Below are 115,343 nucleotides of genomic sequence, written 5' to 3'. Positions count from 1 at the left end.
CCAACGTAAGTCTAAACACTATTTTCCTGTTCACACTCGCGATCCATTAGTGAATCAAATCAAACAAACCCCTAAACTTGAACGCACCCACCTTATCGGTGTAGGTCAAACCATCGTCGATATTGAAGCAAAAGTTGATGATGATTTCTTAGCGCGTCACCAGTTAAGTAAAGGTCATTCTTTGGTTCTTGAAGAATCAAAAGCAGAAGCTTTATATAAAGAACTGTTTGAAAGAAACTTGATCAGTCATGAGTATCCTGGCGATACCATTGGTAACACCCTTCATAACTACTCTGTTCTAGCAGACAGCAAGTCTATTCTGCTTGGTGTAATGAGTGAAAATATCAAAATCGGTTCTTACGCTTATCGTTACCTATGTAACACAACAAGCCGTATGGATTTAGATCACCTACAACCAGTTCAAGGCCCTATTGGTCGTTGTTACACCTTAATTTCTGAAGATGGCGAGCGTACGTTTGCGATTAATGAAGGTGACATGAACCAACTATGTCCTGCTCACGTTCCTGAGCATATTTTTGAAAAAGCCTCTGCATTAGTGATTTCTTCTTACCTTGTTCGTGGTAAAGAAGGCGATCCAATGATGGACGCGGTTCAAAAAGCGATTGATTGTGCAAAATCTCATAACGTCCCTGTTGTTCTTACTTTAGGCACTAAGTACGTTATTGAAGGCAAAGCAGAATGGTGGCAAACGTTCTTAAAAGAAAATGTGACTGTTGTTGCAATGAACGAAGAAGAAGCCGAAGCCCTTACTGGCGAGAAAGATCCCCTACTAGCAGCAGATAAAGCGCTAGAGTGGGTAGATTTAGTGCTTTGTACTGCTGGTCCTGTTGGTTTATACATGGCTGGTTTCACAGAAGAAAGTATTAAACGCGAAACGGATAAGCCACTTCTTCCTGGTAACATCCCTGAATTCAACCGTTTTGAATACAGTCGCCCAATGATGAAAGCACAATGTACTAAGCCAATTAAAGTATCTTCTCACATTGCCCCTTACATGGGTGGTCCAATGGAGATTAAAAATACCAATGGCGCTGGTGATGCTGCATTATCCGCTCTTCTTCATGATATGGCCGCTAACTACTACCATAAAGAGAATGTGCCAAACTCAAGCAAACACGATGCTGATTATTTAACTTACTCTTCTTTCTCTCAAATTTGTAAGTACTCAAACCGTGCAAGCTACGAGGTACTAACTCAGCACTCTCCACGTTTGTCGAAATCAATGCCTGAGCGTGAAGATTGTTTAGAGGAAGCGTACTGGGAACGTTAATTTTCTCAAGCTTACGTTGAACAGATAATAAAAATCCGACATTATAGGTCGGATTTTTATTATCTCGAAAAGGCTATTGCTTATGTGCGATAAAGAACCTTAACAACATGCCAGCCAAATTTAGTTTTCACTAGGTGTGGGACAAGTGTTTCACCACTAAAGCACACTTTATCAAACTGCGGTACCATTTGGCCTTTCTTGAATTCACCTAAATCGCCGCCTTTTTTACCAGAAGGACAGCTAGAGTATTTTTTCGCTAATACGTGAAATTTAGCGCCTTTTTTAAGCTGTTGAATAATATCTTCTGCTTGTTCTTTATGTTTAACAAGAATGTGTAGCGCAGCTGCAGTGCTAGCCATGAATACCTCAAAATGATTCTAGATAAATTAAGCTTAATTATATCGTTTATTCATCATCAATTGATAGTCTCACCTTTAAAAACCGTCTCAAAAAAACTACAATCAAGTTTATAAAAATAATTATTTTTCAGAAGGCCATTTACTTATGAAAAGCAAAGCGAACCAATCGCAAGGTATGCTGCTATTTAAACTCACACTGACTCAGCGTTTTGCCATCGGCACGTTGAAGGTTCGTGAGATCGTACCTTTTCAAGCATTGACTTCTATTCCCTACTCTCATCACCACGTATTAGGGACTGCAACCATTCGTGATATGGCGATTCCAATTATTGATATGTCTGCAGCTGTTGGCTTTAGAGCCCTTCATAAAGATGAGTTAAAAGACTGCTATATCATCATTACCGATTGCATGCGTACCGTTGTTGGATTTGCGGTAAGAGCCATAGATAAAATCATTGAGTGTGATTGGAAAGCCATTGAGCCATCACCAGAAACAGCGGGCTCTAATGTCTTTGTTACTGGGATCACCCGCTTTGAAGATAATATTGTTCAACTGCTTGATGTTGAGCTTCTATTATCAAAAATCTATCCAGAAGATACCTCTAACTTGTACCCTATATTATCTGATGTAGAAAGAGAGAAATTAAAACCTCTTAACATTCTATTAGTTGATGATTCTTTTGTAGCGCGTAAACAACTTTCAACGGCTTTAGACAGTATTAATATCCCTTATCAAGTAGCTACAAACGGATTAGATGCATATGAAATGCTAAAACAAGCCTCTGATGAAGGTCACCCATATAATATTGTGGTCAGTGATATTGAGATGCCCGGTTTAGACGGCTATGAATTGGCATTTGAAATTCAGAACGATACAAGATTGAAAGATGCGTATGTGATCCTTCATACCTCGCTCTCAAGTGAGATCTGTGTTGAGCAGGCACATCAAGTTGGTGCTCATGAGGCGTTAACTAAGTTTGAAGCAACTGAGCTAGTGCAAGCTATGCTACGTGGTGCTAATCATAACGATCGACAAGTTGCCTAGTTATACCAACTGTAATAAATAGAATTGCAGACACAAAAAACCGCGTTACCTTATTAGGTTAACGCGGTTTTTTTATATCTTACTGTCGTTCAACACTAATGTTAGCTATCGACTTCAATAAAATTGGTGTAATCAAAAAGGCCTAAAAGTATAAACGTATTACTGAAACAGCAACACAACCTGGGCGGCGACATTTTTCGATTTCAACTTTAACTTCTGTTTCAATTTCTAAGCCACGCTTAATCGGTGTTACCGACATTAGTGTGCTTCTTGCGCGAATACGCTTTCCAGCTTTAACAGGGTACGGAAAACGAACTTTATTCAAGCCGTAATTCACTGTCATTTTAGCCGTAGGGAAAAGCAAGTTATCACTTCCCACGTTATCCGTCAGTTTTGACAACATAGACAGTGTTAAGAACCCATGGGCAATCGGCGTTTTAAACGGAGATTCCGCTGAAGCTCTTTCTGGATCAGTATGGATCCATTGCATATCTTCTGTCACTGCACCAAAACTATTAATGCGTTCTTGATCCATCATTGCCCAATCGCCAATGTGGATTTCTTCGCCCAATCGAGCGGTTAATTCTTCAAATACAGCTTGAGTATCTAAGTTCATTTCAATTGGCTCAGGTTGAACAACCTCGTTTTGCTGTCCATTAGCAGTACGTTTGTGTTCTTTAACCCACGAAATAATGTGAATATTGTTGGCTTTATTTAAAAATTCAATCCAGTAATCTTTAATGGTTGGTGACATCCAGTCTTTTAATTCAAACGGATGTTTCGCCAGATATTCACGCTTATGCTTTAGAAAATCGACAACCTTCATAGAGAAACCTTATTTGATATCTAATCGTAAAAACAATGCTTAAGTGCCATGTTTATAATTGTGTTACAGGTCACGTTTTTTTGCAAATACTTTCCGAGCATACACACGTTCGCTGAGTACTAGTAAATCATTTAAATTCAAACAGATAATCCAATATGCACAGTGTGCAATTAATTTCAAAAATCTGACCTAGCTTATACTTTATAACGAGAAATCCTCACCTTCACTTTTTTCATAACCAAAAAAAAGAGCATAGTTATATACTCTTTTTGCCTTATTCATTCATTTCTATTGCCGTTATTATGAGCTTCTAACTCTAATAAATTAACCTCTGTAATAACGTTGCGGTACGAATGGCATTTTTTCTACTGTCATTGCGAGTTTTTTACCACGAACTTCAGCGAACACTTCTGTTCCAATAACTGCAAGGTCCGTTCTGACATAACCCATAGATACGGGCTTACCCGCTGTCGGGCCTGCTGTACCAGACGTCACCACACCAATTTCATTATCAGCAGCATCAAATAACTTACACCCTTCACGCACTGGCGCTTTACTTTGACCGACTAAACCAACTCGTTTACGATTCACATCTTTCGTTTCGATTTGCCTTAAGATGATATCTGCACCTGGGAACCCACCTGCACGCTCACCGTCTGCACGGCGATTTTTGCTGATACCCCACAGTAAGCTTGCTTCTACTGGCGTCGTTGTTGTATCTAAATCATGACCGTATAAACATAAACCACATTCAAGACGCAGTGAATCTCGCGCACCAAGACCGATCCACTCTACTTCTTCAAAAGACGTTAAGGCGTCTGCAAGCTCTGCGGCTTTATCATTTGGCACTGAGATTTCGTAGCCATCTTCACCTGTGTAACCAGAGCGGCTGATGTAACACTCGATGCCATTGATCTCAATAACAGCCGTATCCATAAACAGCATAGAAGCCACTGACGGTTGAAGTCGTGATAATACATCTGCCGCTTGAGGGCCTTGTAATGCCAATAAAGCGCGATCTTCAATCACTTCAAGTTCAACACCTTCAGGAAGATTTGCTTGTAGATGCGCAATATCTTGTTCTTTACATGCGGCATTCACAACAACAAACAGATGATCGCCAAAATTAGCCACCATCAAGTCATCCATAATACCGCCCGCATCATTAGTGAAGAATGCATAACGTTGTTTCTGAGAAGGAAGATCAACAATATCAACAGGCACTAGTGCTTCTAGTGCAGCAGCTGCCCCATCACCTTTTAATCGAAGTTGTCCCATGTGCGATACATCAAACAGACCAGCAGCATCACGTGTGTGAAGGTGTTCTTTTTTTACGCCTAATGGGTATTGAACAGGCATATCATAACCTGCAAATGGCACCATTTTTGCGCCAGCAGCGACATGCATATCAAAAAGAGCGGTTTTGTTTAGTTGTTCTGACATTCTTCTTTCTCCATTTGCCTGATATTGGCTAAGTGTATCGGTTATTCTTGGGATCTAGGTTTCTAATAAAATAGTGGATTGTGTTTTTAGCTACGCATTACTTTGCTGTAACCCAGAGGATATGAGCGTCTTCCTCACTAATCGATATAAGTACGTGTCCCATACTTGCATCGTAATAAACACTGTCCCCTATTGCTAAATTAACCGGCTCGTAGAATTCGCTGTAAAAACAGACTTCACCTTCTAGAACCAATAAAAATTCTTCTCCGTCATGACGCACCCATTCAGCATAAGCATCAAAGTCTCTCGCACGAATACGGCTCTTAAATGGCATCATCCTTTTATTAGACAATTGAGTTGCTAACAATTCATGCTCATATGTAGCCGTTGGGTGAGGCTTACCTTGTTGCGAAAGCGTAATATCTCGACGCCCTACCGCCCCTTTTTGTTTCGGCGGCTCAAATATTTGAGGTATGGCGATATCCAACCCACTTGCGAGTTTTTGTAATGCTTGAAATGTGGGTGAGATCTGTTCGTTTTCTATTTTTGAAAGCGTTGAACGCGCAAGACCCGTGCGCTTACTTGCCTCTTCAAGAGTGAGTCCAAGTTGAATACGGATGTCTTTTAATCTTTTTCCAAGATCAAGCGGAGCAATCGGTTGCTCTTCGTTATTTTTCTCTATTTTGACGATTTTTGCTTCTGCCATTGCATTTTGAGGCTTACTCAAACGGCGCTCCTTGCTCATTAAGTATTCAATCAACCTCTGTAATACTCATCTTATCGGCGGAAAATTGCGAGATAAAAAGCAACAAGAATGCTGAAAGAGTGCGCTAGGTAGCAAAATGGGAAACAAAGTTTCTTATTGGAAACTCGATGGTTGAATGTTGCATTTCACACTTGTATGTTTAGCTAATGTAATGCGATGGTCGTTATTAATACAGATAACACCTTCCTGAGTTCGACTAATATAATTTCGTTTAATACTAATTTGCTGAAAGCATATGGCTAAAAGCATTTGCTAAAAAACAATTCACACTGGAGAAGTATCATGGAAAAAGATCTTAAATTTACAGCAAGCCACGAATGGGTACGTGAAAATGGCGACGGCACTGTAACGGTTGGTATCTCAAACCACGCTCAAGGCCTGCTTGGTGATGTTGTATTTGTTGACTTACCAGAGGTAGACGACGAAGTAACAGCAGAAGAAAACTTCTCTTTGGTTGAATCTGTTAAAGCAGCTTCAGACATCTACGCACCTGTTTCTGGTGTGATTGTTGAAATTAATGAAGAACTTGAAGACAGCCCAGAGCTTGTTAACGAAGAACCGTATGAAGGTGGTTGGATTGCTAAAATTAAACTGTCTGATGAAGGTCAATTAGAAAGCCTAATTCCTGGCGATCAATACCTTGAAAGCATCGAAGAAGAATAAAAATAATTTAAAGGATTAAGATCATGAGTCAGCTTCTTCAACAATTAGGCACGGATAACGAATTTATTCGTCGCCACAATGGTCCCGCTTCTTCACAGCATCAACATATGCTCAATACGGTTGGCGCTGAAACACTAGAAAAATTAATCGAAGAAACCGTACCAAGCTCAATTCGTTTACCTCAGCCAATGCAGTTACCTCACGGCCTTTCTGAAAATGCCATGCTTGCTGAGTTAAAACAGATCGCTCAACAAAACACGCTCAATACAAGCTACATCGGCCAAGGTTATTACAATACGCACACTCCGAATGTGATTTTGCGTAATGTATTAGAAAATCCAGGTTGGTATACAGCGTATACGCCTTACCAACCTGAGATATCTCAAGGTCGTTTAGAAGCTCTACTAAACTACCAACAAATGGTAATGGATTTAACCGGTCTTGACATCGCGAACGCATCTTTGCTTGATGAAGCTACCGCAGCAGCAGAAGCAATGACGCTATGTAAACGCGGTGGAAAGAGCAAGAGTAACACCTTCTTTGTGGCAGACGATGTTCACCCACAAACACTAGCGGTGATTAAGACTCGTGCCGAATTCATCGGTTTTGACGTTGTTGTTGATACTGACTCAAACTTAGATTCACATGATGTGTTTGGTGCTCTACTTCAATACCCTGGCACAACGGGTGAAGTAAAAGATTTATCAACACTGATTGAACAAGCTCAAGCGAAAAAAACCTTAGTTGTTGTTGCCACTGATCTTCTTGCTTCTGTGCTGCTTAAACCTGTTGGTGAAATGGGTGCAGATATTGCGATTGGTAGTGCACAGCGCTTTGGTGTCCCAATGGGATACGGTGGTCCGCACGCGGCATTCATGGCAACGCGCGAAAAGCTAAAACGCTCAATGCCAGGCCGAATTATTGGTGTATCGGTTGATTCAAAAGGCAACCAAGCACTGCGTATGGCAATGCAAACACGTGAGCAGCACATTCGTCGTGAGAAAGCGACATCAAACATTTGTACTGCACAAGCATTGCTTGCAAACATGGCCTCTTTCTACGCGGTTTATCACGGCCCAGAAGGCTTAAAAACTATTGCTCGTCGTGTACACCACTTCACGGCTATCGTTGCAAAAGCATTGCAATCTGCAGGGTTTGAATTAACACATCAGAGCTTCTTTGATACGTTAACAGTTAAAACTGAACAGCAGACAGACATTCTTTACACCAAAGCATTAGCAGCAAGCATCAATTTACGTAAATTTGATACTGAGCTTGGTATTAGCTTTGATGAAACCACCACGGTTTCTGATTTAGTTGCACTACTAACTGTATTTGGTGTTGATAATGCAGAGTGTGATACGCTTTCTAATGAAGTCGGTGCAGATGAGTTTGCTGCTATCCCTGAAACGTGTCGTCGTACTTCTTCATTCTTAACCCACCCAGTGTTCAACACGCACCACAGCGAAACACAAATGCTGCGTTACTTGAAAAAACTGGAAAACAAAGATTTCTCATTAACTCACGGTATGATCCCACTGGGCTCATGTACGATGAAGTTAAACGCTGTAGCTGAAATGCTTCCGGTAACATGGCCTGAGTTTGGTGGTATTCACCCATTCGCACCATTAAACCAAGCAGCAGGCTACACCACACTATCAACGTCATTAAAATCAATGCTATGTGAAATCACAGGCTATGATGACTTCTCTCTACAACCTAACTCTGGTGCGTCTGGTGAATATGCTGGCTTAATTGCAATTCAGCGTTACCACCAAAGCCGTGGTGAAGGTCAACGTAATGTATGTCTAATTCCAAGCTCAGCGCACGGAACTAACCCAGCGACGGCATCAATGGTGTCAATGAAAGTGGTTGTGGTGAAATGTGATGACAACGGTAACATCGACATGATCGATTTAGCTGAAAAAATCGCTAAGCACCAAGAAAACCTATCAAGCATCATGATCACTTACCCTTCTACACACGGTGTATATGAAGAGCAAGTACGCGAAGTATGCGACATGGTTCATGAAGCAGGCGGTCAAGTATATCTTGATGGTGCCAACATGAACGCACAGGTTGGTTTAACAAGCCCTGGTTTCATTGGTTCTGATGTCTCTCACCTAAACTTACACAAAACTTTCTGTATTCCACACGGTGGCGGTGGTCCAGGCATGGGTCCTATCGGTGTTAAATCTCACCTAGCGCCTTTCCTACCTGGTCACACAGAAAACGGTGTTCAAGGTTCAGATTACGCAGTTTCTGCAGCGGATCTAGGCAGTGCCTCTATTCTTCCTATCTCATGGGCATACATTGCGATGATGGGAGAAATGGGTCTGACTGAAGCGACTAAAGTGGCAATCCTGAATGCGAACTACGTGATGGAGCGTCTACGTCCTCACTACCCTGTTCTGTACCGTGGTACAAATGGTCGCATCGCGCACGAGTGTATTATTGATATCCGTCCGCTTAAAGAAGCAACAGGTATTAGTGAAGAAGACATTGCAAAACGTTTAATGGATTTTGGTTTCCATGCGCCAACCATGTCGTTCCCAGTTGCGGGTACGTTAATGATTGAGCCAACAGAATCTGAAGACTTAGCAGAGCTTGATCGCTTCTGTGATGCAATGATTACGATTCGTGAAGAGATGAACAAAGTTCAACAAGGCGAATGGCCATTAGACAATAACCCATTAGTGAATGCACCGCATACTCAAGTGGATCTAATGTCTAATGAGTGGGATCATCCATATACTCGTGAAGTGGCGTGTTTCCCATCAACTCAAGCAAAAGCTTCTAAATACTGGCCTACCGTTAACCGTGTAGATAACGTATTTGGCGACCGTAACTTGATTTGTTCTTGCCCAAGCATTGAGAACTATGAAGAGTAATCAGCTAACTTAAAATGAAAAGTTAGAACAAAAATACAGCTGAATAATGGCGGACCTATAGGTTCGCCTTTTTTTTAAGCAAAAAACATACAAATAATCAATAAGATAGTATGGTCGGCACACTGAACAATTTATGAAAAAAATGACTGAGAGCACAAACAAAAGCTAGTAACCTGCTAATCTCTATGTAAGAATTCGCCGCTTTTAAAAAAGCACAAATAATGATAAGTGAATTTTACTCTTTTATTGGCTACTGATTACATCGACAATGGCTTACTGATTTCTTATAGATTCAGTTATACGATGTTATCTTCTACTGGAATTATTTCATTTGAAGGCAAACCTAAATCCAAGTTTTATAAATAATGCATTTTTGACATTTGTAGCTTCATTACATCAAAAATTTAAGACTAGTCATATTGCTTCTCACTCTTATATTTATGACTTATCTGCCATTGCACTGTTATTGATCCCTTTAACACTTTCGAATGCATTCGCCGTACTTCTAGGGCACTCTTTAAATCTATTGGAATTTAAAGAAGCTTCGAACCTCTTTTTCCATTTATCAAATCTACTGATCAATATTTACCCTCTCTCATTTTGTATTATTGCTGGGTACTATTTATCCCACAAGACAACATTCAGTAGTGCGTCATTTATCATTTATTCAGTGGTTCTTTTCTATTTACTATCTATAGAAAGTGGTAGTTTATCTGCTTCATTTAGCTTTCCTAACAATCCATTATTAGCCTTGTTAAGTGCTTCAATTACTTATTTATACTGTTACCGCTTCAACTTACAACAACTTGAACCACAATCTTTAGATTTTTCGTCTCGTCTATTCAAGCATGTTCTCCATTTTTTTATCTTTATTAGCTCTGCCTTCTTCCTATCTAAAATAATGGTTAAAGGTATCAATTACTTTACTGCACTTATTGGGAATATAAATGCCGACCCTTTAACCTTTTCTGGAGGGCTGATCTATCAAACGGTTCTAGGGTTGTTAGGCTCAATTGGCGTTAACGGTCATAATATGCTGTTTACTATCAAACAGACTATCTATGCTGAAACCCAACAAAATATCGCAGATTGGACTGCGGGAGAAGCCTCTTTACATATCATCAATCAAGGATTCTATGATGCATTTTTGTCTATGGGAGGTTCAGGAAATACCATAAGCTTATTATTATGTGTCCTGCTATTTTCTAAAGAAAAAAATCACATCATGCTTGCCTTAGCGGCTTTACCCTTGGTGCTTTTCAATATCAATGAAATCCTGCTATTTGGTTTACCTATTATATTTAATCCATTGCTTATTGTTCCATTCGTTGCTCTACCAATACTCAGCTTTCTTATCACATATATGGCTATTTTTTCAGGTATCATCTCACCGGTATCGAACATCGTCGATTGGATGACACCACCACTAATCAGTGGCTACATTGCTATGGGAAATAATGTTGAAGGCTCGTTATTACAACTAATGATTATTATCATTGGTATCTTTGTTTATCGCCCATTTTATCTCGCGTTTGCAGGAAAATATGCACTACACCATAAATCGGCTATTACTAATACCGCGATAGAAAAATCAATTTTTCAAAGTTTATTAAATAGTGCTAGAAGCTCAGCAGCCAGTAGTTTAAAGCATTCTTCTGCTCAAAAACGTATATCTCATATGCTTCATAGAGATGGCTTTCTAATGCATTATCAACTGCTTCAACCTGTTACAAAAAACAACGCTATATCCTTTGAAGCTTTATTACGTTATCAAGACAGTGCTGGAAATCTGTGTCCCCCAACATTCATTAGTGATTTCCAATTATTGAATATGATGCCTATGCTCGATAAGTTAGTTATCGATAAAGTGCTAACTGATATGCAAAAAATGAAACTATCAGAAGGACAACGTGTAGCGATTAATATCTCGGTGGCTTCGATAGAAGAAGGCGACTTTGCTGAACACTTTATTAATAGACTAAAATACTTTTCTGTTCCGCCACAATGGTTAGAAGTTGAAATTACAGAAGAAGCTATTTTAAGTGGTAATGCTCATTTATTGAATACATTAAAAACCTTAAAAGCATATGGTATAAAAATCGTAATGGATGATTTTGGAACTGGTTACGCCTCATTTCCTCATTTATTTCAATACCCGTTTGATAAGATAAAATTAGATCGTTCTTTATTACTCGGCGCATCAACACCAAAAGGAAAGCAACTGTATCAATTAATCGCTCAAATGGGCCATATCGCCGATTGTGAGGTCGTTGCCGAAGGAATTGAGACTGAGGAGGAATTTCAATTTGTTGCTAATTGTGGTGTAGATAAAATTCAAGGTTTTCTTATCGCCAAACCTCAACCTCTTTTATTTGTCCAACAGATATTAAAAAGAAAAGGGATGTTTTAATCACGGGTAATTAATCATCTGTGATTGATAAAAAATCTTATCTACCACATAACCAATACTGCAGCCATTGCAATTAATAGCAGGGCAAGCATGTCTTTACGTTTAATCCCCTCTTTTAACCAAAAGAGGGAGATCAGCATGGTAAAGAATACCTCTACTTGTCCAAGCGTTTTTACAAGAGGAACCGTTTGTAAAGACATAGCGCTAAACCAGCCAAGTGAGCCAATAAAGCTTGCGATGCTAGTCATAACAACCAATTTAGGTTTGATAAACATCGCGTATAATGTCTTACGGTCTTTGGCTAACATATAACCCACAAGTAATACGGTTTGCAACAAAATAACGAGTAACAGTACCCAAGCTGCACGATGTGGAAAAGGCAAGTCGATGGTAAGACTTGCTTCTCTTACCCAAAGTGATGTTAAGGCAAAAGAAGTACTGCAGGCGAGTCCAATCAATGCTGTTTTTAATGAGAGACTACGGAGTCCATCAGGACAACTCAACATAAAGACCGCAATGGCTCCAACTGCCACGCCTGCCCATCCTAATAGTGATAATGAAGTACCAAAGAAAAGAACGCCTAAAAACGCGGCAACTGGCGCTTCACTTTTTGCAAGACCAGCACCAATCGCAAAATTTTTCTGCTTAAACAACACCACCATCAGTCCAGTCGCTACTATTTGCATGATGGATGCACCAATAATGTAGAGATAAGAATGCGAAGTAAACGTAGGAATAGAGACAGGGTTATAACTATACAGAGCAAACAGATAGAGCGCCGCTAACGGACCAGCCCACAAGAATCGTGACAACGTCACGCCAATCACATTCATCTCTTTGCTTAATCGGCTTTGAAACGCATTGCGCCATGATTGGCTAAATGCCGCCAATAACGTAAATAATATCCAGCTCACAATAATCCCTTATAAACTATCCTTGTAAATACATAGTACCTTAGCTTTCGTTAATGTTCTTATGTTTCAAGTATTGATTATTTATTGCTGCGTATTACCCACAATTAAATACACAGAATCTAATCCGTTTTCTGCTCGCCCATAAGACAGAATAATCGGCCCAATTGGCGTGTCGATCCCTCCAAACAACGAGCCTGAAAAAATTAGTGGTGCAGAGCTAATGTCTGTTGATTTCATTGACCATAACCCACCGTATTCTGCTGATGCCCCCAAATAAACCGCCGTTTTAAACATGCCTAAATCATTCTCAAACCAACGATATCGATAAGTGAGACGTCCATAAATTTTGTTTGCACCAATCAAACTGTTTCGTGGCAAGCCTGATAAGTGATTAAACCCTCCAAGCTCAATCGGATTAACTGGAACCAAGTAATCATCACTGTTTGTTATTCCGTATTCCGCACTACCAATGAAAGTATGTCTTTCAATGCTTCTGGCAAATAACGCTTCTGCTGTAAATTCATCGATGTATTGTTCTGAATGATCAGAGCCTTCTACATCTCGGCTATTTACCTTATTGAATGCATATAGGTAACGTGCATTTATTAACGAACCATGCGTCGGCAATGAAATACTGTCTAAACTATCAAAGTTATATTCAAGCGTTGCACCTAAACGTTCATATTCCGTTCTTCCATACGCCGACAGTCCGGTTAATTCATGACTTCCTTTGGCATATAAAATTCCAGTTTTTAACTGCTGATCTTTTGTTGCTTCCACACCAAATAAAGCATCTACGTTAAAATCTCGAAGGTTAACAGGATAAAAACTCATGCTGCTGTTTGGCTCTTTATCTTCTAAACTGCTTGTCGATATTGAGCGTTTTTTATCGCTATACATCATGTTTGATTGCACAAAGAAGTGATGATTTAAATAAAAAGGATAATGAATGGTCGCATCAAATATCTTATCTGTTCCTAATTCAACATTTGTGCGTAACTCGGCGCCATAATCGTTTAAATCGGTAAAATTAATTGAAGCACCAAGACCATATTGACTGTGCGTATCAAAATCCTCTTCTAAGAAAAAACGAAAATTTAAATAATTAGGCCCCCACTCTTTCTCTTTTGCAGTCACTTTTAATACATTTTCATTGTTATCTTCTTCAACTAAATAAGTGATCGTTTCAAAGCGATTGGTTGCGTATAAAGCGTGAATTTTGTCTTCAACATAATCACTGTTAAGCGGTGAACCTTGCTCAAATTGAATAAAACGCTCTAATTTATAGCTCTCATAATGGCTACGATTTTCAACATCCACCTTATCAATGATTGTGCCTTGAGCTAAACGAACATTAGCTGATTGCTGCTTTATCTTGTTCCTGTATTGAGCATATTGGTTAGGAGTAACCGCTAAAGATTGCAGACGTGATTTCAGTGTCATTGCAGTATCGTAGCCCTCTTGATACGCTCTCGGCATACTTGAAAAATCAGTCGTTTCAATATCACCAACTCGAGGCTGCAATAAAATATCTTTATCTGTTAAAAATTCCGCTTGCTCTTGAGTACTGCGTTTAACCATAAAGTTAGTTAATTGAGATGCCACATCAAATAACGATCCTATCTGCTCTTTAGTCATATAATTTGAGCTAATATCTACCGCAATGACAATATCCGCCCCCATCTCTTTTGCGAGCTCAACGGGCATGTTATTGGTTACGCCACCATCGATAAGCAGCTTAGTCTCAACCTCATAAGGTGGTAACGCACCAGGAACCGACATGCTTGCCATCATTGCATCAACCAATAAACCATGGTCGATAACTACCTCTTCCATTGAAACAATATCGGTCGCGACTGAACGGTAGCGAATCGGAAAATCATCAAACGATACAACAGATACGGGGTTACCAGAGGTTTCACGTAAAATCTTCAACATATTCTGTCCTTGAATCGCTGATTTTGGTGATTTTAAGCCTTCTTTTCTTATTCCTAACGATGGGTTTATCGCAAATCTATCTTCATACTTTTTATCTCGGCTGTTTTTCTCTTCTCTGCCGACCTCATCTTGATAGCCACTGTACCAATCAACGGTATGCAAATACGCTTCAATCTCAGAGGCCGATTTTCCTGTAGCATAAAGACCACCGACATACGCCCCCATACTGGTTCCTGTAATAATATCTATGGGTATATTTAACTCTTCAAGCGCTTTTAATACGCCAATATGCGCCGCCCCTTTTGCACCACCACCAGCAAGTACCAAAGCTATTTTAGGACGAGACATCTCTTGTGTTGGCTCTGCATATAAATACGGTGTAAAAAGAAATGAAGCTAAAAAAACAAACCATAAGTTCAAACTGAAAACATGACGCATAACCACCATCCTTGGTAAGGAAAATCATTAGTATTCATAAGAATATCAGGTTTAAAAAAGCAGAATTTGATCGGGGTAACGTAATTTAACTGAATCAATTGAACGTGGTTTATCAAATCAAACGTCAATAAAAAAGCCGCTCAATATTATTAAGCGGCTATTATCAATAGAACACGAAGTACTATTTATTTCCAACCAATCGCAATATTTTTAAAGCGAATGGTTTGATCTTCATTACCACCAGATGTATGACGATAAGAATCAAAGTTAGTAGTAAAACTAACAGTATCTACAAGGTCAGGCTCGACAAGTTGATGTAATACGGTATTAAATGCTTCTCCGCTAAACTTGTTAGGATCCGTTTTAAAGTACGTATTTCCAGCTAAAATGTAATCAATACTGCCCAATCCTGTTCCATCAAACGATACTGTTTGAATTGTTGGATGCCAATTCCCTTTACTCGTATATGTCTTACCAATATCTAACCAACCTAAATCTTTATGTGGTGGGTTGCTAAATTTAGCTGCAAAGCGCTTATATTTACTGGTTGAATAACGATGATCCGATATAACATCAGTTCCGTTAACTAAACTAATATTTGGTAAGAAAATCAGGTCATTATTCGTTGATGAATCTTTATCTAAAAATACATCATAAGCCATACAGGCTCCAGAAAGAGAGGTCTCAGATATAGGGAATGGTACCTTCAAGCTAGAGCCATTTTCTGCATCATTAACTGAACCCTGCCCAGCCATATATGTTACTTCCAAAGCAAGTTCTCCGCCAAAATCAACAACAGCCATGTTATTACGACTCGTATTATAATCAGAAGATAAACTATTCTTATCACCTAACTGATTTTCAATACCATCAATAAGCGCCTGTCCGGTTAACCCCTTAAGTTTCGAAAGGTCTAGATTTCTTGCTTGATCAAATCCTTTTTCAGTACAAGCATTTACTGGTGCTGGTTCAACAGGAACATCTGGCAATGTCACTGTTTCATCATTCCAAGCAATGGCTAAGTCTTTAATTTGAATGACTTGTTGTTGTAAAGCATTATCTTGATCTGCTCCATGCTTATAATGACGGTAGAATTCAAATAACGTTGTTAATTTATAATTATGAGTACTGTTTATTAACGTCCTATCACTAAACGACCCCGCTTTCGGTGCAATTTGTACAGTATCGTGCAGAACGGCAATTGAACCATTATCTAATGGCACCCCTGCAAAAAAATCATTCGCTTGAATATTTAATTGAACAATATTCCATGCTTGATTGTTAGCTTTTAATGGTTTGCCAAGTTTTTGAAATTGTTGATTAAATAGATCTTTATTTCCATCCATAAATCTTGTATTCAAATAACCATAACGATCAGTAGATAATTTATAAGTGAACCCACTACCTTCTGCACTTGGCTTGTTTTCAACTAATGGATCACCACTGGTAAATCCTCCCAAAAAAATGTAATCAGGTGACTTAGAAGAACTACCATAACCAAGAGAGGTGCCTAATTTAAACTTATAAGACATTGATGCTTCTTTAACTAAACCATTTGGCAGTTCAATCAGAAAACTAAATCCATTAGTAACTGTATTAGAGCTTGATGGCGCACCCATTACACCTTTTTCTATTTTAGTTTCAAGTACATACTTATCACCATTTTGAACTACATTTAAATTTGTTACATCCCATGCATTAGATGCTCCCATCCCCCATTTTGGGATGATTTTAAATTGGCCTGATTTCGCGGTTAAGCCCGAATTTAATTGCTTTTCAATTCCTGAAATAAGTTCGGTTCCACTAAGACCTGCAAGCTCTTCTAGGTTAGGGACTATTATATTTTTAAAATCACCAATAACTGGTTTACTACTATCAATCTGAGGTAATGTTGGTATTTTTGGTTTATCTGCACTTTCATTACCGCAACCAGTTAGAGCAAAAGATATACCTATAGCTAAAATATATTTATTCTTATTACAGTTCATTAGTTTTTTTCCTTTAATGAAAAAGTATAGGTGTCGCCATATAAATCATTAAGATCAACAGTTAAGTTTCTGTCATCTATATAAACGCGATCATGTACATCATCACTTATTACAAATGATGTATTTAACACAAACTTTATTGGTTGTTGCGAGTGCATAGGATCTGAAACCGAAATTTTAATTTCATCTCCTTTTTTCTTTATCATAATAGATAAAGGGGTCAACGCAGTAACCATACCCGCAGAACCTGGTTTCCAAAAATTAGCGGCTAATATATTTAACTTGTTATGATTAACAGCATGTGTAATTGAGTCATTTCGTATAATTTCAATTGCTGCTACCGAATCTTCTTTATTACTATCGTTTGGAATGATCATATATTTATAACTATCATTCATCATTTCATGATTTATAGACGCAGTAACAAAACAATTAGATAAGGCACCATAACCAGTACCAATATCAGACCACTTACCTTTATTTTCTTTAATTTCAATTGTTGTATTATTACTACCCAATACAACATAAGAAATTGGATTGATTTGATTTGGAACTTTTATATCTAAATTTTTAAGTTCTCCTATAAAATTAGGATTTTCAATATAATTACTGTTATTTATTACAATTTCAGAACCACATTCTATTTTTCTATTTTCAATAATAGTCTTTGCATTACTGCTGCTATTATTTTTAATATCAGATCCTAAGGCAACAATTTCATCATCAAACATAAACCACGATTTTTTAGCTTTTAAAAGATCGTTATAATTTGTAAAATCAAACCCCGCAACACCATAACCTTCTAAAGAAGTGCCTCCTGACCATTCAATTAGATCTTGTCGCCCATCACGTTGTTCACTTCTTTGCCCTGAACAGTTCTCTCTAACTTCATCAAGAACTGTTGTTCCTGCTAATTGATAGGGGTCTACAATCGCAAAGTAACCAGTATAGTGATCAAGTTGGTTATTATATAAATAGTTCATTCCATCAGATGTATACCACCCCTTTAAATTTTCACCATTAACACACTCATAGTTACCTACACGATTTGAGTGCATAGCAACCCCAAATGACCAAGTATCACGGTGGTGCACAACTCTATCCATTGCAGGAAATTGATGATGTTCTTTGTGTTGATTCAACAATAAAATGCTATCATCACTCACAATATTCTGTGCTAATTGATATGTATTAATTGAAGTAACAAAACCAAAATAATCTAGGAAAGTATCATTCAATATTTGAGTTTTAATTAAGGATTTAAGCTTATCTTTATCATCCCCTTTTGCTGATTCAACATACAATAACATTGACTCAATAATAGAATGTCCGATCTTATGATTTTGCCCAGAAACTCTCGATATAGCACGACCATTAACAAAATCCATCATGCGCCCATCAATCATTAAAGGTGAAAATGAATTAAAAATAATAGGATAAATATTAGAAAACTTATCAGAAAATGAAATATCTGTCTCTTCAATCGCCCCTAACATCATTCCTAGGCCTTTAATTAATTCATTTCCATACGTCCCCGTATATGGAATATCTTTGTGCTGTATAAATGAATCATCGATATAAAAACCGTCACTATTATCAACGTAATCGATAACAGGAATAATTGCATCAATAGCAGCTTTAAATTCATTTTCATTATTTTCTAAAACACTACGAATTAATACTACTCGTGCATTATCAATTCTATTCGCTCCAGTTGTTTCAAAAGGTTTTGGACTACTTGAACTTCCAGCCCCCAGTCCTTCACTAAAATGTGTTGGGTTCGGAACAAAATATCGAGTGGCATTAATGTATTGCTTTAGTAGTTTAGTATTAATATTACTACCCATTAGCAATAAAATGTCATTTATATTTTTAGGAATACCAACTTGCCAATGCCACCAATTACCAAACTCTTGTACATCAGTTTTGTAATATTGTTGATTTAATAATTCTAAACTTTCAATAATGATTCTGTTTAAATCAGCATTTCCTTTAAATTTCCCTCCAGGTAAATTATATACACGAGCCATAGACAACAATCGTTGGTATGTTTTGTGTAATTGATTACCCAATTCATTATTAGGAACATCAAGACGTATATCAGACCACAAACCAGTTCTAGATAAAGTGTGGTTTGCCAACCACACTTTAGTTTGAGAATTAAGCTTGTTAACTACTGTATGTAGCTCGTCATCAAACGGTAGTGATGAATCGCCAATAAAATAACTATTCCACTGTGCACGAAAATCAATAAATTGAATTTCAGATTTTAATGGTTCATTTTTTTCATCTGAACCACCACAACCGGTTAACACACCAACAATTAATGCGATGGTAGTATATTTAAACGATTTCATCATTTATCTTACTTAATGCGTTTTAATGTAAACGTATAACTTGAACCAGCTAAATCAGATAGATCTGCCGAAACCTTATTGCTATTTAACGTTATACGACTTTCAATATCAGTCACAATTTCAAACTGACCATCAATTTCAAATTTAGTATTAAACCAACTACGAGTAGGATCAGATACTGAAATAGTAACTAAACCACTGCTCTCTTTAGTTATAATCGACATTGAGGAGTCAGATTCAATATGACCCGCTTTACCATCATCAAAAAAGTTAGCTGCAAAAACACCTAGTTTGTTATGCATTACTGCTTGAACATCACTGGTATTAGAAACTATGGTTACAGCTGGCATAACTACTGTTTCTTGTTCTGGAATAATTGCATAAGCATATGTACCAAGATCCCCTTTATGCTCGATTGTTGCTTCAACAAAACATGCCTCTAAAGAACCTTTATTATTGCCAATATCAGACCAATCACCAGAACGGCATTTTTTAGAAATGGTTATTGGTTGCTCGTCTAAACTCACGTATTGCAGCGGAGCTTTTGAATCACTGTATTTAATTGATAATCGCTCTAATTTACCAACAAACTCATTATCTAGACCTAACACGCTACCATTAACTTTAACGACTGACTCTGAATCAATTTTACGGTTTTCAATCGTAGTAATCGCTTTTTTATCGCTTGAATTGTCAATAGCAGAGCCTAAAGCAATAATTTCGTCATCAAACATGAACCAGGATTTTTTAGCCTTCAGATCACGGTTAAAATTAACAAAATCCATACCAGTTACACCGTAACTTTCAAGTACCGTACCACCAGTCCATCCCATTAAACGGTTACGTCCATCTCGCTGCGTTGAAAGCTGACCAGTACAAATATCTCTTTCAACTAAAAGAGTCGTCGTACCTGCCAATTTATATGGATCAACTGTTACCCAATAACCATTTTGATAATGATCTTGCTCATTATACAAATATGTCATTCCATCTGCTGTATGCCAACCTTTTAGGTTTTCATTATTTATACATTCGTAGTTACCAACACGTTTCGAATGCATTGCAATACCAAAAGACCAATTGTTACGGTGGTGTACCGTTCGATCCATTTCTGCAAATTGTTTATGGAATACAGGCTTATTCGTCGTAATATCTTTAGATTGCATCAATGTATGAGCAATCTGATACGCACTTAAAATGCCCGACCTCTCTAATCCATTCTTTGAGTTCACTAATTGCGATTTGATAAATACTTCGAGCGGCTGTTTATATTCTGGTGGCGCCCCCTCTAAATAAAGCATCATTGCACTTAGAATTGACTGACCCACTCTATCATTTTGTCCATAAACACGAGAGATAGCACGACCATTAACCATATCCATCATGCGGCCATCAACCATTAATGGGGCGAAAGATTCTAGTAACAGCGGGTATATTTTTTGCAAATTAGGATCTTTGGCTTGGTACGGTGTATTTGATACCACACCTAGTAACATGCCTAGCCCTTCAATCATTACTTGTCCATACGTACCACTGTAAGGTAAATCTTTATGTTGAATATAAGAGCCGTCCTTATAAAAACCATCGCCCTCTTCTACATAAGGAATGACACTTGATAGCGCTTCAATTGCCTCTTTTATTTCACTTTCATTATTTTCAAGTAGCCCTCGGATCAGGACAACCTGAGCATTATCGGTACGATTTCCCCCTGTAGATTCCCACATTAAAGGCGCACTCGAATACGGAGCTCCATAGCCTTCACTTAGGTGAGTTGCTCGAGGTACAAAATAACGAGTCGCATCAATATAATTGGCTATAATTTCATAGGGGATATCATCATATAAAATAATCAGTGTATTATTAACAACACGGCTAATTCCTAGCTCCCATTGCCACCAATTACCATACTCTGCAGTACCTACCTGATAATAATGCTCGTTTAGAAACGCCAAACTATCAATGACCATTTCACGTAATTTTGAATCACCTTCAAGCTCTCCTCCTTTCAACTTATATGCACGAGCAAGCGTAAATATGCGTTGATAAGTCTTATATAACTGAGCTCCTAATTGTAAACGGCCTTCTGAACTATCATTATCAAGAGAAACATCTGCCCACAACCCTTCTTTATTAAGCTGTAGATTTTTAAGTAACTCTAATGCTTCATTATTAATAACGGTAACTTCAGCACTTAACTTTGCATTCATTGGTAAATTAGGATCACCTAAGAAATACGAAGCCCAACGAGTTCGCATCGCTGAAAATGTCTCTTCTTGTGAAGATATATTTATTTGTTGCTCTGTGTCTTGTGATGTAATTGCCAAAACTGGAGTACTTAATGCACCAAAAATGATAGACATCGACACCGCAAGAACGGATAGTTTTAAATTTTTCAAAATATGTCCTTAAAATACGTATTGCATACCGAGTTTTGCAAAGAATTTATTTCGATAAGGCAATGGCCTCACTGTGCCACTTCCGCCATCGTAATAACTATTTTTCTCTTCTTGCCAATACGTTTCATAAATCAAATTCAACTTACCGGAGATCCCAACATTTCCGTACACACCTGCTCGTGAGTAGTTTTTATCAAGTTCTATCCCCCAGCGCTCAGGATCATAATGAGAACGTTCTATAATATTTCGACCCAGACCAATCCGCACAAATGGGTTTATGGTTACACGACCAACCTTTTGGGTATAAACCAAACGAAATTGCCAGTAATCAATGTCATAGTTATTTTCAAAGCTATCGAACTCAGTATAAAAGTGTGGCTTTATTGACGAGGTCGTATTAATACGATGAATTAAACCAAATTCATATTCATATCCCCAATCAACATAGTCTTCTGCTTGTGAATCCATCGAACGTTTACCACGTGCTTGTCCAAGATAGACATGACCATTAGTAAATAATTGATTTGTCGGATTAATAAAATAATCTACTTGTGGATAGGCACGATATTCAACCTCATAACGATCAATATCATATCCGTTGTAGCGAACGCCTACACCAGAACGAAAACGCCATGCACCAAATCTGTCTGATTGCGTGTAATGCATTTCTGCACGCTCTGTCATTGATGTAATTTCGTTAGGAAATAAATCAGCATTTATATATTCTTTTTTAAAATATCGCCCCCAAACATTCCATTCATTGCTATTTGGTGAATGTGAAAAGCGAATATAAGGAACATAAGCTGTCAGTTGCTCATATAAATGTTCCTTTCCTGAATCATCTATTTCATTGAAATATTCTTCATATTCCGATCCGACCTCAACCCATGTTCGAGCTGATAACGGCAATGCAATTGCGGTAGCTGCCAATCCAAGAATGACAACCGTGCAAGCATTAATTCTCATAGTGTTTACCTCTAAATAATGCGATCAAGTAAAAATCCCTGACGCTTTCTTTTTTTTCATTATATTCATAAAATTTTTACTTTCTTTCACTTTGATCACAATTTAAGAAACTAAAAGAAAAAAGAATTAAATTGCTGTATCATTAAATGATGCTGTACATAGCTTGCTCTATGTCAGGAACGACTATGATTATTCGCCAATAATTGAGCTGTTCAACAAATTATTGAGTTGCACTTCAACGATTTCTACTCATTTAGTATTAGGAATGAAGCATTGCTGGTATATATCCAGCAGGAAACCATTCAAAGATATGATACATGTCACGTATCAATAATGAGAACGTGAGCTTCGTCAAGCTTATTGTAAAAATTGATTGCCGAAATTATCGTACTACTACAGACTGCAAATGAAAGTGAAAACAAATGAAAATCACATTAAATAGCGATACAACAAAACCGTCATTAGAGAGACGACTAGAAATAGTTAATCTTGTCGGATTAAGAGGAAAACTACATGTTGACGAATTATCAACAATTTTCCATGTAACAGGAGCCACAATTAGAGCTGATTTAAGATTTCTTGAGAAGAATGGATTTCTAATCAGGGCTCATGGATACGCGCTAGTTAACAAAGCTGTGCTTTCCCAGCTATCTGATAGCAATCAGAAGACGCAACAGACCGTTGATTCAAGGCTTGATTTCTTTGGTCAAACAGTCGCTACGTTATTACAAGAAAATGATTCTATTTTCATTGATAGCAATAAGCTTATTAGACAATCAATGAGAGGTGTTAAAGACTGGTGTCATTCAAAAGTAGTTAGTAATGATTTGAACTTAGTAAGAACCTTACATGTTGAAAACATACACTTATTTATGACGGGTGGTCGCGTTAATCTTGAACTAATGAAGTTCACAGGTTCGCAAATGATAAAAAATGTGAAGAGCCATAGATTTAGCAAGTCATTCATCTTTATTGATGGGTTTAGCTCTTCACAAGGCGTATTTGCTAACAGTGAATCAGACGCAGAACTAATCAAAACATTACGTGAAATATCAGAACAAATTATCGTTATTGCTACTTCAGAATGTTTTGAGAACCATAGTCAATTTTGGGTCTTTGATACAAGCTCAATTGATGCTGTCATCACAGATGAAAATGTGTCTATGGAAGTATTAGATAACTTAAAATCTAATAACGTAACAATTTTTAAACCAACTTAACTTACTTAAAGGAAAAATAAATGGCTAATATCGTTTTAGCTCGCATTGATGAACGCTTAATTCACGGTCAAATCCGACTGCAATGGGGCAAACATTCAGGTGCGAATACTATCATTGTTGCAAATGATGAAATTGCAGGACTTGAACCACTTCAAGCCCCATTTAAAGCCTCTGCAGGCAGTGACTTTGCTGTTCTATTTCGAACAATTCAGCAAACAATAGATAACCTACCTAAAGCGGGTCCTGAGCGTAAGATTTTAGTTCTTTGTAAAGACCCAATTGATTTTGCTCGTATCGTTAAAGGTGGTATCAAACTACCTGAAATTAACATTGGTAATATGCATTTCCATGAAGGTCGCATTCAAGTTAACAAATATATAAACGTTAATGATAAAGACATGGAAGCTTTTGAAATCCTTAGAGAACATGGTAGCTCTTGCACTGTTCAACATATGCCAGAAAGTGAAAAAGAATGTATTTTCTCACTAACTAAAAACCTAAATATTTAAGGTGAATTAAAATGTTAATGGAAGCTATCTTAGTCGGAGTATGGGCCGCATTATGTGGTATCGATAAATTCGATATTTTTACTGGTATTCATAGACCGCTCGTCACCGGTACTGTTGTTGGTTTAATTCTTGGTGACTTACAAACAGGGTTAATTGCGGGCGCTACATTTGAACTCGCTTGGTTAGGACTAGTATCAAATGCTGGTGTTCAACCACCAGATACAACCATCGGTGCAATCGTTGGTACCATGTTCGCAATTAAATTAAACATGACACCTGAAGCAGCTATTGGTATGTCGATCCCTTTTGCTCTTGCAATGCAAACTGCCGTTATTTTCTTATTCACATCTTGTGCACCAATGATGCAAAAAGCGGATCAATATGCGGCTGAACTTAATCTAAAGGGGTTAGACAAACTACTTTATTTAGGTTTAAGCGCAAGAGCACTACTTTATGGCATCGTTGGTTTTAGTGCTATTTTCTTTGGTGCATCAGGGGCTGAATTTATTCAAGAATATTTACCTGAAAGCATTGTTAAAGGAATGGCTATCGCTGGTGGCATGATGCCTGCTGTTGGCTTTGCGATGTTATTGCGCACTATGTTTAACGTTCAAATATTACCTTATTTCTTCTTAGGGTTTATTTGTGCAACTTACTTTGATCTTCCAATTTTAGCTGTCGCTGTAATTTTCACCTGTATTGCAGTTCTTGATTATTTAAATAGCAATAAATCAGATTCAAATAACACATCTAACACACAAGGATTTGACGATGAGCTCTAATATTAATATGGATTTGAACAGTGAATTCTACCAAAACCCATCAGCTAAACATGCAGAGTCTGCTACTGAAGTTGACATGAACCACGATAGTTATAACGATCAAACAACAAAAAAAGTAATCACTAAAAATGACCTATGGAAAATTGGTTTTCGTGGATTATTGATGGAAGGTAACTTTAACTATAACCGTATGCAAGCAGGTGGTTTCTGTTATTCAATCAGTCCTGCATTAAAGAAGATCCATTCTAATCCTGAAGATCTTAAGAAAGCCCTAAAAAATAATTTACAATTTTATAATGCAAACCCAAAAATGTTCACTCTTCCTTTAGGGTTAGCAATTGCAATGGAAGAAAACAAAGAAAAACCATCAACTATCGCTTCAGTTAAAGCGGCAACCATGGGCTCAGTTTCTGGTGTTGGTGATGCATTGGATCACTCTGTTATGCTTCCTCTGACATTAGCGATTGGCTGTTCTATTGCATTACAAGGCAACCCTTTAGGTGTTTTAGTATTCTTTGTTTTATACCAAGCATACCGTATTCCTATGTATTTCTGGTTACTGTTCTTAGGCTATAACGCAGGTGTTTCAGCATTAGAAAAATTATCAGACCAAGCAGAGAAATTAGGCCGTGCAGCTAACATCGTTGGTTTAGGTGTAATTGGTTCAATGGTAGCAAAATTCGTTAAAGTGAAGACGGATATTGTTCTTGAAGCTGGGGCTGCATCAATCAGTCTACAGACTGGTATGTTCGATAAAATAATGCCTAACATATTACCAATGCTACTAGTTTGGTTAATGTACTACTTTGTTAAAAAAGGCAAATCACCAACAGTTTTAATTTTTGGAACTCTATTTGCCGGTGTTGGCGGTCATTTACTTGGTATTTTTTAAGGATTAAAGATGATTGGTATTATTGTTTCTGGGCACATAAATTTCGCGTCCGGTATGAAATCAGCAGTCGATGCTATTGTTGGTGAACAAAGCTATATCGAGTTCATTGACTTTATTCCATCAATTACCACTGAAGAGCTTGAACATAAAATGGTCAACGCTGTTGAGAGAGTAAATAATGGTCAAGGCGTTTTATTTCTAACTGATGTTATTGGAGGGTCTCCTTGTAACCGAGCTGTCGCAATCATGTTCTCTCGAAATGACGTTAAAGTTATTGGCGGTTGTAACCTACCAATGATTACAAATGCATGTTTTGAACGTGATGATGTGTCATTAGAAGAACTGTCTGAGATCGTCCTAGAGATAGGTCGCTCAACAATGAATGATATGCACCTTGTTATCCAAGAACAAGAAGCAAATACAAACGACGAATTTGAAGACGCTCTTTAATTATTCAAGGATTGAAAATGAACAAGCAACACATTCAAGACTTAATGAAAAAAGTCTATCAATGGCAGCATACGAACCGTACTCGCTTTGTCATTCGAAGCACAGGTAAAAAACGTTTTCTACGTGCAACTGATTGGGAGCGTGGCGTATTTTGGCTATCCGTGGCTGATGCCTGGAAAGAAACCAATGATCAAGACTACCTTGATGGTTTAATGGACTACACACTCAATACAGGATTTAGACCCGGTCATTTACCTCGTTTTGCTGATGACCATGTCTGTATTCAAGCCTATTTACCACTCTACCCTTTGATGGATACGCCTGAAATCATTGAGTATGCCACAAAGGCATTCGATATCATGGTAAATGACCCTAAAAATGGTCGTAGTGACTGGTGGTGGTGTGATTCATTATTTATGGCTCCTCCTGCATTCGCTGGTATTTCAGCGATTACAGGTGATAAAAAATACATAGATTACATGGATACCGCTTTCTGGGACGCTGTTGATAATCTGTATGATCCTGAAACTGGTTTGTATTATCGAGATCATCGATATATTCCAAATGATGAGCAAACCGAGCTTCGAGAAAAAAACGGTGAAAAAATATTTTGGTCTCGTGGTATTGGTTGGGTTCTAACAGCAATCCCTAGAATTCTAGAACATATGCCACAAGACTACCCTACTCGCGGGCAATACATTGCAATGTTCACTGCGCTAGCTGAAGAAGTAATTAAATATCAACAAGAGGATGGATTCTGGCGTACTAGTTTACTTGATCCAGAGAATTACCCGTCACCAGAAAGCAGTGCTACCTCTTTGTTTGTCTGTGGCCTAGCGTGGGGAGTTGAAAAAGGTTTATTAGATAAATCTATTTACTTACCAATCATCACTAAGTCGTGGGAAGCATTAGAAACCTGTGTTCACGACAACGGCATGATTGGATGGGTTCAACTACCCGCTTACAACCCACGTGATGTTGAATTTGAACACAACATTGATTATGGCGCAGGTGCATTTTTACTTGCAGCTACACAAGTTATGAAAATTTTAAAATAAGGTTATTCCATGATTCTTGATTCATTTAATTTAAGCGGCAAAGTTGCAATCGTAACGGGTTGTGATACTGGTCTTGGTCAAGGCATGGCTCTAGGTCTTGCTGAGGCAGGTTGTGATATTATCGGTGTTAATATCACTGAACCAACTGATACTATGAGCAAAATCGAAGCTATCGGTCGTAAATTTTTTGATATTCGTGCTAATTTAATGGCAATGGATTCTATTGATTCTATCGTAGAACAAGCGGTTGCTGAGTTCGGCCGCATTGATATTCTAGTAAACAATGCTGGCATTATTCGCCGTAATGATGCAATTGATTTCACAGAAAGCGATTGGGATGATGTAATGAACATCAACATTAAAACGACTTTCTTCTTATCTCAAGCAGTTGCAAAACAATTCATCGCTCAAGGTGAAGGTGGCAAAATTATTAACATCGCATCAATGCTATCTTTCCAAGGCGGAGTTCGCGTTCCATCATATACAGCATCAAAAAGTGCGGTTATGGGGGTCACTCGTGCGATAGCTAATGAATGGGGTCAATACGGTGTCAATGTTAACGCTATAGCCCCTGGATATATGGCGACCAATAACACACAAGCATTACGTGAAGATGCAGAACGCAACAAGGCTATCCTTGAACGCATCCCAGCAAATCGTTGGGGAACACCTGAAGATCTACAAGGAGCTTGTGTATTCCTAGCCTCAAAAGCATCTGATTATATTAATGGCTACACAATTGCTGTTGATGGTGGTTGGCTATCTCGTTAATGAGTCTCAATTTGGTTGATGTTTTCTCATTTGCCCAACTATTAGGTTTTCTCAGTTTCGTTTTAGGCATTGCCGCATTCTATCAAAAAAATGATAAACGATTGAAGCTCCTTATGTTGGCTTTAAACATCAACCATATGATTCACTATTTATTACTAGGCTCTACAGTATCGGCTCTCAGTTCTTTGCTATCAGCAATGAGAACCACAACAGCTATTTTTATTCGAAATGGTTATATCGCATTTGTCTTTGTATGTACCAGCTTGCTATTTGGCATTTTAACGACCGATTACATGTGGCAACTATTCCCTCTAATAGGAACTGCAATTGGTAGTTACGCGATATTTATGCTCGACGGAATAAGAATGCGTTGTTGGTTTTTTATTGGTGCCGCATGTTGGTTAATTAATAATATTTTAATTGGCTCAATCGGTGGCGTTCTTTTAGAAATAACTGCGATGTCAGTAAACATAATCACTATTATTCGATTACATAAAGATAGTCGGATCTTAGAAAATAATTTGGAAATAAAATGAAAATTGCATTAACTATGGAAAATAGCCAAGCGGCTAAAAACTCAATCGTTTTAAATGAATTACTTACAGTAACAGCACAAAGTAACGATGAAGTATTTAACGTTGGCATGTGTGATGACCAAGATCACCATCTGACTTACATTCACCTTGGCATCCAAGCTTCTATTCTTTTAGCTTCTAAAGCGGTTGATTTTGTATTTACTGGCTGTGGTACTGGTCAAGGTGCAATGATGAGTTGTAATGCTCACCATAACGTTGTTTGTGGTCTTGCTATTGAACCATCTGATGCGTTCTTATTTACTCAAATCAACAATGGTAATGCACTTGCTCTTGCGTTTGCTAAAGGATTTGGTTGGGCTGCAGAATTAAACATCCGTAATATTTTTGAAAAAGTATTATTATCTGGCTGTGAGCGTGGGCAGGGCTACCCTATTGAACGCGCACTTCCACAACAACAAAATGCAGCTATTTTGAATCAAGTTAAACTTGCTGTCGCTAAAGATAATTATATTGACGCACTAAAGTCGATGGATCCTGAATTAGTTAAAACTGCAGTTATGGGTGAACGTTTTCAAGCGTGTTTATTTAATCATGCCGAAAACCAAGAAATCGTAGATTATGTTCGTTCTATTCTGAACTAATATAGATCAATACCTAAGCCGACTTCAGCGGTCGGCTTTTGCATAATAGAGATTTTATGGATATTACAAATATTGCCATTATTGGCGAATGCATGGTTGAGTTAAAAGAGATTAACGGTATCGTCACCCAGGGATTTGGTGGTGATACGCTCAATACCGCAATTTACCTTTCTCGTTCACTTGAATCCTATAATATTAGCGTCTCTTATCTCACTTGTGTTGGTAAAGATAATTTTACAGAAAACATGCTAGACGACTGGAATAAAGAAAATATTAACACTGATATGGTAAGAGTATCTACCGATAAAAATAATGGTATTTACTCAATCAAAACAGACAGTGAAGGAGAACGAACCTTTAACTACTGGCGCAATGATTCCGCTGCAAAATATTGGATAACGAGTGAAAATGCATCTCAAATCACGGCAGATTTATTGACCCACCAACTTGTTTATTTAAGTGGTATTAGTCTTGCGATCCTTACTTCTGAATGTAGAGATGCACTGTTTTCTATCCTTGAAAATTGTAAATCTAAAGGTATAAAAATTGCCTTTGATAATAACTACCGCCCAACTCTTTGGAATAACCAGTCTGAAGCCCAGTCCGCTTATACAAAGATATTATCTTTAACTGATATCGCCTTCTTAACTTTTGATGATGAGCAGTTATTATGGGGAGACGATACCGCAGACCAAGCAATGCATCGTACAATCGATTTAGGTGTATCTGAAATCATTATTAAACGAGGTAAGGATGATTGCATTGTTTACTCTTCTGATAACACATCTTTTATTCCCTCTGTCAAAGTAACCAATGTCATTGATACTACGGCTGCTGGTGACTCCTTTAGTGCCGGCTACCTATCTAAGCGAGTACTAGATTGTAGCGGCTCTGAATCTGCGGTTGCTGGTCATCAACTTGCAAGCACCGTTATTCAATACCACGGGGCTATTATCCCTAAATCTGTTATGCCAATCTGAGGTTCAAAATGAATTTAAACGAAAAACTAGCAAAAATTAAAGTAGTTCCTGTTGTTACGATCAAAGATGCATCTAAAGCAGCAATGATTGCAAAAGTTCTCGTCGAAAACGATTTACCTTGTGCGGAAGTTACTTTTAGAACAGAAGATGCAGCACAAGCGATTATGAATATGCGTGAAGCTTATCCTGATATGCTAATCGGAGCTGGTACTGTTATTCGTAAAGAGCATGTTGATTTAGCGATTGAATCTGGCGTTGATTTTCTAGTTAGTCCTAGCATTAACCCTGAAATAGTGAAATACAGTCAAGAGCGTAAAATCGAAATAATTGCAGGTGTAAACTCTCCTTATCTAGTAGAGAAAGCAATGCAATTAGGTTTGCACACCGTTAAATTCTTTCCTGCTGAGCCATCAGGTGGTGTGGAAATGCTAAAAGCGTTATCTGCTGTATACCCTGTTCAGTTTATGCCAACAGGGGGGATTAATCTTAATAATATCAACAGTTATTTAGCCATACCTAGCGTTGTTGCTTGTGGCGGTAGCTGGATGATACCAAATGAATTAATAGATAATAATGAATGGGACAAATTAGCAGTTCTTGTAAAATCTGTCTCAATGCTTTAATTACTTATAAAGAGCCGTTCATTACTTGGATGGCTTTAAAATTTCATAAAGTAAATAACTAGAACAATAAAAAGGCTGTACTAATCATGCCCCCTATTCCCCAAAGAAAACCGTTTTCATTTGAGCCTAAACAAATACAAGAAACAGAACGACCATTTATCGCTTATGAACATCCAACCATAATAACTTACATTAACTCAGTTAAAGAAAATGTTATTAGATATAAAAATAAGAAATCAAAATATACGCAGCACGATGATTATATAAAAGAATTATTTTCAAATGACACTATTGATTTAAAAACACAATGTAATGCCATAGTAAGTTATATATCAGAATCATTCATACATTATTCTGTATGGGATTTCAGTCATGCCTACTATCCAGGAAGACCTAGCCAACAAACTGCAAAAATTGATGCCATGGAAGGTACAAGTAGAACATTACCAACTCTTGCTGCATGGCTACACGCAAATGGTAAAGAAAATACTTATATTATAGGGCTTAATAAAAAACCAATTAATGTGCCAGACGTTCTTCGCCACGCTTTTCTTGCAGGAACAAACCCACACCACAAAGGATTCTGGGGACAACTTCATGATTACGATCAGAGAACGTGTGAAAGTGCAGATCTAGCTCTAGCTCTATGGATGAGTAAAGAATGGGTATGGGACTATTTTTCTAATGTTGAAAAGCAACAAATTACGACTTGGTTTAAACAAGTTAATCACTGTAAAACAGTAGATAACAATTGGCACTTATTTGTTCTAACAGTACAACTCATTCTAAAAAACCTTACGGGTGATAATCATATCCAATACCAAAAATATCAACGAATCAAAGAATTTTATGTGGGTGATGGATGGTTTCGTGATGGCGCTAAAGGCAATTATGATTACTATAATGCATGGGCGTTTCATTACAGTTTGTATTGGTTTACCCAAATAGAGCCTGAATTTGATGCTGATTTCATTCGAAGCTCGTTATCAGATTTAGTTGCTAATTATCGCTATTTCTTTACAACTAAAGGCCTCCCATTTTTTGGTAGAAGCGCCTGCTATAGATTAGCGGCTACTGTCCCTTTATTAGCTGCTGTAGATTTACAAAATTCAACAATATCAATTGGAGAAGCAAAAAGAGCCTTTAGCACCAATTTAAAATATTTTATTTCCAACGGAGCATTACAAGCAGGAATACCTACTCAAGGAATATTTGGTGATGACCCTAGATTAGTCGATAACTACAGTGGTCCAGCAAGTAGCTTGTGGTCTTTAAGGGCGTTAAACATCGCCCTGTTTTGTGGAGATAAGATTAATCTTTGGCAAGCAGAAGAAACACTGTTGGCAATTGAAAAAGAAAATTTTGAATTTGATATCCCATCCATAAATATGAAAGTTATAGGTATATTTGATACCCAAGAAGTTATTACCATATTTAAAAACGAATATATACAAGATCAGTCACCACTAAGTCGACGTTTACTTTCGTCTCCTTCATGGCGCTTATGGTTTGAAATTATCACTGGCAGAGCTAATAGACCAAAAAACAATCTACTAAGAAAAGGGGTTACATGTTACTCATCTAAAATGGGCCGTTTTTTTTAATCTTACTATTAAATCTCAAAATAAAAATACACTTTATTTGACATGAAAAAATCGCCCTTAAAAATCTGAAGTAACAACAAAAAACTGACTTTTACGTCAAAAAACAGACACTTAACATATTCTAACATTAAAACCAATCATTATTTTAGAAGCAAGATCTCATATTTTATAAATATTTATATCCATTCGATTACTTCTGACTAGAATGCTCGAAAATTCAGTTTAGCTATCAATTTAATTTTGGTATATGAATTTTGAATGGGTTGAATTCAAACTTACTACCTCATGTATAAGCGTAGAATGAATGATAGGCCATCACCCATCGCACACCTTTAATAACAATAAATTTATCTAGATAAGATAAATAAAAAGAAGAAAAAGCAGTGATAAAAATAAATAAAATAACAGCCGCTATTACTAGCGTTATGTTCAGTGGATACCTATATGCCGCTGATGTAAATTTAACGTCTAACATTGTTACTTTTGTTCCAGGTGAGACAAAAGTTCAAAATGGAGAGATGGTTTCTTTCAATGGCGACTGTTTTGTTGCCAAAAATAACCCAGGCATATGGGAATCTCCAACCGCAGATTCATGGTTCTGGGATACTGCAGTATGCTCAGGCGAACCTAATCCAGAGCCAACACCGGATCCCGATCCGACGCCAGATCCTGACCCAACTCCAGATCCTGATTTAGGCGATGTTATTCTATTTATTCCTGGTAAAACTCAGGTTTCAAATGGTGATGTGGTTTCTTATGACAACCAGTGTTTTATTGCGCAAAATAATCCGGGTGTATGGGAAACGCCAAGTGCTAGTTCTTGGTTCTGGTCACTAACAGAATGTTCTGACGAACCTGTAAATCCTGAGCCTGAGATCACTGAACTATCGATCCTTGCTCCGACGACAGGCCAAGTACTAACAGCTAACGAAGCAACCTCAATTACTGCTCACGTTGATGGTAACTTAGCCGCTAAAGTTGAATTTTGGGCAAACAGCACCAAACTTGCTGAAAAAACAGTAAACCAAAACAACACTCAATACTCTCAAACTTGGACACCAAGTAAAGAAGGTAATGCGACAATTAACGTATTTGTATTCGATAAAAATAACCAAAAAATCGAACAAAAATCAGTATCTGTTGTTGTAGAAGCTGAAGTAACTGAAGATTTCGTTGCACCTGTAGTTAAGTTTGTTACTCCAACAAACGGCTCGGCAATCAACGTAACAGAAAGCGTTGCTATCTCTGTTAATGCAACAGATGCTGATAACGATTTAGCAACGCTGGTTGTTACTGCAAACAACAAAGAAATCTGTTCGTTTGACACTGCGAATACCAACACTTTTGCGTGTGATTTTCAGCCTACTCAAGCTGGTAACGTAACACTGAAAGCTATCGCTACTGATGCTCAAGATCTTTCATCTACAGCAAGTGTAAAAATCACTGTTGAAGAAGATGTGGTTGAGCCACCTGTAGAGCCGCCTGTAACTCCAGGTGACTTATGTAAAGACTTTAATGTTTACCCTGACTGGACACGTGGTGATCACGCGACTGGCGGTGACATTATGGTTAATAAAAACATCGCTTACTCTGCGATCTACTGGACTAAGTCTGTTCCTGGTAGCGATGATTCATGGGCACTTCATCTAAATTGTGATGGTACAGAACCGGGTACAGCACCGCTTCTTTCTCTACCGAACCCAATGGATCCAGTTCGTCTAGAAGTCGCTGGTTGGCCAAACACGTTAGTTGTTGCTAGTCCATCGTCTGCGGCACCAGCAATGCTAACTATTGAAGCAAGCAACAGCGCTGATTTAGCCGATTTAGGTAAGCTTACAAGCACGTTTGTATCTATCATTAATGCAGCTGCACAAGCTGGCTCTGCATCAATCATCATCAACACTGATGTTCTTGATCAAGCAACGCAAGATAAAGCATTATCTTCAAACAGCATTGCGGTTAAAGAAGCGCTAACACAAGCGATGGACATCACTGGCAACAAGATTGACATCGATGATATCAACGCTCTTAGCAATGACTTGAAAGGCTGGGCTAATGCGCATCACCTAATCATCTCTACGCTAGCACCAGAAGCAAACTACGGTTGGTCTCTAAGCATTGGTGATTTCGCATTTGATACTCACTCTGGCAGACAATCTGTATGGGATAAAGCATCAAACTACAGCGCTGATCTATTAGACAAACTAGAGTTGTTCAAAGCAGATGTTGCAACTAAAGCTGATTTCATTGCATTCACTAAGTCAAGCTCAACAGCAGCACTAAATAGCGAGCAATGGCACAATGCACTAGAGTACGTTAAACAAGTTTCTGACTTTGTTAAAACGCCTGTAATGTTAAACAATATCCCTACGGATCAAGCTTCTGCTTATTTCATGGGTGATAATGCAAGCAAACCACAAGTGCGTAAAGCTGCATTCAGCAACGTATTTGCTATCGTATTTGATAAAGATACAGCAAACTTAACTGCTGAAATCGAAGAATACAAAAAAGCTAAAATGCCACTGTACTATGTTGGTGAATCAACAGAAAATGGTCAATTAACTATCATTGATGCGTTGAACCGTGAATTGGCTGACGCTGAAAATACGATGAACAATACCGCATTCTTGTACGAAACACCTGAATCACAATGGGTTCCGTCTACTGTTTATAAGTGGACTGACTTCATGACTGGTCTGAATGCAATGCATAATGTTGGTGTTGCTGGTAACAAGTTCTGGCTACTAGATGAAAACGTTGATGATGCAACCAACATCAAATACGCGAAAGTAGCGATTGCTGCGTTCTTAGCACAAAGTATGCAAGAAACGATTCGTTACAACGCATGTGATGAAAACAACTGGGCTGAGATTAGATACGGTGCTGCAACAGATTACCCAATGTCAGCGAGCTGTGGTCAACTTGGTCAAAAATATGCAGATTACGGTGTAAATCCTGTTTCTGGTTTAGATCACGCTTACTCTTGTCCTCGTGATAACAAAATGGAAGTAAGTGCACTAACTCACGCTAAATGGTACGGTGCTCCAGCTCCAGTATTTGCTGCTCCAAATGCAGTGCTTGAAGAGCGCGGTTTGCTTGTTAACGGTAGCGTTGGTCGTTGGACTAACAGCGGTCATTGTAACGACGTACCTACTTCTGTAGATACATCTAAGCAAGTATGGGAACGTGATACATGTAAAACATACGTAGAGCAAAAAGCAGGTAGCTTTATTTGGGATGGCAGCAGCCAAGCTGACGTTGAAGGTTGTGGTTGGTGGGGCCGTGGTGTAATTCAAACTACTGGTCGTCAAAACTTCGGTACGCTTAACCATTACTTAGGCCGCTCACACGTTGATCCTGAGACAATTGGTAAAACAATTGATGGTGTTGTTGTTGAAGCACCACCAAAGAACCCGTTATACGCTGAGTTAGATTTCTGTTCAAACCCAGGCTTAATTTGTAGCTCTGAAGAGAACAAAGAAATCAAGTGGATTGCAGGTCTATTCTACTGGGTTACTTCAGTACAAGCCTACCCTGATGAGTCTGGTCAGTACGGTAACTGGAACTACCACAACGAGCTTAAGAAATATGTTGATAGCGGTATGAAAGGCACTGACTTTATCGATGATGTTTCTGGTATCGTAAACCGTGGTTGTCCTGATTTAGTGTGTTCTACTGGTGAAGTTCATAACGTGAAAGAGCGTCGTGCTAACTTTAAACTAGTACTAGAGCAATTAGGTCTTAGCCCTCAATAATATGAATGAAAAGCCTAGATAAAATCTAGTAGCATCATTCACTAAAACAAAAAGCCCCCAGCTTTTAAAACTGGGGGCTTTTTTATAAACAATATTAGTACCCTATTTATTAAATCCATCAGAACAAGTGTATTCAAATAATTATATGGGAAATGAGTTAGAGCAAGAAACAAAGCGAATAGTTAGATTTATACCAAACGCCAGATACAACAAAACACGCCATTAAGCGCTGATTTTCAATAAATTGGGATTTTAAAACAGGAACAATCTCTTGAGGAGGATAAAAAGAGATTGGAGCGTACAGCGGGAATCGAACCCGCATCATCAGCTTGGAAGGCTGAGGTAATAGCCATTATACGATGTACGCACATCGTCGAACGAGATAGATAATGCCACACTGAGCGCTGAGGTAAAGATCTTTTTTCATTTCAACAAGTTAAATGGTGGATATTTGTTCGAATAGCCATAAAAATCGAACCTAGATCACAAAAGCCCTATTCAAAAACTTACGCTGCTTTTGAATAGGGCTCTTTAAACCCTTTATATTTTTCTTTACGAGCAAAGCTCCCCTTTCCTTTTTTAGCTTTCATGACCCTTGTTGTAAATAAGGGGCTGGTGACAATTGCTTTTAAGGCGTTATCTTTAATTTTACCTCTACCATGCTCAAATTCAGAAGCTGGTAACACTTCTTTTTTACTCTTTTTCATAACTTCTCGCTATTTTCTTACTGTATAAATTTTGCACACATTGTCTTTTCTTTTAGCTTTTAAGTCAAATTTGTTACTAATTTTTACTTTATCCTATTTGTTTTAGCCATTTTGCTTTAGAATCCTTCCGCCTAAGCAAACGATTAACTCGATAATTCTTAGGCTCTTATTTCTTTTTCTGGTGGGAGCAGCAAATGACAACTTTAACAATTACTCGTCCTGATGATTGGCATTTACATCTACGTGATGGTGACGTATTAACTGACACTGTACGTGATTCTGGCCGTTACAATGGCCGCGCATTAATTATGCCAAACCTAGTTCCACCAGTAACAACCACGGAACAAGCTCTTAGTTACCGTGACCGCATTCAAGCAGTAAACCCATCTGATACTTTTGCTCCAATCATGTCTTTATACTTAACAGAAAAAACAACCTCAGATGAGATCCGCAAAGCAAAAGCAACAGGCCATATTGTTGCTGCTAAACTTTACCCAGCTGGCGCAACAACCAATTCAGATTCTGGCGTAAGCGACGTTAGCAAGGTTTACCCTGTATTAAAAACGATGCAAGAAGAAGGCATGCTACTTCTTATCCATGGTGAAGTAACGACACACGATGTTGATATCTTTGATCGTGAAAAGACTTTCCTTGATACTGTATTAGCACCTATCGTTAATGATTTCCCTGAGTTAAAAATCGTTCTAGAGCACATCACAACTAAAGATGCGGTTGATTTTGTTAAAAACGCAGGTCCAAACGTCGCAGCAACAATTACGGCACACCACTTATTGTTTAACCGTAACCACATGTTAGTTGGTGGTATTAAACCTCACTTCTACTGCCTTCCAATCTTAAAGCGTAACACCCATCAGCAAGCTTTAGTTGAAGCAGCAACAAGCGGTAATTCTAAATTCTTTATCGGTACAGACTCGGCACCGCATGCGAAAGACAAAAAAGAAGCGGCTTGTGGTTGTGCTGGTTCTTATACTGCTCACGCATCGATTGAATTGTACGCTGAAGTATTTGAGAATGAAGGTAAATTAGAAAACCTTGAAGCATTCGCAAGCTTCAACGGTCCTGATTTTTACAACCTTCCTCGCAATACAGATACGATTACTCTTGTAAAAGAAGCGTGGATCGCTCCTGAAACAATGACATTTGGTAATGACTTTGTTGTGCCAATTCGTGCAGGTGAAGCGATTGAATGGTTAGTTAAATAATTACGATACTAATTAACTAAAAACATAAATAAAAATGGGATGCCAATTAGCATCCCATTTTTGTATCTGTTTGATTCAGAGAACTCTCTCTATGGCACACCGTGGCCTTTTGACTCAACCCACACGCGATACCATTGTTCACGAGTTAGATTAATATCCATCGCATCAACAGCCGCCTGTACACGTTCAATTTTACCTGAACCAATAATTGGTAATGGCTTTGATGGTAACTTACGCACCCAAGCATAAATCACTTGATCAATGTTCTTAGCCCCCACCTCTTCTTTTAGCTCTTCAAGGACTTTACGAACACGAATCGCTTGCTCAGAGTGTCCAGAGAAGATCTCTCCTCCCGCTAAACACGACCATGCCATTGGCTTAATACGATTCATTTGCAGTTGGTCAAGCGTACCATCATACGCCACTTCAAAATTAAGTGGGTTAATCTCAACTTGATTCGTCACTAATGGTTTATCAAGACGTGATTGCAATAAATCAAAATGGCTTGGTGTGAAGTTAGAAACACCAAAATGCTTAACTTTGCCTTCTTTCTGCAGTTGATTAAATGTATCGGCTACTTCATCTGCATCCATTAATACATCTAAGCGATGGATCAAGAGTACATCAATTTCAGAAATATTAAGGCGAGAAAGTGAGTTATTAACTGAGTTAACAATGTGTTCTTTTGAGGTATCGTAGTGGTTTATTTTTCGGTTTGGGAAATCTGAAGTACATAAATTAATGTCGCACTTAGTGATGATTTCAATTTGGTCACGAACTGAAGGTTCTAACGCTAAAGCCTCTCCAAATAAACGCTCACATTGATAGCCGCCATAAATATCAGCGTGATCAACGGTTGTAATACCTAATTCAATGTGTTGTTTTAAGAAATTTAATCGTTGTGTTGGTGTCATTTCCCATTCAGAAAGTCTCCAGTAACCTTGAACTAATTCTGAAAATTCAGGGCCTTGTGGTGCAATCGTTGTTTTCTTAATCATTATATTCTCCGTTATGTGAACTTATAGTAGTTTTCTGACCTCAGAGTTACAGTGATACAGATCGAAAAATCAACATAATGAGTAAGTAATTATATCGCACAGTCTATATATCTTTACGTACCAAACTCATAAATAAAGTGATTACCCAAAGACAAGATGCAATTATTTTCTTATAATCGCCAAGCTCAACATAGCGTGAAAGTAAAAATGAAAAAACAATTCAACATAAGGTACATAACATCATGATAAAAAAGCATTTTCATGCCTTATTATTCGCATTTATTTCATTTCCATCTCTGGCTGATATTGTCGCTACACCTGAAAATGAAGATATTTGTAAACAAAAATACGTAAAAGAAGTGTTTGATCAACAAGTTCAATACAGTAACTCTCAAAATACCCCTCAAGTGCGAAGAACGGCTGAGCGCCATATCGATCGCTCTCGTGAAGTTTATAATGAGACTAACAGCTTTTGCTCTGCGCTAAATTATCTACTTAATGATGCCTCTGATGAATTACTAGATGATTTTCAACGAGCTAAAGAAGGTGAATCTCAGTACAAATAAAGAAATAAGAAGCATAAATAACTCATTTATTCATGCTTCTTATTTATTGCTATTGCCGTTATCTACGATATTTTAAAGGACGAATAACTTCATCTAGCCCTTCAATTTTCATTGCTAAACATAACGCCATTAACTCTCCTAATTCCCCGTCAGGAAAGCCTCCTTTTCGATCAAACCATAAAAGATACTCTTCCGGAAGATCAATCAGCACTCTCCCTGCATACTTACCAAAAGGCATTTTCATCTGAGTTAACTTTAGGATCTGTTCTTTATTGAACATGTAAACGCTCTTTTACGATCAAGTGAAGTAAAAAGGTCTCACGTTCAATACTCATGCCTTTTTTCTCACTGTTCGCAATAATGTCTTCATTGTGAGCAATTGCTTCATGAATATTAATCCACACTGGTTTCATTCCATTACGGATTTCATAGCTTTCATAATTAGTTTCACCAAGATCTTTATCTGCATCACAGGTATAGCAGTATGAAATCATATGTAAAACATTACATTCATGCTTGTACCAAGGGCGAAACTCTTCATAAATACCAAATGGTTCGATGTTTGAAATATTTTTAGCGCCCGTTTCTTCTTCAATTTCTCTAACTAAGCCTGCAATGACATCTTCACCATCATCAATACCACCACCAGGTAATGAGTAATCATGATAGCGCTCTGTATATAGAAGAAGTATGTCTTCTCCTTTTAAAACAATCGCGCGCGTCGCATTACGTTGAAGGATTTTTTTATTATCTAAACGTTCTAGATCCGGATGCGTTGTAATATTTAAAATTCGCATAAAAACTAACAAGCCTACTTAAAAAATAACACTGTCATTATACGCACTTTGTTTTTTGTTGCAGCAATCAAATAACCACTGAATTTTGATAATCCTCTACATTAAGTGTAAAGAATGTGTAAATGTTGTGATAAGTAACTACTTCTTTTATCCATCATTTCATATAATAGTGACTTAAAATAATTACAATTCAAGGAAGTCTCAACATGAAAGCAATTAAAACACTGGTTATCGCATCGACTCTTTTGGCTTCAACATCTGTTTTAGCCCACACTTTTAACGAAGCGGACAAAGCAATAAAATACCGTCAAGCTGCATTCACGATGATCGCTGGCAACGTGAGTGAAATGGGCGAAATGGTTAAAGGTAAAACTGATTGGAGTGACGCTATTTTTTCTAAACGTGCCAATCAATTGTCTCAACTTTCTTTAATGCCGCTTGATGCTTTCTATGTAGAAGGATCTGATAAGGGAAAAACTAATGCCCTACCTAAGGTATGGACAAACTTTCCTGATTTTGAAGCTCGTCTAGCGCAATTTCAAGAAGATACTGCAGCCCTAGCTAGTATCTCAGATAGCGGTGATAAAGCAGCGATCCGTAAAGCTTTTGGAAAAGCGGTGAAAAACTGTAAAGCGTGCCATTCAGATTACAAAGCAAAATAATTAGATAGAATAGTCGAAGGATAAATATGAAAATCTGGGATAGTTTTGTCCGGGTTTATCATTGGAGCCAAGTCATTTTACTTGGCTCTCTTTGGTATACTGCAGAAGAAGGTTTGATGGAGTGGCATTTCACTCTTGCTTACCTTCTAATGGCCTTATTAGGAACAAGAATTATTTGGGGAGTTATTGGTAGTGACACCGCAAGGTTTTCTCACTTTATCACTTCACCTAAAAAAGCGATTAATTACTTATCGTTAGAGAAAAAAGGGCAATTATCCCACTCTATTGGCCATAACCCTGCTGGCGGTTACATGGTACTAGGGCTATTCCTCTTACTCACATTACAATTAGTCACTGGATTATTCAGTAATGATGATATCCTTTCTGAAGGCCCTTTGGCTTCATTAGTTAGTTATGATGTAAGTGGATTTTTAACTCAAATACATCATCAAAACTTTGATGTTCTTCTTGGGTTTATAGGCTTACACATTGCCGCGGTTTTCTTTTATCGACTCAAAGGGATTAATTTAATTAAGCCAATGTTGACAGGATATGCCGAGTTCACAGGAAATAGTCCAAAAATGAAACATGCTGCCATTGCATGGGGAATTTTTGCAGTGATATTTTTCCTTATCTACTTTTTTTGGGCAGGCGAAGTGATAAGCTATCTTTTTTAAATAAAAGAGATCTATCAATGACTCGTTTCCTTGATTGGTGGAACACCCTATTAGAATTTAAAGATCACGATTGGGCACAAAACATAATCGTGATCTCTTTATTTAGTGCTTTTCTATGGTTATCTTGGCGCGTTATTGTTCAGCGCCTTCACCATATTGCAGCCAAAACCCAACTCCCTTGGGATGACGCTGTCTTCACAGCTATTTCATCTCCTATAACCTTAGTCATTTGGTTATGGCCAGCGACCGCTTCTCTCAAGATATTGTTGACCACTCACACGCATTTTAGTACGACTTGGTTACCTGAATTACAAATATTTATTCTTGTCTGGAGTTTTATTTGGTCTGCATTACGCCTCACTACTCTTATCGAGAAGCAAGTTCTTATAAACCCTAAGCACGATGAGACCACCGTCCTTGCGGTAGGAAAAGTAATCCGATTAATCTTTATATCACTCGGCATCCTTTCTTTAATGCAAGGTATGGGATTAAGTTTATCTGGATTATTAACCTTTGGCGGTGTCGGTGGCTTAGTTGTCGGTTTAGCAGCCAAAGATTTACTGTCTAATTTCTTCGGTGGCATGATGATCTATTTTGATCGCCCATTTAAAGTAGGAGATTGGATCCGATCGCCTGATCGCTCTTTAGAAGGAACGGTTGAACGTATTGGTTGGCGTATGACCGTGATCAGAACCTTTGATAAACGCCCTCTTTATGTACCCAACTCTGTATTCAGTAATATCGTGGTAGAGAACCCATCAAGAATGCTGAATCGTCGTATCAAAGAAGATATTGGTATTCGTTACGATGACATAAGTAACATTGGGCTGATCGTAAGTGACATAAAAACGATGTTAATTAATCATAATGATATCGATTCTAATCAAACATTAATCGTCAATTTTAATGGCTTTGGCCCATCCTCTTTGGATCTATTGGTATATACCTTTACCAAAACGGTTAATTGGATTGAATACCATGAAGTGAAGCAAGATGTGTTGATCAAAATTGGTGACATTATCGCTCAACACAATGCCGAGATTGCTTTCCCTACACAAACAGTAAAAATTGAACAACTGCCCGTTAATTAGTATCGATTAGACTGAGCAGATAATTGGGTGAATAAATAACAAAAAAGGGCATCCACTCTAAGTTGATGCCCTCTATATACTGCTTATGATGTTTCTAGCGTTAACCCGTTAACACATTCTCTTCAGGGTATTTCACTCGCGATGTTTCTGGCCTTGCAAGCATATAGGCTAAAGTTAATGGCCCGATACGACCTATAATCATCACGATAACCATAATAAACTTGCCAGGTTCTGACAGCTCAGCGGTTAAGCCCGCCGTTAAACCAACGGTAGCAAAGGCTGAAATTACTTCAAACATCACCTTATCAAACCCAGTATTCTCAGTCAGCATCAATGAAAACATAGCAATTGAAAGCAACGATCCACTCACAACAATAATCGCCAGAGATTTAGTCACAATCGGCCAACTCACGGTTCTTTTAAACATCACTACATGCTTTTTCTGACGTAAGAAAGTCCAAGTGGCAACGGCCGCAACGGTAATGGTCGACACTTTTAAGCCCCCACCAGTAGAGGTTGAGCCAGCACCAATTAGCATCAATATGATCATAATAAACAACGCAGGTTGCGTGAAGTGAGTTAAATCCACACTGTTAAAGCCGGCAGTACGAGCACTTGCTGATTGAAAGAAGGCGGCTAACCATTTATCACCTGCAGATAATGACGCTAATGTGCTTGGGTTATTATATTCAAGTACATAGAAAAATAAGGTACCAATAATTAATAGTGTTGGCGTTGCAATAACCATTATTTTTGTATGCAATTGGAGACGACTAAACCCTTTTGAGCTGTTTTTAACTAAATCGACGATAACGGTAAAACCTAAACCACCACCAATAAACAAACACGATAAAGTAAAAATAACCAACGGATCCCCCACATAACCCATTAAGCTATCTGAGAATAAAGAGAACCCAGCGTTATTAAATGCCGAGATAGAGTGGAACGCGGCATAGAATAAGCCTTTTGCTAAACCAAGATCAGGAACCCAACGAAAAGAGAGAATAATCATACCTATCAGCTCTGCGACTAAAGCAAAGCAGATAATACTTTTTATCAACTTACGTAGGTTCACTTTCTTTTCTTGACCTAACGCTTCTTTTGCCAATGCTTGTTGACGCAAACTTAAACGCAAACCAAATACATAAAGTAAAACCGCAGACAAGGTCATTTGTCCAAGGCCGCCTATTTGCATCAGAAACATTAAAACGATTTTTCCGCTTATCGTAAAGTGAGAGCCGGTATCGACCACACCAAGCCCTGTTACACTGATTGCCGAGGTCGCTGTAAATAATGCATCCATGAAACTCAAGCCAGAAACAGAGAATACTGGCAGAGTAAGCAGCAATGCAGAAGGTAAAAGAATAGCCAAAAATGAGAAAAGGATGATCCTTGGTTCAGACCACTCTTTTGCTTTTTGGTTATTCTTTAATGGAAACAATCCACGCTTTGGTAAGTAATTCATAATGTTTTAATTTTTTGCGCCAATTTTTCTTCTGGCCCAACAATAATAAGAATATCTCCGATTTCAAGCTCTTTACTGTGCTCCGGTGCGGTCATGATTTCAGGACCACGTTTAATCGCAAGTATTTTCACCTCAGACATTTTGCAAAAATCTAGCTGTCCTAATGATTTCCCCATATTATCACCACCAATCACGATCTCGGTTATTGCTAACCCACTCCCCAACAAATGAAAATCAAATACGCGTCTATCTAACATTTTTCTTGCCACGCGGATCCCCATGTCTCTTTCTGGGAGGATAATATGGTCAGCCCCTATTTTTGTCAGAATTTTAGCATGAAACTTATCGTTCGCTTTTACCCAAACCGTCTTAACACCTGCCTCTTTAAGCACTAGTGTCGTTAAAATACTCGCATTAATATCAGAGCCAATCGCGACCATCACCATATCGTACTCATCGAGTTTCAATTCAGAAATCGTCTCTTCATTAGCACAATTAGCAACGATTGCTGTGGATACAAAATCAGTGGCCTTTTTAACTCGCTCTTCATTTATATCAATAGCCAGCACTTGTGAACCGTATTGGTGTAATTCTTCACATACCGTTAGCCCAAAACGACCTAACCCAATCACTGCATATTGTTTATTTTTTGCTTTCATCCAATTCACTCACTTTTATAATCACGAGATAAGAGAAGTTTCGTTTTTGCATCATCCTCTTAGATAATCCTAAGTTCAATCTAATTGAGGTTCTTGATTAAAGAAACTCCATGACTGTATTAAAGCTAAGACACGCAAAAGGTTGCGATTGCTCCTTTGCTTTCAACAGATTTAGTTATCAATAGCAAAAATAATGTAAGATCTAAGGTAAAATGTGACCTTAATCTCATGACACCTTAAAATATAGGCATAAAATAGCCACATAACGAACAAGATTGTTCAACATTTTTAGTTACACTGAATTATATTTAACTTTTGAGAACCGGAGACCTTATTATGGCTACCCCACACATTAATGCTCAACTTGGTGATTTCGCAGAAACAGTTCTAATGCCAGGTGATCCACTACGCGCAAAATTCATTGCTGAAAACTTCCTAGAAGATGTTACTCAAGTATGTGATGTGCGTAATATGTTTGGTTACACTGGTACTTACAAAGGTAAAAAAGTATCGGTAATGGGCCACGGCATGGGTATTCCATCTTGTTGTATCTATGTTCATGAGCTAATCGCAGAGTTCGGCGTGAAGAACGTAATTCGTGTTGGTAGCTGTGGCGCAGTGCATGATGACGTTAAATTAATGGACGTTGTTATTGGTATGGGTGCATCAACTGATTCAAAAGTAAACCGTATTCGTTTCAACAACCACGACTTCGCAGCTATCGCTGATTTCGGTCTGTTAGAAACAGCCGTTGCTCAAGCGCGTGAGTTAAACGTACCTGTAAAAGTAGGTAATGTATTCTCTGCTGACCTTTTCTACTCTCCAGAAGCTGATCTGTTCGACAAAATGGAAAAATTAGGCATTCTTGGTGTTGATATGGAAGCGGCAGGCATTTATGGTGTAGCCGCAGATTTAGGTGCAAAAGCCCTAACTATTCTAACGGTTTCAGACCACATCAAACGCGGTGAGAAATTAAGCTCTGAAGATCGTCAAAAATCATTCAACGACATGATGACAGTTGCGCTAGAAACAGCGATTAAACTGTAATTATGTTTGCGCCAGAAAGGTCTGGCGCTATAAATCTATAAGGGGCGTCTAGTGCCGACCGAAAAACTGCCGTTGGCTGCTAAAGGGTTACAACTCAATTTTTGTAAAACATTGGCGTGTGACAATTTTGGTGATAGCGATGAACAACATTATTTAGTTCAACGCACTAACCCTAAGCGACCAGCATTAGTTTGCAGGAAATGTGGTGCTTTTCCTCCCTTAATCAATAACAATGAAGTATTGAATGAACTTGCTCGTCAAGACTCTGTTCAATCTCACTCATTGCCCTCTTGTAATAATTCAGATTGTGACCATTTTGGTCTTGATGTTTTAACACATCGAGAGCTTTATCATGCCTTTGGTTACAGTGGTGATCGTCAACGCTATCGCTGTAAATCATGCGCGTCTACGTTTGTAGATAAGTGGTCTGGTGAGAATCAAAAAAGTCTAATCCAACAAAAGATTTTAGGTTTTTTATTTACTGGTTATTCAGTACGTGAAATTTGCCGTCGTTTACATATAAATCCTAAAACCTTTTACGATCATATCAATCAGATTGCCAATCGCTGCCGTCGTCATATGTCCTTATTTGACACTCGATTACAACACGATAGAACTGAGATCCAGCTGGCTTCAAATGCGACACCTTTACAACCATTAAGTAATAATGGCGTATTTTGGTACACCACTGCAGAAATGAATTCAGGTTACGTAATAGCGCAACACATCAATTATTCAGAATCTCATAAGCCTGGAACTCAGCTTGATCATGACCCTTTTCATGATGATGCTCAATTTTTACCGACTGCTTTTATTGGGGAAGCTAACTCTCAAAGCGCAGTAACCGAACAATCAATTTTTAAGCGTGTTGATGCTAAGTATCAAGAGATCTTAGCTAGAGCAAACGTGGAAGATCCATTAGGTAATTACGTCTCATTAAATTATCCATCAAAAGGGGCATTAATTAGACCACCCTATACTTCTTATGCTCATTTTTTAGAAATTCAACGAGCTTTCTCACACTGTGAATCCATTGAACTGTATATGCCTCAAGAGCCAATGCTGCGCTCGGCTGCAATGTCGGTATTTTTAAATCGCATTAAAGAAAACAGTATTGATCTCTTATATGTCACTCAGGACTCTGCTTTTCCTCTTGAGCAAAGTGGTGAAAAAATTGATATACACCTTGTTGGTTGGTGGCGTGACCGTTGGGCTTTTACAGAACTAAATGGCCTACATAAAGGCATTTGCCATCTTAACGGTGCTGAAAACAATGAAGTCTATTGGTTAAAACGTGCTTCAGCAACAAAGGCTAAAGAGTATCAAGAGCGTTTTTATACCCAATTCACTAGCTTAGTGAATGAACCAAGACGAAAACTACGCCCAGCAAGTTTACTTCCACTACTCGATATTTTCAGAGCGTGGCATAATCTCTGTCATCAAGATAAACTTGGCTCTACGCCAGCACAAAAGCTTGGATTGATTTCTAAACCAATCACTCTTGCCGAATTATTAAGTTAGGAAACGATATGCCTCCATTGCTTTCTCAAGATCAAACTGAAAACACAGATATTCTTACTGAAATTTCTATTCTTTATTATCAAGAAGGAGCGACTCAGGAAGAGATATCGAAAAAATTTGGTTTATCTCGCGCCAAAGTAGGTCGTATGCTTAGAAAAGCACGCGAAGAAGGCATTGTTGAGATTACCGTTAAGTTTCACCCTGTTTACAGTGCTCAGCTTGAACAAAAATTAGTTGAAAAGTTTAATTTGAAACGCGCACTTATTTCATTAGATCAGCCAAATACTGACGAACAACGTAAACAAGTTGCCGCTCTCGTAAGTTCATATTTAAACAATAACTTACAAGAAGATATGGCAGTCGCTGTAGGCCAAGGCCAAAATGTGGCAGCCGTTGCTGATCACGCGGGTATTGTATCTCACCGTAATGCGCGTTTTGTCTCTGCTATTGGGGGCACACATCGTAGTGGTGATATTATTAATGCCGATCACATTTGCCGTCGCTTAGCCAAAAAATACGGTGGCAGTAGTGAAACTCTGTATGCGCCCGCTTACGTAAATGACCCAAGCTTACGCTCTGCTTTTATGGAACACACCACGATTAAAGAGACATTAAATCAAGCACGTAAAGCCGAATTTGCTTTAGTGGGTATTGGTGATATGGACGAGAACAGCCATATGGTTAAACTAGGCTTCTTTACTCCAAAAGAATTTGTTGAAGCACGCCTTAATGATGGCATTGTCGGTGATATTGGCGGTTTTGATTTCTTTAAGTTAGATGGCTCAAACGCGGATACTTTAATGCGCGGCCGAGTGATTGGACTTGAAATGGAAGATCTTCGCCAAATCTCAAATGTTATTGCTATGGCGAGTGAAAGTCGCAAAGCATTGTCAATTATGGGAGCACTGAGAACCGGCGTTATTGATGTTCTTGCAACCAGTGTGAGTTGTGCAATGGCCTTATTGAATCTCGCTGAAAATGAATAATTAACCCCCTTCTTTTACTTTTCGTTCCTTCCTTTTAACTCAGTCGCATATCTGATAAAAAGTTCGTGACATCAATACATTAGCGATATTATATTGATGTCAACTAGGAAGGACGCAGTGAAACAATCCCAAAATAACATCACATCTAGTCTCAATGCACTAGACTTAATTGTCGAAGAAGATGCAGAGAAAGCCAAACTAGGCGCAGAACAACAATTATTACTCTCAGAAGCACTACACTTTAAATATGGTATAGCATACTCAAAATTAATTATTTCAACGTCTCTTTGGCATTTACTTAAGTATCAAGCAGGCTTTGCTATTGCAAAAGATTTATTAACACTTCACCAAGAGCTAGATAACGATGATTTGTTACCGAGTATTCTACATAATCTCGCTCTTCACTCTTGGGGGCAAGCTAAGCTTTATTCTGCACAGCAATATTGGATACAAGCTCTAGAGCAAGCCTCATTACTTGGTAATAATAAAGTTGAGGTTGAGTCATTAATTGGGCTTGGCAACATTTGGCGGATGACCAATAGTTTAGAAAACGCAAAATCAGCTCACAATATCGCCGCTCAACGAGCCAATTATTATCGAATTCCCCACCTAGAAGCAAAAGCATTTATTCTCTATGCGTGGGACTGTTATTTACTGCAAGATTATCAGGCTATGTTGCCGGTCTTATTTAAAGCTGAACAGCTGCTAAGTAACAGTAATAATCTCACATGGAAATCTGAAGTCTACGATTTTAGGGGATTGGCATTTTTAGGCTTAAATGATTTAAATTCAGCACACCAATGTTGCAGCTACGCACATCAAACAGCTCAACAGCATAACTTAGTCTGGATGAAGGCTCACTCTGCTATTAGCTTAGCACGAATTGCCTCAGCCCAATCTCATTATGCTCATGCTTACGATCTACTGACTCAAGCTGAAGTGATTGCACATCAATTTGATAAAGGAGAGTTACGATCTCAAATCTGTCTTGAGCAATCTCGTATCGCTGAGTTAACGCAAGATTATGAGCATGCCCTTTATTCTTATAAACGTTATCGTCAGTATGAAGTTTCACTCATTCAAGAGCAAACAAACAGTTTAGGCAGAGATAAAACTCGCTCATCTAAAGAACAACTTGAAAGACGTGCTAAAAAATTAATCCAACGTATTGAGATTCAGTTGGAATTTAATTCCATATCATCACTCACCTATTTGTTGCCTCTTGATAAATGGCAACAACATGTTAAATCATTGCTTTCTCATTCTACTAATATGGATTATCACTTGATCACGATAACGGATCCGTCTGAAGATAAAATTAATAATCTCATATTATTAGGTCATCATTACTGCAAGCATGGTGACAGCATGACTCGTATTAGTAAGACTGAGGTTTCACTATTAATTAATGAAAATGAGCAAAGAACACAAGAAATAGTGCATTCGTTATCGTCGCTGTTTTCAAGCTACCCTTGGCATCGTTATTCTTTAAACTCTTCGATCCCTTCTGTGAATTACTTTAATTTACATCAGTGGGGATCTCAGCCTGACTTCTCACCCAGTCATCTTGACTCTCAAGTGGTGTTTTAATGGATACTCTTTTAGTTCGAATTGCCGATCAGGGCATTGACCTCATGAAGCTCAACTCTCAACAATCGTTAGAGCTTTGGGAACTTATTGTTGAAAAATTTACTGAGTCTGATACTGAAAAAGCCTACGCATTATTAATGTGCTCTGAATTGGAGGTTGAGTTTAATCTCACCACGCAGAGTATTTTGCATTTGCAACGGGCTCTCTTGCTTTTGTCGCTGCCACAAGACAATAAATTGATGTTGCAGATCTATTCTGCTCTTATTTATCGATACACTGATATTGGTGAATATCAAAAAGCGTTAGATCATTTATCATCACTGTCTAATCTAGCAGTGAAGTTTGGCGACCATGAATATTATATCCAATCGATTTTAGGGATTGGAAATTTATGTTCTATTTATGGTGATCACCTTAAAGCATTACGCTACTACCAAAAACTAGAATCATTAAGTTCAACGATAAAAAGTAATAATCTCTCACTACGCTATCGTTTATATACTATTGCTTGCTTGCTTGACCTTAATCGTTTGTCAAAAGCAAAAATCGTCTTAGATGAGTGTAAAGTCATTCAATATGTTTCAGATGATTTGTCACTTACCGCACAAGTAAAACTGTATACCGCAAAGCTATTAAGGTTACAGAACGAATCAAAAGCAGCCCTTGATACGTTAGTTTCTTTTCGTAAAGAATATAACAATCTTCATTCATCCCCATGGTTAAGTAAACTTTTCTCCATTGAGGCAGCCTACTGCCTTATTCAACTTAAAAGAGGCGATCTCGCTGATGTCCTTATATCTCAGCAATTAAAACGTACCAGAAAGTACTCACAAGGGTATTATATACGCCAATTACTGGATATTAAGAGCGATGCATTAGCCAGCTGTATGTGCTTTTCTGAAGCGCTAAAGTGCGAAAAAGAATCGCATAAACTAACAACTGAAATCATCGATAATTTTCCAATTAACCAACTTGGTGAGCACTCTTTACGACGACTAAGCCGCTTAGAACTACAACTTCGGTTAAATATATCGGAAACTGAAAACATCCAACTAAAAAAAGCGTCTGTTCAACAAAAAGATACCGTAGCAAAGCTTCAACAAGACGTCTTTCATGACAGTTTAACCAAGCTCTATAATCGCCGTTGGTTTGAAACTACCTTTATAAAGGAAGTAAAATCAACCATGGCTAAGTATCAGCTTCTAATTATCGATATTGATAATTTTAAATCAATCAATGATGAATACTCTCACCTAACGGGTGATGTGATCTTAAAAGTTGTAGGAAAAATATTACAGAACACAATTGGGCCAGATAATTATGCAATTCGATATGGTGGCGAAGAGTTTATCATTGTTGTCATGTCAAATGATCGACAATATGGGCATGAGGTAGCAGAAAATTGCCGCCTAGCTATCGCCTATAACGATTGGAAAGAAACCCTTAATGATCGCTTACTCACGGTCAGTATTGGTGTGACGAACCATATTCAAGATGAAGATTATAAGGCGACTTTATTACGAGCTGATAAAGCACTTTACCAAGCCAAACGATCTGGGAAAAATAGAGTGTGTGTCCATTAGATCTAATTTGCCCCTCAAACGCCAGATACGGTAAAGCACGCTATTAAGCGCTTAATTTTCAATAAGTTGGAATTTTAAAACAGATACAATCTCTTGAGGAGGATAAAAAGAGATTGGAGCGTACAGCGGGAATCGAACCCGCATCATCAGCTTGGAAGGCTGAGGTAATAGCCATTATACGATGTACGCACATCGTCGAACGAGATAGATAATGCCACACTGAGCGCTAAGGTAAAGCCCTTTTTTACTGTTAACTAATTGATTGCAGGTTATTTAAACAATTTGTAGCAAAACACAGCATTCTATCTTTTTCTTTAATAACACTTAGCGATAAAACAAAGAGCCACCCTATTGGTCGCTCTTTGCTTTCTAATCATGATGCATATTTGTCATACCCATTCCGGTAATTATCTAATCATTATTCCTGGTTAAATCACTAGAATGCTTCACTTTCTTTGCCAGTGTATTTATTTTTCTCTGTTGCTATTTTTGCTAATGTAAACACAAGAGCAACTTGAACACACAAGGCAAAAACAAAGATCAAGACATTCTCAACAAAACCTGCAATAACAAAGCTGATTAGTGCAATCCCACCGTTCAATAATGCGTATGGCAACTGAGTCTTGAAGTGTTCAAACTGATCACAACCTGCCCCTGTCGAAGACAAAATAGTCGTTTCCGAAATAGGAGAGCAATGGTCACCAAATAAGCCGCCAGATAAAACCGCACCGATACTCGCATATAAAGGCGCATCAATAGCAATGGCTGTTGGAATAACCAAAGGCATCATTATAGCGAACGTTCCCCATGATGATCCGGTTGCAAACGAAATAATCGCCGCTAACAAGAACGCTACTGCAGGGACTAACCAATGAGGAAAACCACTTTGCGCTTGCTCTGCAATATAAGCTGCCGCACCTAATTCTTTGCCTACAGAGCTTAATGACCACGCTAGGATTAAAATGATAGCCACTTGCATCATGTTACCCATGCCCTTCATATAAACTGAAATACCTTCAGACCAACCTCTAACTTTATAAAGTGCCATTAACCCAATTAATGTCGCCGCTGCAAAGAAGTACGCCGTCGATAGAGCAGAACGGAAAACTGAGCCAGATACCTTTTCAAATGGGAACCCTAACGGAACTAGCATTGAGCAGAGTACAATCCCCATAACAAGTAATGGTCCCCATACAAACGATGCCTTTGCATTTTTATGCGTAAATATTTCTTTCGATACATCAGATGATACGTGAGCATTACCTTGCTCTGCCGCTTGTTCAGCTCTAGCCATAGGACCAAAATCTAATTTTTTAAACGCCACAAGTGGAACAATACCAATAGCTAATATTGCATAGAATTGAAATGGGATCGCACCAATAAAAGCATCCCAATCACTAATGTCTGTCACGCTTAGAGCCAGAAATTCTTTTTGAATTAACCCCATGATATACACGCCCCAACCAATAAATGGGATCAAAATAGCTACAGGAGATGAGGTTGAATCAATAATGAAAGCCAGTTTTTGACGAGAGATTTTTAGTTTATCGAAAAGAGGACGAAAAACGGGACCTACAATTAAAGGTGTGCCTAAATCAGAAAAGAAAATCACAATACCACCTAGCCATGCTGAGGTTTGTGCTTGAAATTTACTTCTCACCCAAATGGTCACTTTATCAGCAAAGGCATAGCCTCCACCAGATTTCTCCATTAAAGCAACAAAACCACCGATGAAGACAAGTAATACAATGACACCCGCATTATAACTGTCTGTTAATTGCGGTGATATATAGCTTTTAACCATCACACCAAAAGTTTCGAGTGGATCAAGGTGCGTAAATAAACCATTTAGCATAGCAACGCCACTAAGTACGCCAGCAAATAAACCAACCACCACATTTCGAGTAGTCAATGAGATTAAGAGCGTAATTACGATGGGGATAAGGGAGGTAATGTCTGTCTGTTCCATAACGATATTCCTTTTGCTACTGCATAAAACAAATTAAATATAAATTCACTATTTGTGACTATATATTTAAAAAGTGATTATGTAAACACTAAAAATACCATCTTTATAATTGACTCTTTTCTTATTAATATTCCGACATAAAAAAAGCCGAATGATTTCATCTCATTCGGCTTCTCCATTTACGGTAATTATTTAAAAAGCTAGCTATCTGCAGGGAAAACAACGCCTGTCTGCTTACGGATCTCTGTCGTTACTTTCGAGATCAACAATGAACGCTCAACTGCATGATCATCCATTTTATTTGATTCTACTTGCTCGGCAAATTTAAGTGCTTCATAGAACATTGGATTAGCATTCTGCTCAAGTGTTAGATCTTCTTTTTTACCACCACGAGGGATCTTTGTTACCTTCTCACCAATCGAAATCATTTCAGCAAGGATAGCGCCATTTTCACCTTGGATCTCACTTGGTACATAAGAATCACTGGTTTTAGAGTGCATGACAACGACATCAAAGCCATCGTAACCACAAATGATACTGCCATTACCATCAACACCTGAATCCAATACGTACGCTTGTGCTTGAATCGATTTAGGTTCACCAAATAACTCAATCATAGAGCCGACACAGTAAAATCCAATATCCATAATAGAGCCGTTAGAGAACTCAGGGTTAAAAGTATTTGGATTTTCACCATTGAGGTATTTAGGGTAACGCGAAGAATACTGACAATAAGTAATATGCGCCTTTCGAATTGCCCCTAAGCTTGGTAAATGCGATTTAATCTGTTGAAAGTTCGGTAGATATGGCGACATAAATGCCTCAAACAACACCACATTGTTTTCTTGTGCCATTTGATACGCTAATTGCGCTTGGGGGTAATTTGATGCCATTGGTTTTTCACAAATAACATGTTTTCCCTGCTTCATCATTTGAATCGATTGAGGCGCATGAAAAGAGTTTGGGCTGGCAATATACACCGCGTCCACTTCTTTGCATTGTGCCAACTGATCCAAACAATCAAACGTTAACTCTGCTTTAAACTTTTCAGCAAACGCTTTTGCTTGTTCTAATGAGCGAGAATATACCGCAGTAATTTCATACTTCCCCGACTCTATTGCCCCCGCTAAGAATCGTTCAGTGATCCAGTTGGTTCCAATAACAGCAAGTTTGATCATAATGGTCTCTTTATTGGTTTGGTTTTGTTTTTCTAATATTTACTATCGTTTAACGTCTTATTTTAATTGTAATGCCACAGAGCTAAATTGAATACCAGACCAGCCTGTCACCATGAAATTTCGAATGTTTTGGTGGTCATCATTGGTTGGGTTTTGTAATACATCTTCACGGTAATATTGACCAAAACACGCTAAGGTTTGTTCAACACTCAGTTTATTTAGCTCAGCAAATGCAAAGATCTTACATGAGCCATTATTCTGGTCTGCTTGATTGACTAGCTTTCCATTTGAAAACTCTGTTGGCGTAAAATCATAGTTATTATCAATAACAGCCATTGTCTCAGTAAATTCAACCAACTCAGGTTGAGTATTCAATTTTTCAATAAATGTACGTAACGCCATGAGATCTTCCTTGTTTATCTAAATTCATTCTCTTTAAGTGATATTTTTCATACAAAAAAACCTAGGTAGAATCTCCACCTAGGTCTCTTTTATTTTGCTAATAGATCTTGCCACTGCAGGTTCTTATTCATGTAATGAACCACATAAGAGCAGACGGATACAATCAATAAACCAGAGCTTTTCATCTCTGCTAAAAAGGCTTCCATCATCACTTTTCCGTAGCCTTTACCTTGCAGCTCATCCGGAATTCGTGTGCTTATCACATCAAGAATATTGCCCTTCTTTTCATAATAAACTTTTGCTACCGCATCACCTTCTAAAGCGATTAAGTAGCATTTGTTATCTGGATCATGGGTAATCGCATTCATTCTATATTCCTTTTGAATGATCGTTGGCTTATGCCATTGATTGTCGTCCCTATACTGTAATCAGTTCCACTTCAAAATGCGAGTTTCATTCCCCTCTTGGGGTGCTTCTGGAATATTTAATGACAATAAGAACGAAATAAATGCCATTGTAGCACCAACATAGAACACAGCAGCAGGCGATACCAACCATATCAAACCAAAGCTTACTGGGATAACAACTGCTGCTATATGATTAATGGTGAATGCCACACCCGCAGTTGATGCCATATCAGCAGGATCGGCAATTTTTTGGAAATAAGTTTTAATCGCTAATGCTAATGCAAAGAACAAATGATCAATAATATATAACGCTGCTGCCATTTCTGACGTCTGAACTAATGCGTAGCCAACAAACACAAAAATAAGACCGATATATTCAAACATTAGTGCCTTGCGCTCACCCACAACACCAATCCAGCGGCCAATCTTTTTAGCAAAAAGCCAATTGAATGCATAATTAGCAAGAAACAGTAGAGTGATATCAGCAGCTGAATAGCCAAATTTTTCAACCATTAAAAAGCCTGCAAACACCATAAATATCTGACGACGAGCACCACTCATAAATGTGAGTGCGTAGTACAACCAATAGCGCTTGCGTAGAACCAATTTTTTCGTCTGTGGTGTTTCACTTTCAAAGTTCGGGAAAGACAACCACATAAAAACAGTCACCATAAGGGCAATTGTCCCTGCAATTAAATAGATCCATTTAAACTCTAATTGCACTAACTCAAGTAATACCCACAGCACACCATAAGTACATAACGATGCAAGAGCACCAATCGAGATCAGCTTACCTAACATTTCAGGAGCTTCTTCTTTAGTTAGCCACTGTAATGATAAGGATTGTTTTAAGGTCTCAAAATAGTGAAAGCCTACCGACATCAACAGCGTGGTGCATAACAGGCCATACACACTTGGGAAAAAACCAGTAATTGCTACACCAACTGCCAACATCACCAAAGCGAGGATCATGAACTTTTGCTCACGAATAAAAAGAAGGACGAAAACAGCAGTAAACGCTAGAAAACCAGGGATCTCTCGCACACTTTGCAAGAGCCCAATATCAGCCCCAGTAAACGCCGCTTTTTCAATCACGAAGTTATTAAGTAACGCATTCCATGTAGAAAAAGCAATGGGAACAACGATGGAAATTAAAATCAAAAAAGTTTTAGGATTTTTCCAATGAGCAAGGCTCGGCATGATAGTGACTCTCATTTTTATTTATATTGCGGCTACAGTAGCATAACTTTTATTAATTCTAGTCTACGACAGCCTTATCTTTACTTTATTTACCTATTGTTAAAAATTAGTGTTTAAATAAATCGACCAAGTATTCCATATTTTCAGACAATACTTCTGTATTAGAGTAAATCCCAACCACACCAGTTTTACATTGTTCAGTAGATAAAGCGATAACTCCTTGCAGAGCCATTTTCGATTTTATTTTATCGGTATAAGGCATAATAGCATCGCTCATTTTCAGCATATCGATACTGGCTTTTAATGAATCTAACTCATAGATAACTTTGGCTTGTTGTGCTTTTAATGCAAAGGTCTCTGCGCCTTTATCATTGAGCACTTTTCCATCTCGACTATGATCGGGGGTGACTTTTATTTGTGGGTAACGACTGTTATCACCCCCCTTCTTCTCATTTAATAATGGATGCCCTTCTCGCACATATAAGGCTTCGCATTCAGTAAATAGTGGAATGAAACGCACGCGGTTACGAGAATCAATATTTTCTATTTCATGACCAATAAAGAGATCAATATCACCATTAAGTAAATGACTCAGCATTGATAAGCCATTGCCAAACTCAATATAGAGTGAATTTGTTAGATGCGTCTCTATAAATTGTTTAATTACATCAGCAGCAAAACATTCCCACCACGCTTCACCAATACCAATTTTAATTTTACCTTGGCTGCGCGCTTTCATGTCCGATAGTTGATGCATCATCTGGCCATGTTTTTCATAAATATCTTGTACGTAGCGATAATACACCCAGCCGGTACTGGTTAACTCTACGCCTTTAGATTTACGATAAAACAGCACAGTACCTAACAACTCTTCAAGCTTTTTAATCGCCGTGGTTAGCGTTGGTTGGCTAATACACAATTTATCTGCCGCGGCTTTAATGCTGCCTTGGCGAGCTACCTCATAAAAGTAACGATATTGCTTTTCCATTATTGATATCCACTGTTAAATTCAGTTCCACCATACTCGTGATATAAATTTTTTCTATATCAGAGTTCAAATTATCAATTATTCATACCGATTTAATTTCGCTATATTAACGTTACTTTCTTTTAGTGAATATTGGATATCAAGATGGAAAAACGTTGGTGGCATAACAGTGTGGTATATCAAATTTACCCACGTAGCTTTTGCGATTCAAATAATGATGGCATTGGTGATTTACAAGGCATTATCAGCAAACTCGATTACTTAACCACCCTTGGTATCGACGTTATTTGGCTCTCTCCTGTTTATCAGTCACCAATGGATGATAACGGTTACGATATCTCTGATTATCAAGCTATTGCTGCTGAGTTTGGCAGCATGGATGATATGCGTGAGTTAATGCAAAAAGCGGAACAACGTGGCATTAAAATCGTCATGGATTTAGTGGTGAACCATACTTCTGATGAACACCCTTGGTTTGTTGAAGCGAAAAATAACAAAGACAGTAAATACCGTGATTTTTATATCTGGCGTGATGCGAGTGACAACGGAGAAGCGCCAAGTGATTTAGGCTCAATCTTCGGTGGCACTGCATGGGAATGGGACGAGGAAAATCAGCAATACTATTTCCATTTATTTTCAAAACGTCAGCCAGATTTAAACTGGGAGAACCCTGCTGTTCATCAAAAAGTATTTGATATGATGAACTGGTGGATTGACCAAGGTATTGGTGGCTTCCGCTTAGATGTGATTGATCTCATTGGCAAAGAGATCGATAAGAAGATCACAGGAAACGGCGAGCGTCTACACCCACTTCTTCAACAGATGAATCAAGCGACGTTTGGCAATAAAGACCTATTAACCGTGGGTGAAACCTGGGATGCCACGCCAGAAACGGCACAGCTTTATAGCAACCCTGCTCGTAATGAGCTATCAATGGTATTTCAATTTGAGCACATTACTCTGCTATGGGAAGACGGCGATAAGTGGAAACCAAAACCGTTAGATCTTAATGCCTTTAAGCAAGTGATGATCAAATGGCAGCTTGAACTGAGTAATAACGGCTGGAACTCTCTGTTTTGGAATAACCATGATTTGCCTCGTGTTGTCTCTAAATACGGGTGTGATGGTCAATATCGTGTTGAATCAGCGAAGATGTTAGCAACAACGTTACACCTACTAAAAGGCACACCCTATATCTTCCAAGGTGAAGAGATTGGTATGACAAACGTGGCCTTTGATACCTTAGATGAGTACAAAGACATTGAAACGCTGAATTTCTACAAGGTAAAAACCGGATCAGGCGTCAGTCATGAAACTATGATGAAAGGCATTCATGCCAATAGCCGTGATAATGCACGTACTCCAATGCATTGGGATAATTCTGCGCATGCTGGTTTTACTCAAGGTACGCCTTGGATCTCATTGAACCCAAATTTTCCACAGATAAACGTGGCTGCGGCTTTAGAAGATACTGACTCAATTTTCTATCATTACCAAAAGCTGATTGCTCTGAGAAAACAGAATCCTGTGATTGTGTACGGTGATTTTATTCCACTGTTTGAAGGTCATCCTGCTGTATTTGCTTATGAGCGTAAAAATGAAGATCAACATTTAGTGGTACTAAATAACTTTACTGCTGAGCCTCAGACGTTAATTTTACCTGAACATTTAATGGATAAAGAAGTCGAGTGCTTAATTGCTAATCTAGACTCTGTCACTCATTTTGGCTCACAACTAACGCTTACACCATATCAAAGTATTGTGGTAACACTGTAAGATCATCGAGACTATTGAACCAACCTGTAACGCCCTATTTCTTTTCTATTATTTAGATCTGCTGTTGGAATGGGGCGTTACCTCCATCAATTTAATCAATTCACTCTTTAATCTACATCCCTTTAAATAAACTTTGCGCACTGCGGCTAACAGGTAGCTTTGACTCTCCAATGTGCACATGTAAATGGCCTAACAGATCCTTTTTCACTTTATCTATTTGAGCGACATTCACAATGCTTGAGCGATGAATATGCCAAAAATGATCAGGATTTATCTTCTGTTGTAATTCTTTAAGCGAACAGCGGATCAAATATTCGGTAACTTTATTGCCTGCCTGCTGTGCATAAACAGAAACGTATTTATCTTCCGCCTTAAAATAGAGGACATCAGAGACCGAAAGCAAGTGTAACTCCTCTCCCCGATACGCTTTAATCCAACTTAAATATTCTGGTTTTTGCTGTGCTGATAGCTGCTGAATTTGAGCAAACAGATCACTTAATGCCCCTTGATCTTGTTTTGAATCAGAATCTCTAGATTGCTGACCCACTCTCTGTTTTAATTTTTGACACGTGGCATCTAATCTTGCTTCAGAAATTGGTTTTAACACATAATCTATTGCATTGTTTTCAAACGCTTTAACGGCAAATTCATCATAAGCCGTAATAAAAGCAACCATTGGTGCTGTTGCTGATTTTTGTAATTGTGAGGCCAGAGTCATGCCGTCTAATTCTGGCATTTTAATATCAAGAAAGGCAATATCTGGTTGGTGCTGCTCTATTGCTTCAAGCGCTTCTTTACCATTACTACACACTGCAACAATCTCTAGCTCAAGCCAAAGGTCAGACAGCATTTTTTCCAAATGGAATCGTAATAAAGGCTCATCATCGGCAATAATGGCGGTCATCAATTTACTCATGAATATTCCCTATTTAGTTGAGCCAATTTCTCCAATGGAATAGAAAGTTCAGCGTCTACGCCACCCTCTTCATTCTCTATTATCATGATAGAAGCAGTACCATCGAATAGGTTATGCAAACGCTGCTTGATGTTATTCAAACTCATTCCATTTCCTTTGGTTGATGTCATTTGTTCTAAGCCTAAACCATTATCAGAAATTGACACCTTGAATCTATTATCTTGCTGCTTAAACATGATAACAACCTTACCTCCTTTTGCTTGTGGCTCTATACCATGAGTAATCGCGTTTTCAACCAGAGGCTGAATGAGTAAAGGAGGCAGCGAAATTGTTCCACTCAGTTGGTTCTCAATCTCATACGTTAAACGCTCACCTAAACGGATCTGTTGAATTGATAAATACGCACTTAATAATTCTACTTCTTGTTCTAGCGTAATTAGAGGGTTACGATTTGTTTTTAGGGTGCCTCGAAGTAAGTCCGTTAATTTCTCCAACATCAATTTGGCTTTATCACTGTCTAATTCGATTAACGCACTAATGTTAGCTAAGGTATTGAACAAGAAATGAGGTTCTATTTGGCTTTGAAGTTGGCTTAATTGACTTAATGCTAATGCTTTTTCTTGCTCTAATTGCTTGCGCTTAGAGATCTCTAATGCTTGCTCTGCCTGCAACGTTTTCTCTGTGGCGTGAAAGTAATAAAAACAGATCCCGGTAAATATCAATCCTAATAATACGATCGGCTGTAATGCTTCTAAAGTTGCAAAATCGTCGTATTTATTTAACCACAAAGAGGCGTGAAATGTGCCTAAAGCAAGAGATAACACCATAGCAATAACGGTCGAATATGCTTTTTTAAGTGTCGGTAAAAACCACTCTAAGGCGAATGAACATAACACGGCACTGTAGCCATAACCAAAACTAATAAGAACGTGTTCATAAAAAGGAGATGGCCAAATATTACTCGTCATCATGGCGATAATAAGACAAAACACAGTCGTAATCGCTAGGCTTTTTACTAACTGAATCGCTACTTCTTTTTGCTTATTTATCACTACCATTAAAATCGTCCTTTTAGATTCAATAACAGCATATGCTTATCGGGTAAATTTGCATACGCTGAATCATCCGAACCTGTTAAAAAACGTGCGGCAAGTTCCATTTCAATACTGGAATCACCCGAGTCATGCAGCAAATAATTTAACCACTGCGTTGCTATCACGCCATTATCTTCTGGTGAGTAAAGCACATCAAATGTTGGGGTAAATTGACTTAACCATGAGATATCTCGGCTCCATTCCCATGTTGACCATGCGTTAGGATCTAAGCTCCAATGAAACATCATGTTATGTTGAACCATATTCGCCTGATTAAAGCCCTGTTGATACGACGGTGTTGCCACAGTAAGTGCATTTTTCCAATCACTTTTACCCCACGCTCGGCTGTCATACCAGTATTCTAAAACGATACTATTTCCCACATCATTTGCCCACGTAAACCCGACTAAGGCTTGATATGCATTTTCTTCTTTTTCTAAAGTGACAGGGTAAAGTGTGATATTTGACTGCTCATAAGAAAGATACTTTGATTGATATACCGCTGAGCCATGAAACTCCCACGCGGCATCAAGCACAGTAACAACACTCGCACCCAATAGCCCCTGTCGAACATCGTCATAATAAGCAACCCATTGGTATTCGGTATCTCCCACTAACGCATAACGTCTTATTCCTATCCCTTGTTGTTCGCTTTGCTCTTCTAACTCACTCCCTTCTTGCTGAGTCCATGACGAATCGGTATAAATTAATGACCACTCGCCTTGATTATCAAAATAGGATACCGAAGCTACGCCTGCTCCTTCTTCTACTTGAATTCCGACTGGATTACGACGATATGGCGTGAATATATCAAGAGGGCGATAACCATAACCAACACCCCAATCGACTCTAACTTTACCTAGTTGTAAATCTAATGATGTATTGGAAATATCAACACTACTTTGCCAAAATAGTTCACTGACAATTAGCTCAGCTTCTGCGCTTTTATCTTGAGACTCAAGATTTGAATAATAATAGAGATCATTACCTTTCAGTGCCACCACCGCATTCCAATCTTGGTAGCCAATCTGAACATCTAATAAACCATTGAATGACTCTTGATGCTCGTTATCTGTCATCAAAGAGAAAACCGTTTCTCTTTGTTGAACCGTTTCAGCACTAAGCATCCAATCCCATTCGAAAGTCATCTCTGAAGATTGAGAGCAAAAAGAAGCCAACCAAGTACCGCACAATAATATCCATTTCACCCGAGGTTTCATGATCACAAATCCAACTGCTTGGTACGTGACAGATAAGCAGGGTTGTAATATTTATCCGCAATCTCTGTTGGCACTATTTCTTTGTATTCAATGACGGTTTTTTGATTGGTTTGGATTTGATCGTTTAATACCATTGAGATAACTTTGGTTTCACCTTCTCTAAGCCCTTTAATAAACCACGCTTCTTTCGCCATTTTTCCTGAACGTAGATAGAGATCGGCTTTAATTGGAAAATGAGTCCCCTGCTCTAGCCATAAATCAATGGTGAAATAACTCGCGCCTTTAGTAATGGCATTCAGTTTAAGTTTTTCAGCTTGTACCTGCTTCCCATTCTCTAATTTTAGTCCCTCACTTGCTTGCCATTGCCCTTGATAATCTTCGCTCCAAGTGAGGGTTGAAATGTCACCTACCGATGCTTCTCCCAATAATTTTTGCATTGGTGTAATACGGATTGGTCGGCGGCTTTTAGGCATTAATAACCAATAATTATCGCCTAACATCAGCATCTTTTGCCCAGCTTCGACTTGAGAATTAAACAGCACTAATGATTCTCTATTTTCTCGCATATACACCGTGTATTGACGTTTTTTATCTAGCTCATCATTTTTATATAGCAATACTTCTGATACGACTTTTGCAGCTGCGTTATCTAGTCGATAATCATCAGCAGCCTTAATCATTTGTTCCACTTGGCTATGATTAATCCCGATTTTTTGCTGATTCTTTTGTTGAGTAAGCTCTGATTGAGATAACTCTGTCGCGGCCACTGAAAAATGAAGCCCCATAAATAAGCAGAACGTAGATAATAATTTTAATTTAGACATAGATAAGCGCCTCCGTAATGGGTTTTCTTACGCCTTTTCGAGCAGACAAATACGCTGCAAGTAAACAAATACCCATCACACCAATGCCTGCATAAACAACCAACTCAAATGAGAAGTAAATATTAAGTGGGTAACCATCGGTTCTTCCTGGTGGTGGTGGCATTTGAACATCAACAATCATTAACAATATCGTGGTAATTGCCGTCGTGATTGCACCAAATAGCACTCCAATGATGGCAAGTAAGCCCGCTTCTCGTAAGAATGAATTGATAATTTCATTTGGGTAGCTTCCCAGTGCGGATAAGGTACCAATTTCACGTGTTCGCTCAGTCACGGACATTGTCATGGTGTTAAACAAGGCCACAAAAACCACCAATCCCATCACAAAACCCATCACACCGAAGATAAGATCGTAAAGATCTTTCACTTTATTGTAGAAAAACGCTCTCTCTTGCCATGGTGTGATCTCAATATCTTGCTCTAGTGACATCGATTTTAGGTCATCATCCAATCGTTGATGTATCAGAGCTGTTTTCTCTGTATCAAATAGAAACACCGACAATGTGCTCACTTTCTCTGAAATCAATAGCTCTTGAGCTGAGTCAATGTGAATATACAGTTGACGTTTATCTAATTCTGGAACCCCTGTTGAATAAGTTCCATGTACTTTAAAATCAAACGCATTCAATGCCCCCTCACTGGTCGTTGCCAGTAAAGTTACCCAATCACCGATACCCACGTTTAGGTTTTTGGCGAGATCCACTCCAAGCATGATCTCAGGCTCCATCACGTCATATCGACTCGATGTAATATCCGTTAAGGTTTTTCCTGATCTCATATCTAGAAATGGACCTTTCATGTCAAACTCACGATCGTTGACACCGGTTCCCATGAATATAGTCGATTTGCTCCCGTTAGAGATTAACCCTGTGAAATCGATCCTTGGTTGAACTCCACGAACCTCATCGTGCTTCATTAGATCACGAGTTAATTGCGAAATATCAGAAAGACCATTACTAAGGGGCATCTCTTCATCACTTTCAAAGTAACCCGGCTGACTTAGGGTAAGGTGGCCTGTGTCTCTTGCCGTCGATTCTTTGAGTGAGTCATAAGTATACAATCCAAAACCACCCGCACTGGTTAATGCAAACACCGCAATGGTAATGATTAAAATCGAAAGTGCGCTACGGCGGCCATTTCGTAATAAATTAAGCCACGCGAGACGCAATGAATAAGGAAATAATGAGATTAACTTGCCCATGAAACTGTCTCCTTATTTATGGTGCCATCAAGTAAATTAATGCAGGCATCACAATGCTGTGCCATGCGATAATCATGCGTCGCAATAATAAAGGTGGTTCCCATTTCTTTGCCTAACGCTTTCATAATATCAATCACTTTTTCTGCGGTATGGCTATCTAAACTGGCCGTTGGTTCATCGGCAATGACTAAACTTGGCTTATGAACCAACGCACGAGCAATGGCGACGCGCTGTTGCTGTCCGCCAGAAAGGTTATCTGGACGGTGGTGAATAAAATCGCCAAGACCTACTTTTTCTAACATTTCAGTGGCTAAGCGTTTTTGATCTTCTCGACTGTAGCCATTTAAATGCAGCGGATAGGCAACGTTCTCTAAAGCGGTCATCACTGGCACTAAATTAAAGCGTTGAAATACAAAACCTAACTTGTGACGACGTAACGTGGCCGCTTTAATGGGATCTTTAGGATACGCTTTTCCATCCATTCTGATCTTGCCTTTATAATCCATATCTAACAAACCAAGTATATTGAGTAGAGTACTTTTTCCGGAGCCTGATGGGCCACACAGAGCCACCATGCTGCCTTTAATAATAAAGCCCTCTACCTTTTTCAACGCAGCTACGTCTTGAGAGCCCAATTGATATGTTTTTTCTATGCTACTAAAACTAATCATTGTCCTCTCCTAATTTTTAGCACTAATAAGTGCTTGTGCTTTTATTGATTCAGGGTGATTTTTATCTCGCTCAATCATGACTGCTATCCATTGATTTGATTGATTTATATCATCAGCACGAAGCGCTGCTTGCACTGCATAACCATATACCCAAGCAGTGGCTTGATAAGGTTGCTGTTGAAAATCAGGTTCAGATAAAAGAGCTAAATAAAGATCATAGCCGCGCTCAAAATGATTAAACATATCAGGCAATTGTGAATAAGTTGCTGCCGCTAAAGCACGGGTGAGATAAGAATTAGGAAGACCAGACACAACGGGTTGATCTTCAATTGGAGTGGTTTCCGTAGCAAGTAGATTTAGACCTTTGCCAATTTTAGCTAACCCTTGTTCAACGTATTTCATTGCTGTCCAAGGCATCATTGCATCTCGACCTTTTAGAGTTTCTGCGCTGCCAAGATAAACGAGTGTTAATGGCGTTGCACCTTCAGTTTGAATCAATTGTTCAAAACGTTCATAAGCTGATTCAACAAGATCTTCATCGCCTGCTGCCGCTTGGTTATATACCGCAATATCTTTATCCGTTAATGCCGCCTGCGTGGAGAAAGTCATCACACTCATTAATAAGCTAAATACTAGTGTCGTTAATTTATGTTTCATTAGGTTGGCCTTAGTTAATCTGTGGTCCTTTTTGATGTTTACAGATTAGCTAAGGTAAAAATGAAAAACAGGAAGATGCGACGAATGGTAAATAACAGGAATAAACGGTAATTATTAGATTCAAATGGGATCAGTGCTTGTCATCGAAGATGATTCTGGTTAAGTTAAGTGTATGTTTATTAGGCAAAGGATGCAGGTAATGGAAATAATAATTCGCCCAACAGAATTAAAAGACATTGATGGTTTATGTGAGTTGTATAATCAACCACAAGCTCAGGCGCAAACACTTCAACTGCCACTCCCATCTCCTGCTCTCTGGGAAAAACGCATTTCAAGCAAACCTGATAACGTCTATAGCTATGTTGCCCTTATTGATAACAAGGTTGTAGGTAATATTGGTTTTGAACAAGTGACACATCCTAGGACTCGTCATGTTGCTCATTTTGGAATGGGCGTTCACGATGATTATCATGGACGTGGTATTGGTAGTAAGCTAATTGAAACCGTTTTAGAACTTGCTGATAATTGGCTTAATGTTCGCCGTATTGAGATTGACGCGTTTGTAGATAACCACGCGGCGCTTTCTCTGTATAAAAAATTCGGGTTTGTGATTGAAGGTGAAGCCATTGATTCTGCGTTTAGACAGGGTGAGTACGTAAATACCTATTTCTTGGCACGTATCAATCGTAAATAGCCTCTCTTTATTTATTCAAAACCATTTCTCAGTAATAGTATGGCGAAGTATGATACTTCGCCATTGTTATACCAATGCAGATCTAGACAGTAACCATTGCTATCGTAATTGACTGTCTTTACTTGCTCTGCGGTTGTAAGCGCTGAATGCTTTTTCACGTGTATCTTCTTTAGATTGACATTCCACACACAACTCAACGCCTGGGATGATTTTACGTCGACCTTCAGGGATCTGCTCACCACATTCAAGACAATAATCTGTCTCATTATGTTCATGGTTAAGGTGTGCTCTCGCACGATTAATTGCATCAGTAACAGTGGCATCAATTTGTTCTTGTACGCCACCATCTCTTGTAAATCCATTAGCCATAATGGTCTCCAAATATATGATTGACTAGGAGAACATTATCGATTATTAACTGTGTTTTGATAATAGAGCTAAATGTGAATTACTATTACACTGATGTAATAAACTAAATTATTATAATTATAAAAAAGCCGCAACGATAAAGTTACGGCTTAACAGATTCATTTGCTTAATAAAGAGTTAATCGAGTGTGTTTACATACTCTTCCCAATATTGAGTAGCAAGCTTAATCGCCTCTGCTCTTGGATAGTTCTCTTCACGTTTATTTGCCCATAAAACATTAGCGACATTAAAAATAACGGTGTTCGCCATTAGCTGTAACTGCTCGGGTTTAGTCCCTAACAAACAAATTTGAGGGATTGGTAAATCTTCAATTAATGCCTCTTCCCAATACAGCTCTTCACATACCCCTTTTGATGCACACCATAGAGACTGGCTAACTTTAGGATTAAATTCAGATTCTCCGCCCATGCCTTTAAAGCACAGTGCCAATTCTGAGCAATCTTCTGTCGCTTGTTGTAAACGAGATTCAGCTTCACCGTGTAATTGTGGTAAACCTGGATGAAAGCTTCCACGTAATGAAATTGGAGCTGATGCCGGGTTTAACATACGCGCACAGGTATTCGCAGGGGTACGCAGACCATACTCATGTTGCCATAACAGCATGGTTTCTACTTGAGGGGCGTAAACCGATAGCGGTAAATATGCGATATTACCCTCATCTAATGCTTTTTGTGTCTCTGCAATACTTGAACAGCGAGGGATATTTAGTTTATCAATCACTTGAGATACGTGTTCACGTGTGCTGCCCAGTTGTAAGTGGCCATGAAGTAATACTCTAAATCCTTTGTTCGCTAGAATTTGTGCTGCGTATAACTGCCATGATGGACCTTGAACCTGACGCTTACCGGCAAAACACGCCCAATCAATACCAACGTTAAGCTCTTTTAGCTCTGGTGTTTGTTCGTTACGAATAAATTCACGAATAGCAGTGGTAAAGCCGCTGATCTCCTCAACCGTTTCGTTTTGAACTCGGATAAGCATCATCAGCATTGCCATTTTGTCACTAGAGACTTCACCGGCAAGATATTCTTTCATTACTTGATAAGCTTGATCAAAACTAAGTGGCTTACGGCTTCGCTCACCACGACCGACGGTTCTAATGCATTCTATAATTGAGCTCATGACTGTCCTTGTTATTTCTTTATAATTTTCAACTACACAGACGTTATCACATAAACAAAAAAAGCCAAGAGGTTCGTAACAATGTACCAACCTCTTGGCTTATTATCTAATAATTCAAATTGTTAGTGAGCCTTTTCTTCTCGCTCAACCCCTCGGAAAAAGACAGGAAACTGTTTAATTAACCGATAGCAGACCCAAATTAATATGCTGGTTATAATCACCGCCACCACAATAGATGATACTCGGTATAAAATAGCAAAAAATGCATCTTTTTGGCCGGGGATCACGCCTGTTATTGGAATGGTTAAGGCCGCCATTGCTGAGAATCCAACTCCCTTCATGATTGGATTTTCACTGGCTAACCATTTACAGAAATAGCCTGAGGCAATTGCAAAACTTAGAATGTATAAAATTGGATTATCATACAGATCATAAAGTATCAATTGCATCGCCATCGCAGCTAAACAGCCTAAGATAGTCCCTACGATACGAATTCGAGCCATCATCAATGAGCCAACGAGTGTCATTGGAGAGAGCATGATAAGCATTGAAGCTTGGGCTGATAATGAATCATTTAATGTACCGATTTCAAATATCAAAAATACAATCATAGCAACCATCCAGCCCAATGCCGTTTGTTCTAGCATCTCTCGTGGATCTTTGCTCTCGCCTTCTACTTTTAAAATCGGTGCATTACTGTCAATAGGATCAGGAAACAGATAGAAAGCTAAAGCACAAATAGGGATCACCATAATGGCTGCAACCCACGCCCCTACAATGAAGTTTTCTAAATCAAATGTCACATACGATCCAAAATTCAATAAAATTGAACCTACTAATAAGCCAGTGTAGCCGAATAAGTAACTCGCTTTATAGTGCATTGCGTGGCATTTAAATAGCAGCATAATGCCAACAGCTACGGTCATCAATAGTGGATATGGTTGTAAAAAACCGACAATTAATACCACTTGAATACTCACCCAAACGACACTGACAACCAACTGGATGAACATTCCCCAATTCCAACGATTCAGGTTAGATAAAATAAACAGTGGTAGCAGAGTTCCGAACATACCGTTTGACCAACCAAATACCGTACACATTGCAAAGCCTAGAACACAACCAAACCATATCCGTAATGCTTTCATATCAACATTCCACCTAGTATATGTAATGTAGATAGCTGATCATGGTAATTAAGCTATGACCAATGTAATCAATGACGGCATTGCCTGACGTATAAATAATAACGGTTGCTCGCGAGCCAACAAATAATCGTGGTGAAATAGCCTCTTCGCTAATTAAATTCACTCGTACACGTTGGGCATCACGAACCCAGCGATTACTGACTTCTACGCTGCTCAATTGACCATTGGCTTTTTGTTGGGCAGAAGCAACCCCATAATCGCGGCTCTCTACCAATAATGGAAACACTTCACCCGGCAGTGCATCATAAGCCACTTCAGCATACATTCCTTTATTCATCTCTGAAGTCGCTTTCTCACGATAATCTGCGGAGATCCACAGTGAATCGGTTGGAATAAACGTCAGTAATGGCTGATTAGCATTGGCAAACAAACCGACATGCAACTGCATATTGGTAATTATCCCCTCACTTTGCGCTATTACTTGAGTATTTTCTAAATTCAGCAACGCTTGTTTTAAGGCATTTTTTGCAGAAAGTACGGCACTACTTTGGCCATCTCCTTTACCTAGTTTAACTTCCAATGCGTGTAACTTTTGCTTTGAAGCCATAAAATTGGCAGCGGCTTGGTCACGCTTAGTGACAGCAGAATCTAAGCCTGATGCTGATACTGCCCCTGATTTGGCTAGTCGCTTAATACGGTGATATTCACGGTTCGCATTATCTGCCGTTACTTGAGTCGTTTTAACATTTGAGCGTGCCGCTTCGATATCCGCCACTAATGACGCTTCTTGCTCTCTTGCTTGAGCTAATCCAATTTCGGCTTTTTGAACGGCCAATTGATATTTTTCATCATCAATCTTAAACAGTAACTCGCCCTGCTTAACTAATTGATTATTTGTGTGATTAACTTCAACTACTCGACCAGACACTTCTGGTGATATTTGAACCACAAAGCCTTGCACCTTACTTTGGGTCGTTAACGGCGTTAATCTATCTGCCATCACTAAATAAGCAGTAACGAGAAGAAATAATATGATTAGGATACGCATCCATTGTTTGAATTTTTGCTCTGCAGCTTGCATAGAAGTTCTCAATAAAGTCAAAGTTGCTGTGATCTGGTTCTCATTATAGTGCGTGATTTTATTTCGAATAGATGGCAAAATAGCTCACATATGACCTAATAACAGGACAATAGATATGAGTCACCATCCAGAAAGCACCGTTTCATTTGATGATATTTACCTATTTGTTCTTATTGTTAGGCACAAGGGAATTAGCTCTGCCGCGCAATTTGCAGGATTACAGCGTTCAAAAGTCAGCCGTCGACTGCAAGAATTGGAAAAAGCCCTTGGCCATCAATTACTCATCAGAACGACAAGAGCGATTGAATTAACCCAGCAAGGAAAATGGCTATATGAGCAAACCTCGAATCCAGTCAATACCCTAGTGGATGCGAGCCGATTAATGAGAGAGCACCACTTAACACCAAGAGGTAGATTAAAAGTAGCTATCCCACCAGCCCTAGGAATGACCGAGATTTTCTCCCAGCTAATTGAACAGTATATGAAGGAGTATGCAGAGGTTAAATTGGAGATTGAGCATCATGTTCAATCATTGGATCTTCGTCGTGAAAATGTTGATCTACAAATTCTACCTAGCTATATCGAACCTTTGCATGATGACTATATTCAACAACGCTTAATTCAAATTCCTTATAGCATGGTTGCTTCTTCTGAATATTTAGCGCTTAACGGATGCCCTGATAATGTGGCTCAGTTAAACGACTTTCATCTGCTTGCTAGCCGTTATAATAAAAGCTTGCTCCCTCAAGGACTTGAATATCAATTATTTAGTGATGATCTGAATCTACTTCAACGATTAGCACTGTCAGGTAAAGGCATTGCTCTTCTGCCTTCGATCTTAATTGAAGATAAAATCAAAAATGGCCAACTCATTGAGGTCTTACCAAGAACCTCTTTTACTGATTTGACCATTACTTTAGTTTATCCAACACCCAGTTATTTACCTGAAAAAACGCGGGCGATGGTGGCCTTATTTAGAGAAACGTTTTCTAATTAACGTCAATAAAAAAGCCAACATCATGAAAGATATTGGCTTTGTTGTCTCTTAACTATTTTTTGTAACTATAGAAATTAAGCTTCTAACACATCTAAATTAATGTACTTACCCATATTTTTACGCTTAACACTTGGCATATATGGGATCTCGCCTAATTTTGGTGCTGGCATTTTATCTTCCAACATCGCGATAATCTCAGCATAATTTTCAGTACCTGGGTTTACTCGGTTTGCTACCCAACCAATGATCTCTAAACCATCATGTTGAATCGCTTCTGCCGTTAACATTGCATGACTTAAACAGCCCAATTTAATGCCTACTACTAATACAACTGGCAATTTCTCTTGTTTAACCCAAGTTGATAGGCAATCATCTTTAGAAACAGGGACACGCCAACCACCAGCGCCCTCAACTAATACTACGTCTGACTTAGCTTTTAATGCCGCTAAGCCTTGTGAAAGAACAGAATAATCAATTACAACATTCTCAGCTTTTGCTGCAATGTGTGGCGATGCAGGCAATAACAATGCGTATGGGTTTACTTCTTCATAACTTAATTCAACATTGGCTACAGAGCGTAAATGGATTGCATCAGAGTTTTGGACGCCTTCACCTTTGTCTTCAGATCCTGCTGCTACAGGTTTATATGCGGCTGTATTTAGCCCTTTCATATTTAATGCATCTAAAATCGCTTTAGAAGAAACGGTTTTACCTACATCGGTATCTGTGCCTGCAACAAAAAATGCATCAATCATTACTTATAACTCCAAAGCCTACCTGATAAGTAGCAGGTAACTTATTAAATTCATTCTTAAAAATTTGATACGCTTCTTCTACTGCTAATAGCTTTTCTTTACTCAATAAACCTGAGTGGCGACCATTAGGTAAATGCGTTGCTCCAATTCCTTTTAAATCTTTCATCAAAGCAAGAGCAGAAGAATACGTCATCTCGACTGGCGTGCAGTCTAGTGTAAAATTCTTACTGTCAGATTGCGCTAACGCAAGGTTTACCATAGATGAGGTAATAAAATCGTTAACATGTTGATATGAATCAACCTTTGACCACGCTTTTTTTAACTCAAACAGTGAGCCATTTAACAAAGTTGAAAATATAACCTTGCTTTTATTATGGGTAATTCGATTCATTTCAGCTAGCGGTACGGATAAATCCTGACACCACTGCAGTGCTAAACTAGAAATAACTACATCAAATTCATTGTTCTTAAACGGTAAATGCTCAGCATCCCCTTGAACATAACTGATGTTTATTTCACCACAGCGCTCTTTGGCTTTATCTAACATTGATTGAGACAGATCAAACGCCACCACTGTTGCACCGCGCTTCAACAGTTGTTCACTGCAATAACCCGTTCCACAACCGACATCGACTATATGCAGTCCTGACAGATCTTGAGGTAAGTAAGATAATAAGGTATCCGCCACCTGACGCTGAAATTCAGCAGAACGATCATACGTATTCGCCGCCTTACTAAACGCGGCTTGAATGGCTTGTTTCTCTTGGCTTGATGTCCAATGTGAGGTTTCTATGGCGACCGCTTGATTAACCATAACTCCATCATCCTAATTCTGTTATTGCTTGTGTAAGCTGTGTAATGTCTTGTTGCGAGTGATTGGCACTTAACGTAATTCTTAACCTCGCAGTTCCTGTTGGCACGGTAGGCGGACGAATGGCAGTTGTCCACAGTCCTTGATTTTTAAGTGCTGTGGATATCGCCATTGCAGCCCCTGTATCACCAATAATAATAGGTTTAATGGGAGTTATCGTTTTTAGTGCACCTGAAAAGCCGGCCAGTTCTGATTCAAACTGCTGACTAAGTTCACTTAGTTTTTCTCTGCGCCATTCTTGTTGTTGGATCATAAAAAGTGCATGGGATAATGCATGGGCTTGAGCAGGCGGCATTGCCGTTGAATAGACATGATGACGAGCAAATTGCGCTAAGTAATCACCACATTCTTGATTACATAGCACCGCAGCACCCGATAAACCAAACCCTTTACCAAACGTGACGACTAAAATGTCTGGTGTTACTTGATAAAAATCACAACACCCTCGGCCATTGTTACCTAACACACCACATCCGTGGGCATCATCCACCATTAACCACGCATTATTTTCTTTGGTTACTTTGACAATCTCAGACAGTGGTGATAAATCCCCATCCATACTAAAAACCCCTTCAGTAACGACCAAAAAAGGTGAACTATCAGACGTTGTTAATAATTTGGTTAAATGAGATATATCATTATGTTTAAAGCGTTTCATCGTCGCAGGTGACAATATACCCGCTTCCATTAACGAGGCATGATTAAGTTTGTCTTGCAGCAAGGTGTCGCCTTTTTCTAATAATGAAAAAAGCACCGCTTGATTAGCACTAAAACCTGAGTTAAACAGTAATGCGCAATCAAACCCAAGCCATTCAGCCAGTTGAGATTCCAAATCGGCATGAGGTTTTGAATAGCCAGTCACTAATGGCGAAGCACCACTACCACAGCCATATAAAGATAAGCCTTGTTGCCACGCTTGAGTTAACTCTTTGCTGCCAGCAAGACCAAGATAATCATTACCTGAAAAGTTAATGTAAGATTGACCATCCACCACTAATCGAGATTGATTACCTTGCTCTATTACCGTTCGAGAACGATTCAGCCCCACTTGCTTACGTTGAGTAAGGGCGGAGCTAATACGTTGATTAAACGCTTGCTTCATAAAATAAATCGTCTTTTTCAGGACGAGAAGCGACACGTTCAGCAACGCGGTCTAACAATTCATGTTCTTGAACCACATCTGGTTTCTGTGCTATTTGCTGGCTGTTTACACCTAATTTTTTAAACAGTTGCATATCACTGTCTTCATCTGGGTTTGGTGTCGTCAGTAGTTTACAACCATAGAATACCGAGTTTGCACCTGCCATAAAGCATAAGGCTTGCATCTGCTCATTCATGCTTTCACGACCTGCAGATAAACGCACGGCAGACTCAGGCATCATGATACGAGCAACCGCAATCAAACGGATAAAATCAAATGGGTCAACGTCTTCTGCATCCTCTAATGGCGTGCCTTTTACTTTTACCAGCATATTGACAGGAACAGACTCAGGATGCTGAGGAAGGTTCGCTAATTCAACAAATAGGCCGGCACGATCACTGTCACTTTCGCCCATGCCGATAATGCCACCAGAACAGATCTTCATTCCGGCATCACGAACATGAGATAACGTATCTAAACGATCTTGATACGTTCGTGTCGTAATAATGCTGCCGTAAAACTCTGGAGAGGTATCTAAATTATGGTTGTAATAGTCTAACCCTGCGCCTGATAATTCATCCGCTTGATCTGAGGTGATCATCCCTAACGTCATGCACGTCTCAAGACCCATCTCTTTAACGCCTTTGATCATATCTAACAGATAAGGCATATCACGTTCTTTTGGATTTTTCCAAGCAGCACCCATACAGAAACGGGTTGAACCTGAGTTCTTTGCTTTTTTCGCAGCATCCAAAACGCTTTCTACTTCCATTAAGCGTTCACGATCAACGTCAGTGCGGTAATGAGCACTTTGAGGGCAATATTTACAATCTTCAGGACAAGCGCCCGTTTTAATTGATAGCAGTGTACTTACTTGTACATGGTTTGTTTGTTGATACTTACGATGTACTAATTGAGCATCAAAGATTAAGTCCATAAACGGCTTATCCATCAACGCCTGTACTTCTGCTACTGTCCAGTTATGTCTCACTTCCACGTGTAAATTCCTTTCGTTAACATGCTATAACCATTGCTATTGCTAAGATCCGACCACTTTTGATTGTGCTTTTTGGTCTCGATTTATACTTGGCTAGTCTACGGTTAAACGATACACTGTCAACCTTAATGGATAGATAAAGTTTACAACTGGTGAATAAATGAACAATAGCGTCGACTTGGATTTTGACCGTCAACACATTTGGCATCCCTACACATCTACAATTAATCCGCTTTCTTGCTACCCTGTCACTCACGCGAATGGAGTTAATCTCTATTTAGAAAATGGGGCGGAATTGGTTGATGGAATGTCTTCTTGGTGGTCTACCATTCACGGTTACTGTCATCCTCACCTTAATCAAGCGCTTAAAGATCAAACCGATAAAATGGCACACGTGATGTTTGGTGGTATTACTCATCAACCTGCGGTTGATCTATGTAAAAAGTTAGTTGAACTAAGCCCTTCTCGATTAGAGCAAGTCTTTTTAGCCGATTCTGGCTCAGTCGCGGTTGAAGTTAGTTTAAAAATGGCTCTGCAATATTGGCACGCCAAAGGACAACCACGCTCAAAATTCGTGACGGTTAGACATGGATACCATGGTGATACCTTTGCCGCGATGTCGGTAACCGATCCCGATAATTCAATGCACGGTCTATATAAAGGTTTTTTACCAGAGCACCTGTTTGTTGAATCTCCGACCAGTAAATTTGGTGGTGAGTGGAACCCTGAAGATATTCTTCCTTTAGAAAAGATGCTGGCCGAACGCCATGAAGAGATCGCCGCCATGATCCTTGAGCCTATTGTTCAGGGCGCTGGCGGAATGCGTTTATACCATCCTCAATATTTAAAAGAAGTACGCCGCTTATGTGACCAATATGGTTTGCTGTTAATTTTGGATGAGATAGCAACCGGCTTTGGGCGAACAGGAAAGTTATTTGCTTGTGAACACGCCGACATTGAGCCTGACATCATGTGTATTGGTAAGGCGCTTACTGGCGGCTATATGACATTATCTGCAACACTCACCAGCAAAGTTGTTGCTGATACAGTATGCAGTGGAGACGCCGGATGCTTTATGCATGGACCAACCTTTATGGGAAATCCATTGGCCTGTGCCGTAGCCAATGCTAGTTTAGAATTGATCCAACAAGATCATTGGCAGACTCAAACTAAACAGATTGAAACCTGCTTTTCAGAATTACTGCCTCAACTTAAAAAACACGATGTGGTTGCCGATGTTCGATGGCTTGGCGCGATAGGCGTTGTGGAATTAACCACGCCTGTTGAGATGGAAAAAATACAAGCACACTTTGTCGAGCAAGGGGTTTGGATACGACCATTTGGTAAGTTAATTTATATGATGCCGCCGTTTATTTCGCAGCCTGAACACATTACTAAATTGGTTAATGCTATTGATAGTGCGTTAAATGAACTCTTCTAACTCAATGTAATTGTGTAATGCTAGACACAAAAAAACCGATATCTCCAAAGAGTTATCGGTTTTTTTCATTCAACGATTTGCTAATACCAATCGTAGTAAATAACTGATCATCCTAGCTGGTTAAAATACTCGATAACTGCGTTGAAATTTTTGATTGTAGAATAACTACTTATCGAAACTATTTGTTAAAGAGTGCCGCCTTGTTCTCAAGCATTTTTCCTTCGCTATTACTGATCACTTACTTACTGTGATTGGTATAAATTCGTGCTACTTTTTTACTTTCGGTTCGTTAGTGAAATCATCTTCTACTAACTTATAAATAATAAAAATAGCCAGCTCTAAGAATGCTGTCAGCACCAAGCTCATGATCACATAGCGCTCACTGAAAATACCAATACCATGCAACACAGTTGATTGAATAACAAATGCACCAACAACACCTAAAATCAGCAACTGTAAAAATTTAATAAACTTCAGCATTTAAATTCCTTCTTTATTATCATTGTCTTAAAAACCATCTTTATAGAGTACACCAATTAAACGACTTCTCTATGCTAACTTTCAATTTAAACTATTCTTTCTTATATTTATGCCACAAAAATAGAGTTATTCTGGTACCCAATGGCTATTTATCTTAGAAGTCAGAATATGATCTTCCCAAGCTCCGTTAATATAAAGGTAGTCTTTCGCCTCTCCTTCTTTAACGAAACCCAGTGCCGATAACACATTGCCACTTTTTTTATTGTGTGGAATATACGCAGCCATAATTCGATGAAGATGCTGAACTGAAAACATCCAATCTACGGTATGTTCTAGCGCTCGCTGCATAATCCCATTACCTTGATAATGTTCATCAAGAGAGTAGCCAACATGACCGGCATGAAACGGAAAGCGAGTAATATTACTAAAGCTCACCGACCCCATAATTTTCTTCTCTTGAGTATCAAAAATCACAAAATAGAAAGCTAAATTATGCTTATGTAACTCAACCAATTGCAACAAACGTTGCTTCCAACCTTCAGCGGTAAAGAAGGAATTCGCGCGCTTAGGCTCCCATGGTTCTAAATGGTGCCGATTGCGCATAAAATAATTGGCAATCATCACAGAGTCACTGCTTTTAATTAAACGAACTTGGTAATGGTCAAACTCAAAATGCACATCCATGTCGTTCCCCTACTTCTTACCTATTCCGTAGTCTCGCAACTTATTCGCTATTGCGGTATGCGAAACACCTAATCGTTTTGCTAATTTACGACTGGATGGGAACTCACCGTATAATCCAGTTAGGATCATTGATTCATACGATTTCATGATCTCATCAAGTGTGCCATCTACATTAATATCCATCATATTTGCTGCTTTAGCATCTGATATTGGCAGCATAAAATGTGAGGTATTCAATTGGTTTCTATCCATTTGAGTTAACGCTTTTAGTGTCGAACTCTTTAATTGGCGTACATTTCCCGGCCATGAATAACTGCGTAAATACTCATACACATCTTCTGAAATAGACGGCTTAACAATACCTAACTCTTTGCATAACTGAGCCACAAAAAACTCAAACAAAGTAGCAATATCAGAAGGACGCTCACGCAGTGGTGGGATCTCCAAAAATAATACGTTTAAACGATAATAAAGATCTTCTCTGAATACGCCTTGTTCCACTAATTCTAGTAGCTCCTTCTTACTTGCGCCAATGATCCCAACATCAACATGGATCTCTTTCTCTTCACCCACTCGACGAAAGTTACCATCTTGAATAAAACGTAACAGTTTGATTTGCAACAGTGGGCTCATTTCACTGATCTCATCAAAGAAGACCGTACCGCCGTCCGCTTGCTCAATGATCCCTTTTTTACCTTCTGGCATATTAGGGAATGCTCCTGGAGCGTAGCCAAATAACTCCGTCTCAGCGACATCATCAGGCATGGCTGCACAGTTAACCACCATGAAGGCTTTTCCTGAACGGATAGATGCATTGTGACAAGCACGCGCTAACATCTCTTTACCTGTCCCTGTTTCACCTTGGATCAATAATGATTGATCAATATCTGATAATTTCTTCGCTTGTGAGATCAAGGTTTTATATTTAGTCGAAGAACCTACAAAATGCTCAAAGCCAAGATTAGAGGATTCAGGAATAAATGGACGAGCTAATTTTGAATCCATTGCAGGTTTGATGATCACCACTGCGCTGGCTAAAATTGAGGCATTATCATCATCGGTAATGTAGACCGGCATGATTTCCATTACATAGGTTATATTATCAATTAGCATCGATTCACGCTGGCGAATACGTGACTCTTCAAACCAATTCATCACATTAAAATCAGGCAATAAAGTACTTGCTGGTTGACCCAGTAATTTCTCTTTTTCAATTTTAAATAATGAAGCCACGGCGTGATTTACATGATCAATGGTTCCTTTTAAACCAATAGAGAAAACCGGATCAGGCAAGGTACTTAATACTGCTAATAATTCAGTGTTAATTCGTTCACTTGGTAGGAATGGAATTTTACGAACATCCATAACACCATCAATTCGACGAATTTTAGCCATTAATTGACTGAATTCATCAAATTCTACTTCAGGAAAGTTAAGATAGATTAACCCTGTTTTTTCAATTTCAATATCTCGTAAATCGATATTCTGAGAGGCCAAAATATCAAGTAATTCACGGGTTAGTCCTAATCGATCTTTACATTGCACTTCAAGACGCACAAAAGCTTCCTTAACTAAGATAGGTGTCACAATATGTTTACAGTTAGTTTGCTCGACTACAAAAAAAGAGTCAAGCTGAAGTGATCCAAATAGAGAGTTAATTCGTTTAATTACTCATTGATAATAAAAATAAGCAATGGAGAGTCAATCATGGATATTAAAGTTGGTATAAGTTCCTGTGTTAACGGTGAAAGTGTTCGTTTTGACGGTGGCCATAAAAGCAATAAATTTGCCTCTAAAGTCCTTGCCCCGTACTTTACTTATGTTCCTATTTGTCCAGAAGTTGGTAGTGGTATGTCAGTACCAAGGCCGACAATACGTTTAATCACAAACGAAGAGAGAATTGCCCTTGTTGACTCAAAAGATGCATCTTTAGACTACACTGATTCAATGATCGAATTTTCTCAAAAAACGGTTGATAGACTGAAAGAAACAGAAATGTGCGGTTATATAGTTTGTGCGAATTCACCAAGCTGTGGCATGGAACGAGTTAAGGTATACAGTAAAAACAGTGCTACAAAAAATGGGGTTGGTCTTTACACTCAAATCTTAATGAAAGAAATGCCTTGGCTGCCAGTAGAAGAAGACGGCCGATTGAGTGACCCTGTACTTAAAGAAAACTTTATTACTCGTGTTTTTTGTTTAAATGACCTGTATAAATCTATGGATGGTGAACCAACCGCGGGGAAAATCATCGCCTTTCACTCTCGTTATAAATACACCCTGATGTCGCACTCAACCGTTGGGTACAAAAACTTAGGTAAATTAGTTGCTAAAGTGGCGGAATATGACATTAATGAGTTTTTTGCAATTTATCGTACACAGCTAATGCAGACAATGGCGATCCGAGCTTCTCGTAAAAACAATACGAATGTATTAATGCACCTACAAGGCTATTTCAAAAAAGAACTTCAATCACCACAAAAGGTTGAATTAGCTCAAATAATCCAAGACTACAATCAAGGGTTATTGCCTTTGCTTTCACCAATTACCTTAATTAAGCATCATTTAGGTATTCATTCCAATGAGTACTTAGCAAAGCAATCTTTCCTTAATCCATATCCTCAAGAACTGAGATTACGATATGGATTATAAACCAACCATGCAATGCGTTTGGTTTCGTACTGATTTAAGAGTGGCCGATAACCCGGCGTTATCTGCTGCTCTTGCAAATCAAGCCCCTACTGTCGCTATTTTTGTAGCTAGTGAATCGCAATGGCAACGACACAATAAAGCCTCAATTCAAATTGATTTGATAAAGAGGCGCTTACTTGAGCTTGAAAAAGAGCTTCACTCATTACATATTCCTTTACTGGTATTATCTTGTCCTTGGTTCAAGGATGTTCCACCACAACTGCACAGATTATGTAAAGATCTTGGTATATCACATTTATTTGCCAATAAAGAATATGAGGCTGACGAATTAAGCCGAGATGCTGATGTTGTAACACAACTCTCTGATGTTCAATGTGCTTTTTATGACGCCAAATGTGCGGTAGAAGTTGGAAAAGTACTGAATAAAACTCATCAGCCTTATAAAGTTTTTACGCCATTTAAAAAAGCATGGAGAGAGTACTTTTATCAACACTTTCCAACCATTGAAAAAGTGACAGCTTCAGTTGAGTTATCGGCAACACAATTAAGCTCACTTCAACGTTATCATGACCCTACATTTACTGGCTCTATCAGTAATGAAAGCAAGATGTGGTCAGTTTCAAATAAAACGATAGTCAATGCTATGCGTCAGTTTTGTCGCGAAAAATCACAACAATATCATGACCAACGAGATTACCCTGCAATTGAAGGGACGAGTCAACTCTCACCTTATCTAGCTATTGGCGCGATTTCAGCAAAACAGTGCATTTTACGTTTACACTTAGAGGCCAATAACCAACTAACTCAGGGACAAGAAATTTGGCTTGATGAATTAATATGGCGAGAGTTCTACACTCATCTACTTCACTTTTATCCATTGCTATCTAAAAACCACGCTTTTTTAAGCTTTGACAAATACATTCAATGGAATAACAACAGAGACAAATTTGAACAGTGGTGTAAAGGCGATACTGGCTTTCCTATTGTTGATGCTGCAATGAAACAACTCAACACTACCGGTTGGATGCATAATCGCTTACGCATGATCACTGCCAGTTTTTTAGTCAAAGATTTACACATTGATTGGCGCTGGGGCGAGCAGTACTTTATGTCAAAACTTATTGATGGTGACTTTGCATCGAATAATGGAGGCTGGCAATGGTGCGCATCAGTAGGCTGCGACAGTACGCCTTACTTCCGCATATTTAACCCCACAACACAAAGCGAACGGTTTGATAGTAATGGTGTTTTTATTAAACATTGGCTACCAGAGTTATCGGAACTAACAGGAAAGCTACTGCATCAACCCAATAACAAGCCGCTATTAAAACCGGATAATTACGTAGATCCTCTCATTGAGCATTCAGTACAACGATTAAAGACATTAGATATCTATAAGCACGCCAAAGCTCAGGATGTTGCTAATTAACCATAGCAAGTATTATGATGGTCTCATCTGTTATTAAGAGTTGTATTAATTGATGTCTAAATCACTACCGTTAGTTCTTGCTGGGCCTATTATTAGAAAATCGAGTGCGACTGAAGTCAACTTATGGCTAACGACTTCAGAACGCCTCGAAGGTCATACCCTAATTCAATGGGCAGATAACTCACTTGAGTTTATGATCACCGATCTGCAATGCATTCAAATCGGTCACCATGCTTGGGTATATCTACTGCAATGCCAAGCGGACTTTCCGGTAAATCAAGCTCTCGAATACGATATCATCACTCAATATGGCGCATTATCTGGTTTATTACCTAATGCGCTTTATTCTAATGAATCTCTATTTTCATTCATCATTAAAGACAAAGCAGATTATGTCTTACATGGTTCATGTCGTAATCCTCATTATCCTAGCAAAGACAGCTTAGTCATCGCCAATCAACAATTGAAAACACAAGCGCTTGAAGAGAGAGCTTCGCTATTAATGATGAGTGGCGACCAGATCTATGCAGATGATGTCGCAGGACCGATGTTAATGGCAATTCAGCAAATCATTCCTCAACTAGAGTTATTTGAAGAATCGCTTCCTGATACCGCTATCCCAACAAGTACTTCGCTTTACGCCCATCAACATAACCTTTATCAACGTGATAAGCTTTTGCCGCACTATGTTGATAATACTAATTTTCTTTCTCGATGGAATCTATATAAGTCTCGTCCCATTTTTAGCTCCAGTGAGCACGAAAATCATCTAATCACCTGTGCCGAATTCTTCGTCATGTATTTATTAGTTTGGTCGCCTGCATTGTGGGAATGTGTAAGTCTGCCCGCGTCACTTCCTGATCCTGATAATAAATTAGATAAAAAATGGCACGCTTGCTGGAAAACAGAAAAAATCATTATTGACCAATTTGTGCAAGGGTTAAATGACGTCCAGCAACTGTTTTCGCATATACCGACTTACATGATCTTTGATGATCATGACATCACTGATGACTGGAATTTAACCATTGGCTGGGAGAATGCCGTTAATGGGCATCCACTCGCCGCTCAAGTCATTGGTAATGGCTTAATGGGCTACTTTCTGTGTCAGGGCTGGGGAAATAATCCTGAGCAATTTGATGACGCATTTTTAGATGGTTTCCGTCAACTCTTTAATGATTATAATCATGAGCAGCATACGCAACTTATCAGAGATTTAACCCGATTCGAGCAATGGCATTACTCTATCCATACGATGCCTAAAATCGTGGTGTTAGACACTCGAACTCGTCGTTGGCGTTCTGAATCCAATACTAATAAACCATCAGGTTTGATGGATTGGGAGGCAATGCTTGATTTTCAGCATGAGCTTATTGGACAAGAAGCGATTATCATCGTCTCTGCTGCGCCTATTTTTGGGGTTAAATTTATTGAAGCCCTGCAAAAAACAATGACTATGTTAGGACAACCGTTAGTGATTGATGCAGAAAACTGGATGGCTCACCCAGGCTCAGCGAATACATTATTGAGTATTCTTACTCACCCTAAAACACCACAAAACTTTGTCATTCTATCTGGTGATGTGCATTATTCTTTCGCCTATGACATTAAATTGCGTCACAGTAAATCAAGCCCTGATATCTACCAAATTACTTGCAGTGGCTTTAAAAATGAATTTCCCAATAAGCTATTACGTTTTTGTGATTTTATGGACAGAGTACTCTATAGCCCGCACTCACCGTTAAACTGGTTCACGAAACGTAAGAATTTATTAGTCACTAAACGCGATCCATCCGTTACCAATAACGATAAGCTAATTAATAAAAGTTCAATTGGGGAGTTAAGATTGGATGAAAAAGGCAAGCCGGAGCAGATTTCGATTTTAACCGCGGAAGGAGAATCTATTTCCTTCTTGCCTAAATCAAGTGACTGAATCACTTTTTATATTGAAAATAATGAGAATTGAAAAATTAATCGTTAAGAGTGGTATCAGTGCCACTCTCAACTTCTATTGAATTATGGAAGTATAGACCTGCTTCAATTGCGTCTAGCCACTCTAATTCCACTTCTTCATGATACCTAGTTTTCTCAAGGTAATTTGCACTCATATGAATATCCTTATGTGAGTTTCAAGATCCCGATTATACGAGTCTTGAGTTGCAATACTGTGACAGAGATAGAAGAACGAATTCAAATCACACCACTATAAATGGTAATGATTATTATTAAGATTGAATTATCTCTCGTTTTATCCTAATCTATAAGATTGTTCTTTACTGAATCTCTATTATGAAATCCACCGTTTTATTGTCTTTTGTTGCGATACTTTTACTGTCAGGTTGCAGCCAACAAATTCAGCCAACACCAGTTCCCTCTCAAGCTATCACCAGTTTCTATGATTATCAATTACTCTCACCAACAAGCTCTCCTTTGTCCCTTAGTGCTTTACCTCAAGAGATAATTGATGCTGATGTAATTCTTATTGGTGAATGGCACACTCATGCCGCTATCCACCGTTTTCAAACGGATCTATTTAAGCAACTCTCTGCAACAGAGCCTAAATTAGCATTATCTATGGAGCAATTCAGTCGTGATAAACAGATGGTTGTGGATGAGTATTTAACAGGACAAATTGGCGAACAAACATTAATGTCAGAAGCTAAGGCATGGCCTAATTATGAAAGTGATTATCGCCCATTAGTTGAAATCGCAAAGGCTGAAGGACGTGATATTATCGCAGCAAATGCTCCAAAACCAATCGTAAAATGCATTGGCCAACAAGGTATTAGCTATTTAGATAAACTCGATGTTGATGAAAAGTCATGGTTAGCTAAAAACATCGACCTTGCTGAGTCCCCTTATAAGTCAAAATTTTTAGCTTCTATGCATCATGGTGACGAAGAACAAACTCAAAAACAATTTGCAGCTCAAATGACGTGGGATGCCACGATGGCAGAAAGCATTGTTAATTACTTAGCGCTACACCCTAAAGCGCAAGTCATGCATATTGCAGGAAAGTTTCATATCGAGAATGGTCTAGGCACTGCGGCACAAATAGTAAAATTAAACCCTAAGCTTAATGTCGTGGTTATCACTCCGGCAGAAGAAGTTACTACTGACGACTCTGATTATCAATTAAAGGTTTTAGCCCCACCAAAACGCTTTGTGAAACAAGAGAACATGATGAAAGCATACAAAACGATTAAAAATCGTAACCATGATCTTGTATGTAAATGATTAAACAATAAGAAATAAAAAACCACTCACTTCGACGAGGGAATCAAGTGAGTGGTTTTAGTTTAGTGGTATGTTTCATTTCAAGGTGTTTACTAACTTCTTTTATTTTCGGATAACAAGTACAACTTCACCAACTTGTATACCCCACTTATATATTTCGGTTTGATTAATAACAACATTATCTGAAATTTGATAAATCCAATCATCAAATTCAACTTCATAGTGTGAATCATCTACCTTTAATATCATCGAGTATTTCCAATTAAGGGCGTTTCCTACACTTTTACCATAAGCAGTTTCAAGGATATCACTGGCCGTTCCTGTATATGAGTTATCGCCTAGATCTTGAATAATCCACGTTCGTTCTTGCTCTTCACCGTCATTAAATAAAAACTGCTCGTCTAGCGTTAATGTGTCTCCATCCCATTGAGCTTGAAGATCGACAGTGAATGTTCTAATAACCGTGCCATTGAAGTCTTTTACTATCCCTTCTGCTTTTAAATCATCTTGAAAAAATGATCTCATCGAAAACTCAGGGCTAGTGCCTGCGTAATCATTAATGTCTTGAGAAGAGCACCCTACTAATAGAATACTAAAAATAAATAGGACTACCTTTTTCATTATTTATCTCCTATCAATTCAAGACGTAGATCTGGATACGTTGTTTTTTCAGATACCCAAATATCAAGAAAAAGCTGAGAAAAGTCTTTATTTGCTATTGTTCCAATAGGTTTATCATTTAGAAAAAACTGATTATTCCCTATCTCATCAATGCTAAAAACCAATTTATCTTCAGTTTTCACATCAGGAAATACTTGTTCTAATTCAACCAACCATGAATCTAAATCAGGGTGTTTAATTGATTGCTCTTCCCACTGATCTTTAGTCGCTTTAATTAGGTTTTCTTTAGTAATGTTACGATAATATTCAATCTCAAGTGCTTGTGGATATTGACCATAGACAAACTGACCTGAAGTGGTAAACAGTTGTGCTTCATACACTGAAATTAAAAACCATGACAATTCTGACTTTCCGCTGCTTTGTAGACCTTGTAATGGGGCTGCAACCACACTATTTATTGTTAACAGGCTTACTATGGTGAGTATACTTATCAAGCTTTTCATGATCCTTCCCCTCATTATTTATTCTTGCTCTTAAACGCTTTTGAATAATAATAAATACGGGTAGATTGACCGCCCAGATCACTCCAATTGAAAATAAAGTGATTTGATATGAATATGAGAAATCCACAGCACCTAATCGATGACCGGCTAAATAGTTTAATGGACCTGCAATAGCACCAATTAAAGCAATAAGTCCAAGATTGAAACGAGATAACCACCCTAAGCTGTGATTGATAGCAAAACCAAAATGACACCATAATAAAATAAGCCACACAGGTATAAGTACATCATTAGAGAATTGATATACGCCTGTAAAAGACAGTAATACGTCCCCAAAAACACCTAACATCGAAATTAAAATGAATAAATAAAAGTCAATTTTCCGTGTTGGAGATACCAATAGATGAAGCAATATTGAAACGAGTAAAAAAGGAACCGCTTGCTGTTGATAAAGGATCACTGCAAACCAAATCAATTGAAACCAGACTGCATTGATTATAGGGAAATAACGTAACATTGAAGCCTCCTACCATACCAACCTAAATAAGTCGTAATTCAACTACTCCCTCAGATTGGTATGAAACAAATACTAATTGGCTAATACACCCCGTTTTGTGGTTTCGCAGCCACTAAATGCACAGTGCTGATCTTGCGTTCTAAAAAACCACCTTCGCAGTAACAAAGATAGAACTGCCATAAACGAATAAAATCATCGCCATAACCCATCTGTTTTAAATCACTATTTGCATCGTCAAAACGTTCATACCAATGGCGTAATGTTTTGGCGTAATCTAAGCCTATGTCATGTAGTGAAGTAATCACCATATCTGTATTTTGTGCCACTTTATTTGCCATGACACTAACTGAGGGTAAACAGCCCCCAGGAAATATATAACGCTGGATAAAATCGACGCTTTTACGGTATTGGTCGTAACGTTGATCTGCAATGGTAATTGCTTGAATTAACATTTTACCTTCAGGTTTAAGGTGTCGACTGCATACATCAAAGAAAGTGCTTAGATATTCGTGTCCCACCGCTTCTATCATTTCAATCGAAACTAATTTGTCATACTGACCTTCAAGAGTACGATAATCTTGCTTTAGAAGCGTAATTCGGCCTTCTAGACCTAAGGCTTTTACTCTCTGCTCTGCAAAGTCATATTGAGCATCAGAAATCGTCGTCGTGGTAACATTTACGCCATAATGCTGTGCTGCATAAATAGCTAACGCTCCCCATCCCGTGCCTATTTCAAGTAAGGTTTCACCTTCTTTTAGTTCAAGTCGCTCACAGATAGTGTGTAATTTAAATAACTGAGCTTCTTCCAAATTTGCATCGGCATTAGGATAGATAGCACTTGAATACAACATTTCTTTATCCAGAAACATTTTGTACATTTCATTACCGAGATCATAGTGCGCTAAAATGTTCTTTTTAGACCCTTCTTTGGTATTTTTATTCCGCTTGTGGTTGATTAAATCAAAAAATTGAACCAGTTTACTAAAGCTATTTTCTACTCTATCAAGTACGCCTTCTTCACGGCCTAACACTTGAATAACCTTTGTTAAGTTTGGACTTGTCCACCAACCAGCAACATATGCCTCACTCGCGCCAATACCACCACCGAATAAAATTTTTCGATACGCTTCGGTATTATTAATTTCTACAACAGCTTGCAAAGAGGCTAATGGATCTCCCAAAACAACTTGCCCTAATTCATCGTTTATCGTCAATGAGGCTTGAGTCATCTTACCTAAGTAATCCAATAACACTTTACGCGCCATACCATCAATCCAGCGCATTGGCTTATTGTTTTTATCATTGCTTAGAACTGACTCTTTCAATACTGTTCTCTCTATTTGATTACTAGCCATTGCTCTCTCCTTATTGCTCTGGGTGTGGCACAAACGGGATTCGTTTTATGAATAATTTCAATGCTTGCCAATAAATGCCCCATACTATTTTTACGGTCATTACGGGAATAGAGATCACTTGTTCACGTATATTTTTTGAATTAAATTCTTTTCGTGTCATAGCGATCGTTGCATCAAAAATTTTTTCTTGTTCTTCATCTAAACCACGGTTTTCTAAATGTAATGATAATCGCTTGCTTGGCGCTTTAATAAACCAATGATATTTCATATTCAGATCCAAAAAAGGCGATACATGAAAGGTTTTATCTATGATTTGCTCAGAGCCAATTTTTATTAAGTAATAGTGAGTTTGATTCCACGGCGTATTACTCACTTCAGCCAGTAAATCCGTCAATTCATCTTGTTGGTTATAACAGTAATAAAAATTAATTGGGCTAAAATAAAGCCCAAAACAACGAACCTGTCCAACAAAAAGCACTCGACCTTGGCTGTTATTTCCACCCAATTCACTCACTTTATTCCACACCGATTCTTTTAAAGATTCATCCTGACTGCCAAGATAATCAGAACGTCGAAAACTTAGGGGAGCAAAACGCCCTTTTTTGAACCACCCCACCTGTTCTGTTTTTTCTAATTCATCCAAATCTAAGGCGATAAAGAACATCTGATAACTAAAACTATGCGCCTTAGTTTGAAATCGTCTGTGTCTTACATCACCGTGATAAAGGCAAGAATTAATCATAGGCTAATCCCAAAACGTTGGCATACATCAAGCGCACTTCTTACTCCGTCTTCATGAAAACCGTTATACCAATAAGCACCAGCAAAGTGGGTATGGTGTCGACCACAAATTTCTTCTCGACGAGCTTGTGCTTCTATGGTGTCTGTATTAAACACAGGATGATCATATTTATATGAACCTAATATTTTATCTTTATGAATCAAAGGGGAATTGTTTAAAGTGACACAAAATGTTGTTTCTTTAGTTTCTAATCCTTGAAGAATATTCATGTTATAAGTCACACTGGATGGGTTATTTTTATTCCCCGTATCCAGATGATAATTCCAAGCTGCCCATGCACGTTTTTGTATTGGTAATAAGCTCTCATCAGTATGCATAACGACTTCATTTTCTTGATAAGTGAGTTTACTTAGCACTATTTTTTCAGCGGTTGTAATATCACTTAACATTGCTAGTGACTGGTCGCTATGACAAGCTAATACCACTTCATCAAAGTCATGCTTGTCTTCACCATTTATCTCTAACGTTACTCCTCTAGGATTTCGAGTCACACTGGTTACTGGGCTATTTAAATGAATTTTATCTTTAAACGTCGCAATCAGAGGTTTTATGTATGAATGAGAACCATTAGGCACCACATACCATTGAGGTCTATTCGCAATATCTAACAGGCCATGATTATGGAAAAAACGAATGAAAAAGTGCAACGGGAATGCTTTCATGTCTTGTAAGCTGGATGACCAAATAGCCGCACCCATCGGCAAGATATAGTGCTCAGAAAAATAGCTACTGTATTCATTACGGTATAAGAAATCACCTAACGTGCCATCAACATCAAGATCGATGTGATCATCACTGTGCTCCACACTCCACATCTCTTTACATTGTTTATTAAAGCGTAAAATCTCACTAATTAAGGATAAAAATTTAGTATTAAATAAGTTTGAGCGTTGAGCAAAAAGCGTATTCAAATTATGGCCATTATACTCAAGACCAGAAATAACATTTTTAACACTAAAACTCATTTCTGTTTCTTGCCCAGATAAACCAAGTTGAGTTAATAACTCAATGAAGTTTGGGTAAGTTCGATCATTAAATACAATAAAACCAGTATCAATATCCCACTCTTTTCCTTCTGCTTTTACTCGTTTTGTTGCGGTATGCCCACCAATATAATCATTAGCTTCAAATACTGTTACATCATGTTCTCGTGATAATAAATGCGCGCACACCAATCCTGAAATACCTGTACCAACAACTGCAATTTTTTTCATTATCGTTTCATCCTTAAAGCGAGCCAGTGCCAAATACGATCTGGGAGACTTCCCATTAAAATTAAGAAACTCGTAAATGGAAATGGAAAATGTATGTGTTTTTTATTTTTATCTATGCCTGCAATTATATGCTCTGCTGCTTTATCAACTTCGATTAACATTGGCATAGGGAAATCATTTTTATTTGTAAGCGGCGTTTTAACAAAACCAGGAGCAATCACACTAATAGTAAATTGTTCCGGTGATATATCTAATTGAAGCGATTTTGCCAAATAATGAATTGCTGCTTTACTTGAGCCATACGCTTCTGCCCGTTGAAATGGTACATAAGAAGCACTTGAACCCATTAATGCTAAGTGACCGCCCTGTTTAATTTTTGGTATTAACGCTTGTAAACAATACCCAATTGAAATGACATTGATTGTGATCACTCGCTCAAATAATGCAGCATCAAACTGATTCGCGTCATCGATATATTCACACGTTCCCGCATTAAGAACTACGGTATCTAGCATTTCAATCGTAGAAAGCGCGTCAAGGATTGAGTTGCTGTCATCAAGATCAAAAACGACTTCAATTAAACTCCCGTTGCCTTTCGCGCTGGTTAAGTAATCTGAATCAACATACCCAGAGAAATTACGACCACACGCATAAACCCGATACCCTTGTTTAAGGTATTTATTTGTTAAAGAGAGACCGATGCCCGACGTTGCGCCTGTGATTAATATTGTTTTCATGACTGCATTCTCTTTTTAATCAGCTTTACTGCTGAACCAAGAACTGGTAAATGCTCATACAGCATCTGCCCCATGTCTAAGTAATCTCTGTGGTAATACACTCTTTCATTGAATTTAATATGTGAAGTACCATCAACAGAAATACATTTCCCTTTACCTATTTTAGGATGGCTGTATTCCATCGTCCAAAAAAGACTGGCTTCATTATCATTCTCGATAACATGATGAATATGAAACTGACAATTTAAAATATTCTCGTATAAATGTTCAAAATACTCGGTAAGCATAGGAAGCCCATCGATTTGATGTACGGCATCAATAAATTGAATATCATTAGAATAAATTTCAGGAAGGCGATGAAGAGTTGAACGATCTAATTCACCATAAAGTGATATAAATGTAGTAACAAAATTAGAGTGCTTCATGATGATATGTCCTTATTAAACTTATGAAATACTACGTGGTAGCATTCAAAAAAGATCACATCCTGTGATCTTTTTTCATAAAGGAAGTTAGCTTTAACTCAGCTTGCTTACCTATATTTATATATTAGTACAATAAGTTACCTATCGGATTAAATAATTTACTTATCCCTTGGGTAAAGTGCAGTGGCGCATTTTGTACAGTGTAACATAAACACCCATCAGTAGTTTTAGGGCTATGTGCATGTGAAGAATCTAACCAAACAAAATCACCTTTATGATAATGTCCTGATTCATCTTCAAAACTACCATCTAACAATAAAGTTAACTCAAAGCCTTTATGGGTATGCGTTGGGATTACGCCACCCGCGTTGATGTGCAGTAAGTTAGATCGTGTCGCTCCCTCTTCTATCAAACGAGCACGACTTACCGCTCCCATTTGATTCCATTTCATATCAACATAACGAGTTAATACACGAGGTAATTCATAATGAAAAGAATCAATAAAGATATGTTCTACCGATGGCTCTTTCAAATAGCTAGTTTCAACCTCAGTATTTAATATACCGTTGAGCATTTGAGAAAAATCAATCAATTCCGCTTCTACTGGTTCTTGCCATGCTTTCGCTGCAAATTCTTGAGTTAATTTCTCTGATTTACGCTTACAATGTTCACACAAATCACAATGTAACGTCATACCAACAGCAAGAGATTCAGGTAAATCACCGTCAACATGAGAACGTAATAATGCATCGCTAGGATGGTGGGTAATTTTATTCATGCTCATACTCCTGTCTTAATTTGGTTAATGCTAAACGCAGCCGTGATTTAATCGTTCCTATTGGTTCACTAAGTTGTTCTGAAAGCTCTTGTTGAGTCAAACCTTGTTCATAAATCCCTTCAACAACTACTCGCTGATTACCAGGCAGTACACTGACTGCTTTTTTCAATTTTTTAGTTTCAAGCCAATCTAGCTCTACGGCCTCGACTTGCTTATCAAACAGAGGCCATAACTCGTCACTGACCGTATCTTCTCTATTTGATTGCATTTTGCGTAACATATCAAAGCTGTGATTACGCATGACGGTAAATATCCACCCAGAGGCATTACCTTTGGCCTGATTAAATAAGGCCGCTTTTCGCCAAACAAGCGTCATCGTCTCTTGAACTAAATCCATTGCTAACGTTGGATCATTGAATTTCTTTAATCCATACGCTCTAATTTTGGGTGCAAACCAAGAAAACAGCTCAGAAAATGCCTGCTTATCTTGAGTTTCTCCCACCAGATTTAACCAAACATCTAGCTTGGCTATCTCTTCTTCACTGTTTATTGGCAGTGGCTTATAACTAGAGTTCACTCGACTGCTAACCTCTATTTGCTGAGTTTGCATATCTACCTCCGCAATTATTTCTAACTATTACGAAAGAGATTCATGTTTGGATCACTATCTAGACTATAGACGGTTTTAATCTAATAAATCTCAATTAATGTCACTTAGTGAGACTTAGCTATTATATAAAAACACAAATAAAAAACCGCTCGTCATAACAGCGAACGGTTTAGTTTACGGTAATAATTATTTAAATTGATATTCGATTTAATTAAGCAACATCACTTTTTACACAAGTAACCAGGCCAAGATCTATAATATCTTCAATAGGCATTGGACGATAAAAGAAGAAGCCTTGGATGCATTCAACGCCCAGTGATTGAACAAACTCAACTTCACTAGGAGTTTCTACCCCTTCAACCACAATATCTGCCCCAGTGATCAGGCCTAGTTCAACAGAAAGCCTAAACAGCTTTTGTCCGCGCAATGTATCAATATTCAATAATAATGAACGGTCAATTTTTACTTTATCAAAATCAAAACGAGACAAGTAGGCAATTGAAGAATAGCCAGATCCAAAGTCATCTAACGCGATCTTAACACCTAGAGATCTAAGTTGGGTTAGTATTTCCTTTGTTTTTTCTTCATCTTTAATCAGCAGTTCTTCTGTTATTTCTAGTTCAAGCTGTGAAAACTTTAAATTACTCGTCGTAATAAGACGCGATAACGTTGGTAAAAATGTTGGTACTAATACCGTCTCAGGAGAAACATTAATCGAAATTTTAAAGTTGGGATCATCAGCATAAAGACTTGCTGTCATGATTGCTTTTTCTAATACCCAAAAATCTAATTCCGCCAGTAATCCAAGCTCTGAAAATGACTGAATAAAGGTCGGAGGCGTAATTTTCCCTGAGTATGAACGATGTCGAATTAAAGCTTCTAATGAGACAATCTTGTTCTGCTTCACATTATATTGCGGTTGATAGTAAAGAATGAAATCACCTGTTTTATGCAAATGTTCAACTTCTTTTTGGGCTGCCATATTTTTTGTTAAATGCGGAATATAACTGCCAATCGCCTTAGTTGTATCAATTTTTTCTGAAGAAAAGAATCGTTCAGTTAATGAGTCTAAAGCGGTTCTACCTATGCTTAATTTGTCCATTCTCATAAAAAATGGATAATAAATAGCCATACCTACAAGTAAAATGACACCTTGTAATATCGAAGCTGAAATTGCACCATTAGTTCCTAGATAGCCACCAATGATAGGCGGTGTCATCCAACTTATTACCCCCATAATTGGCGGGACTATGCCCCATAGCGTAGCAAAATAAGCAATAATTAATCCCGCAATAGGAGCAATTAAAAAAGGAACAATCATTATAGGGTTAAACATGATTGGTAAACCGTAAAGTATCGGCTCATTAATATTGAAGATACTTAACAAAAATGCGGCTTGAGCAAGATTTTTATAGCCTTTATTTTTTGCAAAAATCAACACACATAACACTAAACTAAGAGAGTTTCCTGCCCCCCCCATACCAGTGTAAAAATCATAGAAGTTACTGGTTAAAATAGGCATTGTTCCTTTACCAAGTTCTATTAGTGCCAAACTCTCTTCTGTAACAGCAAAAAGCTCTGACTTATAGCTTGATAGCACCACATGGCCATTAATACCAATTGACCAAAATAACCCACGGCTCAATTCGTAAACAATGCCATCAAAAAGTGACATAGGATCTAATGTTGGCATTTCAAATTCGAGTTGCAAATTATCAAAAACAACGTATTTAAGAACATAACTAACAGCAACAATAAAAATGCTGATTGTAGATACTGAAATAACAAGATTGATTGATCGCTCAACTACGCTAGGTAAATGTGAGTCTTTAAAAAAAGACCATAATTTAAAGTATTGATAACAAGAGCTGACTAAAATAGGAAGAAGAATAGCAAAAGGAAAATTGATTGGAATTGCAGCTGTCCCTTCACCTTCTCCCCATTGAAGGCAAACAATAAAATAAACCAAAATCGAAGAGGTGATAATAGCAATGATAGGCTGTTTATGAAGTGAAGCTAGATATTGAGAAAAGAAGACAACGAGTAAAACTGGAAATAGTTGTGAAATAAGCGTGCTTGTTAAGTGTAAATCTCTGCTGATGCTTGATAATTCAAACAGCTCTGCGCCATTAGAAGCAAGTAAAGAAAACGATGAAAGTAATGAGATAGGAAGTAGCATAATAAATACATTACTAATACCCGCTAAATATTTATTAGACGGAAAGTTCTTCATCAAATAATCAAACACTCATGCCCCTTACAGCTAACTGCACACTCAAATCTTTTATGCATGTTATACTATAAAGCAAACTTGCTCACTTTATTTCCGTAGAAAAATAAGGGACAACTAAAGTTAATGATAGAAACATAAACTGCATCTCAAAAAGCAATAAATACTCTTGACTAAAAGAAAATGTATTGGCTTAATTAACTATTAATACATAAGGTTTTAATTGTGGCTAAATATTTAATTTTTATAGCATTTTTTTCATTTAATATCAGTGCCGGCGATGCCAAGCTAGGTAAACTAAAAGCACCAAGTTGTATTTTTTGTCACGGCGAAACAGGAAAAGCAATAGATTCAAGCTACCCTAATTTGGATATGCAAAATGAAATGTATTTATATAACTCAATGAAATCATATCAAAATGACGAACGAAAGGGCCCCCTCGCACAAATGATGAAGGCCCAGCTGCAACGACTTAATGATCAAGACTTAAAAGACATTGCTGCGTTTTATGCCAATGCATCTAATAGCGAAAATAAGTAGTCTATTTCATCGATGGTGTTGTAGTGCATAAATCCAATCCGCACAACACCACCACACTCTTCTAAATTAAGCTGCTTAATCAAACCAAGCGCATAAAAATGTCCATTCCATACGCACACATTGTGCGAACCTAATTCTTTAGCTACGACTTCTGGCGTATGGTCTTGAAGTCGAATAGCAAACGTTGGGGTCCGATTAGTGCAGTTTTCAGGATCACTAATACCAAACAATGAAATCCAAGGCCTGCTTTCTAATTTATTTAAAAAATAGTGAGTCAATGCCAATTCATGTTGTTCATATTGAGTAAAACTAGAGATAAGTCTTTCTCGTAAACCCGCCTCTTTTGCTCCCCACTGAGCCAAATACTCAATAGCTGCTGTAACGCCAGCAAGCCCTTCAAAGCTTTGTGTGCCTGTCTCAAATCGGCCAGGCCCTATATTTGTAGCAGGTTCAACTTTATATGGCGACAGCGTTTGTATCCATTTAGGAGAAACATAAGCAATGCCAACATGGGGACCAAAAAATTTATAGGCCGAGCAAGCTAAGAAGTCACAATCAAGATCTTGCACATCGATCAAATGATGAGGGGCGTAATGAACCGCATCAACATACACCATTGCATCAACAGCATGTGCAGCGTTAATTATCGACTTCACATCAACTAAAGACCCTGTAGTATTAGAGGCGAACGTCGTGGCAACTAGCTTGGTTTTATCAGACAACAGTGAAAAAAAATGATCCATATCTAGCGTGCAATCAGTGGTATTAACTCGAACTTGATGAACTATTACCCCTTTATCTTCAGCGGCTTGCTGCCAGCTTGATACGTTCGAATAATGATCCAATGCCGTAACGATGATCTCATCACCCTCTTTCCATTCTCGACTTATAGCTCGACTTAATTGAAACGTTAAGGACGTCATATTGGCACCAAAGACAATATTATTACTGCTTGGTGCATTTACTAATGCAGCACAAGAAGAACGAGCAGTATCCATCACATTATTTGTCGTTTGGCTTGAAAAAAAATGGCCGCCTAAATTGGAATTAGAATAACCCAGATATTCAGTCATTGCTGTCAGTACAGAATTAGGTACTTGAGAGCCTCCGGGACCATCTAAAAACAGTACCGGAAACTCATCAATTTTTTGTGTAAGTGCTGAAAATTGAGAGCGAACTTGATCAGGCGTGAAAGTCATCAACATTATCCTTTGCGGTTAATACAAATACATCCATATGCCCTTCATGACCTTGTTCAATCAATCGAATTGGCTTGCCGTTGTGCCACAGCTTTCTATCATCAACCATAGCAACTTCACCATCTTCTAAAATTTTCCTAAAAAATGGTTCTTCGTTTGAATCTTTGTATACAAGTAATTCTCCTCCTTCGATATTTGATCGATCGATACCAATTAATGCGATATGATCAAAACCATCTTGGTGGACGCCTTCTGGGGCTATCTCGGTTTCTTCGTAAATCGCCGCAATTCGCATTTGATGTATTTCAATCTCTTGACCATTTGGTAAATGATTAAGATCCATAAAGACCTGGCACATTTCAGCCATACCTTCACTGTGTAGGATCTTACTTTCAATACCTTCAAACTCACGAACCACATCACCTTGATAATGGTTAATATCTTCACTTTGCACAAAGTTATGCTTATTCGTCTCGATAACTTTTTCATTAACCATTCGAATGACGGAGTAACGTCTTAATCGAAAATTACCATCAGCGTGCATGGTCTGAGGTAGCCCCGAAAATGAAGGTGCGAGTTGATGAACCGCAGCGTGACTCAACTGTGTCAGCTGCAATGTTGTATCGTGTGAATGTAACATGATGCCTCCTGCAATAAATTAACATATACTTTACATATCTATTATTTACGCAGAAATGCTGATAAATCAAACCACACAGTGCTTTACTTCACACAAATTTAAAAGTTCAACATATAATTTCTAATATTTAACTTATTGAGAAATTAAACACCATTTATCTTTTGTACTCATTAGAGAATCTAGAACTCTTCACTGAATGTATCGTAATGAATTGATTATATTACTCATTTTCACCCTGAACTTGTTTGTTCCATAATAAAACAAAGAACATGATCACTGTGATCAGTAAATAAAATAAGCCTAAACTGTTTTGGTCTATCACCCAATTTTTTACCAAATACCCCCCAAGCACCCCAGCTAAACACATTTGAACAGAGCCTGATAAAGCAGAAATAGTGCCTACTTTTTTAGTGTGCGGAGACAATAATAAGTTAATAGAAAGTGGGAATGAAATGCCTTGAGCCACAGCAAGTAATGTAAAGCCAAAAACCAATGAAAATAGCGATGTGTTAAACATAACCAAAGATAAGCCTGACACTGCCATTATCCCAAGCGCTATACCCATTAATTGAATAACACTACAGCGTTTATTTAAACTATTAAGAATAAAGCTACCGATCATAAGCCCTGCCGAGGGAATGATCATCACTTGACCATATTCAGCGGCAGTTAACCCTAACCCATCTTGCAGTAAAAATGGCAACAAAGAGACTGAAACCAAGCTACTCAAATAACTTACCCAATTTAAGCTCGCGCTTGAGATCACCTGCGCATTGCTAAATAAAGAACCATAATCTCGTAATGTTTGAACAAAGCTGAATTTTTGTGGTTTATACGGAAGCGTCTCAGGCAAGATAAAATAGCCAATTGTTAAGATACTTGTTAGATAAATCAGTACAAAGCCAAATACCCATTGCCAGCTAAAGTGCCACGCAATCCAACCTCCAATCACAGGAGCAAGAATAGGCAATACAGAAGCCGTTATTGATATATAAGACATGGCCTTGGTTAAGTGGTGCCCGCTGTAACTGTCCCTTAAGACACTTCGCCCAAGGACCGATGCACTGCCCGCGCCAAGTCCTTGAAGCAATCGACCAAACACTAACGCAGTAAAATTATCTGTCATGGCAAAGCACAATACGGTGCCTAACAAATAAATCCCCTGCCCTAAAATAAAGATAGGACGTCGGCCTAATGCATCAGATAAAGGACCATAAAACAGTTGAGAGCCACCAAAGCCGACTAAAAACAGCGTGACTAAGAGTTGAACATCTGCAGATGAAACTCCAAGATCTTGACTGATTAATGGCAGTGATGGCAGATAAATACTCACACCAACTTGCCCCGTCGCAATGATCATCATAGCAAGAAGTAATGGTGTTTTATTTAAGCGACCTGAAGGTAGCGTTTGTGTCTTATTTTTATTCATTTATCCAGTTTACATTCAATCAATATCATTGATAATAGCAACTAGAGGAATCACATTGCGTCCTAATAGGAATTAATCATGGATTGGATAGAGTGCGTTAGAAGTTACATAAAAGTAGTAGAGGAAGGCAGCTTCAATGCCGCGGCTTTTCAAATGAATACGTCAGGCTCTGCCATCAGCAAACGCATCAACTGGCTTGAAGATCGGGTTGGGGTACAACTATTAACTAGAACGACGCGTTCTGTTCATCAAACTGAAGCCGGCATTCTATTTTATCAACGTGCCCGGCTACAACTAGACCAATGGCAGCATTTAGTTGATGAAACTCGAGCAATTAACCAAACACCGACAGGACTATTAAAAATAGGCGCAACGCTTGCTGTCGGGTCTAAATTTATCATTAAATATTTGGATGAATTTCTAGCAACCTACCCAAAGATTAAAGTTCAGTTGATCACAACCCTACCAGGGCAAGTCCCTGAAAGTAATATTGATGTCTTTATTAGTCGAGAACTCGAGCAGCTCAATACCTTTAGCTATAAATCTACGCCTCTCTTTGAGCATCACTCAGGATTTTTCGCCTCAAAAGAGTATATAGAAAAACACGGTATGCCAAATAATGTTGATGAACTAAAGCATCATAATATGCTGATTTGGGGAGAACGTCCGGTCCGAGAAATAAAGCTAGCAAATGAAAAGCGAGTCACTCTACGAGGTAACTTTGCAACGACCAACCCTGAAGCTCTATTCCATGCTGCAAAACGAGGAATGGGGATCTTGTTAGCTAGTAAGCAAATGCTCATTGATGATATTGACTCTGGTAATTTAATCGCCGTGTTACCCGAAATGACGACTGATCATATTTCGGTCAATGCGTATTATCCGACATTGGATTACGAACACACTCGAACGCAACTCTTTATTCGCTATTTAAAAAGTAAGCTAAGTTGATTTATGTAACACTATTATTAAAATTAACATTATCGTGTAAACATTTACATTGCTTTTAAGTTTAATTTCCGTACTCTATTTTGCTATACCCTTTTACCTAGTAAATATAATGAATACGGCTATTTTATGGGCTTTTGTCCCTACTTTTTTCTTCGTCTCTGTTACTCCTGGTATGTGCATGACATTAGCACTAAGCCTAGGGATGAGTATTGGTTATAAACGCACACTTTGGATGATGGCAGGTGAATTAGTTGGCGTAGCTATCGTCGCTGTTGCTGCTGTATTAGGTGTCGCTGCTATTATGCTTAATTACCCATGGTTATTTACTGGGTTTAAAGCTGTGGGTGCCAGTTACCTTGCTTATATTGGCATTCAAATGTGGCGCTCTAAAGGCAAGCTTGCTATGACAGGAGAACCTACAGAGGCACCAAAAGGAAAAGATTGGGATTTAGTGGTTCAAGGTTTTGTAACCGCAATAGCTAACCCAAAAGGTTGGGCTTTTATGGTCTCATTACTTCCTCCATTTATCGATGGAAGTCATGCTATTGCACCGCAATTAATCGCACTTGTCTCGATCATTTTGGTTTGTGAGTTTTTATGTATGACACTGTATGCCGTCGGTGGGAAAGGTCTGAAACGTGTCCTTGGTCATTCAAATAACGTAAAGATCATGAATCGAATTTCAGGTAGTTTGATGATTGGTGTCGCTATCTGGCTATTTATGGGTTAACACTTACACTATGGTGATCCATTGCGGTCACCTTTTAAACACTCATTCTTTTAATGCTGACGCAAAGTTACAAAAACTAAACTTTCATAACCTCAGCTAGCATGTCTAATTCTTCATTTGTTAGAAGCTCACTAATAGATGGCTCTTTTATTGCTGTCTTTTCTTTTAACTTTTTATTGATCGCATGCTGTAAGTTTCGTAATTGATAAACTGTCAGTTCATTCAGTTCAATTTTAATTGTTTCTGTACTAATCATAACAAACTCCAAATATCTTAACGCTTTCATCAACAACATGAATGTTACTTCTCTTTTTCCTACACTTTGTCAGACAAATGTCAAAGCTAAAAGTTGCAAAAATCGGTTATACTGATCGCATTATAGTTTAAAGGAGAAAACTAATGCGCATTCAAGTAGATACTCATACCCACACCTACGCTAGTGGCCACGCTTACAGTACAATCAGTGAAAACGCTTTTTCTGCCTCCCAACTTGGTTTACCGATGTTTTGCACGACAGATCATGCCTCTTCAATGCCTGGTGCGCCGCATTACTGGTTTTTCAGTAATCAGAGAGTATTACCTAGGTTTCTTCACGGAGTGGCTATAATAAGAGGCTGCGAGGTTAATATATGCAATATCGAAGGTGACATTGATATCCCCCTCTCTGTTGATCAAAACCTTGATTGGATCATTGCTAGTTTCCATGAACCTGTTTTTCCTCCTCAAAGTAAAGAAGTTCATACTCAAGCGCTTTTGAATATTATTCGATCAGGCCGAGTCGATGCATTAGGGCACCTTGGAAACCCTAATTTTGATTTTAATTTTGAAGAAGTCATTCAATGTGCGGTGGACAACAACGTCGCAATAGAGATTAACAATACCTCTCTAAAAGGAGGCAGTCGCATTGGCAGTATTGACCGTTGTTATGAGATTGCCAAAGTAGTAAAGGAGCTTGGAGCTTATATCACCACAGGAAGTGATGCCCACTTCTGTGCGGATATTGGGAAGTTTGAAAAAGTAGAACTACTTATTGATGCTGTAGACTTTCCTCTAGAAAAAATGATTACTCATACCCCTAACCAGTTTCTTAAATTCTTAGCACTGCGTGGACGTGCGTCTATTTCAGAGTTTGACCGATTCACTAAGTAATCTGAAGCTGAAAATTCACTTACAACAGATATAAAAAATGGAAGACTATCTCTAGTCTTCCATTTTTATTTGTTATCCAGAATATTAGATTTCTGAATTAGCCTTTTAAGCCTTGTTTTGCTAGGTACTCTTCGTAAGTACCGTGGAAATCGTTAACGCCATCTTTCGTAATTTCAATGATGCGCGTTGCAATAGAAGATACAAACTGACGGTCATGAGATACAAACATCAATGTACCTTTGTAGTTCTCAAGAGCCAAGTTCAATGCTTCGATTGATTCCATATCCATGTGGTTTGTTGGTTCATCCATAAGAAGGATGTTTGCTTTTTGCATGATTAGCTTGCCAAATAGCATACGACCTTGCTCACCACCAGAAATTACTTTTACAGATTTCTTAATGTCACTTTGAGAGAAAAGCATACGCCCAAGAATACCGCGAACGACTTGTTCGTCATCGCCTTCTTGTTTCCACTGACCCATCCAATCTAATAGGTTAAGATCTTCTTCGAAGTCATGGCTATGGTCTTGTGCATAAAAGCCGATGTTGTGGTTTTCAGACCATTTCACCATACCTGCCATTGGTTCCATTTCACCAGCAAGCGTATTAAGGAACGTAGATTTACCAATACCATTCTCACCGATGATAGCAATACGCTCACCCACTTCAACCATTAGGTTTACACCATTGATTAGGATATTTTCATCGTAACCTTGTTTTAGGCCTTCAACTTCTAATGCATTACGGAAAAGTGGTTTTTCTTGGTCAAAACGAATGAACGGAGATTGACGGCTAGATGCTTTAATCTCTGTTAGTTCAATTTTATCTAAACGCTTTTGACGAGACGTTGCTTGTTTTGCTTTCGATGCGTTTGCAGAGAAACGGCTTACGAATGTTTGTAAATCAGCAATCTGTGCTTTCTTCTTCGCATTGTCTGCTTGAAGTTGCTCACGAGCTTGCGTTGCTGCTGTCATGTATTCATCGTAGTTACCTGGGAACAGGCAAATATCACCGTAATCGACATCAGCCATGTGTGTACATACTGCATTTAAGAAATGACGGTCATGCGAGATGATGATCATTGTGCAGTTACGAGCAAGAAGAACATCTTCTAACCACGCAATTGTATGCATGTCCAAGTTGTTCGTTGGTTCATCAAGAAGCATGATATCTGGTTCAGCAAACAGTACTTGAGCTAGTAGAACACGAACTTTAAGACCTGGAGCAACTTCGCTCATTAAGCCAAAGTGCTGTGATTCAGGAAGACCTAGGCCTAATAGAAGTTCACCCGCACGAGCTTCAGCTGAGTAGCCATCCATTTCCGCAAATTCAGTCTCTAAATCACCAACACGCATGCCATCTTCATCTGACATTTCAGGTAAAGAATAGATACGGTCACGCTCTTCTTTTACTTTCCATAGCTCTTTATGACCCATGATCACAGTGTCGATTACTGTGTATTCTTCAAATGCGAATTGGTCTTGACCTAATTTAGCCATACGCTCATTAGGATCAGTTGATACTGTACCGCCAGACTGTTCTAACTCTCCACCTAAGATTTTCATGAAGGTAGATTTACCACAGCCGTTTGCGCCGATTAAACCGTAACGGTTACCGTTACCAAACTTAACAGAAATATTTTCAAAAAGAGGCTTATCGCCAAATTGCATTGTGATGTTAGCAGTCGTTAGCACAGTACATTCCAATTAGTTATTCAAATAGACATAAAAAAACTGGCCCACATGTCCAGCTTTTCAAATTTCAGGCGATTATAGCAGCATTTGTGATTTACATCACTGTTTATTCTGCCTTATTATTTTCAACGGTTTACCTCAAAGCACCTGACAGCGAGGAGAGCTTAGATCACCATTACCTTCCTTATCTAAAACTATTTCACTCACCTGTGGATTGCTTTTCTCAAGTAACAAAACAAACTCCGCTTCAGGTAGTGGTTTAGATAAAAAATAGCCTTGAACTAACTGGCAACCAAGCGCCCGCACATAATTAAGCTGTTCTTCCGTTTCAACCCCTTCAGCAACAACTTCTAAGTGATACAGTTTTGCAACATCGACAATAATATCCACTAGAGGCCTATCTTCAGTTTTACCTTTATTAATCTCATTAATAAACATTCGGTCTATCTTTAAAATATCAATAGGATAATCGATTAATTGGCTAAAAGCGGTAAATCCTGTTCCAAAATCATCTAATGAAAGATTTACTCCTAAGCCATGTAAAGCCGATAATATATCTCCGTTTTTATGCTCTCCTGGCACAAAACAGGTCTCAGTAATTTCGAGCTCAATAAGCTGAGGGGGAACTTGGTAAGTATCAATGAGGCCTGATACTTTTTCTACAAATTCTGGGTTTTTTAATTGCCATGAAGAAAAGTTAATCGCAAGGACCCCTGAAAAACTGAATTTTTTTATCCATTCTGATAACTTTTGAAATGCAGATTCAAGAACCCAATAATCCATATCTTTAATCAAACCTGATTTTTCAGCTATAGGAATAAACTGCTCTGGCCCATAAGCAGCTAAGGTCTCATTAGTTGAGCGTAATAATACTTCACAACCACGCAAAGACCCATTTTGGCAGTCATATATAGGCATATAGACTAAATAAAACTCATTATTGACTAGTGCGTCTTTTAAACTCATCGTAACTGTTTCATATCGTTCGATTTCATAAGACAATTTTGATGTATAAAATTGGTATGCACTGTGGCTACAGCTTTTTGCTGAGTACATGGCTATATCGGCTTTTTTTATGACATGATCGGCATCTTCTGCATCATCAGGGTACATTGCGATACCAATGCTGATCCCGATATCAAAGAGGTGATTATCTATTCTAAATCCTTCATCAAAAAGAGAGATAATATTTTTAGCTGCTTGAACTACATTATTCATATCTCTCACATTGTGAATAACAAGCCCAAACTCATCACCCGATAATCGAGCGATATCAAATTGACTTTCGTCACCATGAGTAAGATTTGTCTCATGTAAAGACTCAGCTAAACGAGTAGAAAACACCTTTAAAACCTGATCTCCAATAAAATGACCAAATCGTTCATTCACACTTTTAAAGTTATTTAAATCAATATAAAACATCGCAAATCGAGTCTGTTGATTCAAACTATTCGATACAAGTTTACTAAGTTCTAATTGAAACTGGATCCGGTTGGCTAGCCCTGTTAGATGATCATATTTTGCAATGTTATCTAGTTTCATTATTAAATCGATGTATTTATTCGTCAATAAGGAGACTTCATCATTACTTTGAAGCCTTGCTATTCGAAGTTTGTCCCCAGGAACGGTATCTTCCACTTGTTTGGTCAAATTAACGACCGGATTAATAATCCGACTTGTAATCAACGATTTTAAAAGAATAAATGTAATCCCTGTAACTGCAATAACGATAGACAAGAATAAAAATCGATATGGCTGGTACAGCTTATCCAAATAAGTATATGGCACTGAAACTTCGATTTTCCACAGCTGATTTGCTAGATATAATCCGTAATTAATGTCTTTATCATTCATGAAGTTTAGCGTTGTTACACTCTCCATTGTTTGTGAATGCCCAATGGGAGAAATATTAATCAATACATTTTCACCAAGGCTGCTTTTTAGCTCATGCATATAATTTGTGGCTCTTGGTAAACGTAATTTAATAATCGCAGTATAAATGGAGTGTCCCTTAGAAAAAGAGGTCGTGGATATTGCTTGATCAGGTGAGAACGTTCTTATCCAAAGTATCTCGTTACCTCTTTTTTCGGTCATTAGAAGTTGATACCTAGATGGCTGAAGTTCTGAAACACCTTGTGGCTTTATATTTTCATTGATATAAGCGAAATGCTCTGTAATAGCCTCAGTGATCTCAATTGTTGCAAATGGGTCTTCTGCATCATATAAAAAGACCTCTTCCTTATCTGAGTTAAGTATACCAAAGATTACTATTTCACCCCCTCTCAACTCTAATTGATTAATACTTTTAACAAGTTCTTTATTCGAGTAGTTTTTATGACTATCAAACCTTAAGTTGTTAAGGTACTTATTTACGCTTTGGCCTCCTAGAAACATATTCGCAACAGAATCCAATTCATAAAGTGAATCTTTTAAACTGTCTGAGATATGCTTCAATTCATATTCAATTTTTTCACTTAAAGATGAAATCAATTGCGTTTTTTGGCTGTTGTAAGACAATATTCCTGCAAGAGAAAAGATAACAAGCATTACTGGGAGTATGATGAAATTGACTTTGGCGGATAACTTCATTCGAATCTCCTTATTCTTTTGACAGTACGTTAATTATATTCCCTCTAATTTTTAGAGCATTACTGTCTAGAGGTTCATAATAATAATACTGTCGTGCTTCTGCTGCTGGCGGAAACAACTCTGTATCATTCAAATATTCATCATTTGCTAACGTCAGCGCTCGATCATTTGCGGTTGCAAACCATATTTTTTCTGCATTTTCTATTGCGTTTTTTGGGGTACTAATAAACTGAAGAAATGATAACGAGGCTTGGCTTAACGGCTTGTTTGCTAGAGAAGAAAAACACTCATACCATAGTAATGTCCCTTCACGAGGAATGGTGTATTCCCAATCATCTTGACCTGTTGTTTTAGATATTTGCTCTGTCTCACCAGAATAAAATACAGCAACATCCATGACTGACTCCGTACCCTCATCAATCGCATAACCAAGACTATTTCTAAAAACTAAGAGGTCACCTATTACTTCATTGAGTAATTTATAAGCTTCTTTTAGCTCCGACTCCTCATTGGTCATTGGATGGTAACCTAAAGCCATCAACGCAATAGCAACAGTATCCATGTCTTCATCAGGAATAACGACTTTACCTGGATGTTCTTTCGCATAATCAAAAACATCCATCCATGAACCAAATGTCTCCGCTACTTTTGAACTTCTATAGCCAATCCCAATAGAACCAAACGAATAAGGAATTCCATATTGATGGCAAGCTTCTTTTGCTCCATCAGAGAAGTAAGTTAACTCAGAAGACAGGGATGGGTTGATTGCATTTAAAATACCTTTTTCACCAAAGGTTTTTACTGTATAGCCGTCGAGAATAAATAAGTCGTATGCTGATGCCTTTCCAGAGTACACAACATCATCTCGCAAAGATTCGCTTTCAAAGTAAATCTGTTTAACAGTATGGCCTGTTTGTTTTTCAAAATCTGCTAATATTTCATCTGAAAAATAGCCTTCCCACGTAAATAATCTAACTTCACCAGCCTGTAACACGGTACTTGTTAAGCCAAACAGTAAAAAAATACTCAGGTAGATTAATTGCATATCTCATTACTCTCTAATTTAAATTATTATGGAGTAGAAACGATATTGCTTGTCTCTTGTATATTCTAACTATAGGACAAGATCCCAAATCTTCCGAAAAATCTGAGGGTTTAAAGCACAAAGCTGATCAGCACCATCGATTTTTATTTCTATCGAGATAAATAGCTAATTTAATGCCACGCTAGAAGGAGAAATCATGAGTATATATTTTCTTTAAAAAAGAACCGTGTCAAAATATTGGTTTGTGAGCTATTTATTCGAACGGTCATTCATAATTACATTAATATCAATAAATGATTGGATATAAAAAAAGCGAGCCATCATAGCTCGCTTTTTTATATTCTGTATTTTAGAAGGATTTACAGTAGTTCAACAGACTGTTGAGCAATTACAAATTCTTCGTTGGTTGGGATAACCATTGCTACTGCATTTAGCATTTCTGATTTAGCGACAATACCATCAGCGCCAAAACGAGCAGCTTCATTACCTGCAACATCTTCAACAAAACCAAGAATTTTAAGGTTGTTTAAGATTTCACGACGGATAGGTAAAGAGTTTTCACCGATACCACCAGTAAAGATGATGCCATCTAGAGAATCTAACGCTGCTAGGTAAGAAGCAACGTACTTAGCTACACGGTATGTGAATACTTGGAATGCTAATGTCGCACCTTCGTGACCTTCTTCCATCGCTTCAAGGATACCGCGAGCATCACTTGTTAAGCCGGACACACCTAGGAAACCAGACTCTTTGTTTAGAGAGTTAAATACTTGCTCTTGTGACCAACCTTTTTTAAGTAGGTACTCAATGATGCCTGGATCTAAGTCACCACAACGTGTACCCATCATTAGACCAGAAAGTGGGGTAAAGCCCATTGATGTATCAACACTGTTACCGTCTTTAATTGCACAAACCGATGCGCCATTACCTAGGTGAACTGAGATAAAGCTAGATTCTTCAATTGGCTTGTTAATCATTTTCGCAGCTTCACGGCTTACAAAATAATGACTTGTGCCGTGGAAACCGTAACGACGAACACCAAAATCAGTATATAACTCTTTAGCAATAGCACCTGTGTATGCACGCTTCGGCATAGTTTGGTGGAACGCTGTGTCAAATACCGCAAATTGAGGAAGAGAAGGGAAGGCTTCAACAGCAGCACGGATACCAATAGCACCAGCTGGGTTATGTAATGGAGCAAGATCTGATAGGCTTTCAATCTCTTGAGTTACTTCTTCAGAAATGCGAACTGTTTGTGTGAATTTTTCACCACCGTGAACGATACGATGACCAATCGCAACGATACCATCAGTAAAACCAAACTCTTCAGTTAGTCCAACTAATTTTCCAATTGCAATTTTATGGTGGTTCTCTTCGCCTTCAATGGCTATTTCTGTTTTCTGTCCCTGATACTTCCAGCTCATACGAGCATCTTCCAGGCCAAAACACTCACCAAGACCACTTAATACTGCATCACCAGAAGCAGAATCGATAACGGCAAACTTTAGTGAAGAGCTGCCTGAATTGATAACTAATACGTATTCGTTGTTCATCATTATTCTCTTTATTATACATCTGTAGGTTGCACATAGATCTGTGCCTTTTGTTACCCTACCATTATTCAACTTTTTTTTAATTATTCAACTTTTGTTTTTCTTTTTTTTGCTTTGATCTTGAATTTCACTGATCTAGATCAACTTATCAAACTCTTAAATAATTTGCACCTGCATCGATTTTATTGCAAAAATGTTAACTCTGTCTTGTTATCACTACTATTTAATATCAATAGGTTGATTTAAAAATACATACTGTCAAGAATGATGTACCGTTCAAATTTTGACTATAGCTTTAATGAATATATTAATTTGTGATGACTCGAAAGTCGCACGAAAAACACTCTCAAGTAATATAGAGGTGATACCTGAAAACTCTCTTTTTTTTGCGGAAGATGGTTCTCAGGCTCTAGCGATACTAAAAGAACATTCGATTGATATACTCTTTCTTGATTTAACCATGCCAGTAATGGACGGATTTGGTGTTCTAGAACGACTACCTATCAACTCACACCCTACTCAAATCATTGTTGTATCAGGAGATGTTCAAGAAAAAGCAAAACAGCGCTGTTATAGCTTAGGCGCTCATGAATTTCTTGAAAAACCATTTAAACCTGAAGTCATGGCGGCTCTTCTTCATCGTTATGGTATTCCTGTAAGCGCTAAATTAGCTCATCACAACCCTAGCTACACCCTCTCTTTTTCAGAAGTCATCGCCAATATTAAAGAGATCAGTAATGTTGCTCTAGGTGCTAGTGCCGCTCTCATTTCAGAACAATTTGACCGTTTTATTGACATGCCACTACCAAATGTTGCTTCGTTACATCACTCTGAATTACAGATGACACTGCAAGATATTGTAAACAATTCAGAATATCGTGCCATTTCACAGCGGTTTGTGGGTAACGGGATTAATGGTGAGGCACTTGTCTGTTTGCATGGCGACGATTTATCCGAATTATTAAACGTTGATAATGGCGACGAGCAAATAACAACCAATGAAGCGATTTTGGATATCTCAAACCTTTTAGTCTCTTCTTTTCTATCGTCTTTCAATACACAGTTAGATATTGATATTTCATTACGCCAACCTATTGTGTTAGAGACAGACCAATTGAAAGCAGCATTAAGACATAAACCATCCTTCCTGACAGAATATGATAATGACATTTTTACTATCGAATTTGTCTATTCTGCGGAAACAATTGATTTAAAATGTGATGTTATTTTTTTAATGGATAACGATTCTTTAGCTGCCATTAAAGCCATTCTGGAGAGTATATTATGATGAACTCTGATATGAGTGATTTTCATTGGGCGATGCAAGTCATCGGTGATTTAGATGCTGGATTAATTGTATTAGATAACGATTACCAAGTATGCGCTTGGAATGACTTCATGCAGTCTTACAGTGGCATAACTTCAGATAAGATCCTAGGGCATGTTATTTTTGATGTTATCCCAGAACTGCCTGAAAAATGGTTAAGGAAAAAAATAAATGCTTCATTTACTTTAAATTCTCGCGGCTTTTCATGCTGGGAAGATAGGCCTTATTTATTCAAGTTTAAGAACTTTACCCCGATCTCTAATGGTTTGACTGAGATGCGTCAAAACATTACTTTCTCACCACTAACTTCATTAAATGGTCAGGTTTCTCATGTCAGTTTAGTGATTAACGATGTTACTGACATCGCCAAAAATAAGCTGCATTTACAAGAGTCGAATCAACAATTATCAGATCTAAGTAAAACCGATGGATTAACCAAACTATTTAATCGTGCCTATTGGGAGTCATGTTTAAAAAGAGAGTTTGAACAAGCAAAGATATCAGGGGCGACATCTTCTGTGGTTATCTTTGATATCGACCATTTTAAAAAAGTTAATGATACTTATGGTCATACCGTCGGCGATGGTGTAATTCGTAACGCGGCAGATTTATTACGTAAGACTTCTCGCAACACTGACATTTGCGGGCGCTATGGAGGTGAAGAATTTACCGTTATTCTTCCTGGTACCAATGCAGAGCAAGCTCTCTATTTTGCTGAAAGACTGCGTAAACGTATCGAAAAGACAGTGATTGAATGTGATAGTAGCTCTTCTATAACTTATAACGTCAGTTTAGGAGTCTGTGAGTTATCCGAAGAAAATGATAACTATTTAACTTGGTTAGAGATGGCAGACAAAGCACTCTATTACTCTAAAGAGCATGGCAGAAATCAATCTACAATTTATAGACCTGAATTAAGCTAACCCTTCCCTTCTTTTCATATGTCTAACTTTTAGATAGAAAAAAGCCTGAGTGGTAATACCCAGGCTCTGATTACAAGAAGTAAAGTTGCATCCTGCAACACTTACCCAGCTATGCGTAATGCCAATACTGCGCTGAACACTTTACCGATCGGCGACCAAACCATCATAAAGCTCTTCACGCAAATGGACCCTGCCCAAAATGTGTCGGGTCCGTATAATTATCGTTATCCTTTTACACCACCGGCTGTCAAACCACCCACAAGAAACTTCTGAGCAAGTAAGAAAACCAATGTAATAGGTAATGCTGATAATACAGCAGCTGCCGCAAAATCGCCCCATAAGTAGTTCTGAGGGTATAAATACTGTTGCATACCAACTGCTAATGTGTACGAGTTTACATCAGAAAGTAGTAAAGATGCTACAGGAACCTCTGTTATTACCCCAATAAAAGATAAAATAAACACAACAGCCAAAATTGGCACAGATAGCGGAAGCAACACAAGACGGAATGCCTGCCATGGTGTAGCGCCATCTAACGCAGCCGCCTCTTCTAATGAGTTATCAATGGTTTCAAAGTAACCTTTAATCGTCCACACATGCAGTGCTATACCACCAAGATAAGCAAATACAAGTCCACCGTGGGTATTTAGCCCTAAAAATGGAATGTATTGGCCTAGTTTGTCAAATAAAGCATATAAAGCAACAAGCGCTAGTACCGCTGGGAACATTTGAAAAATCATCATTCCTTTCAGTATAGTTTCTTTTCCTTTAAAACGTAGTCGAGCAAAGGCATACGCACTGGTTGTAGATAACACAACGATTAATACAGAGCTTATCGCAGCGACTTTAATTGAATTCCATAACCAAGTTAAAACAGGAAATGGAGGTTGAGTCGTTGTTCCATCAGCATGCTCTACCGCAATACCTAACGCTAGTTTCCAGTGTTCTAATGATGGATTCTCAGGAATAATACTCCCTGTTGCAAAGTTACCTTCACGGAATGAAATAGTAATAACCATTAGTAATGGGAAAATGATCATCGCTAAAAAAATCCACATAGCTACATGAGTTGCCCAAACACGATATTTTAAGTTTTTTCCTTGAACCATTGGCATATCAATGAATCCTTATTTATTATTTTAACGACTAGTTATTTGATAATTTAGTGAAGCGTAGGTTTAGTAACGCTAAGCCACCAACTAATAAGAATATAAGCGTTGCAATAGCACTTGCTAAACCAAAGTCTTGACCACCACTGCCTTCAAATGCGATTCGGTACGTGTAACTTACTAATAAGTCGGTATAACCTGCAGGCTCTGTGGTTCCAATCATATTTGGACCACCTTTAGTTAATAGCGCAATCATTACAAAGTTATTGAAGTTAAAAGCAAAAGCGGCAATCAATAGCGGTGTTAATGGTTTAACCATCATTGGCACTGTGATATTGAAAAAGTTTTGAATTGGTCCGGCACCATCAATAGCTGAAGCTTCATAAAGCTCTTCTGGAATCGATTTCAATAGACCCATACATAGGATCATCATGTAAGGGAAGCCTAGCCAAGTGTTCACAATTAATACCATTGTTTTTGCTGTGAACGGGTCTGAGAACCAATTAGGTTGAATACCAAACATACTATCAAGCAGCATATTGATCTCACCAAAACTTTGGTTAAAGAGACCACGGAAAATCAGGATAGAAATAAACGCCGGAACCGCATAAGGAAGAATTAACAACAAACGGTAAACGGCACGACCTTTAAGCTCTTCCCACTGCACTACCGCAGCAAGAACCAAACCTATTGCTAGAGTGAAAACAACGGTACAAGTAGCAAAGATCACCGTCCAAATAAAGATACTAATGAACGGTTCTTTAATACCATCATCTTTCCAAATTCGTTCAAAGTTAGCAGCACCAACGTTAACAACAAAACCAGGAGAAATAGGATCACCAACAAAAACATCATTATCGTTAACTTCTTGATAGAAACCTGTTTCATGATTTGCTTTAAAATAGGTTTCTGTTTTGTTGTTATAAAGTGTTTCGCCATCATCTTGCAGAACAAATAAAGGTCCTACTGCAGCAAATTTACGTAAACCACTCATCTTAATACTTTCGCCAGAAGGCAAAGACAACGTAATTAAATTCAAGCTAGGGCGCTTCGCAATAATCTCTTTAATTTTTGCTTTCTTGCCTTTTATTGACTCAACAGGAGCCAATACAAGATCACGTTCAACCGCATTGGCTAAATCAAACGTTTCAGTTGCAAATAACTCTCCTGAATCTTTGATGGTTAACGCGTAACCATTACCTTGATTCATTAACTGAAACTTATAACTCTTCCCACTTTGGAATGTTTTTGAAAGCTGTACCGTTTGTGCTCGCTCTAACGTGAGTTGGTTAGTGGCACTATAATTGGTGAACGCTAAACCAATAGTGTAAACCAATGGGAAAATTATAAATAAAATCATGCCCGCAATACCAGGAAAGGTATATCTGTGAGCATACGTTTTTTTACTGCCAAACACATAAACGGCTAGCGATGTTAATACCAAAGTTAACATTGCAAATGCAGTTTCACCACGAGAATACATAAGTACGCATACATAGCCATTTATTGCAGCAATAGCGGATAATAAACCCCACTTTGCTAATGATTTATAATTTGTATGCGAAGCGACTGCTGTTGTCATAAACTCCAAGACCTTTTTAAAAATACCAACCTAGTAAGTCAATTAATTAGGAAACAAACTTAGTAGAGTGGTATGCATTGATGAGAAGTTGATTTAGTCAAACGAGAGAAGGAGATAGATAGGCTCCCTCTCTCAAAAGATTCTATTTATTTTGTCATGCGCTGTTCAGCAGCAGTTAGTGCATCACCAATCATTTGACGACCATCAACCACATTACCAATAGCTTCTTCCATGCTGTACCAGAACGTTGTGAACTCTGGAATGTTTGGCATAATTTCACCATTCATTGCATTGTCCATTGTTGCTGCGATACGTGGGTCATTACCTAGTTGCTCTTGGAAAGAGTTTAATGCTACGGCACCTAGTGGTTTATCATCGTTTAAGCTTTTTAGACCTTCATCCGTCAATAAGTAGCTTTCAAAGAATTCAACCGCTAGATCTTTGTTTGGAGAAACAGCACTGATACCACCAACCCAAACACCAACGAATGGTTTAGACGCTTGTCCGTGGAACTTAGGCAGTGTTGTTACACCATAATCGATGCCTGCTTTTTCAACGTTCGCCCAGCCCCAAGGACCGTTGATCATCATAGCAACGTTACCTTTTACAAATTCAGATTCAGCCACTGAGTAATCCATATCAGCTGAAATCGTTTTGTCTTTTACCATGGTCTCAATAAAGCTCATTGCATCTTGAACGCCTTTTTGGTTTACACCTGCGTTCTTAACATCATAGCCATCGGCTGTTTTCTTAAAGGCATAACCACCGTCAGCCGCTAATAAAGGCCATGTGAAATAAGCACCACCACGTAAAGGCCACATAATTGCTTTTTGACCATTCTTCATTAATTCTTTATCTAACGCAGGAATATCTTCCCAGTTTTTTGGTGGCGTTTTTACTAATGCTTTATTGTAAATTAGAGAGACTGATTCAATCGCCACTGGATATGCGATTGTTTTACCTTTGTATTCAACGGCATCCCATGCAAAGTCCACAATTTCAGATTTCAATTCTTCAGATGGTTTAATTTCCGCTAATAAACCTGCTTCAGCAAAACCACCAAAACGGTCATGCGCATAGAAGATCATGTCTGGACCATCACCGGTTGCCGCTACTTGAGGAAATTTCTCTTCCGCTTTATCAGGGAAAGAAACAGTCACTTTAATGCCTGTATCTTCTTCAAAACGTTTACCTACTTCCGCCATACCTTCGTAGGCTTTATCACCAGTCACCCAAATCGTTAGTTGACCTTCTTCGATTGCTGCAGAAGCATTGATTGAACCAAGA

The 115,343-nt window shown here is 38.3% G+C and carries 105 protein-coding genes and 2 tRNA genes (2 of these 107 only partly in view); 42 read left to right on the top strand and 65 right to left on the bottom strand.

Translation table 11 applies throughout. From position 1 onward, the window contains the following. Positions 1-1,291: the 3' portion of an inosine/guanosine kinase gene (locus ED622_RS04755; protein ID WP_122032776.1), read on the top strand. Its footprint begins 14 nt before the window's first position; 1,291 of the gene's 1,305 nt are visible here — the last part of the coding sequence; its start codon lies off the left edge, out of view; it ends in the stop codon at positions 1,289-1,291. 80 nt (positions 1,292-1,371) lie between these two features. Here the strand turns inward: ED622_RS04755 and ED622_RS04750 are convergent, their stop codons facing one another. After that, entirely contained in the window at positions 1,372-1,650 is a 279-nt protein-coding gene (locus tag ED622_RS04750; protein WP_045103769.1) for a peptidylprolyl isomerase, read from the bottom strand. Positions 1,651-1,795: 145 nt separating this feature from the next. Here ED622_RS04750 and ED622_RS04745 point away from each other — a divergent pair, with 145 nt between their 5' ends. Further along, positions 1,796-2,695: a chemotaxis protein gene (locus ED622_RS04745; protein WP_122032775.1), complete on the top strand. Its 900-nt coding sequence runs from the start codon at positions 1,796-1,798 to the stop codon at positions 2,693-2,695. Between the two features lie 142 nt (positions 2,696-2,837). On the opposite strand, the gene ED622_RS04740 is transcribed toward ED622_RS04745, so the two are convergent. From ED622_RS04740 to ED622_RS04730, 3 genes are all read right to left on the bottom strand, one after another. Continuing rightward, positions 2,838-3,521: a MaoC family dehydratase gene (locus tag ED622_RS04740; RefSeq protein WP_122032774.1), complete on the bottom strand. Its 684-nt coding sequence runs from the start codon at positions 3,519-3,521 to the stop codon at positions 2,838-2,840. Between the two features lie 324 nt (positions 3,522-3,845). Further along, on the bottom strand, positions 3,846-4,964 hold the full coding sequence (gene gcvT / locus ED622_RS04735) for a glycine cleavage system aminomethyltransferase GcvT (protein ID WP_122032773.1): 1,119 nt from the start codon (positions 4,962-4,964) through the stop codon (positions 3,846-3,848). 97 nt (positions 4,965-5,061) lie between these two features. Continuing rightward, positions 5,062-5,670, bottom strand: coding sequence for a helix-turn-helix domain-containing protein (locus ED622_RS04730; protein ID WP_174213430.1), 609 nt, complete (start codon positions 5,668-5,670; stop codon positions 5,062-5,064). Between the two features lie 342 nt (positions 5,671-6,012). Here ED622_RS04730 and gcvH point away from each other — a divergent pair, with 342 nt between their 5' ends. The 3 genes from gcvH to ED622_RS04715 all read left to right on the top strand — a co-directional run bounded on the left by gcvH (position 6,013) and on the right by ED622_RS04715 (position 11,694). Beyond that, on the top strand, positions 6,013-6,393 hold the full coding sequence (gcvH, locus tag ED622_RS04725; RefSeq protein ID WP_122032771.1) for a glycine cleavage system protein GcvH: 381 nt from the start codon (positions 6,013-6,015) through the stop codon (positions 6,391-6,393). 23 nt (positions 6,394-6,416) lie between these two features. Beyond that, complete coding sequence (gene gcvP, locus ED622_RS04720) at positions 6,417-9,284, top strand: aminomethyl-transferring glycine dehydrogenase (RefSeq protein ID WP_122032770.1); 2,868 nt, start codon at positions 6,417-6,419, stop codon at positions 9,282-9,284. Between the two features lie 373 nt (positions 9,285-9,657). Continuing rightward, positions 9,658-11,694 carry an EAL domain-containing protein gene (locus ED622_RS04715; protein WP_254052583.1) on the top strand — a complete coding sequence of 679 codons (2,037 nt, stop codon included), beginning with the start codon at positions 9,658-9,660 and terminating at the stop codon, positions 11,692-11,694. A 41-nt stretch (positions 11,695-11,735) separates the two neighbouring features. Here ED622_RS04715 and ED622_RS04710 read toward each other — a convergent pair whose 3' ends face one another. The 6 genes from ED622_RS04710 to ED622_RS04685 all read right to left on the bottom strand — a co-directional run bounded on the left by ED622_RS04710 (position 11,736) and on the right by ED622_RS04685 (position 22,691). After that, positions 11,736-12,608, bottom strand: coding sequence for a DMT family transporter (locus ED622_RS04710; protein WP_122032769.1), 873 nt, complete (start codon positions 12,606-12,608; stop codon positions 11,736-11,738). An 81-nt stretch (positions 12,609-12,689) separates the two neighbouring features. Then, positions 12,690-14,984, bottom strand: a complete 2,295-nt coding sequence (locus ED622_RS04705) for a patatin-like phospholipase family protein (protein ID WP_162922451.1) — start codon at positions 14,982-14,984, stop codon at positions 12,690-12,692. A gap of 185 nt (positions 14,985-15,169) precedes the next feature. Then, positions 15,170-16,972 (bottom strand): hypothetical protein, encoded by a 1,803-nt coding sequence (locus tag ED622_RS04700; protein ID WP_122032767.1) that lies wholly within the window; start codon positions 16,970-16,972, stop codon positions 15,170-15,172. Beyond that, positions 16,972-19,332 (bottom strand): polysaccharide lyase 8 family protein, encoded by a 2,361-nt coding sequence (locus ED622_RS04695; RefSeq protein WP_122032766.1) that lies wholly within the window; start codon positions 19,330-19,332, stop codon positions 16,972-16,974. The genes ED622_RS04700 and ED622_RS04695 overlap by 1 nt, the downstream gene beginning before the upstream one ends. Before the next feature lie 5 nt (positions 19,333-19,337). After that, entirely contained in the window at positions 19,338-21,725 is a 2,388-nt protein-coding gene (locus ED622_RS04690) for a polysaccharide lyase 8 family protein (protein WP_254052582.1), read from the bottom strand. Between the two features lie 9 nt (positions 21,726-21,734). Beyond that, entirely contained in the window at positions 21,735-22,691 is a 957-nt protein-coding gene (locus ED622_RS04685; protein WP_122032765.1) for a hypothetical protein, read from the bottom strand. A gap of 422 nt (positions 22,692-23,113) precedes the next feature. Between ED622_RS04685 and ED622_RS04680 the strand changes: the two genes are divergently transcribed. From ED622_RS04680 to ED622_RS04620, 13 genes are all read left to right on the top strand, one after another. Then, positions 23,114-23,911, top strand: coding sequence for a DeoR/GlpR family DNA-binding transcription regulator (locus ED622_RS04680; RefSeq protein WP_122032764.1), 798 nt, complete (start codon positions 23,114-23,116; stop codon positions 23,909-23,911). Positions 23,912-23,931: 20 nt separating this feature from the next. Further along, a complete protein-coding gene (locus ED622_RS04675; RefSeq protein ID WP_122032763.1) occupies positions 23,932-24,420 on the top strand; it encodes a PTS sugar transporter subunit IIB in 489 nt (162 codons plus the stop codon). 11 nt (positions 24,421-24,431) lie between these two features. Beyond that, the gene (gene agaW / locus ED622_RS04670) at positions 24,432-25,202 is read left to right on the top strand and encodes a PTS N-acetylgalactosamine transporter subunit IIC (protein ID WP_122032762.1); all 771 of its coding nucleotides are present in this window, start codon (positions 24,432-24,434) and stop codon (positions 25,200-25,202) included. After that, positions 25,192-26,094, top strand: a complete 903-nt coding sequence (locus ED622_RS04665; RefSeq protein ID WP_254052581.1) for a PTS system mannose/fructose/sorbose family transporter subunit IID — start codon at positions 25,192-25,194, stop codon at positions 26,092-26,094. Before agaW ends, ED622_RS04665 begins: the two co-directional genes overlap by 11 nt. Before the next feature lie 9 nt (positions 26,095-26,103). Next, on the top strand, positions 26,104-26,544 hold the full coding sequence (agaF, locus tag ED622_RS04660; protein WP_122032761.1) for a PTS galactosamine/N-acetylgalactosamine transporter subunit IIA: 441 nt from the start codon (positions 26,104-26,106) through the stop codon (positions 26,542-26,544). Between the two features lie 17 nt (positions 26,545-26,561). Then, positions 26,562-27,602 (top strand): glycoside hydrolase family 105 protein, encoded by a 1,041-nt coding sequence (locus ED622_RS04655; RefSeq protein ID WP_122032760.1) that lies wholly within the window; start codon positions 26,562-26,564, stop codon positions 27,600-27,602. A gap of 9 nt (positions 27,603-27,611) precedes the next feature. After that, positions 27,612-28,373, top strand: coding sequence for a 2-dehydro-3-deoxy-D-gluconate 5-dehydrogenase KduD (gene kduD / locus ED622_RS04650; RefSeq protein WP_122032759.1), 762 nt, complete (start codon positions 27,612-27,614; stop codon positions 28,371-28,373). Beyond that, positions 28,373-28,909 carry a YgjV family protein gene (locus ED622_RS04645; protein WP_122032758.1) on the top strand — a complete coding sequence of 179 codons (537 nt, stop codon included), beginning with the start codon at positions 28,373-28,375 and terminating at the stop codon, positions 28,907-28,909. The genes kduD and ED622_RS04645 overlap by 1 nt, the downstream gene beginning before the upstream one ends. After that, entirely contained in the window at positions 28,906-29,550 is a 645-nt protein-coding gene (locus tag ED622_RS04640; RefSeq protein ID WP_122032757.1) for an RpiB/LacA/LacB family sugar-phosphate isomerase, read from the top strand. The genes ED622_RS04645 and ED622_RS04640 overlap by 4 nt, the downstream gene beginning before the upstream one ends. 56 nt (positions 29,551-29,606) lie before the next feature. Continuing rightward, positions 29,607-30,530 (top strand): sugar kinase, encoded by a 924-nt coding sequence (locus ED622_RS04635; RefSeq protein WP_122032756.1) that lies wholly within the window; start codon positions 29,607-29,609, stop codon positions 30,528-30,530. Between the two features lie 8 nt (positions 30,531-30,538). After that, positions 30,539-31,153: a bifunctional 4-hydroxy-2-oxoglutarate aldolase/2-dehydro-3-deoxy-phosphogluconate aldolase gene (locus ED622_RS04630; protein WP_122032755.1), complete on the top strand. Its 615-nt coding sequence runs from the start codon at positions 30,539-30,541 to the stop codon at positions 31,151-31,153. 86 nt (positions 31,154-31,239) lie between these two features. Then, positions 31,240-32,757, top strand: a complete 1,518-nt coding sequence (locus ED622_RS04625; RefSeq protein WP_122032754.1) for a DUF2264 domain-containing protein — start codon at positions 31,240-31,242, stop codon at positions 32,755-32,757. 383 nt (positions 32,758-33,140) lie between these two features. Continuing rightward, complete coding sequence (locus tag ED622_RS04620; protein WP_162922450.1) at positions 33,141-36,512, top strand: Ig-like domain-containing protein; 3,372 nt, start codon at positions 33,141-33,143, stop codon at positions 36,510-36,512. A gap of 292 nt (positions 36,513-36,804) precedes the next feature. Here the strand turns inward: ED622_RS04620 and ED622_RS04615 are convergent. Together ED622_RS04615 and arfA are read right to left on the bottom strand one after the other, a co-directional pair. Continuing rightward, positions 36,805-36,879: transfer RNA gene (locus tag ED622_RS04615), tRNA-Gly, on the bottom strand. A gap of 139 nt (positions 36,880-37,018) precedes the next feature. Further along, positions 37,019-37,219: a ribosome alternative rescue factor ArfA gene (gene arfA / locus ED622_RS04610; protein ID WP_122032753.1), complete on the bottom strand. Its 201-nt coding sequence runs from the start codon at positions 37,217-37,219 to the stop codon at positions 37,019-37,021. Positions 37,220-37,413: 194 nt separating this feature from the next. Here arfA and pyrC point away from each other — a divergent pair, with 194 nt between their 5' ends. Further along, positions 37,414-38,442, top strand: a complete 1,029-nt coding sequence (gene pyrC, locus ED622_RS04605; protein WP_122032752.1) for a dihydroorotase — start codon at positions 37,414-37,416, stop codon at positions 38,440-38,442. An 89-nt stretch (positions 38,443-38,531) separates the two neighbouring features. Here the strand turns inward: pyrC and ED622_RS04600 are convergent, their stop codons facing one another. Next, positions 38,532-39,440 (bottom strand): aldo/keto reductase family oxidoreductase, encoded by a 909-nt coding sequence (locus ED622_RS04600; protein ID WP_122032751.1) that lies wholly within the window; start codon positions 39,438-39,440, stop codon positions 38,532-38,534. A gap of 242 nt (positions 39,441-39,682) precedes the next feature. Between ED622_RS04600 and ED622_RS04595 the strand changes: the two genes are divergently transcribed. Continuing rightward, positions 39,683-40,006 carry a hypothetical protein gene (locus tag ED622_RS04595; protein ID WP_254052580.1) on the top strand — a complete coding sequence of 108 codons (324 nt, stop codon included), beginning with the start codon at positions 39,683-39,685 and terminating at the stop codon, positions 40,004-40,006. Positions 40,007-40,064: 58 nt separating this feature from the next. On the opposite strand, the gene ED622_RS04590 is transcribed toward ED622_RS04595, so the two are convergent. Together ED622_RS04590 and ED622_RS04585 are read right to left on the bottom strand one after the other, a co-directional pair. After that, complete coding sequence (locus ED622_RS04590; protein WP_122032750.1) at positions 40,065-40,286, bottom strand: DUF3820 family protein; 222 nt, start codon at positions 40,284-40,286, stop codon at positions 40,065-40,067. After that, positions 40,276-40,803 (bottom strand): NUDIX hydrolase, encoded by a 528-nt coding sequence (locus ED622_RS04585; RefSeq protein ID WP_122032749.1) that lies wholly within the window; start codon positions 40,801-40,803, stop codon positions 40,276-40,278. Before ED622_RS04585 ends, ED622_RS04590 begins: the two co-directional genes overlap by 11 nt. A 206-nt stretch (positions 40,804-41,009) precedes the next feature. On the opposite strand from ED622_RS04585, the gene ED622_RS04580 reads away from it, so the two are divergent. The 3 genes from ED622_RS04580 to ED622_RS04570 are packed head-to-tail and all read left to right on the top strand — an operon-like array spanning position 41,010 to position 43,233. Further along, complete coding sequence (locus tag ED622_RS04580) at positions 41,010-41,465, top strand: cytochrome c (protein ID WP_122032748.1); 456 nt, start codon at positions 41,010-41,012, stop codon at positions 41,463-41,465. 26 nt (positions 41,466-41,491) lie between these two features. Next, a complete protein-coding gene (locus tag ED622_RS04575) occupies positions 41,492-42,142 on the top strand; it encodes a cytochrome b/b6 domain-containing protein (RefSeq protein ID WP_122032747.1) in 651 nt (216 codons plus the stop codon). A 17-nt stretch (positions 42,143-42,159) separates the two neighbouring features. After that, positions 42,160-43,233 carry a mechanosensitive ion channel family protein gene (locus ED622_RS04570; protein ID WP_122032746.1) on the top strand — a complete coding sequence of 358 codons (1,074 nt, stop codon included), beginning with the start codon at positions 42,160-42,162 and terminating at the stop codon, positions 43,231-43,233. 100 nt (positions 43,234-43,333) lie between these two features. Here the strand turns inward: ED622_RS04570 and ED622_RS04565 are convergent, their stop codons facing one another. Further along, positions 43,334-44,698, bottom strand: coding sequence for a TrkH family potassium uptake protein (locus ED622_RS04565; protein ID WP_122032745.1), 1,365 nt, complete (start codon positions 44,696-44,698; stop codon positions 43,334-43,336). After that, a complete protein-coding gene (locus ED622_RS04560; protein WP_122032744.1) occupies positions 44,695-45,357 on the bottom strand; it encodes a TrkA family potassium uptake protein in 663 nt (220 codons plus the stop codon). Before ED622_RS04560 ends, ED622_RS04565 begins: the two co-directional genes overlap by 4 nt. Positions 45,358-45,693: 336 nt before the next feature. Between ED622_RS04560 and deoD the strand changes: the two genes are divergently transcribed. From deoD to ED622_RS04535, 5 genes are all read left to right on the top strand, one after another. After that, positions 45,694-46,404 (top strand): purine-nucleoside phosphorylase, encoded by a 711-nt coding sequence (gene deoD, locus ED622_RS04555; RefSeq protein WP_122032743.1) that lies wholly within the window; start codon positions 45,694-45,696, stop codon positions 46,402-46,404. Between the two features lie 51 nt (positions 46,405-46,455). Then, complete coding sequence (locus ED622_RS04550) at positions 46,456-47,925, top strand: IS1 family transposase (protein WP_122032742.1); 1,470 nt, start codon at positions 46,456-46,458, stop codon at positions 47,923-47,925. An 8-nt stretch (positions 47,926-47,933) separates the two neighbouring features. After that, positions 47,934-48,911: a sugar-binding transcriptional regulator gene (locus ED622_RS04545; RefSeq protein WP_122032741.1), complete on the top strand. Its 978-nt coding sequence runs from the start codon at positions 47,934-47,936 to the stop codon at positions 48,909-48,911. A 117-nt stretch (positions 48,912-49,028) separates the two neighbouring features. Then, positions 49,029-50,501: an ATP-dependent transcriptional regulator gene (locus ED622_RS04540; RefSeq protein ID WP_122032740.1), complete on the top strand. Its 1,473-nt coding sequence runs from the start codon at positions 49,029-49,031 to the stop codon at positions 50,499-50,501. Then, the gene (locus tag ED622_RS04535) at positions 50,501-52,084 is read left to right on the top strand and encodes a diguanylate cyclase (protein ID WP_122032739.1); all 1,584 of its coding nucleotides are present in this window, start codon (positions 50,501-50,503) and stop codon (positions 52,082-52,084) included. Before ED622_RS04540 ends, ED622_RS04535 begins: the two co-directional genes overlap by 1 nt. A gap of 114 nt (positions 52,085-52,198) precedes the next feature. Here the strand turns inward: ED622_RS04535 and ED622_RS04530 are convergent. From ED622_RS04530 to ED622_RS04500, 7 genes are all read right to left on the bottom strand, one after another. Then, positions 52,199-52,273 (bottom strand) — tRNA-Gly (locus ED622_RS04530). A 247-nt stretch (positions 52,274-52,520) separates the two neighbouring features. Next, positions 52,521-54,053, bottom strand: coding sequence for a Na+/H+ antiporter NhaC family protein (locus tag ED622_RS04525; RefSeq protein ID WP_122032738.1), 1,533 nt, complete (start codon positions 54,051-54,053; stop codon positions 52,521-52,523). A gap of 200 nt (positions 54,054-54,253) precedes the next feature. Beyond that, a complete protein-coding gene (locus ED622_RS04520) occupies positions 54,254-55,231 on the bottom strand; it encodes a Gfo/Idh/MocA family protein (protein ID WP_122032737.1) in 978 nt (325 codons plus the stop codon). 57 nt (positions 55,232-55,288) lie between these two features. Further along, positions 55,289-55,633 carry a HopJ type III effector protein gene (locus ED622_RS04515; protein ID WP_122032736.1) on the bottom strand — a complete coding sequence of 115 codons (345 nt, stop codon included), beginning with the start codon at positions 55,631-55,633 and terminating at the stop codon, positions 55,289-55,291. An 89-nt stretch (positions 55,634-55,722) separates the two neighbouring features. Further along, positions 55,723-56,001 carry a GNAT family N-acetyltransferase gene (locus tag ED622_RS04510; RefSeq protein ID WP_122032735.1) on the bottom strand — a complete coding sequence of 93 codons (279 nt, stop codon included), beginning with the start codon at positions 55,999-56,001 and terminating at the stop codon, positions 55,723-55,725. Between the two features lie 60 nt (positions 56,002-56,061). Then, positions 56,062-57,240 carry an MFS transporter gene (locus tag ED622_RS04505; RefSeq protein ID WP_122032734.1) on the bottom strand — a complete coding sequence of 393 codons (1,179 nt, stop codon included), beginning with the start codon at positions 57,238-57,240 and terminating at the stop codon, positions 56,062-56,064. 106 nt (positions 57,241-57,346) lie between these two features. After that, complete coding sequence (locus ED622_RS04500; RefSeq protein WP_122032733.1) at positions 57,347-58,228, bottom strand: LysR family transcriptional regulator; 882 nt, start codon at positions 58,226-58,228, stop codon at positions 57,347-57,349. 144 nt (positions 58,229-58,372) lie between these two features. Here ED622_RS04500 and ED622_RS04495 point away from each other — a divergent pair, with 144 nt between their 5' ends. Next, the gene (locus ED622_RS04495) at positions 58,373-60,004 is read left to right on the top strand and encodes an alpha-glucosidase (RefSeq protein ID WP_122032732.1); all 1,632 of its coding nucleotides are present in this window, start codon (positions 58,373-58,375) and stop codon (positions 60,002-60,004) included. A 112-nt stretch (positions 60,005-60,116) separates the two neighbouring features. Here ED622_RS04495 and ED622_RS04490 read toward each other — a convergent pair whose 3' ends face one another. The 7 genes from ED622_RS04490 to ED622_RS04460 are packed head-to-tail and all read right to left on the bottom strand — an operon-like array spanning position 60,117 to position 66,647. Continuing rightward, positions 60,117-60,920: a LytTR family DNA-binding domain-containing protein gene (locus ED622_RS04490; RefSeq protein WP_122032731.1), complete on the bottom strand. Its 804-nt coding sequence runs from the start codon at positions 60,918-60,920 to the stop codon at positions 60,117-60,119. Next, complete coding sequence (locus tag ED622_RS04485) at positions 60,917-61,978, bottom strand: sensor histidine kinase (protein WP_371413419.1); 1,062 nt, start codon at positions 61,976-61,978, stop codon at positions 60,917-60,919. The genes ED622_RS04490 and ED622_RS04485 overlap by 4 nt, the downstream gene beginning before the upstream one ends. Beyond that, positions 61,978-63,234 (bottom strand): hypothetical protein, encoded by a 1,257-nt coding sequence (locus ED622_RS04480; RefSeq protein ID WP_122032730.1) that lies wholly within the window; start codon positions 63,232-63,234, stop codon positions 61,978-61,980. The genes ED622_RS04485 and ED622_RS04480 overlap by 1 nt, the downstream gene beginning before the upstream one ends. 2 nt (positions 63,235-63,236) lie before the next feature. Next, a complete protein-coding gene (locus ED622_RS04475) occupies positions 63,237-64,019 on the bottom strand; it encodes an outer membrane lipoprotein-sorting protein (RefSeq protein ID WP_371413428.1) in 783 nt (260 codons plus the stop codon). A gap of 31 nt (positions 64,020-64,050) precedes the next feature. Next, the gene (locus ED622_RS04470; RefSeq protein WP_122032728.1) at positions 64,051-65,319 is read right to left on the bottom strand and encodes an ABC transporter permease; all 1,269 of its coding nucleotides are present in this window, start codon (positions 65,317-65,319) and stop codon (positions 64,051-64,053) included. Next, positions 65,307-65,990, bottom strand: a complete 684-nt coding sequence (locus tag ED622_RS04465) for an ABC transporter ATP-binding protein (protein WP_122032727.1) — start codon at positions 65,988-65,990, stop codon at positions 65,307-65,309. Before ED622_RS04465 ends, ED622_RS04470 begins: the two co-directional genes overlap by 13 nt. 9 nt (positions 65,991-65,999) lie before the next feature. Further along, complete coding sequence (locus tag ED622_RS04460) at positions 66,000-66,647, bottom strand: hypothetical protein (protein ID WP_122032726.1); 648 nt, start codon at positions 66,645-66,647, stop codon at positions 66,000-66,002. Positions 66,648-66,846: 199 nt separating this feature from the next. Here ED622_RS04460 and ED622_RS04455 point away from each other — a divergent pair, with 199 nt between their 5' ends. Beyond that, positions 66,847-67,341, top strand: coding sequence for a GNAT family N-acetyltransferase (locus ED622_RS04455; protein WP_105055832.1), 495 nt, complete (start codon positions 66,847-66,849; stop codon positions 67,339-67,341). A gap of 99 nt (positions 67,342-67,440) precedes the next feature. Here the strand turns inward: ED622_RS04455 and ED622_RS04450 are convergent, their stop codons facing one another. The 4 genes from ED622_RS04450 to ED622_RS04435 form a co-directional block, all read right to left on the bottom strand. Continuing rightward, positions 67,441-67,710, bottom strand: coding sequence for a DksA/TraR family C4-type zinc finger protein (locus ED622_RS04450; protein ID WP_122032725.1), 270 nt, complete (start codon positions 67,708-67,710; stop codon positions 67,441-67,443). Positions 67,711-67,887: 177 nt separating this feature from the next. Continuing rightward, positions 67,888-68,892 (bottom strand): glycosyl transferase family protein, encoded by a 1,005-nt coding sequence (locus ED622_RS04445; protein ID WP_122032724.1) that lies wholly within the window; start codon positions 68,890-68,892, stop codon positions 67,888-67,890. A 122-nt stretch (positions 68,893-69,014) separates the two neighbouring features. Then, a complete protein-coding gene (locus ED622_RS04440) occupies positions 69,015-70,040 on the bottom strand; it encodes a DUF2955 domain-containing protein (RefSeq protein WP_122032723.1) in 1,026 nt (341 codons plus the stop codon). A gap of 13 nt (positions 70,041-70,053) precedes the next feature. Further along, positions 70,054-71,121, bottom strand: a complete 1,068-nt coding sequence (locus ED622_RS04435) for an HlyD family secretion protein (protein ID WP_122032722.1) — start codon at positions 71,119-71,121, stop codon at positions 70,054-70,056. Positions 71,122-71,236: 115 nt separating this feature from the next. Between ED622_RS04435 and ED622_RS04430 the strand changes: the two genes are divergently transcribed. Next, positions 71,237-72,118: a LysR family transcriptional regulator gene (locus ED622_RS04430; protein ID WP_122032721.1), complete on the top strand. Its 882-nt coding sequence runs from the start codon at positions 71,237-71,239 to the stop codon at positions 72,116-72,118. 74 nt (positions 72,119-72,192) lie between these two features. Here the strand turns inward: ED622_RS04430 and bioD are convergent, their stop codons facing one another. Genes bioD through bioB form a run of 4 tightly spaced genes read right to left on the bottom strand, consistent with a single transcriptional unit; the run spans position 72,193 to position 75,882 of the window. Next, on the bottom strand, positions 72,193-72,873 hold the full coding sequence (gene bioD, locus ED622_RS04425) for a dethiobiotin synthase (RefSeq protein ID WP_122032720.1): 681 nt from the start codon (positions 72,871-72,873) through the stop codon (positions 72,193-72,195). Continuing rightward, positions 72,866-73,687 carry a malonyl-ACP O-methyltransferase BioC gene (bioC, locus tag ED622_RS04420; RefSeq protein ID WP_122032719.1) on the bottom strand — a complete coding sequence of 274 codons (822 nt, stop codon included), beginning with the start codon at positions 73,685-73,687 and terminating at the stop codon, positions 72,866-72,868. The genes bioD and bioC overlap by 8 nt, the downstream gene beginning before the upstream one ends. 7 nt (positions 73,688-73,694) lie before the next feature. Further along, positions 73,695-74,846 (bottom strand): 8-amino-7-oxononanoate synthase, encoded by a 1,152-nt coding sequence (gene bioF, locus ED622_RS04415; RefSeq protein WP_122032718.1) that lies wholly within the window; start codon positions 74,844-74,846, stop codon positions 73,695-73,697. Continuing rightward, positions 74,830-75,882 (bottom strand): biotin synthase BioB, encoded by a 1,053-nt coding sequence (gene bioB, locus ED622_RS04410; RefSeq protein ID WP_045104076.1) that lies wholly within the window; start codon positions 75,880-75,882, stop codon positions 74,830-74,832. Before bioB ends, bioF begins: the two co-directional genes overlap by 17 nt. Positions 75,883-76,042: 160 nt before the next feature. Here bioB and bioA point away from each other — a divergent pair, with 160 nt between their 5' ends. After that, positions 76,043-77,323, top strand: coding sequence for an adenosylmethionine--8-amino-7-oxononanoate transaminase (gene bioA, locus ED622_RS04405; protein ID WP_122032717.1), 1,281 nt, complete (start codon positions 76,043-76,045; stop codon positions 77,321-77,323). A gap of 267 nt (positions 77,324-77,590) precedes the next feature. On the opposite strand, the gene ED622_RS04400 is transcribed toward bioA, so the two are convergent. The 3 genes from ED622_RS04400 to tyrR all read right to left on the bottom strand — a co-directional run bounded on the left by ED622_RS04400 (position 77,591) and on the right by tyrR (position 80,044). Beyond that, positions 77,591-77,803, bottom strand: a complete 213-nt coding sequence (locus ED622_RS04400) for a hypothetical protein (protein WP_122032716.1) — start codon at positions 77,801-77,803, stop codon at positions 77,591-77,593. Positions 77,804-77,929: 126 nt separating this feature from the next. Then, positions 77,930-78,487: a ribosomal protein S5-alanine N-acetyltransferase gene (gene rimJ, locus ED622_RS04395; RefSeq protein ID WP_122032715.1), complete on the bottom strand. Its 558-nt coding sequence runs from the start codon at positions 78,485-78,487 to the stop codon at positions 77,930-77,932. Positions 78,488-78,496: 9 nt separating this feature from the next. Next, complete coding sequence (gene tyrR, locus ED622_RS04390; protein ID WP_122032714.1) at positions 78,497-80,044, bottom strand: transcriptional regulator TyrR; 1,548 nt, start codon at positions 80,042-80,044, stop codon at positions 78,497-78,499. Positions 80,045-80,194: 150 nt separating this feature from the next. Between tyrR and ED622_RS04385 the strand changes: the two genes are divergently transcribed. Genes ED622_RS04385 through ED622_RS04375 form a run of 3 tightly spaced genes read left to right on the top strand, consistent with a single transcriptional unit; the run spans position 80,195 to position 84,501 of the window. Beyond that, a complete protein-coding gene (locus ED622_RS04385; protein ID WP_122032713.1) occupies positions 80,195-81,139 on the top strand; it encodes a DUF523 and DUF1722 domain-containing protein in 945 nt (314 codons plus the stop codon). Further along, on the top strand, positions 81,129-82,568 hold the full coding sequence (phrB, locus tag ED622_RS04380) for a deoxyribodipyrimidine photo-lyase (RefSeq protein ID WP_122032712.1): 1,440 nt from the start codon (positions 81,129-81,131) through the stop codon (positions 82,566-82,568). The genes ED622_RS04385 and phrB overlap by 11 nt, the downstream gene beginning before the upstream one ends. Before the next feature lie 52 nt (positions 82,569-82,620). Further along, positions 82,621-84,501: an alkaline phosphatase D family protein gene (locus tag ED622_RS04375; protein WP_122032711.1), complete on the top strand. Its 1,881-nt coding sequence runs from the start codon at positions 82,621-82,623 to the stop codon at positions 84,499-84,501. Between the two features lie 37 nt (positions 84,502-84,538). On the opposite strand, the gene ED622_RS04370 is transcribed toward ED622_RS04375, so the two are convergent. Further along, complete coding sequence (locus ED622_RS04370; RefSeq protein ID WP_099047787.1) at positions 84,539-84,676, bottom strand: hypothetical protein; 138 nt, start codon at positions 84,674-84,676, stop codon at positions 84,539-84,541. 181 nt (positions 84,677-84,857) lie between these two features. On the opposite strand from ED622_RS04370, the gene ED622_RS04365 reads away from it, so the two are divergent. Beyond that, entirely contained in the window at positions 84,858-85,805 is a 948-nt protein-coding gene (locus ED622_RS04365; protein ID WP_122032710.1) for a ChaN family lipoprotein, read from the top strand. A gap of 102 nt (positions 85,806-85,907) precedes the next feature. Here ED622_RS04365 and ED622_RS04360 read toward each other — a convergent pair whose 3' ends face one another. The 11 genes from ED622_RS04360 to ED622_RS04310 form a co-directional block, all read right to left on the bottom strand. Further along, complete coding sequence (locus ED622_RS04360; protein WP_122032709.1) at positions 85,908-86,426, bottom strand: DUF3833 domain-containing protein; 519 nt, start codon at positions 86,424-86,426, stop codon at positions 85,908-85,910. Then, positions 86,426-86,929, bottom strand: a complete 504-nt coding sequence (locus tag ED622_RS04355) for a chalcone isomerase family protein (protein ID WP_162922449.1) — start codon at positions 86,927-86,929, stop codon at positions 86,426-86,428. Before ED622_RS04355 ends, ED622_RS04360 begins: the two co-directional genes overlap by 1 nt. After that, positions 86,877-87,446, bottom strand: coding sequence for a DUF2878 domain-containing protein (locus ED622_RS04350; RefSeq protein WP_122032708.1), 570 nt, complete (start codon positions 87,444-87,446; stop codon positions 86,877-86,879). Before ED622_RS04350 ends, ED622_RS04355 begins: the two co-directional genes overlap by 53 nt. Positions 87,447-87,526: 80 nt before the next feature. Then, positions 87,527-88,801, bottom strand: a complete 1,275-nt coding sequence (locus ED622_RS04345) for a cyclopropane-fatty-acyl-phospholipid synthase family protein (RefSeq protein WP_122032707.1) — start codon at positions 88,799-88,801, stop codon at positions 87,527-87,529. A 10-nt stretch (positions 88,802-88,811) separates the two neighbouring features. Beyond that, positions 88,812-89,543 (bottom strand): DUF1365 domain-containing protein, encoded by a 732-nt coding sequence (locus ED622_RS04340; protein ID WP_122032706.1) that lies wholly within the window; start codon positions 89,541-89,543, stop codon positions 88,812-88,814. Next, on the bottom strand, positions 89,540-90,817 hold the full coding sequence (locus tag ED622_RS04335) for an NAD(P)/FAD-dependent oxidoreductase (protein ID WP_122032705.1): 1,278 nt from the start codon (positions 90,815-90,817) through the stop codon (positions 89,540-89,542). The genes ED622_RS04340 and ED622_RS04335 overlap by 4 nt, the downstream gene beginning before the upstream one ends. Then, positions 90,817-91,554, bottom strand: coding sequence for an SDR family NAD(P)-dependent oxidoreductase (locus ED622_RS04330; RefSeq protein WP_122032704.1), 738 nt, complete (start codon positions 91,552-91,554; stop codon positions 90,817-90,819). Before ED622_RS04330 ends, ED622_RS04335 begins: the two co-directional genes overlap by 1 nt. Beyond that, positions 91,551-91,979 carry a nuclear transport factor 2 family protein gene (locus tag ED622_RS04325; protein ID WP_122032703.1) on the bottom strand — a complete coding sequence of 143 codons (429 nt, stop codon included), beginning with the start codon at positions 91,977-91,979 and terminating at the stop codon, positions 91,551-91,553. The genes ED622_RS04330 and ED622_RS04325 overlap by 4 nt, the downstream gene beginning before the upstream one ends. Positions 91,980-92,103: 124 nt before the next feature. Further along, entirely contained in the window at positions 92,104-92,757 is a 654-nt protein-coding gene (locus ED622_RS04320) for a ChrR family anti-sigma-E factor (protein WP_122032702.1), read from the bottom strand. Next, positions 92,750-93,367, bottom strand: coding sequence for a sigma-70 family RNA polymerase sigma factor (locus tag ED622_RS04315; protein ID WP_122032701.1), 618 nt, complete (start codon positions 93,365-93,367; stop codon positions 92,750-92,752). The genes ED622_RS04320 and ED622_RS04315 overlap by 8 nt, the downstream gene beginning before the upstream one ends. A 211-nt stretch (positions 93,368-93,578) precedes the next feature. After that, positions 93,579-95,615 carry an EAL domain-containing protein gene (locus ED622_RS04310; protein WP_371413418.1) on the bottom strand — a complete coding sequence of 679 codons (2,037 nt, stop codon included), beginning with the start codon at positions 95,613-95,615 and terminating at the stop codon, positions 93,579-93,581. Positions 95,616-95,822: 207 nt separating this feature from the next. Between ED622_RS04310 and ED622_RS04305 the strand changes: the two genes are divergently transcribed. Beyond that, the gene (locus ED622_RS04305; protein WP_162922448.1) at positions 95,823-96,137 is read left to right on the top strand and encodes a cytochrome c; all 315 of its coding nucleotides are present in this window, start codon (positions 95,823-95,825) and stop codon (positions 96,135-96,137) included. On the opposite strand, the gene ED622_RS04300 is transcribed toward ED622_RS04305, so the two are convergent. From ED622_RS04300 to ED622_RS04290, 3 genes are all read right to left on the bottom strand, one after another. Then, complete coding sequence (locus tag ED622_RS04300) at positions 96,104-97,336, bottom strand: cysteine desulfurase-like protein (protein WP_122032699.1); 1,233 nt, start codon at positions 97,334-97,336, stop codon at positions 96,104-96,106. The genes ED622_RS04305 and ED622_RS04300 overlap by 34 nt on opposite strands. Further along, positions 97,320-97,976: a 2OG-Fe dioxygenase family protein gene (locus tag ED622_RS04295; protein ID WP_122032698.1), complete on the bottom strand. Its 657-nt coding sequence runs from the start codon at positions 97,974-97,976 to the stop codon at positions 97,320-97,322. The genes ED622_RS04300 and ED622_RS04295 overlap by 17 nt, the downstream gene beginning before the upstream one ends. Positions 97,977-98,196: 220 nt before the next feature. Further along, the gene (locus ED622_RS04290; RefSeq protein ID WP_122032697.1) at positions 98,197-99,405 is read right to left on the bottom strand and encodes a multidrug effflux MFS transporter; all 1,209 of its coding nucleotides are present in this window, start codon (positions 99,403-99,405) and stop codon (positions 98,197-98,199) included. Between the two features lie 78 nt (positions 99,406-99,483). Between ED622_RS04290 and ED622_RS04285 the strand changes: the two genes are divergently transcribed. Together ED622_RS04285 and ED622_RS04280 are read left to right on the top strand one after the other, a co-directional pair. Further along, positions 99,484-100,356, top strand: a complete 873-nt coding sequence (locus ED622_RS04285; RefSeq protein ID WP_122032696.1) for a LysR family transcriptional regulator — start codon at positions 99,484-99,486, stop codon at positions 100,354-100,356. Between the two features lie 109 nt (positions 100,357-100,465). Further along, complete coding sequence (locus tag ED622_RS04280; RefSeq protein WP_122032695.1) at positions 100,466-101,086, top strand: LysE family translocator; 621 nt, start codon at positions 100,466-100,468, stop codon at positions 101,084-101,086. Between the two features lie 76 nt (positions 101,087-101,162). Here the strand turns inward: ED622_RS04280 and ED622_RS04275 are convergent, their stop codons facing one another. Beyond that, on the bottom strand, positions 101,163-101,342 hold the full coding sequence (locus ED622_RS04275; protein ID WP_122032694.1) for a hypothetical protein: 180 nt from the start codon (positions 101,340-101,342) through the stop codon (positions 101,163-101,165). Positions 101,343-101,485: 143 nt separating this feature from the next. Here ED622_RS04275 and ED622_RS04270 point away from each other — a divergent pair, with 143 nt between their 5' ends. Then, on the top strand, positions 101,486-102,235 hold the full coding sequence (locus ED622_RS04270; RefSeq protein WP_122032693.1) for a phosphatase: 750 nt from the start codon (positions 101,486-101,488) through the stop codon (positions 102,233-102,235). Positions 102,236-102,332: 97 nt separating this feature from the next. Here ED622_RS04270 and ED622_RS04265 read toward each other — a convergent pair whose 3' ends face one another. The 4 genes from ED622_RS04265 to ED622_RS04250 form a co-directional block, all read right to left on the bottom strand. Further along, complete coding sequence (locus ED622_RS04265) at positions 102,333-103,928, bottom strand: ABC-F family ATPase (protein WP_122032692.1); 1,596 nt, start codon at positions 103,926-103,928, stop codon at positions 102,333-102,335. 138 nt (positions 103,929-104,066) lie between these two features. After that, positions 104,067-106,517: a bifunctional diguanylate cyclase/phosphodiesterase gene (locus ED622_RS04260; RefSeq protein ID WP_122032691.1), complete on the bottom strand. Its 2,451-nt coding sequence runs from the start codon at positions 106,515-106,517 to the stop codon at positions 104,067-104,069. Between the two features lie 10 nt (positions 106,518-106,527). Further along, positions 106,528-107,562: a PotD/PotF family extracellular solute-binding protein gene (locus ED622_RS04255; protein WP_122032690.1), complete on the bottom strand. Its 1,035-nt coding sequence runs from the start codon at positions 107,560-107,562 to the stop codon at positions 106,528-106,530. A gap of 359 nt (positions 107,563-107,921) precedes the next feature. After that, positions 107,922-109,115 (bottom strand): acetate/propionate family kinase, encoded by a 1,194-nt coding sequence (locus ED622_RS04250; RefSeq protein WP_162922462.1) that lies wholly within the window; start codon positions 109,113-109,115, stop codon positions 107,922-107,924. Between the two features lie 298 nt (positions 109,116-109,413). Here ED622_RS04250 and ED622_RS04245 point away from each other — a divergent pair, with 298 nt between their 5' ends. Continuing rightward, positions 109,414-110,403 (top strand): response regulator, encoded by a 990-nt coding sequence (locus ED622_RS04245; protein ID WP_122032688.1) that lies wholly within the window; start codon positions 109,414-109,416, stop codon positions 110,401-110,403. After that, entirely contained in the window at positions 110,403-111,365 is a 963-nt protein-coding gene (locus tag ED622_RS04240; protein ID WP_162922461.1) for a sensor domain-containing diguanylate cyclase, read from the top strand. The genes ED622_RS04245 and ED622_RS04240 overlap by 1 nt, the downstream gene beginning before the upstream one ends. 224 nt (positions 111,366-111,589) lie before the next feature. Here the strand turns inward: ED622_RS04240 and malG are convergent, their stop codons facing one another. The 3 genes from malG to malE all read right to left on the bottom strand — a co-directional run. Beyond that, positions 111,590-112,480 (bottom strand): maltose ABC transporter permease MalG, encoded by an 891-nt coding sequence (gene malG / locus ED622_RS04235; protein WP_122032686.1) that lies wholly within the window; start codon positions 112,478-112,480, stop codon positions 111,590-111,592. Between the two features lie 31 nt (positions 112,481-112,511). After that, positions 112,512-114,056, bottom strand: a complete 1,545-nt coding sequence (gene malF, locus ED622_RS04230) for a maltose ABC transporter permease MalF (RefSeq protein ID WP_122032685.1) — start codon at positions 114,054-114,056, stop codon at positions 112,512-112,514. A gap of 146 nt (positions 114,057-114,202) precedes the next feature. After that, positions 114,203-115,343 carry the 3' portion of a maltose/maltodextrin ABC transporter substrate-binding protein MalE gene (gene malE, locus ED622_RS04225; RefSeq protein ID WP_122032684.1) on the bottom strand. It continues 44 nt past the right edge of the window, so 1,141 of the gene's 1,185 nt are visible here — the last part of the coding sequence; the start codon falls outside the window, past its right edge — the gene reads right to left on this strand; its stop codon occupies positions 114,203-114,205.

Origin of the sequence: Aliivibrio sp. EL58, assembly GCF_900312675.1 — a bacterium.
In the GTDB taxonomy this organism is placed as follows: Bacteria; Pseudomonadota; Gammaproteobacteria; order Enterobacterales; family Vibrionaceae; genus Aliivibrio.
The sequence above is the reverse complement of the archived record's forward strand: the minus strand, read 5'-3'. Positions and strand labels throughout refer to the sequence as shown.

Bases quoted from the DNA above. Each gene is read 5' to 3' on its own strand.
- ED622_RS04750 (WP_045103769.1), bottom strand. From the start codon at position 1,650: ATGGCTAGCACTGCAGCTGCGCTACACATTCTTGTTAAACATAAAGAA.
- ED622_RS04745 (WP_122032775.1), top strand. From the start codon at position 1,796: ATGAAAAGCAAAGCGAACCAATCGCAAGGTATGCTGCTATTTAAACTC.
- ED622_RS04740 (WP_122032774.1), bottom strand. From the start codon at position 3,521: ATGAAGGTTGTCGATTTTCTAAAGCATAAGCGTGAATATCTGGCGAAA.
- gcvT (WP_122032773.1), bottom strand. From the start codon at position 4,964: ATGTCAGAACAACTAAACAAAACCGCTCTTTTTGATATGCATGTCGCT.
- ED622_RS04730 (WP_174213430.1), bottom strand. From the start codon at position 5,670: ATGGCAGAAGCAAAAATCGTCAAAATAGAGAAAAATAACGAAGAGCAA.
- gcvH (WP_122032771.1), top strand. From the start codon at position 6,013: ATGGAAAAAGATCTTAAATTTACAGCAAGCCACGAATGGGTACGTGAA.
- gcvP (WP_122032770.1), top strand. From the start codon at position 6,417: ATGAGTCAGCTTCTTCAACAATTAGGCACGGATAACGAATTTATTCGT.
- ED622_RS04705 (WP_162922451.1), bottom strand. From the start codon at position 14,984: ATGCGTCATGTTTTCAGTTTGAACTTATGGTTTGTTTTTTTAGCTTCA.
- ED622_RS04700 (WP_122032767.1), bottom strand. From the start codon at position 16,972: ATGAACTGTAATAAGAATAAATATATTTTAGCTATAGGTATATCTTTT.
- ED622_RS04695 (WP_122032766.1), bottom strand. From the start codon at position 19,332: ATGATGAAATCGTTTAAATATACTACCATCGCATTAATTGTTGGTGTG.
- ED622_RS04685 (WP_122032765.1), bottom strand. From the start codon at position 22,691: ATGAGAATTAATGCTTGCACGGTTGTCATTCTTGGATTGGCAGCTACC.
- ED622_RS04680 (WP_122032764.1), top strand. From the start codon at position 23,114: ATGAAAATCACATTAAATAGCGATACAACAAAACCGTCATTAGAGAGA.
- ED622_RS04675 (WP_122032763.1), top strand. From the start codon at position 23,932: ATGGCTAATATCGTTTTAGCTCGCATTGATGAACGCTTAATTCACGGT.
- agaW (WP_122032762.1), top strand. From the start codon at position 24,432: ATGTTAATGGAAGCTATCTTAGTCGGAGTATGGGCCGCATTATGTGGT.
- ED622_RS04665 (WP_254052581.1), top strand. From the start codon at position 25,192: ATGAGCTCTAATATTAATATGGATTTGAACAGTGAATTCTACCAAAAC.
- agaF (WP_122032761.1), top strand. From the start codon at position 26,104: ATGATTGGTATTATTGTTTCTGGGCACATAAATTTCGCGTCCGGTATG.
- ED622_RS04655 (WP_122032760.1), top strand. From the start codon at position 26,562: ATGAACAAGCAACACATTCAAGACTTAATGAAAAAAGTCTATCAATGG.
- kduD (WP_122032759.1), top strand. From the start codon at position 27,612: ATGATTCTTGATTCATTTAATTTAAGCGGCAAAGTTGCAATCGTAACG.
- ED622_RS04645 (WP_122032758.1), top strand. From the start codon at position 28,373: ATGAGTCTCAATTTGGTTGATGTTTTCTCATTTGCCCAACTATTAGGT.
- ED622_RS04640 (WP_122032757.1), top strand. From the start codon at position 28,906: ATGAAAATTGCATTAACTATGGAAAATAGCCAAGCGGCTAAAAACTCA.
- ED622_RS04635 (WP_122032756.1), top strand. From the start codon at position 29,607: ATGGATATTACAAATATTGCCATTATTGGCGAATGCATGGTTGAGTTA.
- ED622_RS04630 (WP_122032755.1), top strand. From the start codon at position 30,539: ATGAATTTAAACGAAAAACTAGCAAAAATTAAAGTAGTTCCTGTTGTT.
- ED622_RS04625 (WP_122032754.1), top strand. From the start codon at position 31,240: ATGCCCCCTATTCCCCAAAGAAAACCGTTTTCATTTGAGCCTAAACAA.
- arfA (WP_122032753.1), bottom strand. From the start codon at position 37,219: ATGAAAAAGAGTAAAAAAGAAGTGTTACCAGCTTCTGAATTTGAGCAT.
- pyrC (WP_122032752.1), top strand. From the start codon at position 37,414: ATGACAACTTTAACAATTACTCGTCCTGATGATTGGCATTTACATCTA.
- ED622_RS04600 (WP_122032751.1), bottom strand. From the start codon at position 39,440: ATGATTAAGAAAACAACGATTGCACCACAAGGCCCTGAATTTTCAGAA.
- ED622_RS04595 (WP_254052580.1), top strand. From the start codon at position 39,683: ATGATAAAAAAGCATTTTCATGCCTTATTATTCGCATTTATTTCATTT.
- ED622_RS04590 (WP_122032750.1), bottom strand. From the start codon at position 40,286: ATGTTCAATAAAGAACAGATCCTAAAGTTAACTCAGATGAAAATGCCT.
- ED622_RS04585 (WP_122032749.1), bottom strand. From the start codon at position 40,803: ATGCGAATTTTAAATATTACAACGCATCCGGATCTAGAACGTTTAGAT.
- ED622_RS04580 (WP_122032748.1), top strand. From the start codon at position 41,010: ATGAAAGCAATTAAAACACTGGTTATCGCATCGACTCTTTTGGCTTCA.
- ED622_RS04575 (WP_122032747.1), top strand. From the start codon at position 41,492: ATGAAAATCTGGGATAGTTTTGTCCGGGTTTATCATTGGAGCCAAGTC.
- ED622_RS04570 (WP_122032746.1), top strand. From the start codon at position 42,160: ATGACTCGTTTCCTTGATTGGTGGAACACCCTATTAGAATTTAAAGAT.
- ED622_RS04565 (WP_122032745.1), bottom strand. From the start codon at position 44,698: ATGAATTACTTACCAAAGCGTGGATTGTTTCCATTAAAGAATAACCAA.
- ED622_RS04560 (WP_122032744.1), bottom strand. From the start codon at position 45,357: ATGAAAGCAAAAAATAAACAATATGCAGTGATTGGGTTAGGTCGTTTT.
- deoD (WP_122032743.1), top strand. From the start codon at position 45,694: ATGGCTACCCCACACATTAATGCTCAACTTGGTGATTTCGCAGAAACA.
- ED622_RS04545 (WP_122032741.1), top strand. From the start codon at position 47,934: ATGCCTCCATTGCTTTCTCAAGATCAAACTGAAAACACAGATATTCTT.
- ED622_RS04535 (WP_122032739.1), top strand. From the start codon at position 50,501: ATGGATACTCTTTTAGTTCGAATTGCCGATCAGGGCATTGACCTCATG.
- ED622_RS04525 (WP_122032738.1), bottom strand. From the start codon at position 54,053: ATGGAACAGACAGACATTACCTCCCTTATCCCCATCGTAATTACGCTC.
- ED622_RS04520 (WP_122032737.1), bottom strand. From the start codon at position 55,231: ATGATCAAACTTGCTGTTATTGGAACCAACTGGATCACTGAACGATTC.
- ED622_RS04515 (WP_122032736.1), bottom strand. From the start codon at position 55,633: ATGGCGTTACGTACATTTATTGAAAAATTGAATACTCAACCTGAGTTG.
- ED622_RS04510 (WP_122032735.1), bottom strand. From the start codon at position 56,001: ATGAATGCGATTACCCATGATCCAGATAACAAATGCTACTTAATCGCT.
- ED622_RS04505 (WP_122032734.1), bottom strand. From the start codon at position 57,240: ATGCCGAGCCTTGCTCATTGGAAAAATCCTAAAACTTTTTTGATTTTA.
- ED622_RS04500 (WP_122032733.1), bottom strand. From the start codon at position 58,228: ATGGAAAAGCAATATCGTTACTTTTATGAGGTAGCTCGCCAAGGCAGC.
- ED622_RS04495 (WP_122032732.1), top strand. From the start codon at position 58,373: ATGGAAAAACGTTGGTGGCATAACAGTGTGGTATATCAAATTTACCCA.
- ED622_RS04490 (WP_122032731.1), bottom strand. From the start codon at position 60,920: ATGAGTAAATTGATGACCGCCATTATTGCCGATGATGAGCCTTTATTA.
- ED622_RS04485 (WP_371413419.1), bottom strand. From the start codon at position 61,978: ATGGTAGTGATAAATAAGCAAAAAGAAGTAGCGATTCAGTTAGTAAAA.
- ED622_RS04480 (WP_122032730.1), bottom strand. From the start codon at position 63,234: ATGAAACCTCGGGTGAAATGGATATTATTGTGCGGTACTTGGTTGGCT.
- ED622_RS04475 (WP_371413428.1), bottom strand. From the start codon at position 64,019: ATGGGGCTTCATTTTTCAGTGGCCGCGACAGAGTTATCTCAATCAGAG.
- ED622_RS04470 (WP_122032728.1), bottom strand. From the start codon at position 65,319: ATGGGCAAGTTAATCTCATTATTTCCTTATTCATTGCGTCTCGCGTGG.
- ED622_RS04465 (WP_122032727.1), bottom strand. From the start codon at position 65,990: ATGATTAGTTTTAGTAGCATAGAAAAAACATATCAATTGGGCTCTCAA.
- ED622_RS04460 (WP_122032726.1), bottom strand. From the start codon at position 66,647: ATGAAACATAAATTAACGACACTAGTATTTAGCTTATTAATGAGTGTG.
- ED622_RS04455 (WP_105055832.1), top strand. From the start codon at position 66,847: ATGGAAATAATAATTCGCCCAACAGAATTAAAAGACATTGATGGTTTA.
- ED622_RS04450 (WP_122032725.1), bottom strand. From the start codon at position 67,710: ATGGCTAATGGATTTACAAGAGATGGTGGCGTACAAGAACAAATTGAT.
- ED622_RS04445 (WP_122032724.1), bottom strand. From the start codon at position 68,892: ATGAGCTCAATTATAGAATGCATTAGAACCGTCGGTCGTGGTGAGCGA.
- ED622_RS04440 (WP_122032723.1), bottom strand. From the start codon at position 70,040: ATGAAAGCATTACGGATATGGTTTGGTTGTGTTCTAGGCTTTGCAATG.
- ED622_RS04435 (WP_122032722.1), bottom strand. From the start codon at position 71,121: ATGCAAGCTGCAGAGCAAAAATTCAAACAATGGATGCGTATCCTAATC.
- ED622_RS04430 (WP_122032721.1), top strand. From the start codon at position 71,237: ATGAGTCACCATCCAGAAAGCACCGTTTCATTTGATGATATTTACCTA.
- bioD (WP_122032720.1), bottom strand. From the start codon at position 72,873: ATGATTGATGCATTTTTTGTTGCAGGCACAGATACCGATGTAGGTAAA.
- bioC (WP_122032719.1), bottom strand. From the start codon at position 73,687: ATGGTTAATCAAGCGGTCGCCATAGAAACCTCACATTGGACATCAAGC.
- bioF (WP_122032718.1), bottom strand. From the start codon at position 74,846: ATGAAGCAAGCGTTTAATCAACGTATTAGCTCCGCCCTTACTCAACGT.
- bioA (WP_122032717.1), top strand. From the start codon at position 76,043: ATGAACAATAGCGTCGACTTGGATTTTGACCGTCAACACATTTGGCAT.
- ED622_RS04400 (WP_122032716.1), bottom strand. From the start codon at position 77,803: ATGCTGAAGTTTATTAAATTTTTACAGTTGCTGATTTTAGGTGTTGTT.
- rimJ (WP_122032715.1), bottom strand. From the start codon at position 78,487: ATGGATGTGCATTTTGAGTTTGACCATTACCAAGTTCGTTTAATTAAA.
- ED622_RS04385 (WP_122032713.1), top strand. From the start codon at position 80,195: ATGGATATTAAAGTTGGTATAAGTTCCTGTGTTAACGGTGAAAGTGTT.
- phrB (WP_122032712.1), top strand. From the start codon at position 81,129: ATGGATTATAAACCAACCATGCAATGCGTTTGGTTTCGTACTGATTTA.
- ED622_RS04375 (WP_122032711.1), top strand. From the start codon at position 82,621: ATGTCTAAATCACTACCGTTAGTTCTTGCTGGGCCTATTATTAGAAAA.
- ED622_RS04370 (WP_099047787.1), bottom strand. From the start codon at position 84,676: ATGAGTGCAAATTACCTTGAGAAAACTAGGTATCATGAAGAAGTGGAA.
- ED622_RS04365 (WP_122032710.1), top strand. From the start codon at position 84,858: ATGAAATCCACCGTTTTATTGTCTTTTGTTGCGATACTTTTACTGTCA.
- ED622_RS04360 (WP_122032709.1), bottom strand. From the start codon at position 86,426: ATGAAAAAGGTAGTCCTATTTATTTTTAGTATTCTATTAGTAGGGTGC.
- ED622_RS04355 (WP_162922449.1), bottom strand. From the start codon at position 86,929: ATGAAAAGCTTGATAAGTATACTCACCATAGTAAGCCTGTTAACAATA.
- ED622_RS04350 (WP_122032708.1), bottom strand. From the start codon at position 87,446: ATGTTACGTTATTTCCCTATAATCAATGCAGTCTGGTTTCAATTGATT.
- ED622_RS04345 (WP_122032707.1), bottom strand. From the start codon at position 88,801: ATGGCTAGTAATCAAATAGAGAGAACAGTATTGAAAGAGTCAGTTCTA.
- ED622_RS04340 (WP_122032706.1), bottom strand. From the start codon at position 89,543: ATGATTAATTCTTGCCTTTATCACGGTGATGTAAGACACAGACGATTT.
- ED622_RS04335 (WP_122032705.1), bottom strand. From the start codon at position 90,817: ATGAAAAAAATTGCAGTTGTTGGTACAGGTATTTCAGGATTGGTGTGC.
- ED622_RS04330 (WP_122032704.1), bottom strand. From the start codon at position 91,554: ATGAAAACAATATTAATCACAGGCGCAACGTCGGGCATCGGTCTCTCT.
- ED622_RS04325 (WP_122032703.1), bottom strand. From the start codon at position 91,979: ATGAAGCACTCTAATTTTGTTACTACATTTATATCACTTTATGGTGAA.
- ED622_RS04320 (WP_122032702.1), bottom strand. From the start codon at position 92,757: ATGAATAAAATTACCCACCATCCTAGCGATGCATTATTACGTTCTCAT.
- ED622_RS04315 (WP_122032701.1), bottom strand. From the start codon at position 93,367: ATGCAAACTCAGCAAATAGAGGTTAGCAGTCGAGTGAACTCTAGTTAT.
- ED622_RS04300 (WP_122032699.1), bottom strand. From the start codon at position 97,336: ATGACTTTCACGCCTGATCAAGTTCGCTCTCAATTTTCAGCACTTACA.
- ED622_RS04295 (WP_122032698.1), bottom strand. From the start codon at position 97,976: ATGTTACATTCACACGATACAACATTGCAGCTGACACAGTTGAGTCAC.
- ED622_RS04290 (WP_122032697.1), bottom strand. From the start codon at position 99,405: ATGAATAAAAATAAGACACAAACGCTACCTTCAGGTCGCTTAAATAAA.
- ED622_RS04285 (WP_122032696.1), top strand. From the start codon at position 99,484: ATGGATTGGATAGAGTGCGTTAGAAGTTACATAAAAGTAGTAGAGGAA.
- ED622_RS04280 (WP_122032695.1), top strand. From the start codon at position 100,466: ATGAATACGGCTATTTTATGGGCTTTTGTCCCTACTTTTTTCTTCGTC.
- ED622_RS04275 (WP_122032694.1), bottom strand. From the start codon at position 101,342: ATGATTAGTACAGAAACAATTAAAATTGAACTGAATGAACTGACAGTT.
- ED622_RS04270 (WP_122032693.1), top strand. From the start codon at position 101,486: ATGCGCATTCAAGTAGATACTCATACCCACACCTACGCTAGTGGCCAC.
- ED622_RS04260 (WP_122032691.1), bottom strand. From the start codon at position 106,517: ATGAAGTTATCCGCCAAAGTCAATTTCATCATACTCCCAGTAATGCTT.
- ED622_RS04255 (WP_122032690.1), bottom strand. From the start codon at position 107,562: ATGCAATTAATCTACCTGAGTATTTTTTTACTGTTTGGCTTAACAAGT.
- ED622_RS04250 (WP_162922462.1), bottom strand. From the start codon at position 109,115: ATGAACAACGAATACGTATTAGTTATCAATTCAGGCAGCTCTTCACTA.
- ED622_RS04245 (WP_122032688.1), top strand. From the start codon at position 109,414: ATGAATATATTAATTTGTGATGACTCGAAAGTCGCACGAAAAACACTC.
- ED622_RS04240 (WP_162922461.1), top strand. From the start codon at position 110,403: ATGAACTCTGATATGAGTGATTTTCATTGGGCGATGCAAGTCATCGGT.
- malG (WP_122032686.1), bottom strand. From the start codon at position 112,480: ATGCCAATGGTTCAAGGAAAAAACTTAAAATATCGTGTTTGGGCAACT.
- malF (WP_122032685.1), bottom strand. From the start codon at position 114,056: ATGACAACAGCAGTCGCTTCGCATACAAATTATAAATCATTAGCAAAG.